The sequence below is a fragment of the Streptomyces sp. NPDC059816 genome (assembly GCF_042732055.1).
Lineage (GTDB): Bacteria > Actinomycetota > Actinomycetes > Streptomycetales > Streptomycetaceae > Streptomyces.
In genome coordinates, this window is record NZ_JBHWIQ010000001.1 from 273,089 (window position 1) to 386,161 (window position 113,073).

General features: G+C 71.0%; 101 protein-coding genes, 5 tRNA genes, 1 other RNA gene, 1 pseudogene and 1 CRISPR repeat array (2 of these 109 only partly in view). Of the genes and pseudogenes, 41 read left to right on the plus strand and 67 right to left on the minus strand.

Annotated elements, in window-relative coordinates:
* The 4 genes from ACFV88_RS01315 to ACFV88_RS01330 form a co-directional block, all read right to left on the minus strand.
* A protein-coding gene (locus tag ACFV88_RS01315; protein WP_385484678.1) for an aspartate kinase crosses the window boundary here: on the minus strand, positions 1–15 show its start. Its footprint begins 1,269 nt before the window's first position; only the first 15 of its 1,284 coding nucleotides appear in the window; the start codon lies at positions 13–15; its stop codon lies off the left edge, out of view.
* A gap of 262 nt (positions 16–277) precedes the next feature.
* Positions 278–937 carry a DUF5063 domain-containing protein gene (locus tag ACFV88_RS01320; RefSeq protein ID WP_385484680.1) on the minus strand — a complete coding sequence of 220 codons (660 nt, stop codon included), beginning with the start codon at positions 935–937 and terminating at the stop codon, positions 278–280.
* Positions 930–1,529, minus strand: a complete 600-nt coding sequence (recR, locus tag ACFV88_RS01325; protein ID WP_385485175.1) for a recombination mediator RecR — start codon at positions 1,527–1,529, stop codon at positions 930–932. The genes ACFV88_RS01320 and recR overlap by 8 nt, the downstream gene beginning before the upstream one ends.
* A gap of 141 nt (positions 1,530–1,670) precedes the next feature.
* Complete coding sequence (locus tag ACFV88_RS01330; protein ID WP_385484683.1) at positions 1,671–2,012, minus strand: YbaB/EbfC family nucleoid-associated protein; 342 nt, start codon at positions 2,010–2,012, stop codon at positions 1,671–1,673.
* A gap of 425 nt (positions 2,013–2,437) precedes the next feature.
* Between ACFV88_RS01330 and ACFV88_RS01335 the strand changes: the two genes are divergently transcribed.
* A complete protein-coding gene (locus ACFV88_RS01335; protein ID WP_385484686.1) occupies positions 2,438–3,196 on the plus strand; it encodes an SLATT domain-containing protein in 759 nt (252 codons plus the stop codon).
* Between the two features lie 348 nt (positions 3,197–3,544).
* Here the strand turns inward: ACFV88_RS01335 and ACFV88_RS01340 are convergent, their stop codons facing one another.
* Positions 3,545–4,360 (minus strand): NAD(P)H-binding protein, encoded by an 816-nt coding sequence (locus tag ACFV88_RS01340; protein WP_385484688.1) that lies wholly within the window; start codon positions 4,358–4,360, stop codon positions 3,545–3,547.
* An 86-nt stretch (positions 4,361–4,446) separates the two neighbouring features.
* Here ACFV88_RS01340 and ACFV88_RS01345 point away from each other — a divergent pair, with 86 nt between their 5' ends.
* Entirely contained in the window at positions 4,447–4,863 is a 417-nt protein-coding gene (locus ACFV88_RS01345; protein WP_385484691.1) for a winged helix-turn-helix transcriptional regulator, read from the plus strand.
* On the opposite strand, the gene ACFV88_RS01350 is transcribed toward ACFV88_RS01345, so the two are convergent.
* The 4 genes from ACFV88_RS01350 to ACFV88_RS01365 all read right to left on the minus strand — a co-directional run bounded on the left by ACFV88_RS01350 (position 4,860) and on the right by ACFV88_RS01365 (position 8,778).
* Positions 4,860–5,510 (minus strand): hypothetical protein, encoded by a 651-nt coding sequence (locus tag ACFV88_RS01350; RefSeq protein WP_385484694.1) that lies wholly within the window; start codon positions 5,508–5,510, stop codon positions 4,860–4,862. The genes ACFV88_RS01345 and ACFV88_RS01350 overlap by 4 nt on opposite strands.
* 127 nt (positions 5,511–5,637) lie before the next feature.
* Entirely contained in the window at positions 5,638–6,375 is a 738-nt protein-coding gene (locus ACFV88_RS01355; RefSeq protein ID WP_385484697.1) for a GntR family transcriptional regulator, read from the minus strand.
* A 225-nt stretch (positions 6,376–6,600) separates the two neighbouring features.
* A complete protein-coding gene (locus ACFV88_RS01360; RefSeq protein ID WP_385484700.1) occupies positions 6,601–7,203 on the minus strand; it encodes a hypothetical protein in 603 nt (200 codons plus the stop codon).
* Positions 7,204–7,377: 174 nt separating this feature from the next.
* Complete coding sequence (locus ACFV88_RS01365) at positions 7,378–8,778, minus strand: aspartate aminotransferase family protein (protein ID WP_385484702.1); 1,401 nt, start codon at positions 8,776–8,778, stop codon at positions 7,378–7,380.
* 262 nt (positions 8,779–9,040) lie between these two features.
* On the opposite strand from ACFV88_RS01365, the gene ACFV88_RS01370 reads away from it, so the two are divergent.
* Positions 9,041–9,667: a type 1 glutamine amidotransferase family protein gene (locus ACFV88_RS01370; protein WP_385484705.1), complete on the plus strand. Its 627-nt coding sequence runs from the start codon at positions 9,041–9,043 to the stop codon at positions 9,665–9,667.
* On the plus strand, positions 9,660–10,202 hold the full coding sequence (locus ACFV88_RS01375; protein WP_385484708.1) for a MarR family winged helix-turn-helix transcriptional regulator: 543 nt from the start codon (positions 9,660–9,662) through the stop codon (positions 10,200–10,202). The genes ACFV88_RS01370 and ACFV88_RS01375 overlap by 8 nt, the downstream gene beginning before the upstream one ends.
* Positions 10,203–10,244: 42 nt before the next feature.
* On the opposite strand, the gene ACFV88_RS01380 is transcribed toward ACFV88_RS01375, so the two are convergent.
* Both ACFV88_RS01380 and ACFV88_RS01385 read right to left on the minus strand, forming a co-directional pair.
* The gene (locus ACFV88_RS01380; RefSeq protein WP_385484711.1) at positions 10,245–10,535 is read right to left on the minus strand and encodes a hypothetical protein; all 291 of its coding nucleotides are present in this window, start codon (positions 10,533–10,535) and stop codon (positions 10,245–10,247) included.
* Between the two features lie 164 nt (positions 10,536–10,699).
* Entirely contained in the window at positions 10,700–11,983 is a 1,284-nt protein-coding gene (locus ACFV88_RS01385) for an adenylosuccinate synthase (RefSeq protein WP_385484714.1), read from the minus strand.
* 184 nt (positions 11,984–12,167) lie between these two features.
* Here ACFV88_RS01385 and ACFV88_RS01390 point away from each other — a divergent pair, with 184 nt between their 5' ends.
* Positions 12,168–13,019 (plus strand): diacylglycerol kinase, encoded by an 852-nt coding sequence (locus ACFV88_RS01390; RefSeq protein WP_385484716.1) that lies wholly within the window; start codon positions 12,168–12,170, stop codon positions 13,017–13,019.
* A 153-nt stretch (positions 13,020–13,172) separates the two neighbouring features.
* Positions 13,173–13,750: direct repeats of the CRISPR family, unit length 28 nt; unit sequence GGTCCATCCCCGCGTGCGCGGGGAGCAG.
* 171 nt (positions 13,751–13,921) lie between these two features.
* Here the strand turns inward: ACFV88_RS01390 and ACFV88_RS01395 are convergent.
* The gene (locus ACFV88_RS01395; RefSeq protein WP_385484719.1) at positions 13,922–14,245 is read right to left on the minus strand and encodes a hypothetical protein; all 324 of its coding nucleotides are present in this window, start codon (positions 14,243–14,245) and stop codon (positions 13,922–13,924) included.
* 448 nt (positions 14,246–14,693) lie between these two features.
* Positions 14,694–15,101 carry a hypothetical protein gene (locus tag ACFV88_RS01400; RefSeq protein WP_385484722.1) on the minus strand — a complete coding sequence of 136 codons (408 nt, stop codon included), beginning with the start codon at positions 15,099–15,101 and terminating at the stop codon, positions 14,694–14,696.
* A gap of 97 nt (positions 15,102–15,198) precedes the next feature.
* Between ACFV88_RS01400 and ACFV88_RS01405 the strand changes: the two genes are divergently transcribed.
* The 3 genes from ACFV88_RS01405 to ACFV88_RS01415 are packed head-to-tail and all read left to right on the plus strand — an operon-like array spanning position 15,199 to position 17,170.
* Positions 15,199–16,431, plus strand: coding sequence for a helix-turn-helix domain-containing protein (locus ACFV88_RS01405; protein ID WP_385484725.1), 1,233 nt, complete (start codon positions 15,199–15,201; stop codon positions 16,429–16,431).
* Complete coding sequence (locus tag ACFV88_RS01410; RefSeq protein ID WP_385484728.1) at positions 16,428–16,958, plus strand: flavoprotein; 531 nt, start codon at positions 16,428–16,430, stop codon at positions 16,956–16,958. The genes ACFV88_RS01405 and ACFV88_RS01410 overlap by 4 nt, the downstream gene beginning before the upstream one ends.
* Before the next feature lie 5 nt (positions 16,959–16,963).
* Positions 16,964–17,170, plus strand: coding sequence for a hypothetical protein (locus ACFV88_RS01415; RefSeq protein ID WP_385485199.1), 207 nt, complete (start codon positions 16,964–16,966; stop codon positions 17,168–17,170).
* 209 nt (positions 17,171–17,379) lie between these two features.
* On the opposite strand, the gene ACFV88_RS01420 is transcribed toward ACFV88_RS01415, so the two are convergent.
* Positions 17,380–17,874 (minus strand): GbsR/MarR family transcriptional regulator, encoded by a 495-nt coding sequence (locus tag ACFV88_RS01420; RefSeq protein ID WP_385484731.1) that lies wholly within the window; start codon positions 17,872–17,874, stop codon positions 17,380–17,382.
* A 95-nt stretch (positions 17,875–17,969) separates the two neighbouring features.
* On the opposite strand from ACFV88_RS01420, the gene ACFV88_RS01425 reads away from it, so the two are divergent.
* From ACFV88_RS01425 to ACFV88_RS01435, 3 genes are all read left to right on the plus strand, one after another.
* Complete coding sequence (locus ACFV88_RS01425) at positions 17,970–18,881, plus strand: ATP-binding cassette domain-containing protein (RefSeq protein WP_385484734.1); 912 nt, start codon at positions 17,970–17,972, stop codon at positions 18,879–18,881.
* Positions 18,878–20,500 (plus strand): ABC transporter permease, encoded by a 1,623-nt coding sequence (locus ACFV88_RS01430; protein WP_385484737.1) that lies wholly within the window; start codon positions 18,878–18,880, stop codon positions 20,498–20,500. The genes ACFV88_RS01425 and ACFV88_RS01430 overlap by 4 nt, the downstream gene beginning before the upstream one ends.
* A gap of 75 nt (positions 20,501–20,575) precedes the next feature.
* Positions 20,576–21,460: a phosphotransferase family protein gene (locus ACFV88_RS01435; RefSeq protein WP_385484740.1), complete on the plus strand. Its 885-nt coding sequence runs from the start codon at positions 20,576–20,578 to the stop codon at positions 21,458–21,460.
* Between the two features lie 41 nt (positions 21,461–21,501).
* On the opposite strand, the gene ACFV88_RS01440 is transcribed toward ACFV88_RS01435, so the two are convergent.
* From ACFV88_RS01440 to ACFV88_RS01450, 3 genes are all read right to left on the minus strand, one after another.
* Positions 21,502–22,167: a response regulator gene (locus tag ACFV88_RS01440; protein WP_385484743.1), complete on the minus strand. Its 666-nt coding sequence runs from the start codon at positions 22,165–22,167 to the stop codon at positions 21,502–21,504.
* Complete coding sequence (locus tag ACFV88_RS01445) at positions 22,164–23,483, minus strand: sensor histidine kinase (RefSeq protein ID WP_385484746.1); 1,320 nt, start codon at positions 23,481–23,483, stop codon at positions 22,164–22,166. The genes ACFV88_RS01440 and ACFV88_RS01445 overlap by 4 nt, the downstream gene beginning before the upstream one ends.
* A 133-nt stretch (positions 23,484–23,616) precedes the next feature.
* Positions 23,617–24,537, minus strand: a complete 921-nt coding sequence (locus ACFV88_RS01450) for an alpha/beta hydrolase family protein (protein WP_385484749.1) — start codon at positions 24,535–24,537, stop codon at positions 23,617–23,619.
* Between the two features lie 377 nt (positions 24,538–24,914).
* On the opposite strand from ACFV88_RS01450, the gene ACFV88_RS01455 reads away from it, so the two are divergent.
* Positions 24,915–25,355, plus strand: a complete 441-nt coding sequence (locus ACFV88_RS01455; RefSeq protein WP_385484752.1) for an NUDIX hydrolase — start codon at positions 24,915–24,917, stop codon at positions 25,353–25,355.
* 88 nt (positions 25,356–25,443) lie between these two features.
* On the opposite strand, the gene ACFV88_RS01460 is transcribed toward ACFV88_RS01455, so the two are convergent.
* From ACFV88_RS01460 to ACFV88_RS01485, 6 genes are all read right to left on the minus strand, one after another.
* The gene (locus tag ACFV88_RS01460; protein ID WP_385484755.1) at positions 25,444–26,010 is read right to left on the minus strand and encodes a GNAT family N-acetyltransferase; all 567 of its coding nucleotides are present in this window, start codon (positions 26,008–26,010) and stop codon (positions 25,444–25,446) included.
* Complete coding sequence (locus ACFV88_RS01465) at positions 26,007–26,630, minus strand: lasso peptide biosynthesis B2 protein (RefSeq protein ID WP_385484758.1); 624 nt, start codon at positions 26,628–26,630, stop codon at positions 26,007–26,009. The genes ACFV88_RS01460 and ACFV88_RS01465 overlap by 4 nt, the downstream gene beginning before the upstream one ends.
* Entirely contained in the window at positions 26,627–28,330 is a 1,704-nt protein-coding gene (locus tag ACFV88_RS01470; RefSeq protein ID WP_385484760.1) for an albusnodin/ikarugamycin family macrolactam cyclase, read from the minus strand. The genes ACFV88_RS01465 and ACFV88_RS01470 overlap by 4 nt, the downstream gene beginning before the upstream one ends.
* Before the next feature lie 79 nt (positions 28,331–28,409).
* Positions 28,410–28,544 (minus strand): albusnodin family lasso peptide, encoded by a 135-nt coding sequence (locus ACFV88_RS01475; protein WP_385484762.1) that lies wholly within the window; start codon positions 28,542–28,544, stop codon positions 28,410–28,412.
* Positions 28,545–28,885: 341 nt separating this feature from the next.
* Positions 28,886–29,083 carry a hypothetical protein gene (locus ACFV88_RS01480; protein WP_385484764.1) on the minus strand — a complete coding sequence of 66 codons (198 nt, stop codon included), beginning with the start codon at positions 29,081–29,083 and terminating at the stop codon, positions 28,886–28,888.
* Positions 29,080–29,250: a hypothetical protein gene (locus ACFV88_RS01485; RefSeq protein ID WP_385484766.1), complete on the minus strand. Its 171-nt coding sequence runs from the start codon at positions 29,248–29,250 to the stop codon at positions 29,080–29,082. The genes ACFV88_RS01480 and ACFV88_RS01485 overlap by 4 nt, the downstream gene beginning before the upstream one ends.
* A 684-nt stretch (positions 29,251–29,934) precedes the next feature.
* On the opposite strand from ACFV88_RS01485, the gene ACFV88_RS01490 reads away from it, so the two are divergent.
* Both ACFV88_RS01490 and ACFV88_RS01495 read left to right on the plus strand, forming a co-directional pair.
* Positions 29,935–30,777 (plus strand): Scr1 family TA system antitoxin-like transcriptional regulator, encoded by an 843-nt coding sequence (locus tag ACFV88_RS01490; protein WP_385485177.1) that lies wholly within the window; start codon positions 29,935–29,937, stop codon positions 30,775–30,777.
* Complete coding sequence (locus ACFV88_RS01495) at positions 30,774–30,983, plus strand: DUF397 domain-containing protein (protein ID WP_385484768.1); 210 nt, start codon at positions 30,774–30,776, stop codon at positions 30,981–30,983. Before ACFV88_RS01490 ends, ACFV88_RS01495 begins: the two co-directional genes overlap by 4 nt.
* A 148-nt stretch (positions 30,984–31,131) precedes the next feature.
* Here ACFV88_RS01495 and ACFV88_RS01500 read toward each other — a convergent pair whose 3' ends face one another.
* The 9 genes from ACFV88_RS01500 to ACFV88_RS01540 form a co-directional block, all read right to left on the minus strand.
* The gene (locus ACFV88_RS01500) at positions 31,132–32,340 is read right to left on the minus strand and encodes a kynureninase (RefSeq protein ID WP_385484770.1); all 1,209 of its coding nucleotides are present in this window, start codon (positions 32,338–32,340) and stop codon (positions 31,132–31,134) included.
* Positions 32,337–33,269, minus strand: coding sequence for a tryptophan 2,3-dioxygenase family protein (locus tag ACFV88_RS01505; RefSeq protein ID WP_385484772.1), 933 nt, complete (start codon positions 33,267–33,269; stop codon positions 32,337–32,339). The genes ACFV88_RS01500 and ACFV88_RS01505 overlap by 4 nt, the downstream gene beginning before the upstream one ends.
* Positions 33,270–33,452: 183 nt before the next feature.
* Positions 33,453–33,866, minus strand: a complete 414-nt coding sequence (locus tag ACFV88_RS01510; protein ID WP_385484774.1) for a DUF3151 domain-containing protein — start codon at positions 33,864–33,866, stop codon at positions 33,453–33,455.
* Between the two features lie 253 nt (positions 33,867–34,119).
* Positions 34,120–35,142, minus strand: a complete 1,023-nt coding sequence (gene fbaA / locus ACFV88_RS01515) for a class II fructose-bisphosphate aldolase (protein WP_385484776.1) — start codon at positions 35,140–35,142, stop codon at positions 34,120–34,122.
* 216 nt (positions 35,143–35,358) lie between these two features.
* Positions 35,359–35,907 carry an orotate phosphoribosyltransferase gene (gene pyrE / locus ACFV88_RS01520; protein WP_385484778.1) on the minus strand — a complete coding sequence of 183 codons (549 nt, stop codon included), beginning with the start codon at positions 35,905–35,907 and terminating at the stop codon, positions 35,359–35,361.
* Positions 35,908–35,966: 59 nt separating this feature from the next.
* Positions 35,967–36,767 carry an aldose 1-epimerase gene (locus ACFV88_RS01525; RefSeq protein WP_385484780.1) on the minus strand — a complete coding sequence of 267 codons (801 nt, stop codon included), beginning with the start codon at positions 36,765–36,767 and terminating at the stop codon, positions 35,967–35,969.
* 22 nt (positions 36,768–36,789) lie between these two features.
* Positions 36,790–37,872 (minus strand): carbon monoxide dehydrogenase, encoded by a 1,083-nt coding sequence (locus ACFV88_RS01530; protein ID WP_385484782.1) that lies wholly within the window; start codon positions 37,870–37,872, stop codon positions 36,790–36,792.
* A 123-nt stretch (positions 37,873–37,995) separates the two neighbouring features.
* Entirely contained in the window at positions 37,996–39,708 is a 1,713-nt protein-coding gene (locus tag ACFV88_RS01535; RefSeq protein ID WP_385484784.1) for a polyamine aminopropyltransferase, read from the minus strand.
* A gap of 92 nt (positions 39,709–39,800) precedes the next feature.
* A complete protein-coding gene (locus tag ACFV88_RS01540) occupies positions 39,801–40,319 on the minus strand; it encodes a DUF2617 family protein (RefSeq protein ID WP_385484786.1) in 519 nt (172 codons plus the stop codon).
* 577 nt (positions 40,320–40,896) lie between these two features.
* Between ACFV88_RS01540 and ACFV88_RS01545 the strand changes: the two genes are divergently transcribed.
* Entirely contained in the window at positions 40,897–41,043 is a 147-nt protein-coding gene (locus tag ACFV88_RS01545) for a hypothetical protein (protein WP_385484788.1), read from the plus strand.
* Positions 41,044–41,243: 200 nt separating this feature from the next.
* Entirely contained in the window at positions 41,244–42,491 is a 1,248-nt protein-coding gene (locus ACFV88_RS01550) for a pyridoxal phosphate-dependent aminotransferase (RefSeq protein ID WP_385484790.1), read from the plus strand.
* A gap of 359 nt (positions 42,492–42,850) precedes the next feature.
* On the opposite strand, the gene ACFV88_RS01555 is transcribed toward ACFV88_RS01550, so the two are convergent.
* Complete coding sequence (locus ACFV88_RS01555) at positions 42,851–43,312, minus strand: prevent-host-death family protein (protein ID WP_385484792.1); 462 nt, start codon at positions 43,310–43,312, stop codon at positions 42,851–42,853.
* Between the two features lie 545 nt (positions 43,313–43,857).
* Here ACFV88_RS01555 and ACFV88_RS01560 point away from each other — a divergent pair.
* Positions 43,858–45,177 (plus strand): hypothetical protein, encoded by a 1,320-nt coding sequence (locus tag ACFV88_RS01560; protein ID WP_385484794.1) that lies wholly within the window; start codon positions 43,858–43,860, stop codon positions 45,175–45,177.
* 34 nt (positions 45,178–45,211) lie between these two features.
* Here ACFV88_RS01560 and ACFV88_RS01565 read toward each other — a convergent pair whose 3' ends face one another.
* The 4 genes and pseudogenes from ACFV88_RS01565 to ACFV88_RS01580 form a co-directional block, all read right to left on the minus strand.
* Positions 45,212–45,757, minus strand: a complete 546-nt coding sequence (locus tag ACFV88_RS01565) for a YbjN domain-containing protein (protein ID WP_385484796.1) — start codon at positions 45,755–45,757, stop codon at positions 45,212–45,214.
* Positions 45,758–45,987: 230 nt separating this feature from the next.
* Positions 45,988–48,582: pseudogene (gene clpB, locus ACFV88_RS01570) on the minus strand (ATP-dependent chaperone ClpB); the annotation flags it as partial.
* Between the two features lie 232 nt (positions 48,583–48,814).
* Positions 48,815–49,162: a hypothetical protein gene (locus tag ACFV88_RS01575; protein WP_385484798.1), complete on the minus strand. Its 348-nt coding sequence runs from the start codon at positions 49,160–49,162 to the stop codon at positions 48,815–48,817.
* A complete protein-coding gene (locus ACFV88_RS01580; protein WP_385484800.1) occupies positions 49,159–49,404 on the minus strand; it encodes a hypothetical protein in 246 nt (81 codons plus the stop codon). The genes ACFV88_RS01575 and ACFV88_RS01580 overlap by 4 nt, the downstream gene beginning before the upstream one ends.
* A gap of 181 nt (positions 49,405–49,585) precedes the next feature.
* Here ACFV88_RS01580 and ACFV88_RS01585 point away from each other — a divergent pair, with 181 nt between their 5' ends.
* Positions 49,586–50,542: a helix-turn-helix transcriptional regulator gene (locus ACFV88_RS01585; protein WP_385484802.1), complete on the plus strand. Its 957-nt coding sequence runs from the start codon at positions 49,586–49,588 to the stop codon at positions 50,540–50,542.
* Positions 50,543–50,605: 63 nt separating this feature from the next.
* Here ACFV88_RS01585 and ACFV88_RS01590 read toward each other — a convergent pair whose 3' ends face one another.
* The 5 genes from ACFV88_RS01590 to dnaK all read right to left on the minus strand — a co-directional run bounded on the left by ACFV88_RS01590 (position 50,606) and on the right by dnaK (position 56,379).
* Positions 50,606–51,583, minus strand: coding sequence for a LuxR C-terminal-related transcriptional regulator (locus ACFV88_RS01590; protein WP_385484804.1), 978 nt, complete (start codon positions 51,581–51,583; stop codon positions 50,606–50,608).
* A gap of 520 nt (positions 51,584–52,103) precedes the next feature.
* Positions 52,104–52,553, minus strand: a complete 450-nt coding sequence (locus tag ACFV88_RS01595) for a heat shock protein transcriptional repressor HspR (protein ID WP_385485179.1) — start codon at positions 52,551–52,553, stop codon at positions 52,104–52,106.
* Positions 52,554–52,567: 14 nt separating this feature from the next.
* Positions 52,568–53,761: a molecular chaperone DnaJ gene (dnaJ, locus tag ACFV88_RS01600; protein WP_385484806.1), complete on the minus strand. Its 1,194-nt coding sequence runs from the start codon at positions 53,759–53,761 to the stop codon at positions 52,568–52,570.
* 33 nt (positions 53,762–53,794) lie between these two features.
* Complete coding sequence (gene grpE / locus ACFV88_RS01605) at positions 53,795–54,532, minus strand: nucleotide exchange factor GrpE (RefSeq protein ID WP_385484808.1); 738 nt, start codon at positions 54,530–54,532, stop codon at positions 53,795–53,797.
* The gene (gene dnaK / locus ACFV88_RS01610) at positions 54,529–56,379 is read right to left on the minus strand and encodes a molecular chaperone DnaK (RefSeq protein WP_385484810.1); all 1,851 of its coding nucleotides are present in this window, start codon (positions 56,377–56,379) and stop codon (positions 54,529–54,531) included. The genes grpE and dnaK overlap by 4 nt, the downstream gene beginning before the upstream one ends.
* A 340-nt stretch (positions 56,380–56,719) precedes the next feature.
* Between dnaK and hrpA the strand changes: the two genes are divergently transcribed.
* From hrpA to ACFV88_RS01625, 3 genes are all read left to right on the plus strand, one after another.
* Positions 56,720–60,727: an ATP-dependent RNA helicase HrpA gene (gene hrpA, locus ACFV88_RS01615; RefSeq protein ID WP_385484812.1), complete on the plus strand. Its 4,008-nt coding sequence runs from the start codon at positions 56,720–56,722 to the stop codon at positions 60,725–60,727.
* Between the two features lie 170 nt (positions 60,728–60,897).
* Positions 60,898–60,972, plus strand: a tRNA-Asp gene (locus tag ACFV88_RS01620).
* A 208-nt stretch (positions 60,973–61,180) separates the two neighbouring features.
* Positions 61,181–61,345, plus strand: a complete 165-nt coding sequence (locus tag ACFV88_RS01625) for a DUF6274 family protein (protein ID WP_385485181.1) — start codon at positions 61,181–61,183, stop codon at positions 61,343–61,345.
* Between the two features lie 844 nt (positions 61,346–62,189).
* On the opposite strand, the gene bldC is transcribed toward ACFV88_RS01625, so the two are convergent.
* Together bldC and ACFV88_RS01635 are read right to left on the minus strand one after the other, a co-directional pair.
* Positions 62,190–62,396: a developmental transcriptional regulator BldC gene (bldC, locus tag ACFV88_RS01630; RefSeq protein WP_003949541.1), complete on the minus strand. Its 207-nt coding sequence runs from the start codon at positions 62,394–62,396 to the stop codon at positions 62,190–62,192.
* A gap of 828 nt (positions 62,397–63,224) precedes the next feature.
* On the minus strand, positions 63,225–64,130 hold the full coding sequence (locus ACFV88_RS01635; protein ID WP_385484814.1) for a hypothetical protein: 906 nt from the start codon (positions 64,128–64,130) through the stop codon (positions 63,225–63,227).
* Positions 64,131–64,274: 144 nt separating this feature from the next.
* On the opposite strand from ACFV88_RS01635, the gene ACFV88_RS01640 reads away from it, so the two are divergent.
* Entirely contained in the window at positions 64,275–65,363 is a 1,089-nt protein-coding gene (locus tag ACFV88_RS01640; protein WP_385484816.1) for a Leu/Phe/Val dehydrogenase, read from the plus strand.
* A 378-nt stretch (positions 65,364–65,741) separates the two neighbouring features.
* Positions 65,742–66,002, plus strand: a complete 261-nt coding sequence (locus ACFV88_RS01645; RefSeq protein WP_385484818.1) for a DUF3073 domain-containing protein — start codon at positions 65,742–65,744, stop codon at positions 66,000–66,002.
* Between the two features lie 351 nt (positions 66,003–66,353).
* Here the strand turns inward: ACFV88_RS01645 and purM are convergent, their stop codons facing one another.
* From purM to purS, 10 genes are all read right to left on the minus strand, one after another.
* The gene (gene purM, locus ACFV88_RS01650) at positions 66,354–67,430 is read right to left on the minus strand and encodes a phosphoribosylformylglycinamidine cyclo-ligase (RefSeq protein WP_385484820.1); all 1,077 of its coding nucleotides are present in this window, start codon (positions 67,428–67,430) and stop codon (positions 66,354–66,356) included.
* Between the two features lie 52 nt (positions 67,431–67,482).
* Positions 67,483–69,009, minus strand: coding sequence for an amidophosphoribosyltransferase (purF, locus tag ACFV88_RS01655; protein ID WP_385484822.1), 1,527 nt, complete (start codon positions 69,007–69,009; stop codon positions 67,483–67,485).
* Positions 69,010–69,075: 66 nt separating this feature from the next.
* On the minus strand, positions 69,076–70,011 hold the full coding sequence (locus ACFV88_RS01660) for an META domain-containing protein (protein ID WP_385484824.1): 936 nt from the start codon (positions 70,009–70,011) through the stop codon (positions 69,076–69,078).
* Between the two features lie 74 nt (positions 70,012–70,085).
* Positions 70,086–70,646 (minus strand): DUF3515 family protein, encoded by a 561-nt coding sequence (locus tag ACFV88_RS01665; protein WP_385484826.1) that lies wholly within the window; start codon positions 70,644–70,646, stop codon positions 70,086–70,088.
* A gap of 133 nt (positions 70,647–70,779) precedes the next feature.
* Positions 70,780–71,571, minus strand: a complete 792-nt coding sequence (locus ACFV88_RS01670; protein WP_385484828.1) for a sterol carrier family protein — start codon at positions 71,569–71,571, stop codon at positions 70,780–70,782.
* A gap of 165 nt (positions 71,572–71,736) precedes the next feature.
* Entirely contained in the window at positions 71,737–72,681 is a 945-nt protein-coding gene (locus ACFV88_RS01675; protein ID WP_385485183.1) for a M23 family metallopeptidase, read from the minus strand.
* Between the two features lie 32 nt (positions 72,682–72,713).
* The gene (locus ACFV88_RS01680; protein WP_385484830.1) at positions 72,714–73,328 is read right to left on the minus strand and encodes an ArsR/SmtB family transcription factor; all 615 of its coding nucleotides are present in this window, start codon (positions 73,326–73,328) and stop codon (positions 72,714–72,716) included.
* A gap of 190 nt (positions 73,329–73,518) precedes the next feature.
* A complete protein-coding gene (purL, locus tag ACFV88_RS01685) occupies positions 73,519–75,774 on the minus strand; it encodes a phosphoribosylformylglycinamidine synthase subunit PurL (protein ID WP_385484832.1) in 2,256 nt (751 codons plus the stop codon).
* Entirely contained in the window at positions 75,771–76,463 is a 693-nt protein-coding gene (gene purQ, locus ACFV88_RS01690; protein WP_385484834.1) for a phosphoribosylformylglycinamidine synthase subunit PurQ, read from the minus strand. Before purQ ends, purL begins: the two co-directional genes overlap by 4 nt.
* Positions 76,460–76,762 (minus strand): phosphoribosylformylglycinamidine synthase subunit PurS, encoded by a 303-nt coding sequence (gene purS, locus ACFV88_RS01695; RefSeq protein ID WP_385484836.1) that lies wholly within the window; start codon positions 76,760–76,762, stop codon positions 76,460–76,462. The genes purQ and purS overlap by 4 nt, the downstream gene beginning before the upstream one ends.
* A gap of 325 nt (positions 76,763–77,087) precedes the next feature.
* Here purS and ACFV88_RS01700 point away from each other — a divergent pair, with 325 nt between their 5' ends.
* From ACFV88_RS01700 to ACFV88_RS01735, 8 genes are all read left to right on the plus strand, one after another.
* A complete protein-coding gene (locus tag ACFV88_RS01700) occupies positions 77,088–77,417 on the plus strand; it encodes an Lsr2 family protein (RefSeq protein WP_385484838.1) in 330 nt (109 codons plus the stop codon).
* A 441-nt stretch (positions 77,418–77,858) separates the two neighbouring features.
* Positions 77,859–77,930 (plus strand) — tRNA-Gly (locus tag ACFV88_RS01705).
* 79 nt (positions 77,931–78,009) lie between these two features.
* Positions 78,010–78,082, plus strand: a tRNA-Gly gene (locus tag ACFV88_RS01710).
* Positions 78,083–78,301: 219 nt separating this feature from the next.
* Positions 78,302–79,387, plus strand: coding sequence for an ABC transporter ATP-binding protein (locus ACFV88_RS01715; protein WP_385484839.1), 1,086 nt, complete (start codon positions 78,302–78,304; stop codon positions 79,385–79,387).
* A gap of 86 nt (positions 79,388–79,473) precedes the next feature.
* Positions 79,474–80,217 carry an ABC transporter permease gene (locus tag ACFV88_RS01720; RefSeq protein WP_385485185.1) on the plus strand — a complete coding sequence of 248 codons (744 nt, stop codon included), beginning with the start codon at positions 79,474–79,476 and terminating at the stop codon, positions 80,215–80,217.
* A gap of 97 nt (positions 80,218–80,314) precedes the next feature.
* The gene (locus ACFV88_RS01725) at positions 80,315–81,799 is read left to right on the plus strand and encodes a sensor histidine kinase (RefSeq protein ID WP_385484841.1); all 1,485 of its coding nucleotides are present in this window, start codon (positions 80,315–80,317) and stop codon (positions 81,797–81,799) included.
* Positions 81,796–82,425: a response regulator gene (locus tag ACFV88_RS01730; RefSeq protein WP_385484843.1), complete on the plus strand. Its 630-nt coding sequence runs from the start codon at positions 81,796–81,798 to the stop codon at positions 82,423–82,425. The genes ACFV88_RS01725 and ACFV88_RS01730 overlap by 4 nt, the downstream gene beginning before the upstream one ends.
* Before the next feature lie 22 nt (positions 82,426–82,447).
* Positions 82,448–82,520: transfer RNA gene (locus ACFV88_RS01735), tRNA-Gly, on the plus strand.
* Positions 82,521–82,609: 89 nt separating this feature from the next.
* Here the strand turns inward: ACFV88_RS01735 and ACFV88_RS01740 are convergent.
* From ACFV88_RS01740 to ffs, 6 genes are all read right to left on the minus strand, one after another.
* Positions 82,610–83,509, minus strand: a complete 900-nt coding sequence (locus ACFV88_RS01740; RefSeq protein WP_385484845.1) for a phosphoribosylaminoimidazolesuccinocarboxamide synthase — start codon at positions 83,507–83,509, stop codon at positions 82,610–82,612.
* 109 nt (positions 83,510–83,618) lie between these two features.
* On the minus strand, positions 83,619–85,187 hold the full coding sequence (locus ACFV88_RS01745; RefSeq protein WP_385484847.1) for a N,N-dimethylformamidase beta subunit family domain-containing protein: 1,569 nt from the start codon (positions 85,185–85,187) through the stop codon (positions 83,619–83,621).
* A 250-nt stretch (positions 85,188–85,437) separates the two neighbouring features.
* On the minus strand, positions 85,438–87,414 hold the full coding sequence (locus tag ACFV88_RS01750; RefSeq protein ID WP_385484849.1) for a hypothetical protein: 1,977 nt from the start codon (positions 87,412–87,414) through the stop codon (positions 85,438–85,440).
* A 392-nt stretch (positions 87,415–87,806) separates the two neighbouring features.
* Complete coding sequence (gene purD, locus ACFV88_RS01755) at positions 87,807–89,060, minus strand: phosphoribosylamine--glycine ligase (RefSeq protein WP_385484851.1); 1,254 nt, start codon at positions 89,058–89,060, stop codon at positions 87,807–87,809.
* A gap of 199 nt (positions 89,061–89,259) precedes the next feature.
* Positions 89,260–91,509 (minus strand): DNA polymerase III subunit gamma and tau, encoded by a 2,250-nt coding sequence (locus ACFV88_RS01760; RefSeq protein WP_385484853.1) that lies wholly within the window; start codon positions 91,507–91,509, stop codon positions 89,260–89,262.
* A 61-nt stretch (positions 91,510–91,570) separates the two neighbouring features.
* An RNA gene (gene ffs, locus ACFV88_RS01765) (signal recognition particle sRNA small type) lies at positions 91,571–91,667 on the minus strand.
* 72 nt (positions 91,668–91,739) lie between these two features.
* Here ffs and ACFV88_RS01770 point away from each other — a divergent pair.
* The 4 genes from ACFV88_RS01770 (at position 91,740) to ACFV88_RS01785 (ending at position 98,139) form a co-directional block, all read left to right on the plus strand.
* Positions 91,740–91,827: transfer RNA gene (locus tag ACFV88_RS01770), tRNA-Ser, on the plus strand.
* A 368-nt stretch (positions 91,828–92,195) separates the two neighbouring features.
* Complete coding sequence (locus ACFV88_RS01775; protein ID WP_385484855.1) at positions 92,196–93,755, plus strand: N-6 DNA methylase; 1,560 nt, start codon at positions 92,196–92,198, stop codon at positions 93,753–93,755.
* Positions 93,748–95,058 carry a restriction endonuclease subunit S gene (locus ACFV88_RS01780; RefSeq protein ID WP_385484857.1) on the plus strand — a complete coding sequence of 437 codons (1,311 nt, stop codon included), beginning with the start codon at positions 93,748–93,750 and terminating at the stop codon, positions 95,056–95,058. Before ACFV88_RS01775 ends, ACFV88_RS01780 begins: the two co-directional genes overlap by 8 nt.
* Positions 95,059–95,061: 3 nt before the next feature.
* A complete protein-coding gene (locus ACFV88_RS01785; RefSeq protein WP_385484859.1) occupies positions 95,062–98,139 on the plus strand; it encodes a type I restriction endonuclease subunit R in 3,078 nt (1,025 codons plus the stop codon).
* A 121-nt stretch (positions 98,140–98,260) separates the two neighbouring features.
* On the opposite strand, the gene ACFV88_RS01790 is transcribed toward ACFV88_RS01785, so the two are convergent.
* The 3 genes from ACFV88_RS01790 to ACFV88_RS01800 all read right to left on the minus strand — a co-directional run bounded on the left by ACFV88_RS01790 (position 98,261) and on the right by ACFV88_RS01800 (position 101,047).
* On the minus strand, positions 98,261–100,030 hold the full coding sequence (locus tag ACFV88_RS01790) for a tyrosine-type recombinase/integrase (RefSeq protein WP_385484861.1): 1,770 nt from the start codon (positions 100,028–100,030) through the stop codon (positions 98,261–98,263).
* An 11-nt stretch (positions 100,031–100,041) separates the two neighbouring features.
* Entirely contained in the window at positions 100,042–100,344 is a 303-nt protein-coding gene (locus ACFV88_RS01795) for a helix-turn-helix domain-containing protein (protein ID WP_385484863.1), read from the minus strand.
* Between the two features lie 139 nt (positions 100,345–100,483).
* Positions 100,484–101,047, minus strand: a complete 564-nt coding sequence (locus ACFV88_RS01800) for a helix-turn-helix transcriptional regulator (RefSeq protein WP_385484864.1) — start codon at positions 101,045–101,047, stop codon at positions 100,484–100,486.
* A 233-nt stretch (positions 101,048–101,280) separates the two neighbouring features.
* On the opposite strand from ACFV88_RS01800, the gene ACFV88_RS01805 reads away from it, so the two are divergent.
* The 5 genes from ACFV88_RS01805 (at position 101,281) to ACFV88_RS01825 (ending at position 107,574) form a co-directional block, all read left to right on the plus strand.
* A complete protein-coding gene (locus ACFV88_RS01805; RefSeq protein ID WP_385484866.1) occupies positions 101,281–102,840 on the plus strand; it encodes a DnaB-like helicase N-terminal domain-containing protein in 1,560 nt (519 codons plus the stop codon).
* 306 nt (positions 102,841–103,146) lie between these two features.
* A complete protein-coding gene (locus tag ACFV88_RS01810) occupies positions 103,147–103,827 on the plus strand; it encodes a DUF2637 domain-containing protein (protein WP_385484868.1) in 681 nt (226 codons plus the stop codon).
* A 344-nt stretch (positions 103,828–104,171) separates the two neighbouring features.
* Positions 104,172–104,729 carry a MobC family plasmid mobilization relaxosome protein gene (locus ACFV88_RS01815; protein WP_385484870.1) on the plus strand — a complete coding sequence of 186 codons (558 nt, stop codon included), beginning with the start codon at positions 104,172–104,174 and terminating at the stop codon, positions 104,727–104,729.
* Positions 104,726–106,441, plus strand: coding sequence for a relaxase/mobilization nuclease domain-containing protein (locus ACFV88_RS01820; RefSeq protein ID WP_385484871.1), 1,716 nt, complete (start codon positions 104,726–104,728; stop codon positions 106,439–106,441). Before ACFV88_RS01815 ends, ACFV88_RS01820 begins: the two co-directional genes overlap by 4 nt.
* 752 nt (positions 106,442–107,193) lie before the next feature.
* Complete coding sequence (locus ACFV88_RS01825) at positions 107,194–107,574, plus strand: hypothetical protein (RefSeq protein WP_385484873.1); 381 nt, start codon at positions 107,194–107,196, stop codon at positions 107,572–107,574.
* A 184-nt stretch (positions 107,575–107,758) separates the two neighbouring features.
* Here ACFV88_RS01825 and ACFV88_RS01830 read toward each other — a convergent pair whose 3' ends face one another.
* Together ACFV88_RS01830 and ACFV88_RS01835 are read right to left on the minus strand one after the other, a co-directional pair.
* Positions 107,759–109,375, minus strand: a complete 1,617-nt coding sequence (locus tag ACFV88_RS01830; RefSeq protein WP_385484875.1) for an amino acid permease — start codon at positions 109,373–109,375, stop codon at positions 107,759–107,761.
* The gene (locus tag ACFV88_RS01835) at positions 109,314–110,243 is read right to left on the minus strand and encodes a hypothetical protein (RefSeq protein ID WP_385484877.1); all 930 of its coding nucleotides are present in this window, start codon (positions 110,241–110,243) and stop codon (positions 109,314–109,316) included. The genes ACFV88_RS01830 and ACFV88_RS01835 overlap by 62 nt, the downstream gene beginning before the upstream one ends.
* Positions 110,244–110,665: 422 nt before the next feature.
* On the opposite strand from ACFV88_RS01835, the gene aspS reads away from it, so the two are divergent.
* Positions 110,666–111,976 (plus strand): aspartate--tRNA(Asn) ligase, encoded by a 1,311-nt coding sequence (aspS, locus tag ACFV88_RS01840; RefSeq protein ID WP_385484879.1) that lies wholly within the window; start codon positions 110,666–110,668, stop codon positions 111,974–111,976.
* Positions 111,977–112,034: 58 nt separating this feature from the next.
* Here the strand turns inward: aspS and ACFV88_RS01845 are convergent, their stop codons facing one another.
* On the minus strand, positions 112,035–112,805 hold the full coding sequence (locus ACFV88_RS01845; RefSeq protein ID WP_385484881.1) for a hypothetical protein: 771 nt from the start codon (positions 112,803–112,805) through the stop codon (positions 112,035–112,037).
* A gap of 37 nt (positions 112,806–112,842) precedes the next feature.
* Positions 112,843–113,073, minus strand: partial view of a radical SAM protein gene (locus tag ACFV88_RS01850; protein ID WP_385484883.1) — the end only. Its footprint extends 672 nt past the window's final position; the window shows 231 of its 903 coding nt (coding positions 673–903); the start codon falls outside the window, past its right edge — the gene reads right to left on this strand; the stop codon is at positions 112,843–112,845.

The window sequence follows — 113,073 nt, forward strand, 5'->3', positions numbered from 1 at the left end:
CACGACAAGGCCCACTTGCGTACGCTCCTCGCTCGGTCCGGTGGGTCCGCCTGGTGGCGACCGGATCGGTCAGTTGGGGGGTGCAGGACAGTTTAACTAGCGGGGGTGAATCACCCGAGTCGGATCGCATCCTGAGACGCGGAGACCACAGGGTGATCAGCACGTCACCTGCCCAGCCGGCTCCCCCTGCACGCGCAAAGTGGGGCGCCTCACACCCCGCACCGACCCGTCCGCACCGCCGGTCACCCGCAGCGCACCGCCCGTCACCCGCAGCGGCTCAGCTGGGGCTGCGCAGCCCCAGCGGGTGCGCGATCTCCTCCGTCATGACGCGCCCCGCCTCCTCGGCGAGCACCTCGTCACCGAGGTCCTGGTCCGTGTCGAGCCCGTCCAACTCCTGGAGCGGCTGTCCCAGCCGCACATGGGCCACCAACGACTGGAGCGCCCGCAGCGCACCGGACGCGGTCGATCCCCAGTTGGAGAAGTACGAGAACTGCCACCACCACAGCGCCTCGGTGGTGCGCCCCGCCCGGTAGTGGGCCATGCCGTGCCGCAGGTCCGCCATGACGTCCGCGAGGTCGTCGGAGATCCGGCACGGCACCGGCGCCTTGCGCGGCTCGTACGGGTCGAAGACCTCCGAGTAGACGTCGATCGGCTCAAGCAGCACCGCGAGCCGCTGCCGCAGCTCGTCCACGTCCGGCTCCGGGCCGAGGTCCGGCTCGTACCGCTCGTCGGGGACGATGTCCTCGTGCGCCCCGAGCCGTCCCCCGGCCAGGAGCAGCTGGGAGACCTCCAGGAGCAGGAACGGCACCGCCGAGTCCGGCTCGTCACCCTTCGCGACCTCGGTGACCGCGACCAGGAAGCTCGCGATCTGGTCGGAGATCTGGACCGCGAAGTCATCCGGGTCCTGGGTCGTCGAGTGCAACGTCACATCAGACATCTAGGAGTCGTCTCCCCTCAAAGGCGCGGCCCAGAGTCACCTCGTCCGCATATTCCAGGTCTCCGCCCACGGGAAGGCCACTCGCCAGCCGGGTGACCCGTAGCCCCATGGGTTTGATCATGCGCGCGAGGTACGTGGCCGTGGCCTCGCCCTCCAGGTTGGGATCGGTCGCCAGGATCAACTCGGTGACCGAACCGTCCGCGAGGCGGGCCAGCAGCTCCCGGATGCGCAGGTCGTCGGGGCCGACGCCCTCGATCGGGCTGATCGCGCCGCCCAGGACGTGGTAGCGGCCCCGGAACTCCCGGGTCCGCTCGATCGCCACGACGTCCTTGGGTTCCTCGACCACGCAGATCACGGACAGGTCCCGGCGGGGATCACGGCAGATGCCGCACTGCTCCTCCTGCGCCACATTGCCGCAGACGGAGCAGAAACGAACCTTCGCCTTCACTTCCATCAGTGCCTGCGCCAGCCGACGGACGTCCGTCGGCTCCGCCTGGAGGATGTGGAAGGCGATCCGCTGCGCGCTCTTGGGACCGACGCCGGGCAGCCTGCCCAACTCGTCGATGAGGTCCTGGACCACGCCTTCGTACAACGGATCAGCCTTTCCCACGTGCCGGTCCCGTCCGGGGCCGTGCGGTCGGTGGTGAACGCGAGCCGGGCGCGGCCCGCGTTCCTTCGGTCATCACCGTAGTTGTCCGCGGGCCGCCGCAGAAGCTCCGGGCCTCCTCGCGTCCTAGAAGGGCAGGCCGGGGATGCCCCCGCCGCCGAGGCCCTGGGCCAACGGGCCGAGCTTCTCCTGCTGGAGCCGCTGGGCGTTCTCGCCCGCGGCCTGGACCGCCGCGACCACCAGGTCGGCGAGGGTCTCCGTGTCGTCCGGGTCGACGGCCTTGGGGTCGATGACGAGGCCGCGCAACTCCCCGGAACCGTTCACCGTGGCCCGGACGAGGCCGCCGCCCGCCTGCCCCTCGACCTCGGTCCGCCCCAGTTCCTCCTGGGCCCGGGCGAGGTCCTGCTGCATCTTCTGGGCCTGCTGGAGCAGCTGCTGCATGTTGGGCTGGCCACCACCGGGAATCACGATCAGCTCCTGTTGCCGACACCTGGTGCGTCGGCGGACGACGGTACGACGATCGGGCGGTTTCGCCCGCCTGGCACGAGCCTACGTGCTCCGGGGGCCACTCGCCCCAGCACTCTTTCGGGTGACACGGCCGCCCCGCCCATATCCGACCGGGCGGCTCGCCGAAGCGCGTATCCCGTGAACAGGTGCCCGTAAACCACCCTTGGGGCGGTAGGCAGGGGGCCGACCGGGTGCGCGGGGCACCCCACCCGCGTCACGTACGGTCACCTCGCGCACACGTGACGTCCGAGGGTGGCCGGGCACCGCCGACGGCCGGTACGAACACGCGGGCGACCCGCGGACACCCGAGCACGGGACGCGTGGGCCCGGGAACGCGCGCACACGGGCAGGAACCGCGACGGACGAGGGAACAAGGGGAGTGCCGGGTGAGCCAGCCGGAGATGCAGCCCGAGGGGACGTCCGAGGGGAACACCCCGGACGACCGCGGCGGGGGCAGGGGCCTGCGGCCGGGCGATCTGGTGGGACGGCGGCTTCCGCACGGGGACTGGGGCGACCCCGCGGACCGGCTCGACGAGCTGTACCAGTGGGTGGAGCGCGGGGCCCTCGACATGGCCGAGTGGTACCTCGCGGACCGGGTGTGGAAACGGCGCTGTGCGCGGGCGCTGCGGGGCGGGGCGGCTGCGCTGGCGCTGATCGGCGTGGTGCTGCCGTTGGCCGACCCCGCGGGGACGGGGGGCCCGGTCGCCCGGTGGGGGTACCTGGCGCTGCTGCTCTCCGTCGCGTGCGTCGGGTGCGACCGGTTCTTCGGGCTGACCTCCGGGTGGATGCGGGACGTGGCCACCGCGCAGGCGGTGCAGCGCAGGCTCCAGGTGCTCCAGTTCGACTGGGCGTCCGAGTGCGTGCGGGAGGTGCTCGGGCCGGCGGAGGGGACCGCCTCGGAGGCGGTCGAGCGGTGCCTGGGGGTGTTGCGGCGCTTCTCCGACGACGTGTTGGAGCTGGTGCGGGTCGAGACCGCGGACTGGATGGTGGAGTTTCGTGGGGGGCCTGCGCCGTTGGGGCTCCAGGTGGGTTCCGCGGGTGGGGGCGTCCGGGGGGACGCCCCCGTGCAGAGGGTTGCTCTCGCGCATCCGTCTGCTGGGGCGCGGCCCAACATGCCTCGGCAGCGGCCGCCGGAGCCCCGCTGAGGCTTGGTCCCGCGCGGTTCCCCGCGACCCCTTCCGGTGCGGCCCGCTCGGGGTGCGCTGCTCGGTGCGGGTGCGCTGTGGTTTTGCGCAGTTCCCCGCGCCCCTGATCCGGTGCGACCCGCTCGGCGTGCGCTGTCCCGTGCCGTGCGACTCCGGTTCGCGCAGTTCCCCGCGCCCCTGTCGGGGCGCCCTGTGGATCGAATCGGTCGAAGCCCCCGTCAGGGGCGCGGGGAACTGCGCAATCCCGCAGCGGACCCGGGCGGGACAGCGCACCCCGAGCGGAACGGGCCCCTTTAGGGGCGCGGGGAACTGCGCGACGCCGCAGCGCACCCCGGGCGGGGCGTACCTTCAGCGCGGCGCAGCCGGAAGGGGGACCGCTGCGACCACCGCGGGGAGGGGGTTGTGGGGGGCGCGGGCGAGGAGGGACGCGAGGTCCGGCGCCGTATCCGCGAGGAACCCATGCCGGATGGCCGTCGCCAAAGACACCAGCATCGGCGGCTGGAACGCCAACAGCCCCTCCGCGGAGAGGAGCCCACCCCGGTACGCCGCCAGGTCGACGTCCCGGAGGGGCACCCGAAGCCGCGCAGCAACCTCCGCAGCGGTAACGGGCGCCCCGACGAGCTCGTAGGTGCGCCCCACGTGCGACCCGGGCGCCGCCGCAACGACCGCCGCCGCCTCTGCAAGGTCCCCGCGGACGACCGCGGCCAACGCCCCGTCTCCGAAGGGCGAGTTCAGCGCCCCGTCCGCGGACCACGTCAGCAACGCACCGAACAGCTCGGCGTACAGCCCGTTGCGCAGCACGGTCCACGACAAACCGCTGGCCCGCAGCAGGCGCTCGGTCACCCGGTGGGCCAACGCGAAGCCGAGGTGATCGCCCGCACCGGTCAGGCTCGTGTAGACGACGTGCCGCACCCCGTCGCGCACCGCGGCGTCCAGGACGGCCCGGTGCCTCCGTACGACCCGGTCGTCCTCCGCGTACCCGGCGGAGACCAGGACCAGCGTGTCCACCCCGACGAGGTCGAGACCGGCGGGGTCGTCGAAGTCGAGGCGCCGCATCCCCGCCCCCGGGGTGCGACTGCCCCCCGCGGCGGTCGCACCGCGCTGCTCCAGCGAGGCCAGTACCGCCGAGCCCAGGTTCCCGTTCGCCCCGGTCACCAGAATCATGTGCGCGCAGCCCTCCGTCGTGGTTCTCTTCGGTAACTGCGGTCGATCCTGCTGCGCCCGTCCACCGCCCACAAGGAGGCAGTTCGATGTCACCCACGCACACCGGAGTAACCACCGCGCCCCTGGAACCCTGCGGACGCGAGGAACACCAGGACTGCGGCATCCGCGACGTACTGGACCGCGTCGGCGACAAGTGGTCGGTCCTGGTGGTCGTCGAACTCGCCCAGGGCGTACGCCGGTTCAGGGAGCTCCAGCGGGCGATCGACGGCATCTCCCAGCGGATGCTCACCCTGACGGTGCGGCGGCTGGAGCGGGACGGGCTGGTCGTCCGCACCGTGCACGCGACCGTCCCGGCGCAGGTCGACTACCGACTGACGGATACCGGGGCGAGCCTGACCCACCTGGTCAAGGCGCTCGCCGACTGGTCGCTCACCCATCGCGGGGTCATTGCCGAGGCCCGGGGCCGGTACGACCGGGAACACCCGGACCACGACATCCGCTAGCTGAAGATGATCATCGAGCCCTGCGCGAGGCTACGGGTGGCCGCGGCGTGCAGGCCGAGCCACACGTGGCGTTCCCGGGCGAAGGGGTTGTCGTCGAGGGGCGCCGGGGCGGCGGGCTCCTCCAGCGCGGTGGGGCCGGCCGGGGGCAGCGGGGCCAGGGGCGGGTTGCGCGGGTCGATGCCGATGGCCGGGGCCACGTACTCCAGGTCCCGCAACAGTCCCTGGGCGGAGCCCAACGGTCCGCCGCCGGCCAGGAGTTCGTCGTTGGACAGCGGCTGCGGGAAGTCCAGCGGGACGTAGGCGCCGGCGTGGTCGTAGTGCCAGACGAGGTGCGACTGCTGGGCGGTCGCCTCGAACATCTCCAGGAGTTGTTCGTAGTCGCCCCCCAGCGCGTCCACGGGGGTCACCGCCAGCCCGCACAGTTGGAGCAGGTAGGCCCGGCGCAGGAAGTGCAGGGCGTCGTAGTCGAACCCGGCGACGGGGGCGACGTCCCCGGACAACCCCGGCATGTACGCGTACACCGGTACCGGGGGGAGCCCCGCCTCGGCCAGTGTCCGGTCGTAGAGCGCGAGTTCCTCGGCGAAGGGGTTGTCGGGACTGTGGCAGAGCACGTCGACGAGCGGGACCAGCCAGAGGTCACAGGCCAAGGGTGGGCTCTCCTTGCATTATCCGGCGGACAGGGCGGCTCGGGACGCACCGTGCGGTGCGCACCCTGGTCATCGGAAGGGTAGTGCGCACGGGCCGTTCCGGCTCCCGGTCGGTAGGGGCCGGTGCTCAGGAGGACGGCGGCGGCCCGGCGGCCAGCGACTCGATCAGCTCCAGCGCATGGGCGTTGTACGCGGCGAAGAGCGCACGGGAGGCCGCCTGGTCCCGGCCGGCCAGCGCGTCCACCAGGTCGGTGTGCGCGGCCCACAGCTTGCCCGCCAACTCCCCCTCGCGGCGCAGCAGCGGCACGGCACAACTCCAGGACTGCACGCGCAGCCGGTGCAGGAAGTCGGTGAGGTAGGGGTTGCCGAAGATGGCGCCGAGTTCGCGCCAGAACCTCAGGTCGTAGCCGATGAGGACGTTGAGGTCGCCGGCGAGCGCGGCCCGCCCGGCCTCCTCGCCGCGGCGGCGCACCCCGCACAGCGCTTCCTCGACCTCCGCGCTCCAGGCGGCGCCGGTCAGCCCGCGGAAGAGGGCGTCGGTGACGAGGGCACGGGCCTCGACCATGCCGCGGAAGTCCGCGAACGAGTACTCGTGGACCTGGAAGCCGCGGTGCTGCACGGCGTCGAGGAGCCCTTGCGCGGACAGGTCGACGAGTGCTTCGCGCACCGGGGTCGCGGACACCCCGTACTGCTCGGCGATCTCCTTGACGGTGAACTCCTGCCCCGGTTGGAGGCGGCCCGCGAGGACCTCGTCCCTCAGGGCGTCAGCGATCTGTTGGCGCAGCGTGCTCCTGGTCACGGCGGCGTTCGTCCCGGTGCCGTGACCTCTCGTACCGTCGCTGCTACCGGTTCCCGTGCCGGACATGTGCGCGTCCCTCCCCCGCGTGACGGGTGCGAAATCGCTCTGACGAGCGGAGGTAACCCTACGCGGTCACCGGACAGAGGGTTCCCCGGGCTCCCGGGGAACCCTCTGTCCGGTGACCGGGAACCCGGATCGACCGTCATCGACGGTGGCCCCGGGGAGACGTCGTACCCGAAACGGTGCGCGGCAGGGCGGTGAGACGGCCCGTACGAGGCGTCTCGGGGCGACCTACGCCCCTATGAGGCCCAGCAGTCCTCGAACCCACATGAGCAGCACGAGCACGTTGAGCACCATCGCGACGACGAGTGACGTGCTGCGCGCCCGGCGCAGGAGGCGGTACACGAGCCGGACTCCGTACGCGGTCAGTCCGGTGGAGGCGACGACGATGACGATTTGCAGTGCGGGCGACCAGAACAGTCGCGAAGTGACGGAGAGGACGACGTAGGCCAGGAGGAACTGCGGGACCCCCAAGAGCCATGCCTTCCACACCTCGACCGGCTCGGGAGCGGCCGGAGGTACGGATGCGGTCGGCCGGGGTGGGAGGACCGGAGGCGGCGGAGCTGTGGGGATGCTCTGGGAGGCTTCGTGCGCCGGGGAGTTGGAGAGCGGCTCCAGGGCGTTGCGCAGCCGTTCGGCGAACCGCGGATCAGCCCGCAATTCATCGGTGAGCACGGAGCCGACGATGCTCGCTGACCCCTCGCCGGGCTGCTCGTGGAGGCGGGCCAGTGCCGAGGCCCCCAGAGCGCTCCTCCCGAGTTGACCCCAGACCAGTTCGCGCACCGCCCCGGTCAGCTCCGGCGAGGCCGACACCCCTCCGGTCAGTACGTGCATTGCCCGACCGGATAACTCCGCAGCCTGCATCGCGCCCCTTCCTGAGCGTCGGCAGGCCCCGATCGTAGGGACATCGGCCGCGCCGGGGAACAGTTTGGCCCTTCTGCTTCCACGTCAACGGCGATCGGCCGAAGTTCGCTGTCGTGGCACACCCGCCGGGTGCTCAGCCGGGCGTCACGTCGTGTGCTCGTCGGCCACCGTCAGCGCGGCGTCCAGCGCGGCGAGCCCCTCGGCGGCCTCCTCGTCGGTGAGGTTGCAGGGCGGGACGACATGGGTGCGGTTCATGTTGATGAACGGCCACAGTCCGTGGCGTTTGGCGGCGGCGCCGAACGCGGCCATGGGGGCGTTCGCCTCGCCCGTCGCGTTGTACGGGACGAGCGGTTCGCGGGTGGCGCGGTCCCGGACCAGTTCGAGGGCCCAGAAGGCGCCGGTGCCGCGCACTTCGCCGACGCAGGGGTGGCGGGCGGCGAGGTCGGCGAGTCCGGGGCCGAGCAACTCGCGGCCGAGTCGGGCGGCGCTGCCGACGACGTCCTCGTCCTCCATGACCTCGATGGTGGCGACGGCCGCCGCGCAGGCCAGCGGGTGGCCGGAGTAGGTGAGGCCGCCGGGGTAGGGGCGGCGGGCGAAGGTGTCGGCGATCTCGGGCGAGATGGCGACGCCGCCGAGGGGGACGTAACCGGAGTTGACGCCCTTGGCGAAGGTCAGCAGGTCGGGCACGACGTCGAAGTGTTCGGCGGCGAACCACTTCCCGGTGCGGCCGAAGCCGGCCATGACCTCGTCGAGGACGAGCACGATCCCGTACTCGTCGCACAGGGCGCGCACGCCGGCGAGGTAGCCGGGCGGCGGGGTCATGATGCCGGCGGTGCCGGGGATCGTCTCCAGGACGATCGCGGCGATGGTGCCCGGGCCCTCGAAGGCGAGGGTGTCGGCGAGGTGCGCGAGGGCGCGGTCGCGCTCCTGCTCCTCGGTCTCGGAGTGGAACGGGGAGCGGTAGAGGAAGGGCGCCCAGAAGCGGACGACACCGGCGGAACCGTTGTCGGAGGGCCAACGGCGCGGGTCGCCGGTGAGGTTGATCGCCGCGGCGGTGGCCCCGTGGTAGGAGCGGTACGCGGAGAGCACCTTGGGGCGCCCGGTGTGCAGCCGGGCCATCCGGACGGCGTTCTCGACGGCTTCGGCGCCGCCGTTGGTGAAGAAGATCCGGTCCAGGTCGCCGGGGGTGCGCTCGGCGATGAGGCGGGCCGCCTCGGAGCGGGCCTCGACGGCGAAGGCGGGGGCGAAGGTGGTGAGCCGGGCGGCCTGCTCCTGGATCGCGGCGACCACCCGGGGGTGCTGGTAGCCGATGTTGGTGAAGACGAGTCCGCTGGTGAAGTCGAGGTAGCGGTTGCCCTCGTAGTCCCAGAAGTGCGCACCCCGGGCGCCCGCGACGGCGAGCGGGTCGATGAGTTCCTGCGCCGACCAGGAGTGGAACACGTGCGCGCGGTCGGCGGCCTTCACGGCGGCGCCCTTCGCGGGGTCGGGCTGCGGGGCCCCGGGGGTGCCGGGTGTCTGAGACGTCTGAGGGGTCTGAGGGGTCATGGCCGGAGCGTAGGCGGCGGGGCGCGGGGGACGGTATCGGCGCCTTGTACAGGTCTCGGGGCGTCGGACGGACAGTTCGTCCAGTGGTCGCGCGGTCGGGGGCGAGCGGGCGCGTGATCGGGGGCGAGCGGGCGTGTCTTCGCGGGCGGGTGGGCACGTGATCGTGGGTGGGTGGCGGCTGGAGCTTAATTGACAGCATGCTGTCGCAATGACAGCATGCTCACATGCAGCGCATCGTGCGCGGTCCGAACTGGAGGTCGTCATGACCGGTCCGCAGACCACCCCCCGCCAGCCCGTGCACCTCGCCGTCTACGACACGTTCGCCGACTGGGAGACCGGGCACGCCACCGCGTTCCTCGCCCGCGGCGGCTACGAGGTCCGTACCGTCGGCGCCACCCGCTCCGCGGTCACCAGCATCGGCGGCCTCCGCGTGCAGCCCGATCTCGTGCTCGACGAACTGGACCCCGCGGACGCCGCGCTGCTGATCCTCCCGGGCGCCGACCTTTGGGACACCGGCGACGAACTCGCCCCCTTCGCCGGGGCGGCCCGCGCCTTCCTCGACGCCGGGGTGCCGGTCGCCGCGATCTGCGGCGCCACCGCCGGGCTCGCCCGCGCGGGCCTCCTCGACGACCGCGAACACACCAGCGCCGCGGCGCCCTACCTGGCGGCCACCGGTTACGGGGGCGCCGCCCGGTACGTGGAGCGGGACGCCGTCACCGACCGCGGACTGATCACCGCCGGGCCCACCGAGCCGGTCGCCTTCGCCCGTGAGGTGCTGGGCCTGCTGGGCGTCTTCGAGGGCGAGCTGTTGGACGCCTGGTACCGGCTGTTCCACCACTCGGACCCGGCCGCGTACGCGCAGCTCAACGCGGCTGACGGCGATGAGTGAGCGCGAGGGCGGGGCGGCCCGGGCCACCGGGGAGGATGGCCTGACCACTCGGGAGCGGCGGAACCTGCTCAGCGCCACCGCACTCGGCGTCTTCCGGCTGAACGGCCAGTTCCTCGCCGTCTCCGACGAGCTGGCCGCCCCGGCCGGGCTGTCGGCGGCCCGCTGGCAGGTGCTGGGCGCGGTGCTGCACGAACCGTTGCCGGTCGCAGGCATCGCCCGGGCCATGGGCATCACCCGGCAGAGCGTGCAGCGGGTCGCCGACGTGCTCGCCGGTCAGGGGCTCGCCGAGTACGTGCCCAACCCGGCCCACCGGCGCGCCAAGCTGCTGCGGCCCACCGCGGCGGGACGTGCGGCGGTCGCCCTCATCGGCCCCGGGCACGCGCGGCTCGCGCAGCGGCTGGCCGCCGAGCTCGGGGACGAGGAGTTCGCCGCGACCGTCCGGGCCGTGGAGCGGCTGTCCGCGGCACTGGACCGGATCGCCCGGGACGCGCCCGCGGACGGTGCCTCCCGGGACGCGCCTGCGGACGGCGACTGACACGCGGACGGATGCGGTGGGGTGAGGCGGGGCGGAGCGGGGTCAGTGGAGCTTGCCCAGGCCGCGCTGGAGGTCCTCGGCGTTCATGATCGGCAGGACCTCCACCTCCGCGCCCAGGTCCGTCAGGAACGGCTCCCCCAACGGCACCAGGTCGGAGCTGTCCGCCATGTCCAGGACCATCAGACAGGTCCGCCGGCCGCCCATCGGCAGGAAGTACGCCGCCTCGGGCTTCAGCTCGTCCATCGTCTGCTGGATCATCTCGGACAGCTTCCCGTTGCGCCGGAGCTCGTTGGTCTTCTCGGTGTCCAAAGTGGCCCGGAGCATCACACGCATCGCTCTCACCTCGGCAAACGGCCGTAGAACCGTTGGAACGCTGCCCCCCTTGCACGGTCCAGCCTATTCCGGAAAACGCAACACGCCCCATGATCGATCAGTGACCGATCACGGGGCGCGTCAGCTACACGGCCGCTCGGCCGTGCTCAGCTACTCGGCCGTGCTCAGAGGAACGAGTTGACCTCGATCGTCTGGGTCCGGCCCGGGCCGACGCCGATCGCGGAGATCGGAGCGCCCGACATCTCCTCCAGCGCCTTGACGTACGCCTGCGCGTTCTTCGGCAGGTCCGCGAACGTCTTGGCCTCGGTGATGTCCTCGGTCCAACCGGGCAGGTTCTCGTAGATCGGCTTCGCGTGGTGGAAGTCCGTCTGCGAGTACGGCAGCTCCTCGACGCGCTTGCCGTCGATCTCGTACGCGACGCAGACCGGGATCTGCTCCCAGCCGGTGAGCACGTCCAGCTTGGTGAGGAAGAAGTCCGTCAGACCGTTGACCCGGGTCGCGTAACGCGCGATCGGCGCGTCGAACCAGCCGCAGCGACGGTCCCGGCCGGTGGTCACGCCGCGCTCGCCGCCGATGCGCCGCAGCGCCTCGCCGTCCGCGTCGAACAGCTCGGTCGGGAACGGGCCGGCGCCGACCCGGGTGGTGTACGCCTTCAGGATGCCGATCACCCGGCTGATCCGGGTCGGACCCACACCGGAACCCGTGCAGGCGCCGCCCGCGGTCGGGTTGGACGAGGTCACGAAGGGGTACGTGCCGTGGTCGATGTCCAGGAGGGTGCCCTGGCCGCCCTCGAACAGGACGACCTTGTCCTCGTCCAGCGCCTGGTTCAGGATCAGCGTGGTGTCGGCGACGTAGCCCTTGATCTGCTCCGCGTAGCCGAGCAGCTCCTCCACGACCTGACTGACGGCGATCGCGCGGCGGTTGTACAGCTTCGCGAGCACCTGGTTCTTGAAGTCGAGCGACGCCTCCACCTTCTGGGTGAGGATCGACTCGTCGTACAGGTCCTGGACCCGGATGCCCACGCGGTTGATCTTGTCCGCGTACGTCGGGCCGATACCGCGTCCGGTCGTGCCGATCTTGCGCTTGCCGAGGAAACGTTCCGTGACCTTGTCGACGGTGACGCTGTACGGCGTGATGATGTGTGCGTTTCCGCTGAGCAGCAGCTTGGACGTGTCGACACCGCGGTCGTTCAGGCCGCTCAGCTCGGAGAGCAGGACCGACGGGTCCACGACGACACCGTTGCCGATGACGGGAACACAGTCCGGTGAGAGGATTCCGGAGGGGAGCAGGTGGAGCGCATACTTCTGGTCGCCGACGACGACCGTGTGGCCGGCGTTGTTGCCGCCCTGGTAGCGCACCACGTAGTCCACCGAGCCACCGAGCAGGTCGGTGGCCTTCCCCTTGCCCTCATCACCCCACTGAGCACCGAGCAGCACAAGTGCGGGCACAGGCGTACACCCCTTCCGGGCGGGGCATGTCCAGGGTCAGGGGCGTACGTGTCGCACACCCCGGCGACCCTCGTCGGCCGCACACCCGTCGGACCGGTGCCCCGGAATAGACGAAGCCCCTGGCGCAATAGCGCAAGGGGCTCTTGCACAAAGATGCTACCCGAGGAAGCGAGGCAGGACCGAGGTGTCGGTTTCCGACCAGCTGCTGGTCCTCGTCGATCCGGTCGCCCGGCACCACGACGGGGAGTCGGTCCGGATCGCGAAAGACGTGCTCAGCGCGGGTGCGGGCCTGAAAGTGTGCCTGCCGAACAACCCCGAAGAATTCGCCCGATCCCTGGCCAGACGCGGCAATCGCCGTCCCGTCGTGATCGGCGACGACCACGCTCTGCTACGGACCGTGACCCTGCTGCACCGGGAACGGGTGCTGGCCACGACCGTGCTGTCCCTCGTCCCCATCGGGCACGAGGTCTCGCTCGCCAAGTCGCTGGGCGTGCCCACCGAGGCGGTCGGCGCGGCGCGCACGGTGCTGGAGGGGGCCGGGCGCCGGCTCGACCTGCTGGTGGACGACAGCGACGGCGTGGTGCTCGGCGGGCTCCGCATTCCGTGCGGCGACGGGACGCCCGCGGTTGCGGCTGGCGGCGGACCGCTGCGGGCCCTCCTGGCACGGGTGCGGGGCGGCGGCGCCGGCGCGTGGGGTACGGGGGCCGCGGGGGCGCGGGCCCGCGGTCGGGGTCAGGACCGAGGTCGGGTTCAGGGGCGGGTGCGGGTCGAGGTGGACGGGCGGACCGTGGTGGACCTCGGGGAGGTCGTCGAGTCGGTCGGGGTGACGCCGGGTGAGGGCGGGCTGTGCGAGGTGGAGGTGCGGTGGGCCGATGCGGGGGTGGGGGCGCGGGTGCGGAGGGCTCGGGGGCGGGTGGTGAGTGTGTCCGGGGCGGACTTCCGGTACTACGTCGACGCGGTGGCCTCCGGCCCGGTTCGGCGGCGGACCTGGAGCTGTCGGCCGGGTGGGTGGAGTCTGACGTTGCCTGGGGGGTGAGGGGGGCTTGGGGGGTGAGGGGTCGGCGGGGCGCGTGGGGGTCCGTGGGGCTCGGGGGTGCCTGCGGTTCGGGGTGCCTGGGGCTCGGGGGTGCCTGGGGCTCGGGTTCCGGGTTGCTCTTTCGGTGGGCCGTCGCGGTGCGGCGACTTGGCGGATGGGATCCCCGCGGGTGCGGGGAGCAGCCCAGCCTGCCCAGGGCGATGTTGAAGGCGATGGGTCCATCCCCGCGTGCGCGGGGAGCAGTCGACGTGTTCGGCGAGGGCCCGGCACTCGGCGGGTCCATCCCCGCGGGCGCGGGGAGCAGGCCAGCACCGACACCCCGGGCAACAGCACCCGGGGTCCATCCCCGCGTGCGCGGGGAGCAGTTCTCCTCCCGGTCGCGCCCGGGGTCATGCATGGGTCCATCCCCGCGTGCGCGGGGAGCAGGTGTTGAGCGCGGGTGGCTGCTGTGCGACCGGGGGTCCATCCCCGCGTGCGCGGGGAGCAGACGCTCTCGCCGTCGTCGGTCTGCGTCGTGACGGGTCCATCCCCGCGTGCGCGGGGAGCAGTTGTTGCCGCCGTCGGACGCGGTGCTGTTCGGGGGTCCATCCCCGCGTGCGCGGGGAGCAGCGGAGGCAGCCGACCGAGAGCACGTGGCGGCGAGGTCCATCCCCGCGTGCGCGGGGAGCAGGAGTCGTCTTCGTCGTCGTCGTTGCCGCTGTTGGGTCCATCCCCGCGTGCGCGGGGAGCAGAGGAGCTGACCTGCGACGTTAGCCGGCCGAAGGGCCGTTTTCATTAACAAGTCCAGAATCCGACCAATCACCCAAAGCGACTGAAAAGGTGAGCACGGGTTTCGCCTGCTGCACTTGTGAATCCTCCCCCTGTCGAGACGCTTCTGCACAGGGTCAAAGTATGGCGTCTGCCTAGCGGTTGGTGCCCCGTCGGGCATGGTTCTGGGTGCGGCAGGGGCACGGGCAAAGTTGGGGCCGGTCGTGCAGGCGGAGTCGTAGCCGGCCTTGGTGGATCTCGGGGCTGGTGGGGGTCCAGAGGTGGCAGGTGTGTTCGGGCAGGCCGAAGATGCGGGCCTTCAGGCAGGGGGCACAGGGTGTGGTGGCCGGGATGCAGTGCTGGTGGAAGTGGAGGGTGGTGCCGGGCCCGGAGTCGGAGTAGCTGAGTAGGTGGGTACGGCGCTGCCAGGGGCGGATGGGTTGTTGACAGCGGGCGCAGTGGAGGCGGGTGCGGCGCATGGGTGTCCCTTGGGTGACGGGCAGGGTTGACGAAGGTGACCCGGCGAGGGGTGGTTCAGGGGTGGGTGGTGATGCCGTACGCGAGGACGCCGAGCAACGCGGCGAGCGTCAGGACGTACAGCACCTGTTCGGTACGCGGGCTCACGGCGCGGCTACCGAGCCTCGGCGTCAGGTCCGGGTCCGGCCGTGGCCTTCCACGCCGCACGCAACTCCCGACCGTCCGAGCAGCCAAGGTGACCGGAAGTGCAGTCGGCGCAGGTCGTGACGTGGTCCAAGTACCGGCGCGTGACCGCGACCCGCTCCACCGACACAACGACCCGAGCAGGCCCAGGGGCAGGGCACTCCACGTGGGCGTAGGCCCGGTACAGGGTGCCGACCGGGGACTGACGCACCTGCGCGTCATACTGCTGACCCTCACGAATCGGCAGCAGACACCGCACGCAGAACATCACCACGCCCGCGTACCCACCGCAATCGTGTCCACCCCGGCCAACGCCGCCAACGCACGCAACACGATCGCAAGCCGCCGCTCACCCAAGTTCTCCACCTGCCAGAGCGGCACGAGTCGCGGAAACCCCACCGCCACCACCAAGTCCAAGAACGCCCGCTCGCTGGTGTCGAGGACGAGGGCCGTACGATACTGACCCTCGAACCGCGGCCAGTCCAACGACGCCACCCTCCCCGAATCCACCACGAGCAGGTCACGGACGTCCCCGCGGGCCAGCACGTCACCCTCCTGGATCAGCGCAGCGACCGCCGCCCGCTCACCCACATCACGGGACCGCGCCCACTCGGTGAGGCGGTCGGTCAACAAGGGAGTCGGCGGGTCGGTGGTAGGCGCGACGATCCTGTCCATGGCGTACCCCATCTGGTAATCGGCAGTGCACGCACCGTAAGACCCGGTAGAACGGAGGCATGCACGCAAAGTGCGTGCCTTGCTCTGGGAGCACGCCGTGGACGCAGAAGGCATCAGCCGCCGAATCGCATACTGGCGCGATCGCCGCGGCTTCACCCAAGCCGACTTCGGGCACCTGATGGGGCAGACGAGACGCTGGGTACAGGACCTGGAAGGCGGACAACGCCAGCAGGACCCTCGTCTGTCGGTGCTGATCCGCGCAGCCGAAGTACTGCGGGTGCCCCTGGAGTGCCTGTTGAACGATCAGCGGGCAGAGTGCGACATCGTCGCGGTGCCCGTTGAGGCGGTCCCCGTGCTGGACGTACTGGACCGACACGACGTGCTGGCCCGGGCTGGCGACTGCGAAGGAGCCTGCCTGCCGACTGCCGCACTACGACGGCAGCTCGCCTACTGCTGCGAGGCGTTCCAGGCGTGCCACTACGCGTCGCTCGGCAAGCACCTACCAGCTCTCATCGTGTCGGCACACCGCTTGGTTGCAGCAGCTCCATCCGGCAACTGCGAGGCACAAGGGCTTCTCTCACGCGTGTACCAACTAACCGCATCCTTCCTCCACAAGTACGGAGAGAGCACGAAGGTCCAAGCAGCCATTGCCGCTGATCGAGCCCTCATCGCTGCTGAGCAGTCTGCTGATCCGGTCGCGATCGGCGCAGCGTCCCGGCGTGTGGCGAAGAGCATGGTGAGTCAGGGACGCGGAACCGCCGCCGCTGCCTTCGCCACCGCATCCGCCACCCGACTGGCGAGTGACCTCAGAGGCCGCGGCCCAGTGGGTCTGTCGACGTTGGGAATGCTCTACCTGAATGCCGCCCTCGCCGCATCAGGGGAAAAAGAGAAGTCCAGTCGCGCGATCCGGTCCGCGACCGACCTCGTCGAAGCCGCTGCCGACGTGGCCCAGCAGCAAGGGTCCGACCTCAACGCCGACTGGACCGCGTTCGGACCCACCAACGTGGGACTTCACCGGATCGACGTGCTGGTGCGGTTCGAGGACGGATGGTCAGCGCTTGAGGCGGCGAGCGGACTGGACGACACGTTCATCGCCAACCTCGCCAAGGAGCGGCGTGCGCAACACCGCCTCTCGATGGCACGCGCTCAACTCCTGACACGGCGCAAGGACGCAGCGGTGCAATCGCTTCTCGAAGCTGATGCGTTGGCCCCCGAAGAGGTGCGCAGGCGCCCGTCGACCGTACACCTGGTCAAGACCCTCATCAGCGTGCATCCGCAGCCGGGTGAGGCATTGCAGCAGCTCTCGAAAGCGTGTGGACTGCGCGGATGACCAGTCAGCGGGTTCTGTATCTGATCGCGTGCGCTGCCGGGCCGACCCAGTACGTGGACGAGGGGGTGCGGATCGCGCAAGGCGCGGGCTGGGACGTCTGTCTGGTGCTGACGCCGTCCGCGGCAGGCTGGTGGGCTCCCCGGATGAGCGAATTGGAGGAACTGACCGGGCATCCGGTGCGGTCGCAGTACAAGCTGCCGTGGCAGACGGACGCACTACCGAGGGCCGCGGCGATGCTGGTCGCCCCGATGTCGTGCACGACGCTGAACAAGTGGGGCGCCGGGATCTCGGACACGCTGGCGATCGGCCTGCCCGCGGAGGGCGTGCACTTGGGCGTGCCCGTCGTGGCGATGCCGTACTTCAACCAGGCGCAGGGAGCGCAGCCCGCGGTGACCGCCTCGGTGGAGCGGCTACGCGCGCAAGGCGTACGGGTCCTCGTCGGACCGGACGGGTACACCCCCCACCCACCGAAACAGGGCGACGCGAAGTCGTTCCCCTGGTCCCGCGCGGTCGACGCCCTACCGTAGTCCGCGTGGCCATCAGCGGACCTATCACTGACAGCCCCGACTCCGTGCGCGTGGTCGGCGACGCACCCGCCGCCGCCAACTCCGAACTGCTCCAACGTGCAGACCGGTTGGCGGCCGTGTGGGACGGCGAGCCGCCGTCGGGCAAGGGCGGCGGAACCGCGGCCCCCGTGCTCGAAGCACAAGCCGCAGGCATCCCCGTCGACCGCATCTGACCAACGGGCACAGCTCGCCTCAGGTGAACCCCCAAGAGGGTGCGCCCCGCCTCCCATAGGCGCGCCCCCGAAGGTGCGCGGGGAACGGCGCGAGCAACCACGACGCACCCGCACCGGACAACGCGCCGCACCCCCACGGAACAGCCCACCGCAGGTGAACGCCCCAACCGCAAGGCGCGCCGACCCGCAGGGCGCCCCGACCCGCAGGGTCAGAGTTCCAGTGAGCGCCGGTGGGCCTCCCACCGGGTCATGAGCTCGGCCAACTCCGACTCCAGGAACTCGAAGAACAGCAAGGTCTCGGTCAGTCGACGCCCGGCCGGCGACCCCGCCCCCAAGCTGGCGACCCCTTCGCGCATCGCCTCGGCCCACCGCTTCAGCACCGCGTCCCGGTTGGTGAGCGCCTGGAACCACTGGGTGCCGTGCACCACGTACCGTTCGCGCCGCGAGCCGGGTTCCCGTTCGCGGGACACCATGTGCTGCTGCGACAGGTACCGCACCGCGCCCGACACCGCGGCGGGGCTGACCCGTAGCTGCTCCCCCAGTTCCGCAGAGGTCATGTACCCCCGGTCGGAGGAGAGGATCGCCGCGAACACCCGGGCCGGCATGGACGGCATGCCCGCGCTGACGAGTTGCGCCGCGAAGTGCTCGACGAAGCGGTTGACCTTGGCCTCGTCGCGTTCGGCCCCCCGGTCGTTCTCCGCCATGCCCCGATCATCTCCCCGTGTCGCGCAGCACCCGTAAGGAGGTTATACGGTTTCCTATCTTCACAAACTTCTGAAAGAAGCGTACGTTCCGAAGCATGACGAAGGCAATCAGCGTGGCCGGGCTGCACAAGTCCTTCGGCCGCACCAGGGCGCTGGACGGACTCGACCTCACCGTGGAGACGGGCGAGGTGCACGGCTTCCTCGGACCCAACGGCGCCGGGAAGTCCACCACCATCCGGGTCCTGCTCGGACTCCTGCGGGCCGACGGCGGCAGCACCCGGGTGCTCGGCGGCGACCCGTGGCGCGACGCCGTCGACCTGCACCGCAAGCTCGCCTACGTGCCCGGGGACGTGACCCTGTGGCGCAACCTCAGCGGGGGCGAGGTCATCGACCTGTTCGGGCGACTGCGCGGCGGACTCGACCGGAACCGACGCGACCGGCTCGTCGAACGCTTCGAGCTCGACCCGACGAAGAAGGGTCGCACCTACTCCAAGGGCAACCGGCAGAAGGTCGCCCTCGTCGCCGCCCTCGCCTCCGACGTGGAACTGCTGGTCCTGGACGAGCCGACCTCGGGCCTCGACCCCTTGATGGAGGAGGTGTTCCAGGACTGCGTCGGCGAGGAACGCGACCGCGGCCGTACCGTGCTGCTCTCCTCCCACCTGCTCAGCGAGGTGGAGACGCTGTGCGACCGGGTGAGCATCATCCGGCAGGGCCGCACCGTCGAATCGGGTTCGCTGGCCGAACTGCGGCATCTGACCCGTACCAGCGTCAGCGCCGAACTGGCCGCTCTGCCCGGCCCGTTGGAGCAACTGCCCGGGGTGCACGACGTGGAGGTGCAGGGCCACCGGGTCCGCCTCCAGGTCGACACCGACCAGCTCGACGGCGTCCTGCGCGCCCTCACCGGGTCCGGGGTCCGCTCGCTGACCTCGACGCCACCCACCCTGGAGGAACTCTTCCTGCGCCACTACCAGGACGGCGAGTCCACGGCCGGGGCGGTGGCCCGATGAGTGCCGTCGCCCCGGCCGCCGGGACCCGTACGCGGACGGTCCGCGGGTCCGGACCGTTCACCGGCACGGGCACCCTGCTGCGGCTCGCCCTGCGCCGCGACCGGGTGACGCTGCCGGTGTGGGTGCTCGTCATCGCCGCGATGGTCGTCAGCATCCCCGGCACCCTCGCCGACCTGTACGACACCTCCGCCGAACGCGCCGAGTTCGCCCGGTCGATCGCCGCGAACAGTTCCCTGCGGGCGATGTACGGGCCCTCCTTCGGCGACTCGATCGGCGCGCTCACCGCCATGCGCATCGGTGTCTTCGCCGCCCTGTTCGCCGGGATCATGAGCCTGCTGCTGGTGGTCCGGCACACCCGCGACGAGGAGGAGAGCGGACGCCAGGAACTCGTGTCCTCGACGGTCGTCGGACGCCGCGCCCCGCTCACCGCGGCCCTGCTGGCCGCCGCCGTCGCCAATGCGGCACTCGCCCTGCTGATCACCGCCGGGCTCCGGGGCGAGGGCGGGGCGGGCGCGCTCGCGCTGGGGCTGGGCGTCGGCGGCACCGGACTGGTCTTCGCCGCCACCGCCGCGATCGCCGCCCAGCTCACCGAGAACGGGCGGCTCGCCAAGGGCCTGACGGCGGGGGTGCTCGGCGCCGCGTTCGTGCTGCGCGCGGCCGGGGACTCCGGCACCGCCGACGGCTCGTCCCCGCTGACCTGGCTCTCGCCCCTCGGCTGGACGGAGAACCTGCGCGCCTTCGCCGGCGAACGCTGGTGGGTGCTCGCGCTGCTGGGCGCGGCCGTCCTCGTCCAGGGCGCGGTGGCGTACCGGCTCGCCGACCGGCGTGACCTCGGCATGAGCTTCCTGCCCAGCCGCCCCGGACCCGCCCGGGGCGAACTGCGCACCGCCGGGGCACTGGCCTGGCGACTCCAGCGCGGCAGCCTCTTCGGCTGGGGCGCGGGCTTCCTGGTCAGCGGGGTCGCCTTCGGCGGCATCACGGCCGGCGCCGGGGACCTCGTCGGGAACAACGAACGGACCCGGGAGATCATCCAGCGGATGGGCGGCGCCTCCGCGATCACCGAGGCGTTCCTCGGCACGATGGCCGGGATCTTCGGGCTGGTCGCCGGGCTGTACGTCGTCTCCTCGGTGCTGCGGCTGCACGGCGAGGAGACCTCGGGGCGCGCCGAACCGCTGCTGGCGGCGCCCGTGAGCCGCACCAGCTGGGCGGCCGGCCATCTGCTGGTGGCCTTCGGCGGGTCCGCGCTGCTCCTGCTGCTGAGCGGGGCGGGACTCGCCCTCGGCTACGGGAAGGACCCGGGGCAGGCGCTGGCCGCATCCCTGGTGCAGCTGCCGGCGGTGTGGGCGGTCGGCGGGCTCGCCGTGCTGCTGACCGGGGCGTCACCGCGGTGGGCGGCCGGGTCCTGGGCCGTTGCGGGCGCGGTGCTGCTGCTCGGCTGGCTCGGTCCCGCACTGGAACTCCCCTCCTGGGTACTGGAGTCGTCACCGTTCGGGCATCTGCCCAAGCTGCCCGGGGAGGAGCTGCGGTGGGCGCCGGTCCTGGTGCTGACGGCGCTCGCGGCGGGGCTGGTGGCGGCGGGGCTCGCGGCACTGCGGCGCCGGGACCTCACCTCGTCCTGACCTGTGCCACCGGGACCCCCGAGGTGGCGGACGGCGTTCTGTCGCCCGCGCCGCACCGCCGCTACCGTGCCGACCATGACGCCGCCCGCCGCGCCCGAGGGTTCCGTGTCCGTCCTGGAAGTCGCCTGCCGTGCGGCCGGGTTCGCCGCCCGGGGTGCCGAGCCGGTCCGGCTCGCCGAGAACGAGATCTGGCGCCTGCCCGGCCGGGTGATCGTACGGATCGTCCGCCCCGGTCAGGGCGCCGCCGCCGCACGGGAGGTGCGGGTGGCCCGGTGGCTCGCCGAGCAGGGGGTGCCCGCGGTGCGCCCGCTGCCGGTGGCGCAACCGGTGGAGGCGCTGGGGCATCCGGTGACCTTCTGGGAGGAGCTGCCGCCGCACCGGCGCGGCACCACCGCGGACGTGGTCGACCTGCTGAAACGGCTGCACGCCCTGCCGCTGCCGGACTGGGAACTCGGCCGGCTCGACCCCTTCGTCCGGGTCCCCGAGCGGATCGCCGCCGCCACCACGACCCCCGCCGACGACCGGGCCTGGCTGCACCGCCGGTACGAGGAACTGCGCGCCCGGTGGGCCACCCTGCCCGCGGGGCTGCCGCACTGCGTGGTGCACGGGGACGCCTGGCTCGGGAACGTCGTCCTGACCCCGGACCCGGTGCTGATCGACTTCGAGCGGGCCTGTGTCGGACCGCCCGAGTGGGACCTCGTCGCGACCGCCGCGAAGATCGGCACGGTCGGTACGGTGACCTCCGCCGAGTACGCCGACTTCTGCACGTCCTACGGGACCGACGTGACCGCCTGGGCGGGTTACGAACTGATGGCCGCGGTACGGGAGTTACGCATGGTGTCGTACGCCGTCCGGTACGCGGTGGGCCGGCCCGACTGGCACGCCGACGCCCAACAGCGGGTCGACTCCCTCCGGGGACGCCGCGGCCCGCGCCCCTGGAACTGGCGCACCATCCTCTGACCGCCCACCGGGACCCGTCCGCACCACGGGCCCACGGGACCTCAGCCCGGGGTGACCAACCGGGCCTCGTACGCGAACACCGCCGCCTGCGTGCGGTCCCGCAGCCCCAACTTGACCAGGATGCGGCTCACATGGGTCTTCACCGTCGATTCGGCGACCACCAGCCGCGAGGCGATCTCCTGGTTGGACAGGCCCTGGGCGATCAGCACCAGGACCTCCGTCTCCCGTTCGGTCAGCTCCCCGTACGCGCTCTGCGTCGTGACCAGGGACCGCGGCTCGCCCGACAGCTTGGAGAACTCGGTGATCAACCGCCGGGTGACGCTCGGCGCGAGCAGCGCCTCACCGGCGGCCACCACCCGCACGCCGTCCGCGAGTTGCCGGGCCGAAGCGTCCTTCAGCAGGAAGCCCGAAGCGCCCGCGCGCAGCGCCTGGTACACGTACTCGTCGAGGTCGAACGTGGTCAGGACGAGGACCTTCGTCCCGCCGCCCGCCGCGACGATCTCCCGGGTGGCGTCCAGCCCGTTCAGCTCCGGCATCCGGATGTCCATCAGGACGACGTCCGGCGCCAGCTCCCGCACCCGTTCCACCGCCTCGCGGCCGTTGACCGCCTCCCCGACGACCTCGATGTCGGGCATCGCGTTGAGCAGCACCGAGAAGCCCTCGCGCACCATCATCTGGTCGTCGACGACCAGCACCCGGATCGTCATGCCTGCTCCTCCACGGCCCGGACGGGAAGGAACACCGCGACCTCGTAGCCGCCGTCCTCCTGGTCGTCCGCCGTCATCTCGCCGCCCAGCATCGCCACCCGCTCCCGCATCCCGGTGATCCCGTGGCCGGCGCCCGGGGACGGCTTCACCAGACCCCGCGCGGGCCCGTTCACCACCCGCAGTCCGAGGCCGCCGAGCACATAGCCGACCTCCACCCGGGCCGCCGCGCCCGGCGCGTGCCGCAGGCTGTTGCTCAGCGCCTCCTGCACGATCCGGTACGCCGACAGTTCGACGCCCGGCGGCAGCTCCCGCACCGCGCCCGTCACCGTCTTGGTGACGTCGAGACCCGTGTCACGGACGTTGGCGAGCAGGGCGTCCAGGTCGGCGAGGGTCGGCTGCGGGGCGTCCGGCGCCTCGTAGTCCTCGGCGCGGACCACCCCGAGCACGCGGCGCAGCTCGGTGAGGGCCGCCACCGCGTTCTCCCGGATGGTGACGAACGCCTGCTCCAGCTCCGGCGGCGGGTTCTCCACCCGGTACGGGGCCGCCTCCGCCTGGATCGCGACGACGGACATGTGGTGGGCGACCACGTCGTGCAGCTCGCGGGCGATCGTGGTGCGCTCCTCCAGCAGGGTGCGCCGGTCCCGCTCCACGGCGGTCACCGTGCGCTCCGCGGCCACCACCTGGCTGGCCTCCCGCCGCACGTGCCACAGGGTGACCAGCAGCACCAGCACCCCCGACAGGATCACCATCGCCCAGGAGTCCGAGTTGTAACCGCGGTCCACGGAGGCGACGCCCGTCGCGAACAGCGAGGTCAGCACCCACATCCACAGGCCCGTACGGGTCCGGGTCCGGATCGTCACCACCGTCACGATCACCAGGTGCGCGAAGAACCCGGCCCCGGTCCACGGCCAGGTGCCGCCGTCGAAACCGCTCAGCGCGACGATGACGGGCACCGAGGCCAACGAGGCGAAGAACGCGAGGACCGGGCGGACCATCGTCAGCACCACCGCCAGCGCGGGCAGCGCGCCCATGATCAGGGCGGCCAGCTCCGGGGCCCCGTACGCGGACACGGCCCCGGCGAAACACGTGAACGCCGCGAGGGCCGTGACCAGCACGTGCGGCGCCCACGCGCCGCGCCCGCCGAACCAGGTGGCGATGCCGCGGTCCGCGCGGAGCGGGCCGAGGGGACGGTAGGCGAAGGCGTTCCGGAACATGTCCTCGCGCAGCCCGCCGAACACGTCCCTCACGAGGTCGTACTCGGGGCTGGAGGAACCGGCGGCCGGCCTCGGACTCGGTATCTGCTGGGTCTGCGTCACCCTACGAAGGTAAGCGCCCCGCCGGACCCGGTCGTCCCCTGCGAGACGGGTTCGCCGGGGTCCCCCTCAGGTACTACACGGACTACACGACTACACGGCCTACACGGCCTACACGGCCTACGTGGACTCCGGATCACCACGCGAGCTGGGCGATCTCCTCGGCGACCACCGCGCAGGCGTCCGCCGCCGGGTCGATCAGCGGGAAGTGCCCGACGTCCGGCAGCACGGTGAGCCCCACCTCCTCGCCGGCCCGCGCGGCGGCGTCCGCATAGGCGTCGGCGACCGCGCGGGGCACGTCCCGGTCGGTGGCGCCCTGCACCAGGACCGTCGCGATCCCGGTGGGCAGCAGGGCCGCCGGATCGGCGTACGGCAACCGCGCTTCGAAGGTGCTCGGGCCGCCCAGGAACTGCCGGGCCGCGTCGGAGCAGACGCCGAGCGCGGTGGCGGTGCGCAGGTCCGCGATCGGGGCGAGCGCGACGACCCCGCGCAGGGCGGGCGGCCGTTCCAGGAACCAGGGGGCGTCGGGCGGCAGCGCGTGCCGGGACGCGGCCCACAGCGCGAGGTGGCCGCCGGCGCTGTGGCCGGTCAGGACGGTGCGGCGGACGTCCGCGACGGGCAGCAGCCGCGCGACGAGCCCGGGCAGAGCGTCCAGGGCCGCGGCGACGTCGTCCAGGGTGTCGGGCCAGCGGCCGGCCACGGGTCCGTCGGGGGTGCGGGTCTCCGTCCGCTGCGCGGGCAGCGGCGCCGGGCCCCTGCGGTACTCGACGGAGGCGACGGCGAGACCGGTCCGCGCCAGGTGCGCGGCGAACGGGCTGAGGTGCGCACGGTCGTACGGGGCCCGCCAGGCGCCGCCGTGCAACGCGACGACCAGGGGGGCGGACGCGGGGCCGTTGGGGTCCCCCTGCGCGGTGGGCGCGTAGAAGTCGATCACCTGGTCGGGGTGGGGGCCGTACGCGGCGGTGGCGTCCGGGGGGACGGTCGGGTGCGAGAACGCGGACGCTTCCTCCGCGGTGGCTGCGGCTGCGGCTTCTGGGTCGTCGTCTTCGTCCGGCATGCTCGGCCCTTCGTTTCGCGCGGAACTGATCGGCGGGACCGTACCAGGGGCTCCCCTCGCCCCTTCGAGACGTTCCCCTGCGGGTGCGTGGTGGTTGCTCGCGCAGTTCCCCGCGCCCCTTTCGGGGCGGTCACCTGCGGTGCGTTGTGCTGTGCGGGTGCGTGGGGGTTGCTCGCGCCGTTCCTCGCGCCCCTATCGGGGCGTCTGCCTGCGAGGACGGCGCGCCTTACGCCCACCCACTACCCCGTTGTACGAGTGCGGTGACCGTCACCGCGTCGAGCACGGTGTGCGGTGCGCCCCGCACACCCGACCGGTGGGGGCCGGCGCCGGCCGTCCAGTGCGGGTCGGCTGGGCGGGGGCCGCTACTCTCGCGTCGCATGAGCCGCGACAGCACCAGCGCTCCTGCCCGTGACGCATCCGTGGTCGTAGCCGTGGACGGGGAGGGACAGGTGGCGATCCTGTCCGCTCACTTCCCCACCCACGGCGGCGAGTACCTGTTCCTGCCGGGCGGGCGCAGGGAGGACGGCGAGACCCCCGAGCAGTGCGCCCGGCGAGAGCTCGCCGAGGAGGCGGGGATCACCGCCGAAGCATGGAGTCCACTCGGCTCCTATGCCATCACCCTGGCTTCGCCCGCCCGTGTCCACCTCTTCGAGGCACGCCGGCTCTCCCTGGGGCCACAGCAGTTGACCCCCAGCGAACTGGATTTCAAGCTGACGTGGTGGCCCTTGGACGAAGCCGTACGAGCCGCCGCCGAGGGCCGCTTCCTCCTCCCCGCCGGGCCTCTCGCACTCATGCTGGCCGCTCGGGCGGGTGCGTGACGCCGCGGCCCTAACCCTCCGCGTCGTGGTTCGCGGTGCACGTTCCCGGGGTGTTCACATGGCGGGAGCAGACCCGGACGAGGGTGGGTCAAGTACCGAGGGCGGTGGCCACTGCGGACGTTCCGGGGAAGTCCTCGGGTACGGCGTCCATGAGCAGCTCGTCCACGGGTTTGCCGAGCCAGTACCCGGACCGCCGGAGCCGGCCGCCGGGACGGAACCCCGCCTTCTCGTACGCGCTGACTCCGGCCGCGTTGGGCTCCAGCACCTTGAGCCACACCATGCGTAGGTGGGCGAGGTGGAACGCCCAGTCCAGCGTCAGGCGAGCCGCCTCCGCGGCGTAACCCTTCCCGCGTTCCTCCGGAGCGAGGACCATCACGAACTCGGCCGTGCGCACATAGGTGTTGACTTCCAGGATCGTCATTCCCACGGGCGTACCGTCGTCCAGCCGGACCACCTCGAACTGCTGGAAGCGCTCGTTGCCGCGCTGACGCTCGTATCCGGCGGCACGAACCTCCCAGGACTGCGCCCACTGGTTGCCGTAGCCGCTGATCGTCCCGGGGTCGTTCTCCCACGCGTGGTACTTCGGCAGCATGTCCTGGCGCGGCATAGCGAGGGCGAGCGCTTCGCCGCTCAACAGGATGTGCGGATCACTCATGGTCGTACTCCTCTGCGAGCCCGTGCCGACCCGGGCCCGTCTGATGTGTAGGTGGTGGTGTACAGCGCGGTATCCGTCGGTTCTTCTACCGGAGACCCGTCCGCGTCGGCTATCCAGGCGTGTAGCCGCACGGGATCGAGCGCTACACCGTGTCGCCACTCGGCGCGGCGTCGAACGACCGTCAGCAAGAGCGCGGCAGCCGTCGAGTCCTCCAGACAAGCCCAACGCATCGGCAAGGATTGTGCGGCCCAGCGAACCGCGCGCACAGCGTAGCGAGCCTGGGAGGCTGTGGCCGGGGGCAAATCGCGCCCCGAGCACGCGAGCCGGACCAGCCGGGAGAACCGTGCCCGGCGACGACCCACGCTCCACACGGCAGCGGTGACGAGCACGACGGGCACGGCAGCGACCCGCCACCGCAACGGGATGGGTGTCGGCTCGGGAAGAGCTGCCGACTGTTCGACGGTCCCCCACGTCAGAACCGTGTCCGGAAGGTCAATGACTGTCGCACCCATGGCCGTTGCTTCATCGGAAGTCGGGTGCAGCTCGGTTGACCCCGTGTCGTAGTCGATCACGACACACGCGTGGGCGGCACGGGCGACCACGGTACTGGTTCGGCTCATTGCGCGTCCGCCGTGGCCGATGTGGTCCGCGTCCAATGGGTGCCGGGCGCGCGTTCGACCGCCTCTAGCCACACCTCGGCGGCGAGGACGGACAGCAGCGGGGGCCAAATCGCCTCCGCACCGAGGGCTGCCGCGTGGATCGTCGCGCGCAACGGCCCGGGGTCGACGAGCCCGAGGGCAGCCAGGCGCCCGTCCGCGAGGCCGAGCACCCGTCGTCGGTTGACACGAAGCCCAAGGTGGAAGTCGCCGACCATCAAGCCCTTGGCGGCCCGCCTGCGGTGCGCGTCGGGCAACAGATCAGCGAACGTGTCGGCGAGCATCGGCTTGTACCGACGTACCGAGTACCGCTGTTCGACGGGGGCCGATACCACCGCGTCAAGGACGGCCCCGTCGAAGTAGGGATTGTGCAGTGCCACGCCGAGCGAGTCCGCGAGCTGGATCTCCGCATTCGCAGACCGGGCCACCGTCCGCAGCTCGGCCGCCAACGCCGCGCCCGCTTCGGGACCCCTGGAGGCGCTCGCCCTCGGCCCAGGTGCCACGAGCCACCCGGGACACCCGAAATCCGACCGGCCGATGCGGGCAGCGTCACCCCGCAGAGCGGTAGCGATCAACGGGCGCGGGCTCTGGCGGCGCAAACGTGCCCAGTCTCGGGCGTCCCTGAGCATCCGAATCCAGTGCCCGCTACGTGCAAGACCCGCAAGGTGAGCGGGGGCGGACAAGAACAGATTGTCTCCGCCGTCGCCGGTCAGGTGGCAGGCGAAACCCGCAGCGGCCGTCGTGCCGAGTTGGTCCGAGAACATCGACCACGCGGCCGTTGACGGTGCCGGCTCGTCCGTGGCGGGCAACGGTACGTCGGTCGCCGTGAACGGCAGATGCCGAATGCCGAGTGGGAAGGGCGCACGGGTGAGACCGGGAACATCCAGCGCCCGCGCGTACTGCATGTCACCGCCGTCGGTGATACCAGCCGGGTGCACGGTCACGCCCGTGACGGGCCCGTACTGCGCGGCGAGCAATGCGACCGTGGTCGAGTCCATGCCCGCTAGGTCCGTCGTCGCGGATACCCCCTCGACCCGCACGCGGACCCCCTTGCCGAGCGCGCGCCGAAGTGCTGCCGATGCCTCGCGAGGGGTTCGTCTCGTCGGCCTCCACCACGCAGTGAGCGACGCTCTCCCCCCGGCGTCGAGCGTCAGCACATGACCAGCGGGGACCGGTGTCACGTCCGCCCACGCGCTACGACCCGGAGCGGGCGCGTGCTTGTCCCGCAGGTACGCGGCGAGCCATCCGGTATCGACGCGGTGGCCGACGAGGGAGGACAGCGCGAACGCGCTGGACCCCCACACCGTCCCGCCCGGGATGCTGACCCTGTAGAGGGGCGACGCCGCGCCTGTGTCAGCTAGGACTTCCACACGGCCCCGCTCGGTCAGCCGAACAACCGTGTGCGACCCGGCCCACGTCCCCGCGACCGTCGCCAAATCGGGGGCCGACAGGGCACGGGCCAGGTCGTGTTCCGTGGCCGAGCACGGGCCGAGCACTGCGATACGCGCGCCACCGAGTTCCAGACTCCGGATGTGCTCGGGCCGCCAGTCACCAGAGGCCCACAGCGCGGGGTCGCTCCAGAGCAGACGTGCGCCTGTCGGTACTACGGCAGGCCGGTCGCCCGGTGAGCCTCCGCCGTACCACCGCGGTTTGCGTTCTTCCAACTCATCACCTCATCCGCCGTTACACATCGGGGCGGCCCCCGAGGGGATTGCTTCCGCGGGGGCCGCTTGGGGCGCTGATCTAGCTGTACGGAGTCTGCTTCGACTCCACCGACGACGACGTGCTACCCCGCGTCAGTGCGGCAGCGTCGCCCAGTTCGACGACGGTCGGAACGTCCGTCTCCACGGTCGTGTCCTTCGTGTGCTCCTGGTCCATGTGTCTTCCTCCTCTCTCATCCGGCGGAACAGGTCCCCCCTGCTGAGCGGGACGCCCACTCTTGCGGGCAGGGGAAGTCAGGTCAGGGCCTCATGCCCTAGTGAGCGGGGTACTTCGGAGACTCGATCGACAGCCACGACGGTCCGGTCCCCGTGGGGAATCTCCCAGGTGCCGAGCTGGTCCGCGAGCCGCTTTTCCCCCACGTTCCCGATGGAACGAGACATGGACATACCGGACTCCCCTCTCTGGCATCACTCGGTCACTTCAACACCGGAGGCAAGAGGCTTCCTCCACACAGCCCGCCCTCCTTCTGCGACTCGCGCGGCCCGCGTGAGGCTCCGCTAACCCTCCGCGTCGTGGTTCGCGGTGCACGTTCCCGGGGTGTTCACGTGGCGGGGGCAGACCCGGTGCGTGACGAAGTTCGCGCCGCTCTGGCTGCCGTACCCGATCACCACGGGAGCCGTGGTCCAGCAACCGCAGAGGCAGCAGTGCGCACCGGACTCGGCGGGCGGCCCGCCGAGCAGCGCGTCACGTGTCACCGCAACGCCTGCACGCGGAGCCCCCGCAACACCCGCCCCGGGTACGGGCTCACGAACGACCCCAGCACCGTCCGCCCGCGTCGCGGGGTGCCGACGGCCCGCCCCTGCGCGAACACCAGGGTCCGGTACGCGCACTGGTCGACGACCCCGGCCACGTACAAGGGCACCGGGTCGTCCAGCACTGCCGGCCCACGGCGCCCCCTCCGCGGACGGTGACCGATCACGTCGTCACCCCCGGCAGCGTCCGCGGGTCGACGTCATCCGGCGGGTCCCACTGCACCGTCTCGAACAGCGCCCGGTCGAACCGACGATGACCCGTCTCCCGGAAGTGCCGCTCGGCCCACCGCAACGAACCCTCGTCCGACCGACTCTCCGGCCCCGGCGGCGGCACCGCACCACACGACGGCGCCCCCGACACGCACTGCACATACGCACGCGCCCCCCAGAAGTCCAACCGCCGCAACGTCCACTCGATGTGACGAAACCTCCGACTCACCGCACACCACCACCCCGACTGCTGCGTACGTTCGACTCCACCAGCGCGGGCCGGAGCCGGTCCACGACCGTCGCCGCACGCACGTCCTCACGACGCACGTGCCACTCGACCCCACCCCCCGGCGGACGGAGGTACACCGGACCCCACGTCACATCCATCACCACCCCCACGACACCCCGCACCGTGTCGAACGCGAGGTCACCCACTGCGAGTTCGCCTGACTGTCCTTGCGGCACTACGGTCTCGCCGCACACGACCGCTCCTCTCCGTAGCGACTCTGCTACCAAGCGCTTCGAGAGTGGCCCAGGGCCGGGTTGCCTTCAACTTGGCCCAACCGAAGGAAGGGTTGGAACGGATCTTGAACCGAAAGTCGCTGAACCCGGACGATGGCCCAGTAGCGGCGTACGGCGCACGTCTACGCAGTGCACGCGAGGCACGGAGCTGGACCCAGGAGCAGCTAGCCGAGGAGATGGAATGCTCAAGTCAGCACATCTCGGCCTTGGAAACTGCTCGGAAACCTCCAACCCTTCATAGCGCGAGGAAAGCTGACGAGGCATTCGGCCTGCTGGGAACCGCCCCCGAGTCGTTCGAGCGCGCCTACCGGGACATGAAGAACGGGAGCCTTCTTGAGGGCTTCCCCCAGTACGTGAGGCATGAGGCGCGGGCCGAAGAAATCCGCCTCTTCGAAGTAGGGCTCATCCCCGGACCGCTCCAGACCCGCGAGTACGCAGCGGCCGTGGAAGCTGGATATGTGAGGCGGGGCGCCATCTCGACTGAGCAAGCTGACCAACGAGTTGGGGTGCTGGTAGAGCGCCAGGCAGCCCTCACGCGGGACAACCCGCCGATGCTCATCGCGGTCTTGGACGAGAGCTGCATCCGCTGCCAGGTTGGCGGGCCTCAGATCATGGCCAAGCAGTTGATGCACCTGGTGGAGTTCGCCAGTCTGCCGAACACGGCCCTACAGATCGCGCCATACACCATGGGCGAACTGCGGCCCTTCAATCGACTGGTCAATCTGCTGACACTGACCGATCGGTCCGTGATCGCGTACGTAGAGTCCCAGACCCAGGGATACCTGGACCGAGAAAGCACTTCAGTGATGCCACTGGTGAGGACCTACCATCAACTACAGACCGAAGCGCTGTCACAGGCCGAGTCTGTGGCCTTGATCGAGCAGGTACGGAAGGGCATCTCGTGACGATAGAACCCCGCAACTGGCGCAAGTCTTCATACAGCGGTGGCGGTGGCTCGTGCGTCGAGTGGGCGCCCGCACACGCCACCGCAACCGGCACGGTCCCCGTCCGCGACTCCAAGAACCCCAGCGGACCCATACTGAACCTCCCCGCCGACGCCTTCACATCCTTCGTCACGGAGGTCAAGGCCGGCGGGTTCAGCACGTTCTGATCCGCGGGAGCCCCACCAGCGCCGGTGGGGCTCCCGTGCACCGCACCGAACAGCGCACCGCAGGTGGGCGTCCCGATAGGGGCGCGGGGAACGGCGCGAGCAACCACCACGCACCCGCACGGGACAGCGCACCGCAGAACCGCGGGACCTACGCCAACGCCCCCGCGAGGACCCGCGCCGCCCGCTCCGTCTCCGCGAAGCTGACGTACAACGGGGCGAAGCCGAAGCGGAGGACGTCCGGGGGCCGATGGTCCCCGATCACCCCCCGCTCACCGAGCACCCCCATCACAGCGGCAGCGCCCTCGCAGCGCAACGCGACCTGACTGCCCCGCTCCCCGTGCGGCAAGGGCGTGGCCACCTCGACCCGGCCGGGCGGGACGTACGCCGTCACGCACTCCAGGAAGAAGTCCGTCAGGGCGAGCGACTTCGCGCGGACGGCCTCGACGGTGACGCCGTCCCAGACGGTCAGCGCCTCCTCCAGCGCCAGCAGGGAGAGCACGTCCGGCGTGCCGACCCGACCGCGTCCCGCGCCGGGCGCCGGCTCGTACGCGGGGCGCATGCCGAACGGTTCGCGGTGGCCCGTCCAGCCGGGCAGCGGGGAGTCGAACCGCGGTTGGAGGTCGCGGCGCACGTAGAGGAACGCGGGCGCACCCGGGCCCCCGTTCAGGTACTTGTACGTGCAGCCGACCGCGAGGTCCACCCCGTGCAGGTCCAGGTCGACCGGCAACGCCCCCGCACTGTGGCACAGGTCCCAGATCGCGTACGCGCCCGCCGCGTGCACCGCCCGGGTGAGGCCCGGCAGGTCGTGGAGGCGGCCCGTGCGGTAGTCGACGTGGTTGAGGAGCACCGCGGCGGTGCGCGGGCCGAGTACCGCGGGCACCTCCCCAGGCTCCACCGGGCGCAGCGCACAGCCGGTCATCCGGGCGGCGGACTCCGCGATGTAGCCGTCGGTGGGGAACGTGGTGGAGTCGACGACGAGTTCGTCCCGGACCGCGCCGCCGGGGTCCGCGCCGCGCGCCATGCGGACCGCAGCGACGACCGCCTTGAAGACGTTCACGCTGGTGGAGTCCGCGACGACGACCTGTCCCGGGGCGGCGCCCACGAGGGGGGCGATCCGTTCGCCGATGCGCTCGGGGGCGTCCCACCAGCCGCTTCGGTCCCAGGAGCGGATCAGCAGCTCGCCCCACTCCCGGCGGATCACCTCGTCGATGCGGGCGGGCACCGAACGGGTCAGTGCGCCCAGGGAGTTGCCGTCGAGGTAGGTGGTGTCCTCGTCGCGGAGGAAGCGTGCGCGTACGGCGGCCAACGGGTCGGCGGCGTCCAGGGCGGCGGCCTTCCCCTCCAGCGCGGGCCTCACACCCGGCTCCGGGCGGTCCACAGCTCAGGGAAGACGTTCTTCGCGGCCCGCTTCTCCAGCCAAGCCACGCCCGCCGAACCGCCGGTGCCCTGCTTGGCGCCCATGGCCCGGCGGGTGGCGGAGAGGTGGTCGTTGCGCCAGCGCCAGACGAGTTCCGCCACGTCGGTCAGTGCCTCGCCGAGCCGCAGCAGCTCCGGGTCGGGCGGCGGGCCGTCGCCGGCAGCGGACTCCGAACCACCGGTGGACTCCGGACTGCCGGCGGGCTCCGGGCTGCCGGCGGGCTGCTCGGCCGCGTACAGGGCCGTCCACACGTCCTCGACCTGCGGCGACGGCTCGTAGCGGGTGGCGGGGTCACGGTCCAGGACGGCCGCGGGGACGGGGTGGCCGCGGCGGGCGAGCAGCCGCAGCACCTCGTCGTAGAGGCTCGGTGCGTGCAGCGCCTCGTCGAGTTCGGCGTGCGCGCGGGGTGCGCCGCGGTGGGGGACGAGCATCGACGCGGACTTCTCGCCGAGCAGGAACTCCATCCGCCGGTACATCGCGGACTGGAAGCCGGAGCCGTCGCCGAGGGCGTCCCGGTAGGAGTTGAACTGGGCGGGGGTGAGTCCGCTGAGCGGGCGCCAGGACGCGTTGAGGGCGTCGAGCTCCCGGACGGACCGCTTCAGCGCGGCGGTCGCCGCGGGCACGTCGTCGGCGCGCAGGGCCGCGGAGGCGGTCTCCCACTCGTGGACGATCACGGTGAACCACAGCTCCATGACTTGGGTCGTCACCAGGAAGACCATTTCCCCCGGATCGTCGGACAGGGGTTGCTGGAGATGGGTGAGCACGTCCGCGTGGACGTAGTCCTCGTACGGCGTCGTGCCGTGGAAGTCGAGGTGCGGTGCTTCGGGCGCCCCCGGGGCGGCGCCGCCCTGCTGTGCCTGGTGGGACATCGCTGTCTCCGTGCGTGTTCCGGGTGGCGGTCCGCCCCTGCCGCTTCGGCAGGGCGCCCCGGTCCCCACCCGCATCCTCCGCGATCACCCGGAACACGGCAAGGCCCGCCCGGGCCGGGAACGGCGGGCGGGCCGTGCGGGCCGCCACCACCTCGGCGGGGGCGGGCCCGGTACCGCGGCGGGTCAGCCCAGGGTGTGGGCGGCCGTCGGGGAGGAGTCCTTCAGGAACTGCGCGCAGCGCGCGTGCTCCTCCTGCTCGCCGATCGACTGCGCGGCGCGCGCGAGGGCGTGCAGGGCGCGCAGGAAGCCGCGGTTCGGCTCGTGCTCCCACGGCACCGGGCCGTGGCCCTTCCAGCCGCTGCGGCGCAGCGCGTCGAGGCCCCGGTGGTAGCCGGTGCGGGCGTACGCGTACGACTCCACGACGCTGCCCCGCTGGAACGCCTCGTCGGCGAGCTGCGCCCAGGCGAGGGAGGAGGTGGGGTACTGGGCGGCGACATCGGCGGACGCGGTGCCCTGGGCGAGCAGTTCGCGGGGGCCGGGGTCGTCGGGCAGATGGGTCGGGGGCGGTCCCCCGAGCAGGTTCTCGTGAATGGCCATGGGTTCCAGTCTCCCAGGTGCCCCGGGGTGGTGCGGGGGGTGTGGCGGGATGTGGGTGCCCTCACCCAGCGTGTGCGCGGGGGCGCGCACCGCGCGCGGGGGAAGCGCCTCCGTTTCCCGCACTACGGCGTCCCCCCAGGGTGACCGGACACGACCGAGGTCCGGCCCCCCTGGGTGGGGGGCCGGACCTCGGTCGTACGCGGGTGCGGTGCGCGGCCCGTCCGCCGGTACGGGGCGGGCCGGGGTCGCGGGACTACTTGATGCGGGTGCCCGTGGAGCGCAGGTTGGCGCACGCCTCGGTGATCCGCGCGGCCATGCCGGCCTCGGCGAGCTTGCCCCAGGTGCGCGGGTCGTACTGCTTCTTCGCGCCGACCTCGCCGTCGACCTTGAGGACGCCGTCGTAGTTCTGGAACATGTGGGCCACGACGGGACGCGTGAACGCGTACTGGGTGTCGGTGTCGATGTTCATCTTGACGACGCCGTTCTCCAGCGCGGTCGCGATCTCCTCGACGGTGGAGCCCGAGCCGCCGTGGAACACGAAGTCGAACGGGTCCTGCTGGCCGAACTTGGCGGCGACGCCCTCCTGGAGGTCCTTCAGGAGCTCCGGACGGAGGACGACGTTGCCCGGCTTGTACACGCCGTGCACGTTGCCGAAGGACGCGGCGAGCAGGTAGCGGCCCTTCTCGCCCAGGCCCAGGGCCTCGGCGGTGCGGATCGCGTCGTCGACGGTGGTGTACAGCTCGTCGTTGATCTCGTGGGTGACGCCGTCCTCCTCGCCGCCGGTCGGGGTGATCTCGACCTCAAGGATGATCTTGGCGGCGGCGGCCTTGGCCAGCAGCTCCTGGCCGATGGCGAGGTTGTCCGCGAGGGTCTCCGCGGAACCGTCCCACATGTGGGACTGGAACAGCGGGTTCACGCCGCGCGAGACCCGCTCGGCGGAGATGTCGATGAGCGGCCGGACGTAGGTGTCCAGCTTGTCCTTCGGGCAGTGGTCGGTGTGCAGCGCGACCGTGATGTCGTACTTGGCGGCGACGATGTGCGCGAACTCGGCGAGCGCGACCGCGCCGGTCACCATGTCCTTGCTGTACTGCCCGCCCGCGAACTCCGCGCCACCGGTGGAGATCTGGATGATGCCGTCGCTCTCGGCCTCCGCGAAACCACGGAGGGCGGCGTGCAGGGTCTGCGACGAGGTCACGTTGATGGCCGGGTAGGCGAACTTGCCTGCCTTCGCCCGGTCGAGCATCTCGTTGTAGACCTCGGGGGTTGCGATGGGCATCTGTCCGCTCCTCGATGCTGTGCGGGATGTGGTTCTGACCGACCCCGACCTAGGTATTCCGGACCCGGACACCGCCGCGTCGTCAGGCGGTGCTCCGGGGTGGCGACGTCATCGTCGTACCCATCCTTCCAGATGCGGAAGGCCGCCCCAGTCCGGGGTGTCCCGGCGAAACCGGGTCACACCGGACACAGCAGTCACTCGGACGGTGCGACGGGGTCAGTCGAGACCCAGCTCGTCCTTGCCGAAGGCGTGCAGGTACGGCACCGAGGCCCCTGCGGTGATCTTCTCGGCGGCGCCCGTCGCCCGGTCCACGATGGTGGCGACGGCGACCACCTCGGCGCCCGCCGCGCGCACCGCCTCGACGGCGGTGAGCGGGGAACCGCCGGTGGTCGAGGTGTCCTCCACCACCAGGACGCGACGCCCCTTGATGTCCGGGCCCTCCACCTGGCGCTGCATGCCGTGCGCCTTGGCGGCCTTGCGGACGACGAACGCGTCGAGCCGCTGTCCGCGGGCCGCCGCGGCGTGCAGCATCGAGGCGGCGACCGGGTCGGCGCCCATGGTGAGGCCGCCGACCGCGTCGAAGTCCAGGTCGGCCGTGAGGTCGAGCATCACCTGACCGACGAGGGGCGCGGCCTCGCCGTCCAGGGTGACCCTGCGCAGGTCGATGTAGTAGTCGGCCTCGATACCCGAGGAGAGGGTCACCTTGCCGTGGACCACGGCCTTGTCCTTGATCTGCTTCAGCAGGGCGTTTCGTGCGTCGCTCATGCCGCCAGCTTAGGCCGGGCCCCGGGGTGCGCCGCGCGCTCCGGGGCCCGGCCGCCGGCTCAGGGGCGGCGCCAGGTCCAGGTGGTGGTGGCCTCCAGCGGCTGCACCGGGGTGACGAGCCGGGGGGCGGTGTTCAGGCCGTTCGGGGGGCCGGTCTGCGGCTCCACGCACACGGCGGCCTCCTGCTCGTCGTACACCACGACCCACTGTTCGCGGGAGGTGACGGTGAGGGCGAGGCGACCCGGCCAGTTCAGGGTGACGTCCACCCCGTCGGGCATGCCGAAGCAGTCGTCCCACGGGCCGGGCAGCGGGTCGATGCGGCGTCCGGTCGGCAGGTGGTCGGCGCCCCGCTCCTCCTGCCAGGCGGCGTCGAACGCGAGCTGAACGGGGGCGCCGTCCGGTTCGAGCTGCCGGTTGAACCAGGGGTGCCAACCGACCTGCGCGGGGAAGGACGAGTCGTACGTCTCCACGGCGAGGCCCAGCGTCAGCGAGTCGGGGGTCAGTTCGACCGTCTGCGTGACGAGCCCGGAGTACGGCCACGGTTCGGCCAGTTGGTGGGTGATGACGGCGCGGTCGGCGGTGAGGCTGTTGCGGGCGGTGCGCCAGGCGCCGTCCCGGGCGGTGCCGTGGATGGCGTGCGGGGCGGCGTTCAACGGCATCTGGTGGACCTCGGCGCCGTCCCGGAACCGTCCGTCGCGGATGCGTCCGCACCAGGGCACCATCGGGAACGACCCGTAGCGCTCGCCCTGGCGCAGCAGCTCCGTCCCGTCGATCCGCAGACTCCCGATCCGGCCGCCGTCGCCCGGCAGCACGGTCACCTCCGCGTCGCCCGCGGTCAGCGTGATCTTGTCGTTGCTCACGGTCCGACCCTACGGTCAGCGGTCACCGCCGCCGGCGCAGGGCCCGTCCCACGACGATCGCGGTGGCCACGGCCAGGGCGGCGGCGGGCGCGGCCCAGCGCAGGGTGGCGCCCTGAGCGGTGGCCTCCGGCGCGGGCACGGGGGCGTACCGTCCGCGCGGGGGCGCGTGGTCCACTTCCTCGGCGCTGCGGCCGATCATCGTGCGGCGGGCGTGGGCGGCCTCCACGGGCGGGACGTCGGCGTGCGCGACGTCCAACCCTTCAGCGCTTCCGACGCTCTCGCCGCTTCCAACGCCCTCGCCGCTTGCGCCGCCGTCGATGCCGTCGCCCCCCTCGGGACCTTCGACGCCTGCGGCCGCTTGGATGCCTTCGATGGCTTCGACGGCTTCGACGGCTTCGATGCCCTGGTCCTCGGGAACCTCGTCGACGCCGTCGGTGTCTTCCGCGGTTCCGGCGTCGGGCTCGTCCTCGGCGTCGGGCTCGGTGTCCGCGAACGCGTCGGTGCCGTCGGGGCCGTCGGTGCCGTCGGGCCCGTCGGGGCCGTCCCCGTCGGCCCAGGTGCTCGGTTCGACGTCGACGAACTCCGGGTCGGGGGCCGCGGGCGGCGCGTCCGTCTCGGCGTCGGCGCTCAGGTCGTCACCGTCGTACGCCCCGGCTCCGGTGTCGGGCCCGGCCGCCGCGGTCAGCGCCTCGGCGAACCGGTTCAGCAGCCGTACGCCCGCGGACTCCAGCGCCTGCGCGTCGAGCTCCGCGGCCCGGCCGTCCCCGCTGCCGGTGACGGTGAAGGCCGCGGTGGTCCCCTCCCCGGTGGGCGTCAGGGTCACCGTGACCGTGACGTCAGCGGTGCCCGTGCCGCGCACCTCCGTGCCCTCGGCCCGGAAGGTGACGCCCTCGGGGTCGCCCGGGTCCTCGGGGGGATCGCCGATCCGGAAGGCACCCCGGTACGTGATGGTGGTCCCGCCGGCGCGGAACTTGAGTCGGCCCGTGCCGGGTGCGTCCCCGGCGTCCTGTTGGAAGCCCGGGACTGAACGGGTCACCGTCGTCGGATCGGCGAGCGCCGCGCGCAGAGGTTCTACCCCGAGCGGAAGGAACACCTCGTGCTTCATGGCACCCGAGCGTACCGACGTCCTCCGCCCCGGGCCGCCGGACCGCCGGATCGGTTCCCCCGGATCGGGTCGCGTACCCGGTGACGAATCGGGCCGCACACCGTGCCGGGCGCGTCCGGGGCCTCAGGCGTACCGCGGGTGGACCAGGGTGGAGACGGGCGCCCCGGACGGCCGCTCGCGTTCCGCGCGCCGCACCGCGTCCGCGAGCGCCCGGGCGGTGAGCGCGGTGGGCGCGGTGGGCGGCAGTTCGGGGGCCCTCGGACTCACCGCGGCGGGCAGCGCTGCGGAGGGCGGAGCTCCGGGGGTCGGGGCTCCGGGGGTCGGGGCCCGGCGCCCGGCCAGGACGACCGCCCAGCCGCGCACCCCCGCGGCGGGCGAGGCGTACGGGACGGTCCGCAGTCCGGCGGCCCGTACGGTCGCCTCGACGGTCCAGAACGTGCGCGGGCCCTGGTCGCCGTCCTCCGGCCCGCCCGCCCGGACGGCCAGCCGTCCGGTTTCCGTGAGCATCCGGCGGGCCAGTTCGTAGAACTCCCGGGAGTACAGCTTGGCGCTCTCGACCCGGCCGGGCCCGGGCAGATCGCAGATCACCACGTCGTACCGGCCCCGCCCGGCCGGCCCCGCCCGGCCCGCGCGCAGCCAGTCGAAGACGTCCGCCGTGGTGGTCCGGACCCGCGGATCGCGCAGGGCGCCGCCGTTGAGGGCGGTGAGCGCCGGATCGGTACGGGCCAACCGGACGAGTCCGGCGTCGGGTTCCACCAGGTCGAGCCGGCGGACCCCGGGGTGCGCGAGGACCTGGCGGGCCGCCAGCCCGTCGCCGCCGCCCAGGACCAGTACCCGGGCCCGCGGCCCGACCAACGCGGGCCGCACCAGGGCCTCGTACGGCTGGTGGGAGCGGGGGGCGTCCCCCGCGGCGAACCGGTGCCGGCCGTCGACGTAGAGGTGGACGGGACGGTCGCCGCCGCCGGTGAGGACCACCTCCTGCTGTCCGGTCCAGGCGGTGGAGCGCACGTCGTCCCCGTACATCGTGCGCCGCGCGGTCCGTTCGAAGTCGTCGACGAGGAGGGCCGCGGCGGCGAGCAGGGCCAGGGCGATGACGTTGGCGGCGAGCACCAGGCGGCGGGCCCGTCGGGTCAGGTCCCGGTGGAACAGCCCGAGGACCAGCAGCCCGCCCGCGACGGCGTTCACCACGCCGGTCAGCAGCGTGCCGGTGAGCTGGCCGAACACGGGCAGCAGCAGGAACGGGAAGGCCAGCCCGCCGACCAGGGCGCCCACGTAGTCGGCGGCGAACAGGTCGGCGACGGCGCCGCTGGCGTCCTGGCGCCGGATGCGTTGGATGAGGACCATCAACAGGGGCACCTCGGCGCCGATGAGCACCCCCATCGCGAGGGAGAACCCGACGAGCAGCACCCGGTGGTCCTGCGCCCAGGCCGCGGGCCCGCCGCCCGCTCCGGCACCGGGACCGCCCGTCCAGGCGAAGGCCGCGTAGAGGGCCATGCCGCTGCACCCGCCGATCAGGGCGAGGACGGCCTCGATGAGCCCGAAGCCGACCGCGGCGCGGCTGCGCAACCGTTTCGCGGCGAGCGAGCCGAGGCCCATCGCGAAGACCATCACGGAGAGCACCAGGGACGCCTGGGTGACCGAATCGCCCCACAAGGAGGAGGCCACGGCCAGCAGTTCGAGTTCGTAGGCGAGCCCGCAGGCCGCGCAGACGAACACGCCCACCAGGACGAGGAACCGGGCCGCGCCCGCAGGAACGGGCAGCGGTGTCCGGCCTTCCGCGCGGGGGGACGCACCGGGCGGAACGGCGACCGGGACCGGCGGGGGCGATTCGATCACGTTGCGACGGTACGTCACCGTTTCACCGGGGCTGGTCACCCACACGTGTGGACCTGCCGGCGGGGCAAGGCGCCGTCCCGGACGACGCGCGCCTAGAGCGTGGCGGCGACCCGTAAGCCCACCCGGGTACGGGTCGCGACGAGTTGGCCGTCCTGCGGGTACGCGTGCCAAGTCCGCCAGTGCACATGGCCGTTGTGGAGCTGGGCGAGCATCGCCGTGAAGGCGTGCGGATCGCCGGGGAAGACTCCCGCGAGACCGTTGGGGTGGTCCGAGACCAGCGCGATGAGTTCCTGCGCCCGACCGGCGAACTGCCCGCCGGACAGGGTCTCGACGCGGGCCGCGAACTCGTACTCCCAGTCGCCGACCCGCTCCGCCACGCCGAGCGGGAGGGGGGTGCTGCTGCCGGGGATGCAGGCGACGGTCTCCGAACAGGTGCCGCGCTCCTCCTCCAGCAGGACCTGGTGGGACGCGCCGAGCAGGCGCAACTGGAGCTTGGCGTCGGACAGTTCTAGATCGAGGGTGGCCAGGGCGGGCAGCGGCTCCCGGCCCAGCGCCCAGGCGAGGTCGGTGGCACTGGTATCGGTGTAGGAGGTTTTCAGGGTCGTGAGCATGGGTCGGCTCCGCTAGCACACAAAGGGAGAGGGAGCCGGCGGGGCGCCCGCGGTGGACGCGGGGGATACGGTCCGGAGCGGTTCCGGGCGATCTGCATGCCGGCTCGTGCCCACGAGGTGTCCGAGGGCTGCGTTGACGTTAAGAGGGAATCATGAACTTCAGCGCCACCACAGCGTTTTTACCCAAGTTCATGCGCATTCCATCCCCCAGAGGGCTGCCCTGCTCACGTGTTCAACCTCCGTTGCGGGAACCGGTGATGACGGAACGGCACTCATGGGACGGACGGTGCGCGACGGACTCCCGGACCGGGGAGTGCACCGAGTTCGCACGCCCCCCTCACGCATCGGGCGCCTCCTGCCGGGCCGGGCACGGCGCAGCGCCCGCCGGCCGGAGCCGACGGGCGCTGCACGGTGTGCGCGGGCGGACGGACCAGCTGCCCCGTGTCAGCTGCCTCCGCCGCACCCACCCCCGCCCCCACCGCAGGATGAGGAACTCCCACCGCAGGAGGAAGAACTCCCACCACAGGAAGACCCGCCGCTGGAGCAGGAGTGCCCGCCCCCGCTCCCGCCTCCGTGGTTGGTGCTGCTGCTGCCCGTGTACCAGCTGCGGCTGTTGCGCCTCGCCGGACGCTGGGTCCTGCTGGCGGTGATCACCGCGATGGCCACGATCACCACGACTCCCGTGATGACCAGGATGCCCACGACCATGACTCCCCCTCCCTGACCCCGCGCGCGGGGCCCTGCCGGAGTGGTCCGCCGCCGACCGGCGACGACCACTCCGGGCGCGTTGTACGTTTCGCGCCGATTCTGACTCTTCCCCCGTGAGCGGCCCCGGGGAGGGGCCTGCTCGCCGTGTGCAACGGAGATGCCCCCGCCTGCGACGGGCCAAAGCGGAGTTGAGGAAGTCCAGAGGTTCGGCGCAGGATGGCGCCCATGACCTCGTCCCCCGGCCCCGCCGCCCGCCCGCTGCTCAACCGCCGCCTCGCCGAGTTCGGCACGACGATCTTCGCCGAGATGTCCGCGCTGGCCGCCCGGACCGGCGCGATCAACCTCGGTCAGGGCTTCCCTGACACGGACGGGCCCGAGTCGGTGCGCGAGGCGGCGGTCCGGGCGCTGCGCGACGGTCGGGGCAACCAGTACCCGCCGGGCCCCGGCGTGCCGGAGCTGCGCACCGCGATCGCCGCGCACCAGGCCGACCGCTACGGGCTGACGTACGACCCCGACACCGAGGTGCTGGTCACGACCGGCGCCACGGAGGCCATCGCGGCGGCCCTGCTGGCCCTGGTGGAGCCCGGGGACGAGGTGGTGGCCCTGGAGCCGTACTACGACTCGTACGCCGCGAGCATCGCCCTGGCGGGCGGCACCCGGGTCCCGGTCACCCTGCGGCCCCGGGGCGGCCGGTTCCGGCTGGACCTGGACGAGCTGCGGGCCGCCGTCACCCCGCGCACCCGGCTGCTGCTGATCAACACCCCGCACAACCCGACGGGCACGGTGCTGACCCGGGCCGAGCTGACCGAGATCGCCCGCCTCGCCGTGGAACGGGACCTCCTCGTCCTCACGGACGAGGTGTACGAACACCTGGTCTTCGCCGAGCCGACCGGCCCGGCGGACGGGGCCGATGCCGGGGCCGGTGTCGGGGCGGGGCACGTTCCGCTGGCCACGCTGCCGGGGATGCGCGAGCGCACGCTGACGATCTCCTCGGCGGGCAAGACCTTCTCCTTCACCGGCTGGAAGGTCGGCTGGGTCACCGGCCCGCCCCCGCTGGTCTCGGCCGTCCGCTCGGCGAAGCAGTTCCTCACCTACGTGTCGGGGGGCCCGTTCCAGTACGCGGTCGCCGAGGCGCTGTCGCTGCCGCGCGCGTACTTCGACGGGCTGCGCACCGAGCTGCGGGCCAAGCGGGACCTGCTCGCCGGGGGGCTGACCGAGGCGGGCTTCGAGGTGTACCTCCCCGCCGGCACGTACTTCATCACCACCGACGTCCGCCCCCTCGGCGAGCGGGACGGCTTCGCGTTCTGCCGCGCCCTGCCCGAGCGCGCGGGCGTCGTCGCCATCCCGAACGCCGTCTTCTACGACGACCGGGAGGCGGGCGCGCCCTTCGTGCGGTTCGCGTTCTGCAAGCGCGAGGAGGTCCTGCGCGAGGCCGTCGACCGCCTCAAGCGCCTCACCGCCTGAGCCCGTGCGGGTGCGTCGTGGTCGCCCGCGCAGTTCCTCGCGCCCCTAACGGGGCGCCCCGGTGGACGGATCCCGGCGGGCGGGCGGATCCGCGACGGCGAGACGTACCCCGTCAGGGGCGCGGGGAACTGCGCAAAACACCAGCGCACCCGCACCCACGAACGCAGACCCACCAGGACGCACCCGCAGGGGGGCGCGGGCCCGCGCCCCCCTGCGCCGGATCGGGTGGGCCTGGACGGGCCCCGCCGCGCCTCGGCCACCGGACGGCGCGGGCCGGCGCTCGTGCGTGCGGGTGCGTCGTGGTCGCCCGCGCAGTTCCCCGCGCCCCTAACGGGGCGCCCCGGCGGGCGGGTCCCGACCTAGCCGAGGTCGTCGCCGTCGAGCGGGCGCAGCGACTGCCCGAGCTGCTCGGGGTCAGCGTTGATGCGGGCGGTGGCGCGCCAGGAGACGATCGCACGGTGCACGGCCTCGCCCGCGCCCAGCTCCGCCGCGTCGGACAGCGCGTCGAGGAGTTCGACGGTGAAGGCGCGGACCTCCTCCGCGTCCAGGTGCCGCACCCAGGGGAACACCTCGGGCAGCGCGAGTAGTAGGGACTTGGCCCCGTCGTCCTGCTTCATCAGCGCGAGGAAGAGCCGGGACGCGGTGGTCAGATTCTCCTCGGCGTGTTCGGCCCGCACGGCGGTCGTCAGCACCATGTCCGGCGCGTCCCGGTGCGTGACGCGGAGCTGCCCCAAGGCCGCCGCCCTGGCCGCGACGCCCTTCGGGTTACGGGAGAGGTCGGTGAAGGAGACGGATTCCGCTCCGAGGTGTATGACGCTCATACTCAGACTGTACTCAGATTGTGGTCTGATTTCTAGGAGCCCCTCTCGCGGCGGCTCGAACCCCGGTGGGACGCGGGCCTGAGCCCGTGCGGGTGCGTCGTGGTTGCCCGCGCAGTTCCCCGCGCCCCCGGCGGGCGGAACCGCGACGACGAGGCGTGCCCCGTCAGGGGCGCGGGGAACTGCGCAAAACACCAGCGCACCCGCACCTGCAAGCACACGCCCACCAGGACGCACCCGAAGGGAACGCGGGCCGACGCCACCCGTGCACCGGATCGGGTGGGCCTGAGCGGGACCCCGCCGCGCCTCAGCCACCGGACGGGGCGCCCCGGCGGGCGGGCGGATCCGCAACGGCGAGGCGTGCCCCGTCAGGGGCGCGGGGAACTGCGCAAAACACCAGCGCACCCGCACGCACGAACACAGGCCCACCAGGACGCACCCGAAGGGAACGCGGACCGACGCCACCCGTGCACCGGATCGGGTGGGCCTGAACGGGACCCCGCCGCGCCTCAGCCACCGGACGGGGCGCGGGACGCCAAGGTTCCCGTGTGAGCCACCCCAGCACCCTCGCGCCCCCGGCCCCCCGGCCCCCCGCCGCCGGGCCGGACCTCCCCCGCCCCCTGCGCCCCCTGCGGCGCCTGTGGCGGTCGCGGCGGCTACCACCGGTCGTCTCCGCGCTCGGACTGTTCGCCGCGGTCCGGCTCGCCGGCGTGCTCGCGGTCGCCGTCGCCGCCTTCGCGACGGACCGGCCGGTGCTCCGGATGCTCGGCCGGTCCTGGGACTCCGCCTGGTACCTGGGGATCGCGGTGTACGGCTACGGGCACCGGACCACCCACTACCGGCCCGGGGTCGTCTTCAGCGACCTGGCGTTCTTCCCGCTGTACCCGGGGCTGGTGCGCGGGGTGGAGACCGTGCTGCCGGTGTCCTGGGGCGCGGCGGGACTCCTGGTGGCGTGGACCGCCGCGGCAGCCGCGGCCTGCGGCATCTTCACCCTCGGCAGCCATCTGTACGGCCGGCCCACCGGGGTGGTCCTGGTGCTGCTGTGGGGGGTGCTCCCGCATTCGGTGGTGCTGTCGATGGCTTACACCGAGCCCCTGCTGACCGCGTTCGCCGCCTGGGCGCTGTACGCGGCGCTCACCGGGCGCTGGGTGTGGGCGGGCACCCTGGCCGCGCTCGCCGGGCTGTCCCGGCCCAACGGGTTCGCGGTGGCGGCGGCGGTGCTGGCCGCGGCGGCCCACGAGCTGTGGCGCCGCCACCGGGAGGTCCACCCGCGCACGGCCGGACCGCGCGGGCCGCAGCCGGGGGAGTCGGGCGTACGGGGGGCGGGCGCGCGGGCGTACGGGGCGCAGGGGCGCAGCTCCGTCCACAGGCTGTGGACGGGGGCGCTGCTCGCGCCCGCCGGCTGGTGCGGGTACGTCCTGTGGGTGGGTCAGCGCCGGGGCGACCCGCTCGGCGGCTACTTCGACGTGCAACGGGACTGGGGTTCCCGCTTCGACTTCGGACAGGGCGCCTTCGCCTTCGTCGGCGTGGTGCTGGCCCGGACCAGCAAGTTCGTGTACCCGATGGCGCTGCTGATCGTGCTGCTGGCGGTGCTGCTCTTCGTGCTGCTGCTGGTCGAACGGACGCCGTTGCCGCTGGTCGTCTACTCCGGGGTGCTGCTGGCGGTGGCCCTCGGCGGCGCCGGGTTCTTCGAGTCCAAGCCGAGGTTCCTGCTGCCCGCGTTCCCGCTGCTGATCCCGTTGGCGCGGGCGCTGGCCCGCACGGCGAGAGCCCGGCCGGGACCCGCGATCGTGGTGATCGCGTTCCTGACCGGGCTCTCCCTGTCCTACGGGGCGTTCTTGATCGCCTTCGGCCGCGCTCCCTTGTGACGGGCGGGGCGGACGAGACGGGCGGGGCGACCGACTACTTGTCGTCGCCGCCGTCGGCGTCGTCGCCGGAACCCTCGGCGGAGTCGACGTCCTTCTCCAGGCCCAGGTGCTCGACCAGCCAGCGGTCGAACTCGATCGCGGCGCGCACCCAGCTCACCGTGGAGGAGACGAAGTGCTCCAGGCTCACCCCGGTGCCGATGAGCATCTGCGCCTCACCGATCAGCCGGACGGTGCCGTCGTCGTGCGTGTGGCTGTAGACCTTGGGCCACAGCGTGCGCCGGTTCCAGTCGTCGATGGACTCCAGCAGCGCCGGCTTGTCCTCGATGGCGTGCGCCCGGTCGTAGAACGTCCGCACGGAGAAGACCTGCTGCTCGTCCTCGCCGCGGAACATGAAGTAAGTGCGGAACTCCTCCCACGGCGCCGCGAGGTCACCCTCGTCGTCGACGACGTACTTCAGCTCCATCTGCTCCAGGAGCTGCTTCACGAGGTCCTGATCCGGAACGACGGGGCCGGCCGGCCCGCCGGGCTGCGGCTCGGGCTGGCCCCCGAAGTTCGGAATCGAGGACGGGTCGATGCTCACCGTGTATTTCCCTTCGAACGGATTGAGTCATCCTCCCTCATGCCGGGCGGGTACTGGCAACCCCCGCCCGGCTGGCTTTGCGCGTCCGTGGCCGAATTCGGCCACCAGGCCCCCTCGGGGTTCGCTCAGAGCGTCTTTCCGCCCGTCGCGGACCCCTCCCGCGGAGCCTCGGAATCCGCCGCTCCGCCCGAATCCGTCGTTCCGTCCGGATCAGCCGTTCCGTCCGGGGGCCCGCCGGCGCGGCCCACGAGCAGGCCGTCCCCGAAGGCGTCGACCCGGACGGTGTCGCCGTCGCGCACCTCGCCCGCGAGGATCTCCCGGGCGAGCCGGTCCCCGATCGCGGTCTGCACCAGCCGGCGCAGCGGCCGGGCACCGTACGCGGGGTCGTTGCCCTCCTCGGCGAGCCAGGCGAGCGCCTCCTCGCTCACCTCCAGTGTGAGCCGTCGCTCGGCCAGCCGCCCGGCGAGCCGACCGACCTGGAGGCGGGCGATCCGGGTCAGCTCCTCCCGGCCCAGCGCCGTGAACACCACCAGGTCGTCCAGACGGTTCAGGAACTCCGGTTTGAAGGAGGCCCGGACCACGTCGAGGACCTGGCGCCGCTTCTCGTCCTCGCCGGTCAGCGGGTCCACCAGGTACTGGCTGCCGAGGTTGGAGGTGAGGATGAGGATGGTGTTGCGGAAGTCGACCGTGCGGCCCTGGCCGTCGGTGAGCCGCCCGTCGTCGAGGACCTGGAGCAGCACGTCGAAGACCTCGGGGTGAGCCTTCTCCACCTCGTCCAGCAGGACGACGCTGTACGGGCGCCGGCGCACCGCCTCGGTGAGCTGGCCGCCCTCCTCGTAGCCCACGTAGCCGGGGGGCGCGCCGACGAGCCGGGCCACGCTGTGCTTCTCGCCGTACTCGGACATGTCGATGCGGACCATGGCCCGCTCGTCGTCGAAGAGGAAGTCCGCCAGCGCCTTCGCCAGCTCCGTCTTGCCGACCCCGGTCGGGCCGAGGAACAGGAACGAGCCGGTGGGCCGGTCGGGGTCGGCGATGCCGGCCCGGGTGCGGCGCACCGCGTCGGCCACCGCGCGCACGGCCTCGGCCTGTCCGATCAGGCGCCGGCCGAGCTCCTCCTCCATCCTCAGCAGCTTCTGCGTCTCGCCTTCGAGCAACCGTCCGGCCGGAATTCCCGTCCACGCACCCACGACGTCGGCGATGTCGTCGGGGCCGACCTCGTCCTTGACCATGGTGTCCCGGGCCGCCTGCTGCTCGGCCGCCGACGCCTCCGCCAGGTCCCGCTCCAGGTCGGGGATCTCCCCGTAGAGCAGCTTGGAGGCGGTGTCGAAGTCGCCGTCGCGCTGGGCCCGTTCGGCCTGTCCGCGCAGGTCGTCGAGGCGTTCCTTCAGCGCGCCGACCCGGTTGAGGGACTGCTTCTCCTTCTCCCAGCGGGCGGTGAGACCCCGCAGCTCCTCCTCCTTGTCGGCGAGGTCGCGGCGCAGCTTCTCCAGGCGCTGGCGGCTGGCGGGGTCGGTCTCCTTGGCGAGGGCCAGCTCCTCCATGCGCAGCCGGTCCACGGCCCGCTGGAGCTCGTCGATCTCGACGGGCGAGGAGTCGATCTCCATCCGCAGTCGGGACGCGGCCTCGTCCACCAGGTCGATGGCCTTGTCCGGCAGGAACCGGGAGGTGATGTACCGGTCGGAGAGGGTGGCGGCGGCGACCAGCGCACTGTCCGCGATCTGCACCTTGTGGTGGGCCTCGTAGCGGCCCTTGAGCCCGCGCAGGATGGCGACGGTGTCCTCGACGGTCGGCTCGGCGACCAGCACCTGCTGGAAGCGGCGTTCCAGCGCGGGGTCCTTCTCGATCCGCTCGCGGTACTCGTCCAGGGTGGTCGCGCCGACCATGCGCAGCTCGCCGCGGGCGAGCATCGGCTTCAGCATGTTGCCGGCGTCCATCGCGGAGTCGCCGCCGGCACCCGCGCCGACGACGGTGTGCAGCTCGTCGATGAAGGTGACGATCTGGCCGTCGCTGTCCTTGATCTCGGCGAGGACGGTCTTCAGGCGCTCCTCGAACTCGCCCCGGTACTTCGCCCCGGCGACCATCGCCCCGAGGTCCAGCGACACCAGCCGCTTGTTCTTCAGCGACTCCGGTACGTCGCCCTTGACGATGCGCTGGGCCAGCCCCTCCACCACGGCGGTCTTGCCGACGCCCGGTTCACCGATCAGCACGGGGTTGTTCTTGGTGCGGCGGGACAACACCTGAACGACCCGGCGGATCTCCTGGTCCCGGCCGATGACCGGGTCGAGCTTGCCGTCCCGGGCGGCGGCCGTGAAGTCGGTGCCGAACTTCTCCAGGGCCTTGTACGAGCCCTCCGGGTCCGGTGTGGTCACGCGGCGCCCTCCCCTGTTCTCCTCGAAGGCGGCCAGCAGCTTCTTCGCCGTCGCGCCCTGCTCGCCCAGGATCTCACCGGCCCGGCCGCCCTTCGCGGCGAGGCCGATCAGCAGGTGCTCGGTGGAGAGGTACTCGTCGCCCAGGTCCTTCGCGCGCTGCGCGGCGTCGGCGATGACGGCCAGCGTCTCGCGGCTGGGCTGCGGGGGCGCGACGGTGGACCCGGTCACGCTGGGCAGCTCCGCGAGCAGCCGTTCGGCGCCGGCGCGCACCGCGGCCTGGTCGGCTTCCACCGCGGCCAGCAGGTCGATGATGTTCTCGGCGGGCCGGTCGCCCTCCCCGTCGAGCAGGGCGAGCAGTAGGTGTGCGGGGGTGAGGTCCGGGTGCCCCCCGGCGACGGCGCGGCTGCTCGCCGCGTTGAGGGCGTCCCTGCTCCGGTTCGTCAGCTCGGCGTCCACGTGCGCTGTCTCCTCCTGTCGCTCGTACCTGACCTAACCAACTTACACAAAGTTGAGCCTATTCCACTCACCCCGGAGGACGACGAACGCCCCGGCCCGGTGAAGGGGCGCGGGGCGCAGCGTGACGGGTGGGGGGGGGACGACGACAGCGGCGCCACCGTGTTTCAGGTCCACGGTGGCGCCGCTGCGGGGGGAAGTACCCGAGGCGATCTATAACGACGGGGGAATCGCCTCAGGCACTGCGGGGGGTGGCGGAGATGGTCGTCGGGGTGTCGTGCAACGGAGTGTCGCGGTCCACCAGTTGCTCATGGTCGCGCTGGTCGAGATTGACGAAGATCATCCCGTATCGGATGGCGCACCGAACGGGTCGTGGCGCGCCCCGCGGCCTGCGCAGACAGCGGTACGCACGAACGTCCTCGTCCTCGTCCCGCACGACGACGACCGGCTCCCCGAACAGGGTCACCATGAGTGAGTCACCCTGGTGGGGAATGGCCGTGACCAGGTCGATGAAGTGCCATCCGGAGCGGTAGGCGGTGGCCATCTCGCGCCGGAAGGAACGATCGTCGGGCGGCGTGCTCATGATCCCCAGCCGGTGTCGGCGGGCTTGCTGATGACGGGGCCGCCCTTGGTCGGGACGAACGTGCCCCAACCGGTGTCGGCCGGGGCGAAGGTGCCCCAGCCGGTGTCGGCGGGCTTGCTGATGACGGGGCCGCCCTTGGCCGGGGCGACCGGGCCCCAACCGGTGTCGGCGTGAGCGGTCGTGGCACCGAGTGCGCCCGCGGCCACCACCACGGAGAAAGTCGCCAGCACTGAGCGAAGCATTCTCTTGAACATAGTCGGCTTCGTCCTCACCTGATGAGTCCTCTCCCCCGGTGCAACAAGACGATGGCTCATTCAGGCACGTCAACACCACTGAAGCGATGCATCATGTTCCTGCACGTTCAAGACCCTGGGGGGTGGAGATTTGCCCATAACCAACACACATCCGACACATCACCACTCCATGGCCGAGCTGTGCGCCGAGGGCGGGCAGCTCTACGCCAGCGCACTGAGTGCCGGAAGAATCGCCCGGGCGGAGGTTACGGCCGCCCCGTGCCTCCTGGAATTCGCGCTACTCCACCCGGATCCGGACGATGCGAACTGGCTGCGGCCCGTCCCCCCGTCGGTGGCGCTGGCCCAACGGCTGCATCCCATAGAAAGGGAGATCCTGGACAGGCGGCGGCTGTCCATCGAACTGACCGAATCATTTGAGCCGTTCATGGCCATCAGTGCGCAGAGCCCCGCGCCCACCCACGCGATCACCGTGCTCGAAGGCATCGACCGGATCAACGCGGCGCTGAACGTCGCCACCGCCGAGGTCCGCTCGGAGGTGCTCACCATCCAGCCGGGCGGGCGCCGCAGCGAGCACATCCTCAGCCAGGCCCTCGAACGCGATCGCCCGCTGACCGACCGGGGCATCCGGATCAGGACCCTCTACCAACACACCGTCCGACACAGCCAGGGCACCATGGCGTACGTGGACCGGATGGCCGACGGGCTGATCGAGATCCGCACCCTGGAGGAGCTGATCGAGCGGCTCATCGTCTGCGACGACACCGTGGCCTTCATCCCCGCCGGGACCGACGGCAGCGGCAAGGACGACGTGGCGCTCGAACTGCGCCACCCCGGACTGGTCCGCTATCTGGTCCGGGTCTTCGAACAACTGTGGCGGCGCGCGACCCCGCTGCTCGACGAGGTGCCCTACCGGTCCACGCCCGAGGGCATCACCGGCGTCCAGCAGTCCATCGCCAAACTCCTGGTCGAGGGGTACGTGGACGAGGCCATCGCACGGCGCCTCGGCATGAACGTCCGCACCTGTCGCGCCCACATCGCCAGGCTCGCCTCCGCGCTCGGCAGCGGCAGCCGGGCCCAGCTCGGCTACCTGATCTCCCGGTCGGGCATGCTGGAGCACGACCAGTGACGGACCGGCCGACCGGTCACCCCCGCGCCAGGACCCGCGCCAGGACCCGCACCCGACCGTCCGTCAGGGCGTGGGCGGACGCGGCGGGGTGTCCAGGCCGGCCTGCGCGATCCGCACCCCGAGCTGGGCCCGACTGGCGGCGCCCAACTCCTCGGCCAGCTTGCGGATGTGATGGCGGGCCGTCCGCACGTTGATGCCGAGGCGCTGCGCTATCTCCGCGTCGGTGTGCCCCTCGGCGAGCAGCGCCGCGATGGCCCATTCCCGACGGGTGATGCCGGTGACCCCGGAGCCGGAGGGCAGCGGCTCCACCAGCGGGTGCCCCAACCGCCAGAACCGCTCGAAGACGATCGCGAGGAACCCCACCAGACCGGGGTGCCGCAACTCCAGGGCGACCGTCCGGTCCTCGGTCGCCGGCACGAACGCGACCTTCCGGTCGAAGATCAGCAGCCGTTCGAAGACCTCGTCCAGGGTGCGCACCTCGGCGGCGCCGCCGACCCGCTCCACGTACTCGAAGAGGCCCTGCCCGTGCCGCGCGGCATGGGTGTACAGGGTCCGCATGCGCACCCCGCGCTGCGCCATGTCCAGCGCCAACGGCAGGGCGTCGTTCAACACGTTCTCGCGGCGCACCCCGCCCGGCTGGACGGCCAGGTGCTCGACGACGCAACCGTCGGACGCCTCGGCGATGGCGTCCCGGATGCGGGGCTTGCTCTCCAGCACCCGGATGCCGTGCCCCGCCGAGGGCAGGTCGGGACCGGCCCCCGTGTACCGCTCGGCGAGCAGGGTCACCGCGGTCGCCCGCGCATGGCTCTGCGCCAACTCGTCCCGTAGGCCGCGGGTCAGCCGGGCGATCACCTCGCCCGGAGACTCGGGCACCAGCCACGCCGCGTCGTCGGGGTCCGAGTACAGCAGGCCCAGCGTGACCAGGCAGGGCGCCCCGGCCGCCGCGGCTCGCTCGATGCGTCCGCCCTTGAGGGCCGCCCCGTACACGCGCTCACCCTCCTCACAGAGCTGATCCACTCCGTGCGTGTGCGCCTCAGCCATGTCCCCGCCCCCACCTAAGGAGTAGCTTTCCTGCCGATTCATCCGCTTCTTCCCCCTTGCGTCCCCCCTCCTCTTGGCGCAGTGCAACAAGATGACGGTGGTGTCACCGCCCCGTGACCGGCAAAGTGGGTGCACGGGGCGAGGGGAGGGGAATTCTTAGTCGCCCCCGGGTTGTCCCCGAGTCGGCCAATCCCCCTGGCCGACCCGGGGCGCCCACACCCGGGCGCCTGCGCCCGATGCTCCGACCGACGGCAGTCGGCCTGAGCGACTCCGTGGACCACACCGGGAGCCGTTGGTCCGGCAGACCCGCCGCCCATCGGCCGTAGCCCCGACTTTCCCATGGATCACCTGAGTCCGAGCGAGTACGTCAAGACTCGCACACCTCACTGACAGTCACACCCGGGTTATCCACAGGGGGGTTCACCGGGGTGTGCCCGTCCGGCTCGTCCGGACACGGCCGAGGGGCCGGAAGGTTCGCCTTCCGGCCCCTCGGCCGCGCGCGTGCACGAAAGCCGGACGCTCAGTCCTGCCGCTTGGGACGCCACACGACCAGCGCACTGGTCTGCTGGACCTCCTGGTAGGGCACGAGGTCCCGCCGGTACGAGGCGTGGACGGCCGCCTCCCGCTGCTGGATGGCCACCGCAGCGCCCTCCACCGCGTCCTGGAGTTCCGCGACCCGCGCCGTGAGCGCGGCCACCTGGCCCTCCAGTTCGATGATCCGCTTGATCCCGGCGAGGTTGATGCCCTCGGTCTGCGACAACTGCTGCACCTGACGGAGCAGTTCGATGTCCCTGGCCGAATAACGACGGCCCCGGCCGGCGGTCCGGTCCGGAGAGACCAGGCCGAGCCGGTCGTACTGCCGCAGGGTCTGCGGGTGCAGCCCGCTCAGCTGGGCCGCCACCGAGATCACGTACACCGGCGTCTCGTCGGTCAGCTGGTAGGGGTTGCGGCGCCGACCGCCCGTGCCCATCCCGTCCATGGCGTTCATGCTCCCTTCGCGGCCTCGAACAGCTCCGCCCGCGGATCGACGTCCGCAGTAGCCTCCCGGTACGCCTCCAGGGCGTCCCGGGCCTTGCCGGTCACGTCCTTGGGCACCGCGACCTCCACCGTCACCAGCAGATCGCCGCGGGTGCCGTCCTTGCGGACCGCGCCCTTGCCCCGGGCCCGCATCGTACGGCCGTGGGGAACGCCCGGCGGCAACTTCAGCGTCACCGCGGGACCGCCCAGCGTCGGCACCTTCACCTCGCCGCCGAGGGCCGCCTCCGCGAAGCTGACGGGCACCGTGACGGTGAGGTTGTCGCCCTTGCGGCCGAACACGGGGTGCGTGCCGACGTGCACGACGACGTACAGGTCACCGGCCGGGCCGCCGCGTTCGCCCGGGGCGCCCTTGCCGCGCAGCCGGATGCGCTGCCCGTCCGAGACGCCCGCGGGGATGCGGACCTGCATGGTCCGCGAGGACTTGGCCCGCCCGGACCCCTTGCAGACCTCGCAGGGGGTCTCCGCGATCAGTCCGCGGCCCTTGCAGTCCACGCACGGATCGGTGAGCGAGAAGCCGCCCCCGCCGCCCCGGGACACCTGCCCGGTGCCGACGCAGGTCGGGCACACCCGCGGGGTGCCGTTCTTGTCGCCGGTGCCCGAACACGCCTTGCAGGGCGCCTGCGAGGACATCCGCAGCGGAACCGTCGCACCGTCCACCGCCTCGGTGAAGCTCAGCGTGACCTCGGACTCGATGTCCTGGCCGCGCCGCGGCTGCACCCGGTTCCCGGTGGCGGTGCCGCCCCGGTTGAACAACCCGCCGAAGACGTCACCGATGCCGCCGCCGAAACCACCGGCCGCCGTACCGCCGCCGGGGCCGCCACCGCCGCCGCCGAAGAGGTCACCCAGGTCGAAGTTGAACGAGCCGCCGCCGCCCGCCCCGGGTCCGGGGCGGAAGCCGCCGTTCCCGAAGAGGGCGCGGGCCTCGTCGTACTCCTTGCGCTTCTTCGGGTCACCGAGGACGTCGTTCGCCTCGGAGATCTCCTTGAAGCGCTCCTCCGCCTTGGCGTTGCCCTTGTTGGCGTCCGGGTGGAACTCGCGGGCGAGCTTCCGGTACGCCTTCTTGATCTCGGCCTCGGTGGCGTCCTTCGGGACGCCGAGGACCTTGTAGTAGTCCTTCTCGATGAAGTCCTTGGTACTCATCCTCGACGTCCCTCCTCTCCGTGCGTGACGCGGTCAGCCCTCGTCCGGGGCACCGCTGTCCTTGCCCTCGGCGCCCGGGGAACCCTCGGCTCCCTTGCCGCCTTCGGCGCCCTTGCCGGCCGCGGACGGGTCCGACTCGGACTCGCCGTCCGCCTTCGCGGGCTGCGCCCCCGGCTGCGGCTCGGCCACCGCCACCCGCGCGGGGCGGATGGTGCGCTCGCCGATCCGATACCCCGGCTGGAGGATCGCCACGCAGGTCGTCTCCGTGACGTCCGGCGCGTAGCTGTGCATCAGGGCCTCGTGGATCGTCGGGTCGAAGGGCTCGCCCTCCTTGCCGAACTGCTGGAGGCCCATCTTCGCGGCCACCGTCTCCAACGATTCGGCCACCGACTTGAATCCGCCGACGAGCTCGCCGTGGTCACGGGCCCGGCCGATGTCGTCGAGGACGGGCAGGAGCTCGGCCAGCAGGTTCGCCACGGCGACCTCCTTGACCGCGATCCGGTCGCGCTCGACCCGACGACGGTAGTTCTGGTACTCGGCCTGAAGTCGCTGGAGGTCCGCGGTGCGCTCGCCGAGCGCGGTGCGCACCTGGTCCAGTTCGGCGGTCAGACCGACGTTCTGTGCGTCTGCGTCCCCGGCCCGGCCCGCCGGGCCCTCCTTCGCGGAGGGCTCGGCGGGGGCGGCGGCGTCGGCCGCGCTCTCGGAGGCGGCGCCGTCGGAGACGTCAGCGGGCTCGTCGTTCTCGTCGAAGCCCGGGGTCTCCTCGGTCACGCCGCACCGTCCTTGCGGTCCTCGTCGACGATCTCGGCGTCGACGACGTCGTCGTCGGCCTTCGCACCGGCACCGGCGGCGCCTTCGGCACCCTCGGCACCGCCCGCGGCGCCCTGGGCGTCCGCGTAGAGGGCCTGGCCCAGCTTCTGGGAGACGGCAGCGACCTTCTCCGTGGAGGTGCGGATCGCAGCCGCGTCCTCGCCCTTGAGGGCCACCTTGAGCTCGACGACGGCTTCCTCGACCTCGGTCTTCACGTCAACGGGGACCTTGTCCTCGTTGTCCTTGAGGAACTTCTCCGTCTGGTAGACGAGCTGCTCGCCCTGGTTGCGGCTCTCGGCGGCCTCGCGGCGGGCGTGGTCCTCGTCCGCGTACTTCTCGGCCTCTTCGCGCATCCGGTTGACCTCGTCCTTCGGCAGCGAGGAGCCACCGGTGACGGTCATCTTCTGCTCCTTGCCCGTGCCCAGGTCCTTCGCGGTCACGTGCATGATGCCGTTGGCGTCGATGTCGAAGGAGACCTCGATCTGCGGGACGCCGCGCGGGGCGGGCGGCAGACCGGTCAGCTCGAACATCCCGAGCTTCTTGTTGTACGCCGCGATCTCGCGCTCGCCCTGGTAGACCTGGATCTGCACGGACGGCTGGTTGTCCTCGGCCGTCGTGAAGATCTCCGACCGCTTGGTCGGGATCGTGGTGTTGCGGTCGATCAGCTTGGTCATGATGCCGCCCTTGGTCTCGATGCCGAGGGACAGCGGGGTGACGTCGAGGAGCAGGACGTCCTTGACCTCGCCCTTGAGGACACCGGCCTGGAGCGAGGCTCCGATGGCGACGACCTCGTCCGGGTTGACGCCCTTGTTGGCGTCCTTGCCGCCGGTCAGCTCGCGCACCAGCTCCGCGACGGCGGGCATCCGGGTGGAACCGCCGACCAGGACCACGTGGTCGATCTCGGACAGGGCGATGCCCGCGTCCTTGATGACGTTGTGGAACGGGGTCTTGCAGCGCTCCAGCAGGTCCGCAGTCAGCTGCTGGAACTGGGCGCGGGTGAGCTTCTCGTCCAGGTGCAGCGGGCCCTCGGCGGACGCCGTGATGTAGGGCAGGTTGATCGAGGTCTCGGTGGACGAGGACAGCTCGATCTTGGCCTTCTCGGCGGCCTCGCGCAGGCGCTGGACGGCCATCTTGTCCTTGCCGAGGTCCACGCCGTGACCGTTGTTGAACTGCTTGACCAGGTAGTCCACGACCCGCTGGTCCCAGTCGTCACCACCGAGGTGGTTGTCACCGTTGGTGGCCTTCACCTCGACCACGCCGTCGCCGATGTCCAGCAGCGAGACGTCGAAGGTGCCGCCGCCGAGGTCGAAGACGAGGATCGTCTGGTCGTCCTTGTCGAGGCCGTACGCGAGGGCGGCGGCCGTCGGCTCGTTGACGATGCGCAGGACGTTGAGGCCCGCGATCTCACCGGCCTCCTTGGTGGCCTGGCGCTCCGAGTCGTTGAAGTACGCGGGGACGGTGATGACCGCGTCGGTGACCTTCTCGCCGAGGTAGGACTCCGCGTCGCGCTTCAGCTTCTGCAGGATGAACGCGGAGATCTGCTGCGGGTTGAACGCCTTCTCGTCGATGTCGACGCGCCAGTCGGTGCCCATGTGGCGCTTCACGGACCGGATGGTCCGGTCGACGTTGGTGACGGCCTGGCGCTTGGCCACCTCGCCGACGAGCACCTCGCCGTTCTTGGCGAAGGCGACGACGGACGGCGTGGTCCTGGCGCCCTCTGCGTTGGTGATGACGGTGGGCTCGCCGCCCTCCAGAACGCTGACGACGGAGTTAGTCGTGCCCAGGTCGATGCCGACCGCACGTGCCATTTCGGTTCCTCCAGAGAACTTGCATCGGACTGACTGCGCTCCGCCCGGGTTCGACGAAGAGCGAACCTGAGCGGGACAGGCTCAAGGATGCACGAAGCCCTCGGCTCGGTCAACAGACCTGAGCGGAGACCGCTCAACTTTTATCTTCCGCTTACTTCAACCAACCCTCTGACCTGCACCTCCTTCAAGGTCGCGGACACGGCAATCACGCGCGGGAAGCCTTCACGACGCCTTGGAGACGCCTTCGAGAAGCCTTCGAGAAGCACGGAGGGAGCCTCCGGGAACCTCCGGAGAAAAGGGTTCGTCGGTGTTGCGGGCGAGGTGAGATCCTGGGGGGCGTATGTCTACGCAGCCCGCTCCCGCCCACGGCGCCCGAGACGACCTCGGCCGACGTCTCGCCGAGCTCCCCCTGAAGGACGCCCACCGCCTGGGCCGCCGACTCGACGGCGCCCGACGCATCCGCGCGCCCGAAGCCCGCCGGACGGTCCTCGCCGAGATCACCACGGAGGTCGAACGGGCCGAGTCGCGCATCGCGGCCCGCGCCGCCCGCGTCCCCGCGGTCACCTACCCGCCGGAACTGCCGGTCAGCCAGAAGAAGGACGAGATCCTCGCGGCGGTCCGCGACCACCAGGTGGTGATCGTCGCGGGCGAGACGGGCTCCGGCAAGACCACCCAGATCCCCAAGATCTGTCTGGAACTGGGCCGCGGCGTCAGGGGCATGATCGGCCACACCCAGCCCCGCCGCATCGCGGCCCGCACCGTCGCCGAACGCGTCGCGGAGGAACTGCGCACCCCGCTGGGCGAGGCCGTCGGCTGGAAGGTCCGCTTCACCGACCAGGTCGGCCAGGACACCTTCGTCAAGCTGATGACGGACGGCATCCTGCTCGCGGAGGTCCAGACCGACCGCGACCTGCGCGCCTACGACACGATCATCATCGACGAGGCCCACGAGCGGTCCCTCAACATCGACTTCCTGCTCGGCTACCTGGCCCAGCTGCTGCCCCGCCGCCCCGACCTCAAGGTGATCATCACCTCGGCCACCATCGACCCGCAACGCTTCTCCCGCCACTTCGGCGACGCCCCGATCGTGGAGGTCAGCGGCCGTACGTACCCCGTGGAGGTGCGCTACCGGCCGCTGTTGGAGGACGACGCCGAAGAAGCGGACGGGGGCGACCGCGACCAGATCACCGCCATCTGCGACGCCGTCACCGAACTCCAGGGCGAGGGCCCCGGCGACGTCCTGGTGTTCCTCTCCGGCGAACGGGAGATCCGGGACACCGCCGACGCCCTGAACAAGATGTTCGTCCGCTCCCCGGCCGTGCTCCGGCAGAACACCGAGGTGCTGCCGCTGTACGCCCGGCTGTCGCACGCCGAACAGCACCGGGTGTTCCAACCCCACGCCGGCCGCCGGGTCGTCCTCGCCACCAACGTCGCCGAGACCTCGCTGACCGTCCCCGGCATCAAGTACGTCATCGACCCGGGCACCGCGCGCATCTCCCGCTACAGCCACCGCACCAAGGTCCAGCGCCTGCCGATCGAGCCCGTCAGCCAGGCCAGCGCCAACCAGCGCAAGGGCCGCTGCGGACGCACCTCGGACGGCATCTGCATCCGGCTGTACTCGGAGGACGACTTCGAGTCCCGGCCCGAGTTCACCGACGCCGAGATCCTGCGCACCAACCTCGCCTCCGTCATCCTCCAGATGACCTCGGCCGGGCTGGGCGAGATCGAGAAGTTCCCGTTCATCGACCCGCCGGACCACCGCAACATCCGCGACGGCGTCCAACTCCTGACGGAACTCGGCGCCCTCGACCCCGCGGAGAAGGACCAGCGCAAACGCCTCACCCCGCTCGGCCGGAAACTGGCGCAGCTCCCCGTCGACCCGCGCCTGGCCCGCATGGTCATCGAGGCCGACCGCAACGGCTGCGTCCGCGAGGTCATGGTCATCGCCGCCGCCCTGTCCATCCAGGACCCCCGCGAACGCCCCGTCGACAAGCAGACCCAGGCCGACCAGCAGCACGCCCGGTTCAAGGACGAGACCAGCGACTTCCTCGCCCTGCTCAACCTGTGGCGGTACGTCCGCGAGCAGCAGAAGGAACGCGGCTCGTCCTCGTTCCGCCGCATGTGCAAGCAGGAGTACCTGAACTTCCTGCGCATCCGCGAGTGGCAGGACATCTACGCGCAACTGCGCTCGGTCACCAAGACCATGGGCGTCGTCGTCAACGACACCGACGCCTCCGAGCAGGCCGTCCACACCTCCCTGCTCGCCGGACTGCTCTCGCACATCGGGCTCAAGGACACCGAGAAGAACGAGTACCTGGGCGCCCGCGGCGCCAAGTTCGCGATCTTCCCCGGCTCCGCGCTGTTCAAGAAGCAGCCCAAGGTCGTCATGTCGGCCGAACTGGTGGAGACCTCCCGACTGTGGGCCCGGGTCAACGCCAAGATCGAACCCGACTGGATCGAACCCCTCGCCGAACACCTGCTCAAGCGCACCTACAGCGAACCGCACTGGGAGAAGGACCAGGCCGCGGTGATGGCGTACGAGCGGGTCACCCTCTACGGGGTGCCGGTCGTCGCCCACCGCAAGGTCAACTACGGCCGGATCGACCCGGAGACCTCCCGCGACCTGTTCATCCGCAACGCCCTGGTCGAGGGCGACTGGCGCACGCACCACAAGTTCTTCGCGGACAACCGCCGACTGCTCACCGAGGTCGAGGAGCTGGAGCACCGGGCCCGCCGCCGCGACATCCTCGTGGACGACGAGACGCTGTTCGACTTCTACGACCAGCGGGTGCCCCCGCACGTGGTGTCCGGGGCGCACTTCGACTCCTGGTGGAAGCGCAAGCGCCAGGAGGAGCCGGACCTGCTCGACTTCGAGCGGGAGATGCTGATCCGGGAGTCCGCCCAGGCCGTCACCAAGGCCGACTACCCGGACTCCTGGACCCAGGGGCGGCTGAAGTTCCGGGTGACGTACCAGTTCGAACCGGGCGCGGACGCCGACGGCGTCACCGTCCACATCCCGGTGCAGGTGCTCAACCAGGTCACCGACGAGGGCTTCGACTGGCAGATCCCCGGGCTGCGCGAGCAGGTCGTGACGGAGCTGATCCGCTCCCTGCCCAAGCCGGTGCGCCGGCACTACGTGCCCGCACCGGACTTCGCCGGACGGTTCCTGGCCCGGGCGACCCCGCTCCAGGAGCCCCTGGAGGTGACGCTCGCCCGGGAGCTGCACGCCCTGGTACGGGTGCCCGTCTCGCCGGACGACTTCGACTGGTCGAAGGTCCCCGACCACCTGCGCATCACGTTCCGGATCGTCGACGAGCGCCGCCGCAAGGTCGCCCCGGACGCCGAGGACAAGGACCTGGAGGCGCTGCGGCAGCGGCTGCGACCCAAGGCCCGCCAAGCACTGTCCAAGGCCGCCGCAGCCAGCGCCGAGCGCTCCGGCCAGGGCGCCGTCGAACGCTCCGGGCTCACCGACTGGACGATCGGCTCGCTGTCGCGGGTCTTCGAGGCCAAACGCGCCGGCCAGCCCGTCAAGGCGTACCCGGCCCTCGTCGATGACGCCGTCGACGCCGCTGCCGGGAGCGGCGTCGACACGGTGTCCGTTCGGCTCTTCGACTCCGAGGCGGAACAGACCGAGGCGATGCGGCGGGGCATCCGGCGGCTCATCGTGCGGAACATCCCGGTGAACCCGGCCAAGTTCGCCCTCGACAAGCTCGGCAACGCCCAGAAGCTCGCGCTGTCCGCCAATCCGCACGGTTCGGTGCAGGCCCTCTTCGAGGACTGCGCCACGGCCGCCGCGGACCGGCTGATCGCCGACTTCGGCGGGCCCGCCTGGGACGAGGAGTCGTACCGGAAGCTGTACGAACGGGTGCGGGCCGACATCGTCGACCTGACGGTGCGCACGGTGGACCAGGTGCGCCAGGTCCTCGCCGCCTGGCAGGCCGCCGAGCGACGGCTGCGGGCCACCACCAGCCCCGCGCTGCTCGCCAACACCACGGACGTGCGGGAGCAGCTGGCCGCGCTGGTGAAGCCCGGCTTCGTCACCGAGACGGGGATCGGCCGGCTGCCGGACCTGATGCGCTACCTGGTGGCCGTCGACCGGCGGCTCCAGCAGATGCCGGCAGGCGTCCAGCGGGACACCACCCGCATGGAGAAGGTGCACGACATGCGCGACGAGTACGCGTGGCTGCTGGAGCAGTTGCCCCGGGGACGTCCGGTGCCGCAGCCGGTGCGGGACATCCGGTGGATGATCGAGGAGCTGCGGGTCAGCTACTTCGCGCACTCGCTGGGGACCGCCCACCCGGTTTCGGACAAACGGATCGTGAAGGCGATCGACGCGGCGGTGCCCTGAGCGGATGCGGAGGCCGGTGCGGGGGGTGCGACGGATGCGGGACGAGTGCGGTGACGCACGCCGAACGGCCGGTAACGACCCCCGCACCCTGAGTGAGTTCGACCGCACGGCCGGCCCTGCTGTACAGTCCTGTTTCGCAGCGCAACGCAGTACGGAGCGCCGCGAAACCTGGTCCTGTGGAGCAGCTTGGAGTGCTCGCCACCCTGTCAAGGTGGAGGCCGCGGGTTCAAATCCCGTCAGGACCGCGCAACGGCCCACATCCCCTGCGGATGTGGGCCATTCTGCTGTTCTGCCCGCCCCGTCCGTCCCGCACGGCCGCGCCCGGAGCACGGCTGGGCCGCGCCGGGTTGACGACGGGCTCCCGGATGGGTACCTCCTCATCGCAGGACTCCCCGGTGGAGCACTGGAGGTGGGCGCACGGCACCTGTTGCTCGACACGAAACGCGGGCGCTGCTGCGCCCCCATCCGTCGGCGGCCTCCCGCCACCGCCACCGGGTCCGCCACCGGGTCCGACACTGTCCGGTGTGCGCCGCGCTCCAGAAGCTGGCCATGGAGCCCCCTACACACCTCACGGAGTCGAGGGAAGACCCCGAGCGGGAGATTCCCCCGAACGAATGACGCGTACGAGATCAACGGCCGCCACGGGGGCACCAGGCAGAAGCATGGACGGGGACGGCGGGCGGAGCGACCTCACGGGGCCGGTGCACTACCGCAGTTGCCCGTCGGGCAACAACCGACCGCGCATGTGACGGGTGTCACCGTAAGAGTTTCGGGAACCCCTGGGCTTACCCCTGTCCTACAAACGGTCAATTTAATATGTGCAATTGCACCGGCATCCGGGACAGTTCACGGAACATCCGGCACCACCCACGCAAGCCCCGCAGAGTCCGACAAGCGGACCGCCGCACCGGGCCCGCACCCTCCGTTCGAGGACCGCTCGAGAACCGCTCGAAAACTGTTCCAGGGCCTCTCGAAGGCCGTTCGAACCCCCCGCGGCCGGCAGGGCGGCGCGACAGGGCCCTGAGGGCCCGTCAGGGACCGTTACGGAGCGCGTGAGTCGGGAAGAGGCCCCGACCCTCCCCCCAGCCCCCACGGGGGCCGTGAGGGCGCCTGGGCGGCTCCGGAACGTCGACCGGCGCCACCCGAGGCGGTCGGGGGCGCCACCAGGGCGCCCACCAGGGGGTGTTGGGGGCCGGGGAAGAGCAGCCGAGCGGGCCGGCGGGCGCGGGGCGTTCCGCGGCACCACGGAATCCGCACAACGGGAGTCGCGGAATCCGCACAAAGAAAAATCGCGCTGGACCCGGCGGAGTCCAGCGCGATCGACGTCACGGCCTCGACGTACTGCTCACTCGTCCCGGCACGGTCCTGTTGGGGCAGGACCGACGTCATGTGTGGCTGTGCTGTGCTGCGGGCGTGCGCACCGAGTGGGGGACCCGGTGAACCTGCCCGGTCGTGCGGTTGTTCAGGCTTCGCTGCGCTGCTGGGGAATGCCCGCCAGTAGCGCGCGTACCTCGGCTTCGCGGTAGCGGCGGTGTCCGCCGAGCGTGCGGATCGACGTGAGCTTGCCAGCCTTGGCCCAGCGCGTGACCGTCTTCGGGTCGACGCGGAACATCGTGGCGACCTCAGCCGGGGTCAGCAGCGGCTCGGCATCAGGGGTGCGAGCTGTCATGAGCGGCCTCCTCGGGAGAACCGAACCTTCTCGGTTCTTTCCTCTAAATTCTGCACCTTGACACGCGTTGCCCGAAATGGCGGACGCGGGTCGAGTCGGTTATAGGACGAACGGCTTGTCCTCGGCACTACAACTACACCATCTGTCCAGCCGCGTCGGCCAAACCGATGGAATTGCCCTCCCAGGTGTTCATCACCGACGGATGCCGATGGACCGCCCCATAGCGGACAGTCACACCCCCGTGACAATCTGTCACAGAGTGAGCAGAGGTCAACAGACCCCCCATAGCGTGCAATGCGGAGCATTCTGCCCAGACTCGGATGGATGGAGCCCTCCCCGGACTCCTTGTCCTATTTTGGCACGAGGACGGGTGATGGGCGCAAGGCCCGGGATAGTGCGGTCCGTCACGCTTGACGCAAAAGACCGGATCAGGACCTACGTCCCGACCCGTCTTTACCTCCGGCCCCGCGCGCTCCCCCGACCGCCGGACCCCGACCACCGCGAGCGACCGCCGACCGCCGCGAACGACCAGCGTCCCGAGCGACCCGCACCGCCGGCCCGCACCGCCGACGACGCACACAGCCGACCCACGCGCCGAGCGCCGGGCCCCACGCGCACCGGAACCCACACGTCCCGGCAACGGAATCCGCAGCTCCGCACCCCGCGCCAACCCGCGCACCGGGCCGGCGCCGCCCCCACCATGCCAGGAAACAGCTTGTCAGGACACCGCGGCCGGTTCCCGCACCCCCCGCGCGAACACGACCGAATCAGTGGCCTCGGCACGGACCGACCGACCCGTACGGATTCCCCCGAGCAACGCCGCCCCGCTCAACTCGCCGACTGCCGGTCCCGCACCACCCGCCACCGCGCGGCCAGCCGCCCGTACGCCTCCCCGGCCGCGTCCCCGTCCCCCCGGCGCAGCGCCTCGATGCCCTCCGCCACGTCCGCCGCCGAACGATCGGCCGCCAGGTGCGCGGCCGGCAGCGCGTGCACCAGCCCCCCGTAGTCCAGTTCGACCAACGACCGCGGATGGAACTCCTCCAGCCACGACCCCACGTCCACCAGCGCATCGATCTGCGGCCCCTCGCCCAACGCAGCCCGCAACGCCTTCAAGCCACGCGCCACCCGCCGCCGCGCCTGGACCATCTGCGTCCGGTACCGCAACACCGGCACATCCCCCGCCGGCTCCGCCGACTCCGACAGCTCTGCCAGCTCCGGGGAATCCGGGGAGTCCGCCGGCTCCGCCCCCTGGTGCTCCCGCTCCTCGTCGGCCACCAGCACGAACCAGGCCAACGGCACCTGCCAGGTCGCGGTACGGATCCACGGACGGGCGTCGGGATTGCGGGCCCGCCACCGCTCGTAGTCGTCGGCGCTCTCCTTGCGGACGACGGGCGGCAGCACCGCGTCGAGCACCGCCGGCGGCAACCGCCCACCGGACGCCAACGCGTCGAGCGCCTGCCAGCCCCGCAACCGGGTCCGCCACGGACACACGCACAGCACCCCGTCGACCTCGGCCACGAACGCGTCGTCACTCTCGTGGACCGGCACCGCGACCGGTGGGGTGGGCAACAGGTCCGCCAGGGAACGCCGAAGTTCGTCCTGGCAGGACGGCCGGTCGACCCGCCGGGCATAGCGCGCCCAATGGCTGCGCTCCGGTTCCGGGAAGGCCGCGAGCGGTTCGTACACCCGCAGATAGGACGCGTACGGCACGATCACCGAGGACACCTTGGGCACCCCTGCTCCCTCCCCCGCGGGCCGACGCGGAAACCTACCGCGAACCGGCCACCGTGACACCGAGGCCCTACGCTCGTCCCACCCGGCCCACCACCCGAACGGGTCCGGGCCACCACCGCCGCTACGCACCCGGGAGTCACCACCGTGACCGAAGTATCCGACGGCGTCCTGCGCACCCTGTTCCACTCGGACCAGGGGGGCCACGAACAAGTAGTGCTCTGCCAGGACCGGGCCAGCGGCCTCAAGGCCGTGATCGCCCTCCACTCCACCGCCCTGGGCCCCGCCCTCGGCGGCACCCGCTTCTACCCGTACGCCGACGAGGCCGAGGCCGTCACCGACGCGCTCAACCTCGCCCGCGGAATGTCGTACAAGAACGCCATGGCCGGACTCGACCACGGCGGCGGCAAGGCCGTCATCATCGGCGACCCCGAGCAGATCAAGACCGAGGCGCTGCTGCTCGCGTACGGCCGGTTCGTCGCCTCCCTCGGCGGCCGCTACGTGACCGCCTGCGACGTCGGCACCTACGTCGCCGACATGGACGTGGTGGCCCGCGCCTGCCGCTGGACCACCGGCCGCTCCCCCGAGAACGGCGGCGCGGGCGACTCCTCGGTGCTCACCGCGTACGGCGTCTTCCAGGGGATGCGGGCCAGCGCCCAACACCGCTGGGGCGCCCCCTCGCTGCGCGGCCGGACGGTCGGCGTCGCCGGAGTGGGCAAGGTCGGCCACCACCTGGTCCAGCACCTGCTCGACGACGGTGCCGAGGTCGTGGTCACCGACGTCCGCGAGGAGTCCGTGCGCCGGATCACCCGGCTGCACCCCGGGGTCCGGGTCGTCGCCGACACCGACGCCCTGATCCGGGTCGACGGACTCGACGTGTACGCGCCCTGCGCACTCGGCGGAGCACTGGACGACGACACCGTGCCCGTCCTCACCGCCGGCGTAGTGTGCGGCGCCGCCAACAACCAGCTCGCCCACCCCGGCGTCGAGAAGGACCTCGCGGACCGCGGCGTCCTCTACGCCCCCGACTACGTGGTCAACGCGGGCGGCGTGATCCAGGTCGCCGACGAACTCCACGGATTCGACTTCGAGCGGGCCCGGGCCAAGGCGTCGAAGATCTTCGACACCACGCTCGACATATTCGCACGTGCGAACAGCGACGGCATCCCGCCGGCCGCCGCGGCCGACCGGATCGCCGAACAGAGAATGGCCGAAGCGCGCTGCACGGACGGCTGATCCGCCCCACCCGCGACGGAGCGCGCCCGACGCTCCCGGGCCCCGGCACCACCCGGCCGGAACCCGGGCGTGTCGGGGCCCGGCACGGCTCCGGAGCACGGCGTGGGAGGGGCCGCGCGGCGGCTGAGACATGAGACTCACAGCCCGTCGGCGGGTCGCCTGCCAAGAAGAGGTTAAAATCGCGGTTGACCAGCGAGGACGGGGCGCCTCGCGGGTCCAGCGCACACGCGCGTCCTGCGGGCGACGTACCGGATGGCCGCAGGAGCAGGTACCGTGGAAGCCCTACGGACCGGTCTCTCCACGGAGAGTCCGTTCCAGATCATGAACGCGTGTCAAGACTCTGGGGCCGTCGAGCCCCGTCACCGAGGGGGTCGAGCCATGGGGCGCGGCCGGGCCAAGGCCAAGCAGACAAAGGTCGCCCGCCAGCTGAAGTACAACAGCGGCGGAACGGACCTGTCACGTCTGGCCAACGAGCTGGGCGCATCGACTTCGAGCCAGCCGCCGAACGGCGAGCCGATCGAGGACGACGAGGACAACGACCCGTACGCACGGTACGCGGATCTCTACAACGTCGATGACGACGAGGACGAGGGCGACGAGCCCGGTTCCCCGTCGCAGTCGCACCGTCGCGGCGCTTGACGCCACGGCCGCGCACGTTCTCCTCAGCAGCCTGTAGTCCACAGCAGTCGGCACCGCCGTCGACCGGCACGCCCGCGCGAGCGGTCACTCCGGTCGGGGCACCGCCGACCCGTCGCACCAACCCCGGTCCGGGCCAGCAACACCGGACCGGGTTTCGTGCTGCTCCCGCACACTGAGCCGCACCCGGGCTGACACTGCCGGTGCTGCCGATACTGCCGATACTTCTGGTGCTTCCGGTGTTGCCGATGCTTCCGGTGTTGCCCGTGCTTCCGGTGACCGCTGCGGAAGCCGCCGCGGTCACCGTCGCCAAGAAGATCATCGGATCGTGAGGGTCCGTGGGTCCGGGAGGACCTACTTCGCGTAGTCCCCGACCAGCGCCGCGCCCGTGGAGTGCGCACCGCGCTCGGTGATCTCGCCGGCCTCCCAGGCGTCCACGCCCCGGTCCGCCAGCAGCGTCAGCGCGACCTCCACCGACTCGGCGGGCACCACCGCCATCATGCCGACCCCCATGTTCAGGGTCTTCTCCAGCTCCAGACGCTCCACCTGCCCGGCGGAACCCACCAGGTCGAACACCGCGCCCGGCGCCCAGGTGGAACGGTCCACGACGGCGTGCAGCCCGTCCGGGACGACCCGCGCCAGGTTCGCCGCGAGCCCGCCCCCGGTGATGTGGCTGAAGGCGTGCACCTCCGCGGTGCGGGCCAGCGCCAGACAGTCCAGCGAGTAGATCCGGGTCGGCACCAGCAGCTCCTCGCCGACGGTCCGCCCCAGCTCCTCCACGTGGCTCTCCAACGCGAACCCGGCCCGGTCGAACAGGACGTGCCGGACCAGCGAGTACCCGTTGGAGTGAAGGCCCGAGGAGGCCATCGCGATCACCGCGTCACCCGTGCGAATGCGATCGGGACCGAGCAGCTGATCGGCCTCCACCACGCCCGTACCGGCACCGGCCACGTCGAAGTCGTCCGGGCCGAGGAGCCCGGGGTGCTCGGCCGTCTCGCCGCCGATCAGGGCGCACCCCGCGAGGACACAGCCCTCGGCGATGCCCTTCACGATCGCGGCGACCCGGTCCGGGTGGACCTTGCCGACACAGATGTAGTCGGTCATGAACAGCGGCTCCGCGCCGCACACCGCGATGTCGTCCATGACCATCGCGACCAGGTCGTGGCCGATCGTGTCGTAGACGCCCAACCGACGGGCGATGTCGACCTTGGTGCCGACGCCGTCGGTCGCCGACGCCAGCAGGGGACGCTCGTAGCGCTTGAGGGCGGAGGCGTCGAAGAGCCCGGCGAAGCCGCCGAGACCGCCGACGACCTCGGGGCGCTTCGTCTTGCGCACCCACTCCTTCATCAGCTCCACCGCGCGGTCGCCCGCCTCGATGTCGACACCCGCGCTCGCGTAACTCGCGCCGGAACCGGAAACGGGGGTGCTCACAGGGGATTCACCAGACATGCGTGCGGAACCTTCGTGTGGGTTCTTCGGGGGATCACGGGCGACGGAGCGCGTCGACCGCGGCGGTGGCCGCGGGACCCGCCGCCAGCTCGGTCTCCAGCAGCTGCTTGCCGAGCAGCTCGGGGTCGGGCAGCTCCATCGGGTACTCACCGTCGAAGCAGGCCCGGCACAGATTGGGCTTGTCGATGGTGGTGGCCTCGATCATGCCTTCGAGGGAGATGTACGACAGGGAGTCGGCGCTCAACGACTTGCCGATCTCCTCGACGGTCATGCCGTTGGCGATGAGTTCGGCACGGGTCGCGAAGTCGATGCCGAAGAAGCAGGGCCACTTCACGGGCGGCGAGGAGATCCTGATGTGCACCTCGGCGGCGCCCGCCTCGCGCAACATCTTGACCAGGGCGCGCTGGGTGTTGCCCCGCACGATCGAGTCGTCCACGACGACCAGCCGCTTGCCCCTGATGACTTCCTTCAACGGGTTCAGCTTCAGCCGGATGCCCAGCTGGCGGATGGTCTGCGAGGGCTGGATGAAGGTCCGGCCCACGTACGCGTTCTTCACCAGACCGGCGCCGAACGGGATGCCGGACTCCTCCGCGTACCCGATCGCAGCCGGGGTCCCGGACTCCGGAGTCGCTATCACCAGGTCCGCTTCGGCGGGCGCTTCCCGCGCGAGGCGACGGCCCATCTCCACCCGGGAGAGGTAGACGTTGCGCCCGGCGATGTCCGTGTCAGGACGGGCCAGGTACACGTACTCGAAGACGCACCCCTTGGGCTTCGCTTTCGCGAATCGCGAGGTGCGGAGGCCGTTCTCGTCGATGGCGACGAACTCACCGGGCTCTATCTCCCGGACGTACGTCGCACCGCAGATGTCGAGCGCGGCGGACTCGGAGGCGACGACCCAGCCGCGCTCCAGCCGACCCAGCACCAGGGGCCGGATGCCCTGCGGATCACGCGCGGCGTACAGGGTGTTCTCGTCCATGAAGACGAGCGAGAAGGCGCCCTTCACCTCGGGCAGCACCTTCGCGGCGGAACCCTCGATCGTCAGCGGCTTCCCGTCGTCGTCGGTCTGCCCCGCGAGCAGGGCCGTGACGAGGTCGGTGTCGTTGGTGGCGGCGACCTGAGTGGCGCGGCCCTCCCGCTTGGGCATCTCGGCGACCATCTCGGCGAGCTGGGCGGTGTTCACCAGATTGCCGTTGTGGGCGAGTGCCAGGGAGCCGTGCGGGGTGGCGCGGAAAGTCGGCTGGGCGTTCTCCCAGACCGATGCGCCGGTGGTCGAGTAGCGTGCGTGTCCCACAGCGATGTGGCCCTGGAGGGCGCTGAGGGAGGTCTCGTCGAAGACCTGGGAGACCAAGCCCATGTCCTTGAAGACGAGGATCTGGGAGCCGTTACTGACCGCGATTCCTGCGGATTCCTGGCCCCGATGCTGGAGGGCGTAGAGCCCGAAGTACGTGAGCTTTGCGACCTCTTCGCCCGGAGCCCAGACACCGAAGACGCCACAAGCGTCCTGGGGGCCTTTCTCACCGGGGAGCAGATCGTGATTGAGTCGACCGTCACCACGTGGCACGGCACCGAGTGTAGGCGAGATCGACCACTGGTCCGAATTGGGGACGCCATCCGTAAGACGAATCACTTACCGGCCGGTTCGGCCGGTAGCCCCGTCCGTGGGCGGGACGGCGGGTGCCGCAGTGGCCACTGCACCCCTCCCATCAGGGGCGATGAGCCTGAGGGAGTTCCCGTTCACCTCGTAATCGACCTTCGCACCGCCGAACAGCCGGGAGAGCGCGCGCTCCGTCCGCATCGCCCGGTCGTCGCACACCATGCGGGTCATCGCCGGATCGGAGAGGGTGAGCGTCCCGTCGTCCCCGATCTTCGCCTCGGCCGAGAAGCGGTTGCACCCGAGGGTGCCGCTGACCTCGCCGCCCTTCCCGAACGTCAGATGCGCCGCGGACGCCGCGCCCCCGGGGACCGAGATGCTGCTCCCGCCCTCGACCAGCGTGTTCACCACCCACTTCGTCCCGGTCAGCGGAACGTCCCGCGGGGTCTTCCCCGCAGCCAGGTCCACGTGGTCGCCCTTCGCGGTCGTCAGGGTGAGCGCATCGCCCTTGCGCGCGAACTCCAGCGCACCGGCGCGGAGCGTGGCGGCGAGACGGTCCTCAAAGTCGGACACCGCCGGGTCGCACCCCCTGGTGGTGGACTCCTGCTCACGGAAGGTGACGTTCCGCCCGGTGACGGTGACGTCGGCGTCGAAGGTGTTGCAGCCGTAGCTGCCGCTGGCGCGGGACTTCCCCTCGAACGCCAGGTGCGCGCCGGTCGGCGGCCGGTACTCACGGCCGCCTGCGGTCAGGCTCCTGACGGTCCAGCGGGTGCCGGAGAGCGGGCCCGTCCCGTGGGTGGCGTCCGCGCGGTCGGCGCCCTTCGCACGGCCCGCGCTCCCGGCACCGCCGTCACCGTCACCGCCGCGGTCGCCGTCGCCGTCGCCGGAGTTCACCTGGTTGCCGCAGGCCGTGCCGGCGACCGCCAGGAGACAAGCCAGTGCGGTCGCGGTCAGGGGGGTGCGCCGTCGCATGTCCATGCCGATGTGACGGGACGGGCCCCGTCGTGGTTCCCGTCACGGTTCCCAAAACGCCCGACGGGGTCGGGTCAGACGTCGTCCAACCCGATACACCTGCGTTCGCGGGGCAAGTCCCGCACCGCGTCGGCCAGATCGGTCAGGGCCGCGCCGGCTTCCTCCTTCGCCCCCTCGTGAACGAACTCCACCGCGGGGGAACGCCCGTAGGTGGTCAACACGCTGACCCCGTCCCGCTCCAGCCGCTGCTCGTCCAGGACCCAGTCGACGCCGTTGACCGATACGCACAGGTCCGGGGTCGGCGGCAGTTCGTCCACCCCGCAGCGCAGGACGGAACCGCCCCGGCCCCATGCGACGGTGCCCTCGTTGAACGTCCACTTCCGGGGTTGCCCCGCGAGGGAGTCGGGGGCCCGGTCGACGACCCCGCCGCACCGTTCGTCCGAGGCGTGCGGTGCCGAGGACACCCAACGGATTTGGTACGCGCCGAATCCGGCGATCAGGACGACCACGGAGGCGCAGATTCCCCAGACCCTGCGGCGCGAAGCCCTGCGGTCGATCGGCTTGTTCGGCTCGTCCTGCTCATCCGGCTTGTCCGCCTCATCCGCCTTGTTCGGCTCGTCCGGCTTGTCCTGCATGGGTCGCCCTCCTGGCGTCCAGGTGCGGGGTCCCGGCCCGGGGTGCGGTTCCGGGGTCCGGGTGCGGGATGCGGGTCCGGGGTGCGCGGATGCGGGCGCGGGTGCGGGTGCGGTGGGGCGCGCCCTCAACGCCTCAGCCCAGCAGGGGCAGCAACTCCGTGAGGTCCGCCCGCTCCCCGCTGGCGGAAACCGTGGCCGCACCGAGTTCCGCCGCCCAGTCGGTGCGTCCCGTGGCCAACCGGATCCAGGTCAGCGGATCGGTCTCCACGACGTTCGGTGGGGTGCCCCGGGTGTGCCGCGGCCCCTCGACGCACTGGACCACCGCGTACGGCGGGACGCGTACCTCCACCGCCCCGCCCGGTGCCTTCAGCGCGAGCACGTCGGCGAGGAAACGGGTGGTGATCGCGAGGGCCTTGCCGTCGATCGGAACGGCCGGCCCGATCGCGTCGTTGAGGTCGTCGGTGTGGACGACCAGCTCGACCACCCGGGTCACCAGGAAGTCGGACAGCCGCATCGCACCGAACCGCGTCGGGACGATCCGCTCGTCGGGAACCCCGGCCAACGCCTCCTCGACCCGGTCGGCCGCGCGGGCGAACAGTTCCTCGGCATCCGCTTCGGCAGCGGTGCTGCGGGCCAAGGTGTCAACGGCTCCGGCCACCGTGGACGTGGCCGCGGGGTACGCGTCGAGCGTGAGTTCCTGCCGCGCGGGCTCGGGCAGCTCCAGGTTCCGTGCGACGGACCCCAGGACGAGCGAGAGGTGCGCTGCGAGGTCCCGTACCGTCCAGTCCCCGAGCCGGGTCGGTTCGGCGAACTGCTCCGGGGTGAGCTCCGCGACCGCCGCACGGACGTGACGGTACTGCGTGAGCACGGCGACGCGAGTCCGGGCCGGGTCGAAGGAACGAACGCGTTTGCTGGCTGGCGGCATGCAGCGAGCCTATCCACCGGGGCTGTTGCGCTGAATGGGGGACCGGGGGGCCAGGTGGGGGGCAGGCGAGGCTTGGGGGCCCTCCCCCTCCCCCTCCCCCACCCCCACCCCTCCCTCGTTCCCCCAACCCCGCCCCGCCCCGCCCCGCTGCGCGCCGGCTCACTCCTACCCTGCCGCGGCCTTCGTCTCCACAGCGGTCTCCGCCTCTGCCGCAGCGTCCACCGTGAACGTCTCGCCGTTCGCCGGGAGCCCCACGCCCCGCCAGCGGAACGGCACGCCCCTGGCCGCGTCCAGCTCGGGCGAGTCCATCAGCTGGAAGTGGACGTGCGGTTCCGTCGAGTTGCCGGAGTTGCCGCAGGTGGCGAGGACCTGGCCCACCCGGACGCGATCGCCCGGACGCACCTTCAGCGAACCTCGGCGCAGATGGCAGTACATCGCGTAGGTGTCGTCGCCGAGATCGAGGATGACGTAATTGCCGGTGACCCGGGTGGGGCCCGCCATGGCGCGGGCCATGCCCTCGACCAGCATCAGGTACGCCAGCATCGGGAGCGAGGTACGACTCAGGTGGTCCCGTTGGGTGTCGGATGCGCGGACCACCGTGCCGTCGGCCACCGCCAGGAGCGGGGCGCCGAAGGCCGGGAAGGCATCCGGGCGACGGGTCAGCGGCCAGAGCCAGTTGAAGGCGGGGCGCAGCCCCTCGGTGGGGTCTCCGGTCGGGTCGCCAGTGCGGTCGCCGGGTATGCGGTCCGGCTCCGGCTCGGCGACCACGTCTATGGCGTACGTCTGCCCGTAGCCATGGGTGCCGTGGCTGGGGACCTTGTCCGCAGGGCTGTTCAATGCGGTCCAGCGGCCGGTGACCGGTGGCGCCACCTCGACCGGCTCCCTGGCCGGTTGTCCGTTCCTCGCGGGGCGGACCAGCCGGGTGACCAGGAGCAGGACCAGCATGGTCACGCCCAGCAGTGGCCAGAGCAGCGGGAACGGGGGCCGGTCCAGCGGGTCGAAGACGAAGCTCCCGATGATCAGGGCGCCCAGGGTCAGCCCTGTCAGGCGGTAGCTGATGGACAGGTAGGTGACGGCCCTACGGCGGGTCGGGTGGGGTCGGTTCGGCATCTTCTTTTCCCGGGAGGTGGGCTGTCGGGTGGTCATGGGGACTTCGCCAGGCTCAGGGCGACCAGCAGGGGGACCACGCGGGTGGACGGCACCTCGTACCGCCCGCGTCCCTGGCTGTGGAGCCAGCCGGCCGCGGTGAGTTGGCGCAGGTGGTGATAGGTCTGGCCGGTGGTGCCGAGGCCGTCCAGGCTCGTCAGCTCGGCGGCGGTGCGGCTTCCGGTCAGGACCTCCCGCAGCAGCCTCAGCCGCACCGGGTGGCCGAGGGCGGCGAACGCTTCGGCCCGCTCCGACCAGTCGGCTTCGATGAGCCGGCCGGTGAGCTCGCCGTACTGCCACTCGTACCGCTCGCCGCCGGGGAGGGCGACCGCGCCGGTGAACAGGACGCCGCCGTCCTCCGCGATCGGGCCGGCCTCGGCGAGTTGCTCCTTGAAGCCCTCCAGTGCCCAGAAGTCAGCGCGGGGGGTGCCTTCGCTCGTGGGCTGCTCCCGGGACGACCCCAACTGCACTGGCGGCACCGACTGCACCGACTCCTCGGGCGCCCCCGGCTCGTCGGGGGCGCGGAAGGCGCTCGGCTCGCCGGGTTCGTCCGCGTGCTCCAGGGCGGCCAGTCGGCGTTCCAGGGCGGTGACCCGCTGCTCCAGTTCCATGGGTCTATATTACGTAGTTACGTAATGGCGAACAATGCTTCGTACGGGTGGCTTGGGAGGTGGTGTGCCGGGGCATGACTGAGCCCTCCGAGCCGGCGGCTGCCGGCTCGGAGGGCTCAGTGGATGCAGTGGATGCAGTGGATGCAGAGGGAGTCAGCCGGACCGGTGGGGTCCGGCTGACCGTTGGTCGTCAGGCCAGCAGCGCCGGGATCGTCTCCTCGTGGGCCGCCTTCAGCTTCGCCAGGGACAGCGTGAACTCGCCCTGCACCTCGACCGCGTCGCCGTCGACGACACCGATCCGGGTGGCGGGCAGGCCCCGCGCCCCGCACATGTCGGTGAAGCGCAGCTCCTCCGACCGCGGAACGGCGACGACCGCGCGCCCCGTCGACTCGGAGAACAGGAAGGTGAACGCGTCGAGACCGTCGGGGACGACCAGTCGGGCGCCGTTCCCGCCGCGCAGGCAGGACTCGGTGACCGCCTGGACGAGCCCGCCGTCCGAGAGGTCGTGCGCGGCGTCGACCATGCCGTCGCGGGAGGCCGAGATCAGGATGTCGGCGAGCAGCCGCTCCCGCTCCAGGTCGACCACCGGCGGCAGTCCGCCCAGGTGCTCGTGGACGACCTCGGACCACGCCGATCCGCCGAACTCCTCGCGGGTGTCGCCGAGGAGGTACAGCAGCTGGCCCTCCTCCGCGAACCCGACCGGCGTGCGGCGCGTGACGTCGTCGATGACGCCGAGGACCGCGACGACCGGCGTCGGGTGGATCGCGGTGTCACCGGTCTGGTTGTAGAGGGAGACGTTGCCGCCGGTGACCGGGGTGCCGAGCACCTGGCAGGCGTCGGCGAGACCACGGGTGGCCTCCGCGAACTGCCACATCACCGCGGGGTCCTCGGGCGAACCGAAGTTCAGACAGTTGGAGACGGCCAGCGGCTTCGCACCGGTCGTGGCGACGTTGCGGTACGCCTCCGCCAGCGCGAGCTGCGCACCCGCGTAGGGGTCGAGCTTGGCGTACCGGCCGTTGCCGTCCGTGGCGACCGCGACACCGAGGTTGGTGTCCGCGTCGATGCGGATCATGCCCGAGTCCTCGGGCTGGGCCAGGACCGTGTTGCCCTGCACGAACCGGTCGTACTGGTCGGTGATCCACGCCTTGGACGCCTGGTTGGGCGAGGCGACGAGCTTGAGGACCTGGTCCTTGAGCTGCGCGGCGTCGGCCGGGCGGGGCAGCTTGTTCGCGTCGTCCGCCTGGAGGGTGTCCTGCCAGTCGGGGCGCGCGTACGGGCGCTGGTAGACGGGGCCCTCGTGGGCGACCGTGCGCGGCGGCACGTCGACGATCTGCTCGCCGTGCCAGAAGATCTCCAGCCGCTCGCCTTCCGTCACCTCACCGATGACGGTGGCGATGACGTCCCACTTCTCGCAGATCTCCAGGAAGCGTTCGACCTTGCCGGGCTCCACGATCGCGCACATGCGCTCCTGCGACTCGCTCATGAGGATCTCCTCGGGCGAGAGGGTCGCGTCGCGCAGCGGCACGGTGTCCAGGTCGACGCGCATGCCGCCGGAACCGGCGCTGGCCAGCTCGCTGGTGGCGCAGGACAGGCCCGCGCCCCCGAGGTCCTGGATGCCGTGGACCAGCTTCTCGGCGAAGATCTCCAGGGTGCACTCGATGAGCAGCTTCTCCTGGAAGGGGTCGCCGACCTGGACCGCGGGGCGGTTGGCCGGGACGCCGCTGCCGGCCTCGAAGGTCTCCGAGGCGAGCACCGAGACGCCGCCGATGCCGTCGCCACCGGTGCGGGCCCCGTAGAGGATGACCTTGTTGCCGGCGCCGGACGCCTTCGCGAGGTGGATGTCCTCGTGCTTCATGACACCCACGCACAGGGCGTTGACCAGCGGGTTGCCCTGGTAACAGGCGTCGAAGACGACCTCGCCGCCGATGTTCGGCAGGCCCAGGCAGTTGCCGTAGCCGCCGACGCCCGCGACGACGCCCGGCAGGACGCGCTTGGTGTCGGGGTGCTCCGCGGCGCCGAAGCGCAGCGGGTCCATGACGGCGACCGGGCGGGCGCCCATCGCGAGGATGTCGCGGACGATGCCGCCGATGCCGGTGGCCGCGCCCTGGTAGGGCTCGATGTACGAGGGGTGGTTGTGCGACTCGACCTTGAAGGTGACCGCGTACCCCTGGCCGACGTCCACGACGCCCGCGTTCTCGCCGATGCCGACGAGGAGGGCGTCCGTCTGCGGGGCCTTGTCGCTGAACTGGCGCAGGTGGACCTTGCTGCTCTTGTACGAACAGTGCTCGGACCACATGACCGAGTACATGGCGAGTTCGGCGCCGGTCGGGCGGCGACCGAGGATCTCGCGGATGCGGTCGTACTCGTCCCGCTTCAGGCCGAGCTGCTGCCAGGGCTGCTCGGCTTCGGGGGTGCCGGTCGCGTGCTTGACCGTGTCCAGCGTCATGCCACGGCTCCCTTCCGCACCAGGTTGTTCAGGATCGAGGTGAAGAACCCGAGGCCGTCGGTGCGGCCGGTGCCGATCAGTCCTTCGACGGCGTGCTCGGGGTGCGGCATCAGGCCGACGACGTTGCCCGCGGCGTTGGTGACGCCCGCGATGTCGCGCAGCGATCCGTTCGGATTGACGTCCAGGTAGCGGAAGGCGACCCGGCCCTCGGCCTCCAGCTCGTCGAGGGTGCGCTCGTCGGCGACGTAGCGGCCGTCGATGTTCTTGAGCGGGACGGAGATCTCCTGGCCGGCGGTGTAGTCGGCGGTCCAGGCGGTGGCGGTGGTCTCGACGCGGAGCTTCTGGTCGCGGCAGATGAAGTGGAGGTGATTGTTCCGCAACATCGCGCCGGGCAGCAGATGCGTCTCGGTCAGCACCTGGAATCCGTTGCAGATTCCCAGGACCGGCATTCCCGCCTTTGCCTCCGCGATGATCGTCTCCATCACGGGCGAGAACCGGGAGATCGCTCCCGCGCGCAGATAGTCGCCGTACGAGAATCCACCCGGGAGGACGACGGCGTCGACCTGCTTCAGATCCTTGTCGCGGTGCCACAGCGGAACGGCCTCGGCTCCGGCGACCCGGACGGCCCGCTGGGTGTCGTGATCGTCCAGGGTGCCCGGAAAGGTGACGACACCGATACGGGCGGTCACTTCGTTCCGGCCTTTCCGGCAGCGGCACCCGCAGAAGACTCAGCGGGCCCGGCGGCCCCGTCAACCCTGACGACGAAGTCCTCGATCACGGTGTTGGCCAGGAACGTCTCGGCCATCTCGTGAATGCGTGCGAGGGCGGCTTCGTCCACCGGCCCTTCGACCTCGAGTTCGAAACGCTTTCCCTGACGTACGTCGGCGATGCCGTCGAAGCCCAGGCGGGGCAGCGCGCGCTGCACGGCCTGCCCCTGGGGGTCGAGGATCTCCGGCTTGAGCATGACGTCGACTACGACGCGTGCCACTGGCACTCCCGGTGTGTGGTGCTGAGCAGGTCGCTTCAGACTACCCGTACGAAATTTCTACCCGCGTAGATTCGTAGGTACCTACGTGACGGCCCTCACCCCGTCCAGGCAGCGTAGTCAACCTTCACCGAAAATCCCGGAAAAGACCGTCCCCGCAATAGACACGACACGTACCGGACACGCTGAACGCAATAAAAGGTCTTCCCCGTTCAATGCCCTGCCCTGTACAAAGGAAAAGGCAATACCGATACTTTGCCTCAAGCAGCCGGACAGTCGGCATCACCGCACCTCAATGCGGCGAGGTCGCACGAAGGGACCGATATTCGTGGCGCAGCGTGTCGTAGTCACTCTCCACGACGACATCGACGGCGGAGAAGCGGCGGAAACGATCGCCTTCGGGCTGGACGGGCAGTCGTACGAGATCGATCTCAATCAGGCCAATGCGAGGAAACTGCGTAAGGCCCTGGCCCCGTATGTGCACGCAGGTCGCAAGGCCCGGGCGGGGGCCCATCCGACCCCCCAGGTGTACCGGCACACCGCGTTGACGCCCGCGCCTTCGGCGGTCCGGGCCTGGGCCCGGTCGCACCAGATGAACGTGCCGCCGCGGGGACGCATCCCCAAGCGGGTGTACGAGGCGTTCGAAGCGGCCAACTGACCGGCCGGGCAGCCAACCGGCTGGCCCGGCCCGGGACTTGCCCGCCCGGGACGGGGCAGCTCAGCGCCTGAGGACCCCCGGCCCCTGGCACTCACCGGCGTCCCCGGCACCCCCGGACAGTCGACTTCCGGTGGTCGGTGTCGCGGCCCTTCGGTCGGGCGGCCCGCGACCCGTCCGGGTGGTGGTTCGCCGTCGGGCGGGGCGCGGAACACCTTCGGGTGTAGCGGGCGGCGGGGTTCCCACCCGGGAAACGGGTGGGAACCGGGAGCCCGTCGACGTCCCGGCGACGCCCCGTCCGCGTCCCGACACTGCCCCGTCTGCGTCCCGGCGCCGTCCCGTCAACGTCCGCGCGGGGCACCGACTTGCGCAGCACCCCCCGTGATCCGTTAGAGTTTGGGCACGCCAACGGGGCGGGGCAGAAAAGCCCAGCTCAGAGGTCGTGCGGGTGTAGTTCAGTAGTAGAACATCCCCCTTCCAGGGGGAAGGCGCAGTGTGCAATTCCTGTCACCCGCTCTGCATCGCTTACCGACCACGCAAGTGGATCAGGTAGGGTGGTGCTCGCGCCGCTCGGTGGAAGCCGGTCGGATGCCATGCGGACGTAGCTCAGTTGGTAGAGCGCAACCTTGCCAAGGTTGAGGTCGCGAGTTCGAGCCTCGTCGTCCGCTCAGGTCGTACTTCGTACGGATTCATCAAGGAAACCCCGGTCACTGGTAGTTGACTGGGGTTTCTTGCATGGGCGGCACCGTCCCGCATCGCTTGCCGCTTCCCTGTCGCCGCTCGCCTCTCGCCGTTCCCTCCCGGCTCCGCGACGTCTGACATTTGTCATGCCCAGTGATGACACCCCACATCGGTTTCCGGACCCGCTCCGGGCGAAAATCGATGACATGACTACCGAAGCGACCGAAGAGCGCGTGATCGACGTCACCGATCTGCGTCGCGTCTACGGGGGCGGTCCCTCCGGGCGCGGTAAGACCGGCAAGAACAACGGCCCCGGCACCGCCGCCGAGGGCGACCGGAACGGGGGCGGCCCGCAGGACAAGACCTTCGAAGCCGTCCGGGGCGTCACCTTCTCCGTGCGGCGCGGCGAACTCTTCGCCCTGCTCGGCACGAACGGCGCGGGGAAGACCTCGACGCTCGAAGTGCTGGAGGGCCTCGCCACCCCGGCCTCCGGGCAGGTCCGCGTCCTCGGCCACGACCCGTACACGGAACGCGCCGTCATCCGCCCGCGGATCGGGGTGATGCTCCAGGAGGGCGGCTTCCCGTCCGAGCTGACGGTCAACGAGACGGTGCGCATGTGGGCGGGGTGCACCAGCGGCGCCCGCCCCGCGCACGAGGCCCTCGACATCGTCGGCCTGCTCAAGCGCGGCCCCGTCCGGGTCAAGCAGCTCTCCGGCGGCGAACGTCGCCGGCTGGACCTGGCGCTCGCCCTGCTGGGCCGGCCCGAGGTGCTGTTCCTCGACGAGCCGACCACCGGGCTCGACGCCGAAGGCCGCCGGGACACCTGGGAGTTGGTGCGCGAACTGCGCGACCGCGGCACCACCGTGCTGCTCACCACCCACTACCTCGAAGAGGCCGAGGACCTGGCGGACCGGCTGGCGATCCTCCACGAGGGGCGCATCGCCGCCGAGGGTCGCGTCGCGGACGTCGTCGCCTCGCAGCCCTCGATCATCGCCTTCCAACTCCCCGACGGCTACCACGTGGGGGACCTGCCGCCCCTGGGTCAGCTCGGGGTCGCCGACCACGACGTCAACGGGCGGACCGTGCGACTGCGCACCCATGAACTCCAGCGGGCCGCCACCGGTCTGCTCGTGTGGGCCGAGCAGCAGTCGCTGGAACTCCGCGGGCTGGACGTCCGCTCCGCCTCGCTGGAGGAAGCGTTCCTGCGGATCGCGCGGGAAGCCGAGGGGCTCAGCAGCTCCACCACCGCCCCGACCAGCCAGAACCCCCACCCGAAGGAGCCGGCGCTGTGAGCACCGCCCCGCCCCGGTCCGCCGATCCGACGGACCGCGTCACGCCCCGCAACGACGCCCGGGCCACCACCACCGCCACCGGGCGCATGACCGCACTCGCCCGGGCCGAGCTGACCCTGTTGGTGCGCAGCAAGGGCACCCTGTTCGCGGCGGCCTTCGTCCCGCTCATCCTGCCGTTCAGCATGCGCGGCGCCACCGAGCAGATGGACCTCGAAGACACCGGGCTGTCCATCGGGACGATCCTGCTGCCCGCGGCCATCGGCTTCTCGCTGCTGTTCGCCGTCTACATGGCGCTCACCGCGATCTTCGTCACCCGCCGCGAGGAACTGGTCCTCAAGCGGCTGCGCGTCGGTGAGCTGCGGGACGTGGAGATACTCGGCGGCGCGGCCCTGCCCTCGGTGTGCATCGCCCTCGTCCAGACCCTGGTGCTCGTCATCGGCTGCATGGTGCTGCTGGACGTGGGGGCCCCGCAGGCCCCGCACCTGGCCGTCCTCGGACTGCTGCTCGGGATCGTGCTGTGCGCGGCGCTCGGCGCCGTGACCGCGGCGTTCAGCCGCAGCTCGGAGAGCGCACAGGTCACGGTCATGCCGCTGGTGCTGGTCTCGATGATCGGTTCCGGGATCACCGTGCCGCTGGAGATCTTCCCCGACGGGCTCGCCAGGGTCGGTGAACTGCTGCCGCTGACCGGCGCGATCACCCTGGTCCGCGGCGGCTGGACCGGGGCACTGTCCGGCGGCGAGACCCTGACCGCCCTGGCCACGGCGGTGGCCTGGACCGCGCTCGCGGTGTTTGCTGTACGCCGGTGGTTCCGTTGGGAACCACGGCACTGACCGTGGGGGCGCGTCCGCCGGGCCCGTCCGCCGCCGGGGGCGCCCGGCGGCGTACCGGACGGGTGAGAAGGGGCGGTGTGAGGGGGTGAGCGGGGTGATGCGCCGACCGGACGCCTGGTGGCGTGACAAGAGCACGACGGCGAAGGTCGAGTCGTACACCCGCGGGTCCTTCCACCTGTTCGCACTGATCGAGATCGCCGTCGCCGGGTTCGTGCCCCTGACCAGCATGCCGCGGACCGCGGGAGTCGTGGTGCTGGTGCTGGTGCTGGTGCACGCGGGGCTGATCTCGCTCGCGGTGTCCCGGTCCCTGGACTGGGTCTGCGGGACCCGGGGCAAGCCCGGCGGCGCCCTGCTGCTGCTCGCCGCGGGCACCGCCGTGATCGCCGTGACCGCACTGCTGCTCGCGGTCTGGGGCATCGACCCGGACAGCCAGGCCCGTGCCGAACAGGACCGACTGTCCGCGGGCGGTGCCTACTACCTCACGATCGTCTCCTTCGGTGCGGGCACCCTCGCGCTCGGCATGCGCGGGACCCGGCAGGTCCTCACGATGGTCTGCACGGCGGGCGCCCTCGCGGCGGGTGGTGGGCTCGCGGTGGGGTTCGGGCCGCTGCCGTCGCTGCTGATGGGCGTGATGATCACGATCTTCAGCGGGTTCGTCGCCCTGACCTCCTCGTTCTCCATCTGGTTGCTGACCGTCGTCATCGAGCTGGACGAGGCCCGCGAGACCCGGACCCGGCTGGCCGTCGCCGAGGAACGGTTGCGCTTCGGGCGGGACCTGCACGACGTGCTGGGCCGCAACCTGGCCGTCATCGCGTTGAAGAGCGAACTGGCCGTGCAGTTGGTCCGTCGGGAGCGGCCCGAGTCGGTGGAGCAGATGGTGGAGGTGCAGCGGATCGCACAGGAGTCCCAGCGGGAGGTGCGGGAGGTCGTCCGGGGCTACCGGGAGGCCGATCTGTCCGCCGAACTCGCCGGGGCGCAGGGCGTCCTCACCGCCGCCGGGATCACCTGCCGGGTGACCGGTTCGGCGGCCGGGCTGCCCCCGCAGGTGCAGTCGGTGCTCGGCTGGGTGGTGCGGGAGGCCACCACGAACGTCCTGCGGCACGGTGACGCCGAACGGTGCGCGATCGCCCTCGTACGGGAGGACGCAACGGTGACCCTGACCGTGGAGAGCGACGGGGTGGCCCCGACCGCCGGGGCCACCGGGGCAGGTGGGACCACCAGGGCGGGCGGGACCGGGCTCGCCGGGCTGCGGGAGCGGTTGGCCCGGGTCGGCGGCACCCTGGAGGCCGGGGCCACTGGGGCCGCCGGAGCCACTGGGGTCGCCGGGGCTGCCGGGGCGACTGGGAATGCCGGGGCCGTCGAGCGGGCCGGGGGGCGGGTGTTCCGGGTCGCGGCCCGCGTACCCCTGACCCCGGACGAAGCGGGTGGGTCCGGTGAGGCCGCTGCGTCCCGTGAGCGGAGCGCGGCCGGTGCGGACGGTGCACGAGGTGCGGACGGTGCACGGGGTGCGGACCTGGCGTCGGGCGACGCCCATGGACGGCGGGGTGGCGACACGTCGACCCCTCAGGAGGCAACGGAATGAGCACGGCAGACGGGAGCCCCGGCGTACGGGTGCTGCTCGCCGACGACGAACACCTGATCAGGGGCGCACTCGCGGCCCTCCTCGCCCTGGAGGACGACCTCCGGGTGATCGCCCAGGCGGCGTCCGGCCCCGAAGCGCTCGCGATGGCCCGTGCCCACCGCCCCGACGTCGCCGTCCTGGACCTCCAGATGCCCGGCGCGGACGGTGTGAGCGTGGCCACATCCCTGCGGGCGGAACTCCCCGACTGCCGAGTGCTCATCGTCACCAGCCACGGCCGCCCCGGTCATCTGAAACGGGCCCTCGCGGCGGGCGTGCGGGGCTTCGTCCCGAAGACCGTGAGCGCCCAACGGCTCGCCGAGATCATCCGCACCGTCCATGGGGGAAACCGCTACGTCGACCCCGAGTTGGCGGCCGACGCGATCTCCGCCGGGGACTCCCCGCTGACCGCCCGGGAGGCCGAGGTGCTGGAGCTCGCCGCTGACGGGGCGCCCGTCGCGGAGATCGCGGAGCGGGCCGCGCTGTCCCCGGGAACGGTCCGCAACTACCTGTCGTCGGCCGCGACGAAGCTCGGCGCGGAGAACCGGCACACCGCGGTGCGGCTCGCGCGCGAACGCGGTTGGGTATAGTGGGCTCCGCCCTCGGGCACCGGCGGACGTAGCTCAGTTGGTAGAGCGCAACCTTGCCAAGGTTGAGGTCGCGAGTTCGAACCTCGTCGTCCGCTCAGGATCGTACGCAGTACGCGGGTGAAGCCCCGGCCGACCACATCGGCCGGGGCTTCACCCGTTCCCGGGCCCCGCAGGACCGCGCCGGTCACTGCCAGGACGTACCCGTCAGACGTTCGTACGCCTCCAGGTACTTCGCCCGGGTCGCCGCCACGACCGCCTCGGGCAACACCGGCGGCGGCACCTCGGCGGCCCGCTCCCAACCGGACGCGGAGGACGTCAGCCAGTCCCGTACGTACTGCTTGTCGTAGGAGGGCTGGGCGTGGCCCGGCTCCCAGGTCTCGGCCGGCCAGAAACGGGACGAGTCCGGGGTCAACACCTCGTCCGCGAGGGTCAGCACCTCCCCGTCGAACCCGAACTCGAACTTGGTGTCCGCGAGGACGATGCCGCGCGAGCGGGCGACGTCGCGGGCGCGCGCGTAGACGGCGAGGGTGGTGTCCCGCAGCGCCTCGGCGGTGTCCGCGCCGACCTGGCGGACCACCTCGTCGAAGCTGACGTTCTCGTCGTGCTCGCCGACCGCCGCCTTGGTCGCCGGGGTGAAGATCGGCTCGGGCAGCTCGGAGCCGTCCGTGAGCCCCTCGGGCAGCGGGATGCCGCAGACCGTGCGGGACTGCTGGTACTCGACGAGCCCGGAGCCGGTGAGGTAACCGCGGGCCACGCACTCCACCGGGACCATCCGCAGCGACTTGCACACCAGGGTGCGGCCCGCCCAGTCGGCCGGCGCACCCGCGGGCAGCTCGGTGCTCAGGACGTGGTTCGGGGCGAGGTCGGCGAGCTGGTCGAACCACCACAGGGACAGCCGGGTCAGCACGCGCCCCTTGTCGGGGATCTCCGTCGGCAACACCCAGTCGTAGGCGGAGATCCGGTCACTGGCGACCATCACCAGGTCCCCCGCGTCATTGCGGTACAGGTCCCGCACCTTGCCGGTGTGCAGATGCACCAGCCCCGGAACCTGAAGCGGTTCGGGCTTTTCGACGAATCCGGACACGAGGCCTCCCCGTGGTTCTGTACGAGTGCTGCCGTGATTGTCCCGTACCGGTGCGGTGGACCTCGGGGCGGGGCGCGCGGGGGGCGTGACAGCGGTGGCGTGCGCCGGCTCAGTCGCGCTTGCAGATGCGGTCGAGGAGGTTCGCGGTGGCCCGCTGGACCCGCGGGTCGACGTGCCCGGGCCGGTCCAACGCGGGTGACCAGGCGAAGGTGCCCGAGGCGAAGACCAGCGCCCCGGACGGTGCGCGGTACAGGGACGTCTCCTGGTGGCGTCGGCCGCCCTCGGTGTCCCGGTACGGGGAGTGCGCGAGGAGGACGCGCTCCTGGTGCCCGGGGAGCGGGGCCCGCGGGAAGTAGCGGTCGGCCTCCCCGGCGACCAGGCCCGGCAGTTCGTCGCCCTCGTGCGCGCCGGTCGCCTCCCACAGCCAGTGGCCGGCATTGCGGACGATCAACGGTTGGGGTTCGGGGACCCGGCCCGCGTACTGGATGCCGATGAGCTGCTGCTCGGGCCGGTCGGCCTCCCGCCACAGCGCGGACTTGCCGGGACCCCGGCGCTTGCGGCAGACCAACAGCCGGTCCGGGGTGCCGGACGCGGACGGGCTCAGCTCGACCTGCCAGTACATGGTGTTGGCGGACAGGAACACCAGCGAGGTGCCCTGCTCCCGGGCCAGTTCGGCGGTACGGCGCATGTTCGCCGACCAGTACTCGTCGTGCCCCGGGAACACCAGCCCCCGGTACCGACTGGGGTCCACCCGGCCCGCGTGCAGATCGGTGGCGTCCGCGTACGCCAGGTCGTAGCCGTACCGCTCGGCCCAGCGGATGAAGTCGTAGGCGTGCCCCACGTGCAGGGGCAGCCCCGCACCGGCGTACGGGCGGTCGAAGGAGACGGTCGTCGCGGCCTCCGACTCGCCGAGCAGCCGGCCGTCCCCGTCCCACGCGTGGTAGAGGCTCGCGCCCGTCCGACCGTTCTCCGGGTACAGGTTGTACGCCTGCCAGGTGATGTCCGGCAGCAGCAGGAGCAGGTCCGCGGGACGGTCGTCGCGCACCGTGAAGGGGATGTGCGAGCGGTACCCGTCGACGGTGGTCAACACCGCGACGTACGCGCCCGGATTCCAGTACGAGGGCACCTGGAGCCGCCAGGACAACCACCAGTGGTGACAGGAGACCGTGCGGTCGGCGGTGAGCGGGGCGGGCTGGACGATGCCCGACAACCGGGGACTGGTGGCGATCTTCGAAGCGCCGTCACCCGCGTAGTGGCCGATGCGGTAGACGTCCACACTGAACTGCTGCGGCGGGTTGACCGTGATGTGGAAATCGATGGCCGCGCCCGGGGCGACCGCGGCGGTGGACGCGAACCCCTTGATCTGACAGCGCACGTCGTCGGCGGTGCGCAAGCCCGAGGACGAGCGGGGCGCGGGCACCCGGGCACCCGGCCGGGCGGTACGGGCCGGGGCGGGAACGGCGGGGCGGTCACGGGGACGGGCCGTGTCCGGCGGGGTGTCGACGTACCAGGGGACGACCTGTCCCGTGTCGTCGAAGAAGTGCTCACGGCCCCGCAACCAGGGGAGCGGACCCAGACCGAAGGGGTCGTTCACCGCGTGGGCGAGGGCACCCGACTCCCAACGGCTGATGCGTCGCGGCTTCTCGCGCGGGGTCTGTTCCTCGTCCTTCGGCGCCATGCGGTCCCCTCCCTGAGTCCCCCGGGCCCGGTCCTCCGCCCGGGCGCTGCGCCGCGGGGCGGACCCAGCACATCACATTACGCACGCGTTCCGTCACCGTTCGTCGTTATTTGGCGGTGTTCCATGCGTCCTGAGCGGGTACACGGCACGTACGGGGGACGGCTCCGCCCTCCGCTGCGCCCCCGTGTCCGGCGTTCACGCGTTCGTCGAGCGCCATGGGCCGGTCAACCGGGGCGTGCGGAACGGGCGTTCAGACCAGGCGCAGCGGCTTGTCGGTACGGACGCACCGGTCGCTGAGCCAGCCGCGCAGGGGTGCGGGGTCGCCCCGGTCCACCAGGGTCAGGACCCGGGCCGGGAGGTCGGCCACCCGTTCCCCGGCGATGAGCAGCGAGGGGCCGTCCAGCCAGTCGAGGCCGGGGGCCGCGCCCGCGGTGTCGACGGCCGCGCAGCACACCGTCGCCAGTACGTGTTCGGCCAGCAGGTCCCGGCCGCTGCGCGGCGGCTGGAGCGGGAAGAGGGGCAGGACTCCCTCGTTCCACAGGACCTCGTCGGCGGACCGGCCGGCGGGGGCGCCGGGGCGGGGCGGGCCCTCCTCGCGGGCCAGTTGGGCGGTGAGCGCCGCGGCCAGTTCCCCGGAGCGGGGGGTGCCGGGGGCTTCTTCGTCGCCGTCCTCGCCGTACGCCGCGTGGTCGTCGTACGTTCCGACCTCGTCGTACGCCGTGTGGTCGTCGTACACCGCGTGGTCGGGGTGCGTCCCGTGGTCGGGGTCGTCGTAGGTACGGGGGTGGGTGCCGTCGTCGGGGCCGTCGTCGCCGGGACGGTCGTCGGGGCCGCTGCTGGTGGGGGTGTTGCTGGTGGGGTCCGGGGGGAGGTGCCCCGGACCGGCTATCGGTGCGGGGGCGGTGGGCTGCGCGGGGGCGGACGGCGCCGGGGCCGGCAGGGTCAGGTGGTCGAGGACCCGGGCCAGCGTCGGACCGCCGCCGCCCCGCGGCACGCCCGCCGCGTCCAGGACCCGGTGCAGTCGGGCCGCCTCGGTCCGCCAAGTGCGGTCCACGACTTCCTCGGGGTACGCCTGCCAGGCCACGGGGGCCCAGTCCCGTCCCGTCTCGGCGGGCCCGCCGTGGAACAGCCGCGCGGCGAGCAGCGAGGCGGCCTCGTCGACCGCCCCGGGTTCCTCCAACAGGTCACAGGCGGGGCGTTCGCCGAGCCGGGCCGCGAACCCTTCGGCGAGCCGGTCCCGTCGGGAGAGTTCCGTCAGCGCGGCGACGACCCCGGCGTCGAGCCGCGCGGGCCAGCGGCCGACCCGCCACGCCGGCAGCGCCACCCTGGTCAGCAGTCGGTCCCAGCCCGCGTACGCGAGCCCGACCTGTTCCTGCGCGACGATCCGCAGCCCGTAGTCGACGTCCTGCGCACGCTCGGCCGCCGCCGCGGCGACCCCGCGTTCCATCTCGGTGGCGTCCGTGCGGCAGGCCCGCAGCATCAGGCGCGCGATGCCCCCCGTCACCCCGAGCGCGAGCCGTGCGAGCGGGCCGCGGCCCGGTTCGGAGGCGACGGCGACCGCGGCGTCGAGCCCGCGGACGAAGCGCCGGGCGGCGGCGATGTCGGGGTGCGCGGAGGGGCCCGTGCCCGCGACGACGGGGGCGAGGACGGCCCGCAGTTCGGCGACCCGCATCCACCACAGGAACGGTGACCCGATGATCAGCACGGGGGCCTCCCGGCCGGACTCCCGGTCCTTCGGGGGCTTGCGGCGCCGTGCCGCCGTGTTCCCTCCGGTGGGGCCGGCGGCCGGCTCCGTGCCGGGGGAGGGCTTCTGCGACCGGTGCGTACGGTCTTCCAGCCAGCTGTCGCAGTCGGGGGTGAGGGCCACCGCCGAGGGGACGGGCACGTCGAGACGGTCCGCGAGGTCCCGGACCAGCCGGTACAGATCGGGCGCGGAACTCTCACTGATCGGCACGGTCGGACTGACCGCCGGCCGGGACCGCGTCACGACCAGCCCGATGCCCGCCGCCACGAGCAGCACCGCGACGGCCGTCCCCGTGAGCACCCAGCGGGCCACGTCCCAGCCGCCGCCCCGGGCGAAGTGCCCGCTCACCTGACCCGCGAAGAGCACGACCGCGGCGGCGGCGGGCAGCAGGGCGACGGCCGTGGCCCTGCTGCGGACCCGCAGCACGGCGAGGGCCCGGGAGCGCGCGGACAGCGCGGTCACCTCCACACCCGTGTCGGACACGACCGGACCTCACCCCCTACCGTCCGCCCGGGGCGATCCGGCGACCGGACCGCTTCGGGGCTCCCTTGGCGTTGTTCACTCCCCCACTGTGGCACCGCCCCACGACATCGCAATGCCGCTGGGCCAAGTGCCGGAACGCATGCGCCGCACCCTAGTTGGGCCCCCGGCCGTCGTCAGCCGTATAGACCATTGGTCACTCGATGGAATGGCTTTGGGTAGAGGTGGCTGGCAAATGCTGGCGGCAACACGAACACGTGCCCGAGTGCGTACGGCTCCTCTGGACGCCTCTGGACGTGCGCCTCTGGACGTGCGACGGCCCCGGTGCGGTACGGGGTGCGTACCGGGCCGGGGCCGTGCGGAGGGTCACCGGGCGTCGGGGCCGGGCGGGGCGCTCAGGCGTCGGCCGCCGCCTTCGCCGCGATGTCGGTGCGGTGCTGACCGCCGTCGAGCCCGATGCGCCCGACCGCCGTGTACACGCGCTCGCGGGCCTGCGTGAGGTCGGTGCCGGTCGCCGTCACCGACAGGACGCGTCCACCGGCGCTGAGCACCCGGTCCCCGTCCTGCGCCGTGCCGGCGTGCAGCACGTACGCGTGCGGCGCGTCCTCGGTCGCCACCGCGTCCAGCCCCTCGATGGGGTCACCGGTGCGCGGGGTCCCCGGGTAGTTGTGCGAGGCGACGACGACGGTGACCGCCGCGTCGCCGCTCCAGCGCAGCGGCTCGATGTCGGCCAGAGTGCCCCGGGCGGCGGCGCTCAGCACCCCGGCGAGCGGGGTGCGCAGCCGGGCGAGGACGACCTGCGTCTCGGGGTCGCCGAAACGGGCGTTGAACTCGATGACCCGCATCCCGCGCGAGGTGATCGCCAGCCCCGCGTACAGCAGTCCGGAGAACGGGGTGCCGCGCTTGCGCAGTTCGTCCACGGTCGGCTGGAGGACGTGCTCCAGCACCTCGGAGACCAGCTCGGGGTCGGCCCACGGCAACGGCGAGTACGCGCCCATGCCGCCGGTGTTGGGGCCTTCGTCGCCGTCCAGCGCCCGCTTGAAGTCCTGGGCGGGCTGGAGCGGGACGACCGTCGTCCCGTCGGTGATCGCGAAGAGCGAGACCTCGGGACCGTCGAGGAACTCCTCGATGACGACGCGTTCGCAGGCGGCCGCGTGCTCCCGGGCGGCCGTCAGGTCATCGGTGACGACGACGCCCTTGCCGGCGGCGAGCCCGTCGTCCTTGACCACGTACGGGGCGCCGAACGCGTCGAGCGCCTCGTCGGCCTCCTCGGGGTCGGTGCACACGTAACTCCGGGCGGTCGGCACCCCGGCGGCGGCCATGACGTCCTTGGCGAACGCCTTGGAGCCCTCCAGCGCCGCCGCCTCGCGCGAGGGGCCGAAGCAGTCGATTCCCGCGGCGCGCACGGCGTCGGCGACCCCGGCCACCAGGGGGGCCTCGGGGCCGACGACGACGAGGTCGGCTTCGAGGCGCGCGGCGAGCGCCGCCACGGCGGCCCCGTCGAGCGCGTCGACCGCGTGGAGTTCCGCCACCTCGGCGATGCCTGCGTTCCCGGGCGCGCAGTGCAGGGAGGTGACGTCGGGATCGAGGGACAGTGAGCGGCACAGGGCGTGTTCGCGGGCGCCGCCGCCGATGACGAGGACCTTCACGCCCGCCAGCCTAACCGCCGGCCCGACCCGGCTCGTGCGGGTGTCCGATGCTCGGACGCCCCCGGACTGGGAGGTTCCTACGAACCGCCGCCCCGACGGACGGCCCTTCCCCCGCGGCTCCTGGGGTACTTCGGGTACTTCGGGTCCCTTGGGGTTCTTCGGGTCCCCTGGGGTTCTTCGCCTGTGGTCGACCACCGGCTCACTCGTTGGAGAACTCCTCCAGGACGGTCGCGCCCAGTTCGCGGACGATGAGGTCGTGGCCCGAGAGGGCGGACTCGTCGAGGTCTGGGTCGTCGTCCTCGGGGACGTCGTCCTCCGGCGCCACGGAGTGCACCGGTTCCGGCGCGTGGTGGCGGGCCGGTGGCGGCGGGGCGGCGGGTGCCGGCTGACCGCCCGGGGCGCCGCCCGGGGACTGGGGGGCGGGGGGCGCGGGCTGTTGCGGGGCGGGCGGCCGGGGCGCCGCGGGGGCGGAACCGTAGGCGGGCGGCGCCCCCTGGGGAGCGGGGCGTCCGCCGAAGTTCCCCGCGGCGGGCGGCGGTGCGGAGCCTCCCGAGGGGTCGACGATCGCCTCGACCCTCCACTGGACGCCGAACTGCTCGCTGAGGGCCTGCCGCAGGACGTCCTCGCTGCCGCTGCTCGCGAAGTTGTCGCGCGCGCCGGCGTTGACGAACCCGAGTTGGATGGTGGTGCCGTCGAAGCCGGCGACCTGGGCGTTCTGGCTGAGCAGGATCCAGGTGAAGCGGCGCCGGTTCTTGACGGCTTCCAGGATGTTCGGCCAGAGGGCGCGGGGGTCGAGCCCGCCGGCGGGCGGCGCCGTGGGGGCGGGCGCGGCGGGTGCCCGGGGCGGCTGGGCCGCGGGCGCAGGAGCGGTGGGCTGGGTCGGCTGGGCGGGCGGTGCGGTGGGGCTGCCCGCAGGCGCGGGGGGGCCGCCGCCCGCGGCGGCGGGGGTGGGCCAGCCGCCCGGGCGCCGCGCGGCGGCGGCCTGCGGCGGGGCTGCGGGGGTCGCCGGGGCGACGGGTGCGGGGGCCGGCTGCGCGAAACCCTGCGGTACGGGGGCAGGCTCGGCGGAGGGCGCGGTCGGGGCGTGGGGCGCCGGGCCGGGCGGGGGCTCGGGGGCGAGGTCGGGGGCGGGCTGCGGCGGAGCGGGCTGCGGCGGGGCGTACGGGGCGGGCTGTACGGGTGGGGGCTGCACGGGCGAGGGCGCGGGTGCGGTGACCCCACCCGCCCCACCTGCCCAGCCGGCACCGCCCGTACCCACGGCACCGCCCACGGCACCGCCGAGACCTACGGCGCCGTTGCGCTCCAGCCGTTCGAGCCGGGCCATGACGGAGCGCTCGTCGTCGTAGGCGGCGGGCAGCAGCACGCGGGCGCAGATCAGTTCGAGCTGGAGCCGGGGCGAGGTGGCCCCGCGCATCTCGGTGAGCCCCTCGTAGACCAGGTCGGCGGCCCGGCTCAACTCGGCGCCGCCGAAGACTCCGGCCTGGGCGCTCATCCGCTCGATGACATCGGCGGGGGCGTCGATGAGGCCCTTCTCGCTGGCGTCGGGAACGGCGGACAGGATGACCAGGTCGCGGAGGCGTTCCAGCAGGTCGGCGACGAAGCGGCGGGGGTCGTTGCCGCCCTCGATGACCCGGTCGACGACCTCGAAGGCCGCGGCGCCGTCCCCCGCGGCGAAGGCGTCCACGACGGAGTCGAGCAGCGAACCGTCCGTGTACCCGAGGAGCGAGGTGGCCATCGCGTATGTGACGCCCTGCTCGTCGGCGCCGGCGAGCAGCTGGTCCATGACGGACATGGAGTCACGGACGGAACCCGCCCCGGAACGGACGACGAGGGGGAGCACGCCGTCGGCGACGGGGATGTTCTCCCGGCCGCACACCTCACCGAGGTAGTCCCGCAGGGTGCCGGGCGGCACCAGACGGAACGGGTAGTGGTGCGTGCGCGAGCGGATCGTGCCGATGACCTTCTCGGGCTCCGTGGTCGCGAAGATGAACTTGAGGTGCTCCGGCGGCTCCTCGACGACCTTCAACAGGGCGTTGAAGCCGGCCGTCGTGACCATGTGGGCCTCGTCGATGATGTAGATCTTGTAGCGACTGCTGGCGGGCCCGAAGAACGCCTTCTCCCGCAGGTCACGGGCGTCGTCCACACCACCGTGGGAGGCGGCGTCGATCTCGATCACGTCGATGGAGCCGGGGCCGCCGCGCGCGAGGTCGCGACAGGACTGGCACGCGCCGCAGGGGGTGGGCGTGGGGCCCTGCTCGCAGTTCAGACAGCGGGCGAGGATGCGCGCACTGGTGGTCTTGCCGCACCCGCGCGGACCGCTGAACAGGTACGCGTGGTTGACCCGGTTGTTCCGCAGGGCCTGCTGCAGGGGCGCAGTGACATGCTCCTGCCCAATGACCTCGGCGAACGACTCCGGGCGATAGCGGCGGTACAGCGCGAGAGACGACACACCTACGAGGTTATAGGCGCCCACCGACAACCCGGACCGGAAGCCCGTCGCGCCCACCCCACGCAAACGCCCCCCACGCACCCGCCAGAGCCGACCTACCCTTGCTGCCTTCCGGCCCTGGGGGAGTTCAGTCAGATAGCGCCACGTGAGGGGCTGCGCACAGAGTACCCGATCCGGGGGGCTCCGAACGAGTTCGCGAGCACGGCTCGGCGTCATGTAATGTCTCCAGCGGAGGATTCGCCTAGTGGCCTAGGGCGCACGCTTGGAAAGCGTGTTGGGGGCAACCCCTCACGAGTTCGAATCTCGTATCCTCCGCCAGTGCCTCACCGGGCACTAACGTCGAAGGCCCCCGCCGCAAGGTGGGGGCCTTCGACGTGCGTGGTCTCAGTTTTGGTCTCAGTTACGCGGAGCCGACACCCGTGGACACCCACAAGCAGGCCCTGGCTTCTCTGCCGGTGATCGGGCACCGGGGTCGTGATCGTCGGGCCGTGTCGAGACCAAGATCCCCTTGGGAGCATGAGGCTCCACGGCGACGCGCGGGCCGCACCAGCCCGGGTCAGCCACTGGAAGCGACCAGCAGAGAGGTCGGCCACAGCCTCATTGTCAGAGGGCCAAAATAGGATGCCCAGCGGAGACTGCACGGCTTCTAGCCCGCCACCCAGACACGAGCAAGGACACCCCGACTGATGGCAGTGACCCAGCAGGAGATCGAGAACCGGTTGTGGGACGCGGCCGACGAGCTGCGCGTGGCGATGCCCGAAGCGCAGTACTCCTCGGTTGTCTTCCCTCTGATGTTCTGGAAGTACCTCTCGGACACCTGGGAGCACACCCACCAGATCTTCCTTGAGGAGAACGACGACCTCTCAGCCGAGGAAGCCGACGAGGTCGAGTACAGCAACTACCAGACGTTCAAGATCCCCCTCATCTTCCCTGGCACCGTCGCCGAGACCCGCGCCTCTTGGTCATCCATCCTCGCTTCCGTCGCCCAGCACGGCCTCGGCCAGCGGGTCCGCGCTTCCCTCCAGGCCATCGAGTCGGCCAACCCTGACAAGTTCTCCCGTCTGTTCGGGTCCATGACGTGGACCTCCGAAGCAGTGCTACCAGGGGAGGTGCTGGCGTCCGTCATGCGGGCGATGAACCGCGTCCCCAAGATGCACGAGGGCAACATGTCCCACGACGTGCTCGGTGGGGCGTACGAGTACCTGCTCAAGCGCTTCTCCGACGGGTCCGGTACTCGTGCCGGCCAGTTCTTCACCCCGCGCGAGGTTGTCGAGCTGATCATCGAACTGCTGAACCCCAAGAACCACGAGTCGGTGTACGACCCGACCTGCGGTTCAGGCGGCATGCTCATTGCCTCTGCCAACCTCCTGAAGTCCCACGGCGGCCGGGGGTACACACTTAGCCTGAACGGGCAGGAGGCGGTAACGGACACCGCAGGCGTGGCCCGTATGAACCTCTTCATGCACAACCTGACCGAATTCAAGGTCGAGGTCGGCGACACCCTGAGAGACCCCCGCTTCAAGAAGCAGGATGGGTCCGTTGAGCAGTTCGATGTGATCGTCGCTAACCCGCCCTACAGCTTGAAGTGGAAGCCCTGGGCCAATGACCCCCGGGCTATCGGCGGGGTCGCGCCGCAGTCGTCGGCGGACTGGGCATTCGTCCAGCACATGATCGCCAGCATGGACCCGAAGAAGGGCCGTGCCGGCGTCGTCCTGCCTCATGGTGTCCTCTTCCGCGGGGGTCAGGAAGCAACCATCCGTCAGCGCGTCCTGGAAAAAGATCTCCTCGAAGCTGTGATTGGGCTGCCGGCCAACCTCTTCTACAACACCGGTATCCCAACCTGCATCCTGGCCTTCCGCGCTCCTGGCACCAAGGATCCCGAGAGGCAGGGAGGCGTGTTGTTCATCGATGCCTCCAATCGGTTTTCGCACGCCAAGAAGCGCAACGTGCTTGGCGAGGCTGATATCGCTGACGTGGTGTCGGCCTACCACTCGAGCTTCGAAACCGACGGCAATTCGGTCAGCCTCGGCGGCGGCCTGGTTGCGCGTTTCATCTCCACGATGGAAATCGCTGCGAACGGATATGATCTGAACATCGGCCGTTACATCAAGCGAACTGCTAGCGAAGCCGAATCCCTCGGAAGCCTCATCGACGTTTACAATGTCGCCCGCGCCGAACGACGCCGTGCGGAGAAGAACTTGGCGAGGGTGCTCGGGGCTGCCGGAATCGAGGGATTCGATGAGTAATTGGCAGCAGGTCACACTCGAACCACTTTCCTCGGTGGACGACCCCAATTTTGGGGCACACGCAGAAGAGCCAGCTGTATTGCGGACTCTGACGAGCGATTGGCAGCAGGTCACACTCGGACGGCTCTTCTCGGTAGACAACTCCAAACTCGGGGCACATACAGAAGAGCCAACCGTGATGAGCCTATCCAAATACAATGGGTTCGTCCGTGCCGACGAGTACTTCGGCAAACGGATCGCATCGGAGAAGCTCGACGGCTACAAGATCGTCGGTCCGGGAGGGTGGGCGTACTCCACCATCCACATTGACGAAGGGTCCATCGCCCGGAACAACCTGGGTGAGACCGGTGCCATCAGCCCCATGTACACCACCCTACGATGGCGGGGCGAGGGGGCTGCGCTGCCGGAGTATGCGGAATTGATGGTCCGTAGCCCTCGAATGTTGGCGGAGTACGCCAACAATGCACAGGGCAGCGTAAACCGCAGACGCAGTCTCCCCTTTAAGGCGTTCAGTGCTATCCCGATCATCCTTCCTCCACTTCCGATGCAGGAGCGGATCGTCGAGATCATCGGCGCGGTAGACAACCAACTCACAGCGCTTGACTCCGAGGCCGGCACTGCGCGGAGACTCCTTAATATGGTGCTCGCGAAGCACTTCTCGGCTGTCGAGGGTGAACCACACAGGATTATTGATCTGTGCTCTCATGTGGTCGGGGGCGTCTGGGGCAAGCCTGAAGGGGAAGGCGAGGTTGATCGGCTCGCCCTCGGGCCTCGCATCTATACGCCCGGCACCTCCGACTTCGTAACCGACGACTCACCGATCCGATCGTTCACAACGAAACAGGCTGACACCCGGACGGTGCAGGAGCAGGACATTATCCTAGAACGGTCTGGGGGTTCGCCCGAGCAACCCGTTGGCCGAGTCGCTATCGCAGGGCCCGCCCTAGCGCCGTGCGTACCCACCGACTTCCAGCGTTTGTTGCGAGTAGATGCGGATAAGGCGCTCCCCAGATACGTTTTCTGGAGACTCCGACACGACTGGGCTTCAGGGCTGACCCATAACTACTCCCGCCGCACGACCGGGATCACAAATCTGTCGGTAAAGGAGTACATCGCCCGTAAAATTGCCATGCCTTCGCTGAAAGAACAGGCGGGACTCGTCGAACGCGCTGCAGGGTTCGATGCACTTATCGTCGCGCTCCGCGCGGAGGCCGCCAGTCTCCGACAGGTGCGGGCAAGTCTGCTGTCCGGATTGCTGAATCGCTCGATCAACATCAAGTCCGCCGAGCTGTTGGAGGTTTAAGCAATGGCGAGAGGCATTCGGGAGCGCGAGTTCCAGAACCTAATGATCCAGTGGTCCCTCCCGATGGGCTGGGACTTCACAGCGGGCAGGTCGCTGCCGCGTGAGACGACACAGACGGTACTCGCTAGCCAGCTGCGGGACGCCATCATGCGGCTCAACCCAGGGGTAATCGATGGGTTCGACGTGGACGCCGTGGTCGAGGAGATCATCGCCACCGTCAATGCCGTAGACGGCGGGCTGGTGCGCGCTAACGAGCAGGTACTGGAGCTGCTGCGCGGACACAAGGAGTTCCGGGGCGCCGACGGCCTGTGGCATGCGTTGAAGGTCATCGATTTCGAGCACCCGATCACCAACACCCTTGTCGTGTCGGACGAGGTGACCATAGCCATCCCCGGGAAGGCTCCCCGCCGGTTCGATCTTGTGTACTGGGTCAATGGCCTGCCCCTCGTTGTCGTAGAGGTGAAGTCACCGACCGCTAAGGCGGGGTGGGCCGACGCCGCACGCGAGATCAACGACGTGTACGCCACTGAGTATCCGTGGTTCTTCACCCCCAATGTCTTCGCTGTCGCCTCCGACGGACTGAAGCTGCGGTTCGGTGCCGCTGGTGCGCCCCTGAACCTGTGGCAGCCGTTCCGATCCACCGCCGACGACGAGAACCTGTCCGGGCTGGCCGACGTGCAGCGCTCCGTCGAGCTGCTGCTCAACCCAGCCACGGTCCTGGACATGCTCGAGAACTTCGTCCTCTTCGACACCTCGGGAGGCGGGGCAGACAAGAAGTACCTGCCCCGTTACCCGCAGATGGAGGCCGCCCACCTGATCCACAGGCGGGTTCTGGCCGACGGCAAGAAAGGCCTGATCTGGCACCACCAAGGCAGCGGGAAGACGCTGCTGATGGTGTTCGCCGCTTCGCTCCTGCTGGCTGACACCCGCACCGAGTCGCCCACGATCATCTTGCTCTCGGACCGAACCCAGCTCGTGCGGCAGACCTCCGGGGTGTTCACCTCCGCGATGGGAGACGCCTACTTCCACCAGCCCTCCACCAGCAAGGAATTGCGTTCCCTGCTAGCTGATGATGTGCGCGGCGTCATCTCCACCACTGTCCACAAGTTCGCGGACGCTGGCAAAGACCTGTCGACCCGCCGCAACATCATCGTGTTGGTCGATGAGGCGCACCGCACGCAGTCATCCGAGGAAGAGTCCCTGGCGGGGCAGATGCGCGCAGCGTTGCCGCATGCGAAGTTTTTCGGGATGACCGGCACACCCGTCAGGAACCTCGGGACCAACACCTTCGCCCTCTTCGGTGAGGAGACCGACCCGAACCGGGTGCTGCATCGATACTCGGTGTCCCGGTCTCTGCAGGACGAGGCAACCGTTCCCGTCATGCTGGACCCGCACCCGGTCACCTTCGAGATGAACGACGGGGCGCTGCAGGCCGAGTTCAACCAGTTCGCCGACGAATTCGACCTCGACGACCCCGACCGTGAATCCTTGTCCCGCAAGTTCGGGCGCCTCACCTCGGTGTTTACCAACCCCGAACGCATCCACACGGTCTGCCAGGACATCGTGGACCACTACCTGGCTGGCACCTATCGCAACGGCCTCAAGGCGCAGGTAGTCGCCTACAACCGCGAGCTGGCCGTGGCGTACACGGACAAGATCAACGAACTGCTGGCCAGCTACGAAGCAGCGCAGGTGCTCACCGAAGTCGGCAAGCACGATCGGATCACCGCAGAGGTGAATATCCACGTCTCGGATGCCAAGACCGAGAAAGCGGCCATGCAGCCCTACCGGCTATCCGAGGTCGACGAGGAGGACCAGAAGCGGCGGTTCCTCTCCCCCGATGACCCACTGTGCTTCCTGGTCGTGACGGCCAAGCTGATGACCGGGTTCGACGCTCCTAACGAGGGCGTCCTCTACCTGGACAAGCCTATGAAGGCTCACAACCTGTTCCAGACGATCACTCGGCCGAACCGCACGTGGGTGTCCCCGGCAGGATTCGTAAAGACCACCGGCGTGGTCGTGGACTACATCAGCCTGGCCGAAGAGGTCCAGCGTGCCGTCGTCGACCCCACCTCCGAAGGGTCCGCTGGCAAGGGCGGTGGGTTCGTCACTGACTTGACCGACCTGGTCGCCGAGTTCCGGACCACCTTCGCTCGCGTCGAAGACCTTCTCGCAGACGTGGACGGCCTCGACCTCACAGCCCACGGGTACGAGTCCGTACGTGCCATCAACGGTTTCCTGGACGCCGACCCCGACGCCGCCGAGGTCTTCAGCAAGAACTACCGGCTTCTGGCCCGCCTGTACCCACTCATCAACACGGACAAGCGGGTCGCCAAGTACCAGGACGGGTTCGGGCTCTTCGGGTCTGCGTACACGACTCTGTTCAAGAAGGCTTCCGACGAGGAAAGGAAGGAGCGACTGGGCGAGCTGGGGCCGATGGTCCTGGAAATAATCAACGCCCACGTCCACTCCTTCTCGGTGGCCGCCTCTCAGGAAGAAGCTCTCGTCCTGGATGCCCAAGGCATCACGATCCTCAAGGAGCTGCTGTCCCTCGTCCGTCCCAAGCCCGACAAGGACGGCAGCGAGGACAAGAGGCCGCCGTCTGCGGCGGAGATCCTGGACCAGATCAAGGCCGCCCTTGAGAAGGGCGTCGAACCGGGGTCCGCAAGGTACACGGCCCTGGCAGAGCGAATCAGGCAACTGCGGGACCGCATCATCCAGAACGCCCAAGACGCCCTGGAGTTCCTGGCCGAAGCACTCCGGGTCGCCCGTGCCATCGTGAACGCCGAGAAGCACCCCGACGAAGCCGTCGTACTGGATGACGACCACGTGGGTGTCCTGTCTCGGATCATCCGAGAACACGCGCCGCCCGGTCTCACCGTCACGGAGCAGAACCTGGCCGAGGAGATCGACCAGGTCGTCAAGCGCACCCTCGCCCAGTCATGGGACAACGCCGAGGCCCGCAACCGTGGCGTCCGTCGTGCCACCGCCGCAGTCTTCCGCCGGTACACGTTGAAGCCGGTGGGAGAGCCTTATGGCTCCACCGTCGCCTACGTTGAGGCTCACTATCTCGTGGACTGACGTACGCGTTGAGGCCCGGCAACCTGTGGCGGTTGCCGGGCCTCGTCGCGAGTGGGCCCGATGCCCTGGCTTCACGTGGCTGACTCCACTGATTCGCCATGGTGGGTGGCATTCCGGGGCACTACCAGTCGTCGGTGTCGCCGTACTTCCCTGGATGCCGTGCACGGTCCACAGCCTGTGCACACGCCTCAGCGAAGGCCGCCGCCACGGCCGTCTTGCCCGTGCCTCGCACCTCGGCTTCGACCTCCTGGCCTGTGCCGGGGCGTCGGGCCGTACGCCAAGCTGAGGCGCGGTCGGTGTAGCGGTCGGTCTCGAACTCCCAGGCCGGCACCGACCACTGCTCCAGGACCCCGCTTGCCACGCGTTCTCCGCCAGGGAGAAACAGAGCTCGGGCGTGGAAGACCACGACCCGCTCCGGTACACGGTCGCGGATGGCGCCCGCGCCGCCGGGGCCCTGGTGTTCCCAGCTCCAGCGGTCCCATTCCTCGACCTGGGCGGTGTGGTCGGGCCAGTCCTCGCTCCAACCTGCGACGACCTCGTCGGCGTGCTCGCGATGGAGAAAGGGCACGCGCCGCTCGCCGAGGCGGGCGACGTAGACCGCCAGCTCGGCGGGGACGGGGCTCTGGCCTGCCTGCAGCGCAGCGCTCCCCTCGGCCTCGTCCGTGCCCCACAGGAGGCCACCGACCTTGGCTGCGGTGTCCTTGAGGACTCGGCTGGTCAGGTGCTGGTAGCGGCGGCGCATCCGGGCGGACTTGCCGGGCTCCCAGCCCATGATGGCGTCGACGACCGCGTCGGAGACTCCGAGGATGAGCAGGACGGTCGCCGCGGTGTGGCGGGCGTCATGCAGGCGAGCGTCGCGAACGCCTGCGGCCTTCAAGAGCTCCTTCCACTTGTGGTAGTCCGTGTTCGGGTTCAGGGGCTCACCGGTGGGCGAGGTGAAGACATACCCCTTCTCCGTCCACAGGTCACGGGCCTGTGCTCGCTCGCGGGCCTGCTCCTCGCGGTGCTGGCGGAGGAGCTGAAGCAGCTCATCAGGGGCCCCGATGGGGCGCTGGCCGGCGCGGGACTTGGCGTTCTTCGTCTCGCGGCGGGTGTTGATCTTCTGGGGGCAGAAGCCGGGCTTCCGGCCGCAGTGATCTCCGCAGCCGTGCTTGTAGCGGGGCCGCAGCCGGCCACGACGTACGCGGATGACGCCGAGTTCGAAATCGACGTCGTCCCACTGCATGCCGAGGACCTCGCCTTGGCGCAGGCCGAGGGCAAGCGCGATGACCCAGCGGGCGGTGTTGCGGTGCTTGCCCGCTTCAGCGAGGAGGCGCTGGACCTCCTCGACCGTGTACGGCTCGACCTCCTCCTCTTCGACCTTGGGGGCCTTGGCGATGGAGGCGGGATTCGAGGTGAGGTGCTTGCGGCGTACGGCCTCGTTCAGCGCCGTGCGGATCGTGCGGTGGGCCTGGTGGGCGGTGCCGGCGGCGCTGCCGGTGTCCTGCATCCTCTTGTAGAAGCGCTCCAGGTGCTCGGGGTCCAGCTTCTCCAAGCGGTGGGCGTCCAGGCCGGGGATGAGGTGGTGGTAGACGGCCACCCGGTAGCCGTCGATCGTGTTCTCCGAGACGTGCGCGGCGGCGATGTTCTCGACCCAGTGGGTGAGCCAGGTCGTCACGGTCCAGGACTGGCCAGCCTTGCGGACGGCGCCCTTGTCGCGCTGGCGCTCCAGCTCGCGGACGACCTTGGTGACCTCAGGGCGGGACTTACGGCTGATGTGCCGACGGTCCGGGGTTCCGTCGTCCTTGACCCCGACGGTGACACGGCCGTGCCAGCGGCCGTCCTTGCCGAGGTAGATGGATGAGGCACCGTTGGGCTGACGGGACTTCTGGGGTTTCGTGGTCTTTGCCATGTGCACCCTGCTCAGGCCGCAGGGCGGAAGTCCGTGGCCTGGGGACGGCGGGCTAGGAATTCACCGACCGCCTCGGCAGGTATGCGGCGCAGGCTGCCGATCTTGACGGAGCCGATTTCTCCAGACGCGACGTACTCGTACATCTTCGTGCGGCCGATACCGAGGCGGCGGGCGGCTTCGGTAACCGTGAGGCCGATGAGGGTGGTGTCCCCGCGGTCGGCGCCGCGTGCGGCTATGAGCGCGTGGAGGCAGTCCTCGGGGACGTTGAGGAGCTGGGCGATCTGGGCAAGGGGCAGGGTGGTGCTCTGAGGCAAGGGAGGCTCCTTGACCGGCGGGCGAGGGCGGCAACCCAGGCAGCGATGCCGGTCGATCGTTGGTATGGCGGTTGTGGGATTTGCGGGTGCCGTGTGGGTCGTCGGCGTTCGCAGCGCCGACTCGACCGTGGCGAGGTGGTTACTGGGCGGGAGGCTGTTCGGAGTCGGCGTTCGGCCACATCCGGTCGGGGCCGAGCCAACTTTGCAGCTTGCTGCTCGCGCCACGGTGGTGGCGGAATTCTCCGGCGGAGGCGACTTCGAGCTCGTGCATCAGCAGGACCTTGACCATGTCCACTTGGTCGGGGTGAGCCTTCGCGTAGTCGTCGAGCTCGGCCATGATGCGGTCCTGTGCCTTGCCCAGGGTGCGCCACTCCTTCCACTTCTCGACGTACTCGCCGACAAGCCGTCTAACCTGGGCGTTCATCAAGCCGCCCGGAGGGCTGGTCAGCTCGTCGAGGGGGAGGTCGAAGACTTTGGAGAAGCCGAGCGCTTCGTCGAGGTTGACCCGGCGGCGTGGTTTGCCGCTCTCGATGCGCCAGATGGCGGACTGGTTGATCGGGTGGCCGGCCTTGGTCATCTCCTCGGCGAGTTTCGCCGTGCTCCAGTCGCGGACCTCCCGTTCCATGCGGATGCGCTCGGCCACGTGGTTCTCGGGTTCCGGCCGGTCCGTCCCGGCGCGGGCGGCACCGTCTTCACTGCTCATCGGGCGCATCTCCTCTCGCTGTGGGCTCGGGCCGATGACGAATAGCTAACACCAACCCAATATGCATTGCAAGTCATTCCCATTTGAATCGTTGCTGGTAGTGTTGCGGATGCCCCTGATCGGGGGCGGACATGAAGAAGCCCCCGGCGCCTGCGAGCACCGGGGGCGAAGCAGAAACCCCACAACCGCCATACCTAACGATTCGACCGGCCCGGCCGGGGTTGCCGCCCCATATGGCCTGCCGGGTGAGGAGTCCTGTGCACGAGGGTACGTCTCCGCCTGCCCAGATACCATCCCGCTCCCAGGAGCCCCCTGCCCCGGCTTACGGAGCGCAGATGGAGCCGCCCTTCAACGTGGACGCCGAGCGCGCGGTGCTCGGTGCCTGCATGTACGACAGCGGCATCATCGACACAGTCCGGCCCGTCCTGGGCGAGGACGCCTTCTACCGACCAGCCCACGAGACCATCTGGCGCGCGCTGCTCGGCCAGCACCGCGAAGGAAAGCCGACCGATCCGATCGTCCTCACCGAGCTGCTCCAGCAGCAGGGTGACCTGCAGCGGATCGGTGGTGCCATTTACCTCCACCAGCTCGCCGACGCGCCTTACGGCACCGGCAGCGCGGATCACCACGCGGAGATCGTCCGCAAGAAGGCCGACCTCCGCCGACTGCTCACCTCGGCCGTACGCACCGTCCAGCGCGCCCAGGAGCCGGGCGCCGACCCCGAGGCGATACGCAGCGAGGTCGAGGCGGAGGTACGCGCGGAGCGCGAACGAGCACTCGCCTCGGGCCAGGGCCGCCTCTCCCGCTTCGCCGTCAACGGATGGGCCTTCGTGACGGAGAGCGGTGCGGACTCCGAGCCCTTGTGGGGCACCCGCGAGAAGACCGTCTGGGCCCCGGGCGAGAGCCTGATGATCGTCGGGCCACCAGGAGTCGGCAAGACCACCCTGGCCCACCAAGTGGTCTTCGCCCGGCTCGGCCTCCAGGAAACGGTCCTGGAGATGCCCGTCGCCCCCAGCAGGCGGGTGCTCTACCTCGCCATGGACCGCCCCCGGCAGATCGCCAAGGCCATGGCCCGGCGCACCTTCCCTTGCGACGAAACGATTCTGCGAGATCGGCTCGCCGTCTGGCAGGGCCCGCTCCCCGCCACCCTCGACAAGGAGCCGGACCTCCTCTCCGACCTCGCCGCCGCACACCAGGCCGACACCATCGTGATCGACAGCCTCAAGGACGCGGTCAGCACCATGGTCGACGACAGCCTCGCCGTCGCCTTCCACAACGCCCGTATGCGCGCACTGCGCGAAGGCGTGGAGATCATGGAACTCCACCACCAGCGCAAGGCCACCGCCGACGCACCGCGTGGCCAGCGGCCCGCCCTGGACCAGGTCTACGGCTCCACCTGGCTCACCGCCGGAGCGGGCAGCGTCCTCTTCATCACCGGACGGGCGGGAGACCCGGCGGTCACCCTGCACCACCTCAAGACCCCCACCGGCGAGATCGGCCCGCTCGACATCACCCACGACCACGTTCGCGGCACCACCACCGTCGACCCCACCCGTGACCCGGCCGTGCTGCTGCGGAACGCCCCGAACGGCCTGACCGCCCGCGACCTCGCCACCGTCCTGATCGGCGGAGGCGACCCCGAGCGGGCCGACGTGGAGAAGGCACGCCGCCACCTGGCCCGCCTCGTCGACAGCGGGCTGGCGACCAAGGCCGACGGCATCGCCGGCGGAGCCGGAGGCGGACAGCAGACCCGCTACTACCCCTCCGCCCGCCACCTCACCGCCGTCGGCTGAACCGCACCGGACCCGCCAGGCGATCACGGGCCCGTACACGCGACTCCTGCGCTCATACGCCGCCGTGAACCGCTCACAGGACACACGCACACCGCGAAACCGCAGGTAGAGCGATCACACAGACGTTCACGCCGTACACGCACCCAAGCGATCACGCGCGGGGCCCCTTTAGAAGGGGGCCCGCGTGTACGCCCCCCGCGTGAGCTCCCGTGTACGCGCCCTCTCCCCCACTCGTACTAACCAGGAGCCCTGACTTCCATGGCCTCGTCCGCCATACCGCCCGTTCACCCAGACACCCGTCACCGGATGACCGGCTGGGACCGTGCCGCGGTCCTCTCCCTCGGTGCCGCCGCCTGCGCCCTCTCGTACGACGCCCTCCAGCAGATGGCCGTCGCCATCCACGTCCGCGGACTCCTCACCTACCTATTCCCGCTCGTCATCGACGGATTCATCGCCTACGGCGTACGCGCCCTCCTCGTCCTGCGCACCGCCCCGTTCCGAGCCCGCCTCTACGTCTGGGCCCTCTTCGGCACCGCCACCTGCGCCAGCATCTGGGCCAACGCCCTCCACGCCGTACGCATCAACCAGCAGAGCCTGCCCGGCACGCTGCACCTGAGCGACCTCACCGTCGGCATTCTGTCCACCCTCGCCCCGCTCGCACTCGCCGGAGCCGTCCACCTGCACATCCTCATCACCCGCGAAACCACCACCACCGCCGAGGCTCCGCATTCGCTGCTGCACGTCCCTGCTCCGGGGCAGCTCACCAGCGAACCGGCAACGATCCGACGGGGTGGGCGGCCTGCGGACGCGACCCTCGACGAGTTGGTGGAGATCGGCCGGATCGCCGTCGCCGAGCACGGTCGTGTCTCCCGCTCCGTCGTACTGCAAGCGATCAGGGACAAGGGCCTCAAGGTCGGTGGCGAGCGGCTGACCGAGGTCATGAACACCCTGCGGGCCGAATCCGAGACCAGTCTCATCGACGGCTGACCGGCGCTCGACCGGAACAGACGGGGTGGTCGGAACCCTTCCGACCACCCCCACCCCGCAGCCCCTCGCCATCCCCACCGCCCGTCCACACCTGTGGGGCAGCACCGGACCCCGAGTTACGGGTCCCGCCCGCTTCACCCTGCCGCAGTCTCCCGCTTTGGATGTCCACCGTGAAACACGACCCGCACACCCCAACCGCCGCAGAACACGCCGTCCCGCGTCCGGTGAAGTCGCCGAAGCTGCTGGCCCGTCTTCGACGGGCATTCACCAGCGTTGCCCCGGGCGGAGCCAGTAGTACCCCGAGTCCGACTCAGGGCCGGTCTTCGGGAATCTCCGCCCCAGGGGTGGCGGAGACGGCCCTGCGCCAGGGGGCGCCGGACCAGGGGTTCGGGACCGAGGGCGGCCCCGAACCGGACACACTCCACGTCGTCCAGCAGCAGATCCTCCACCCCGCAACCATCACCGCGCCCGTGTCCGACGAGTCGACCGTGACGGCTGTCCAGCCCGCGATCCGTCGTTTCACTGGCACCAAACGCACCATCCGCGTCGGCCCACTGCGGTTCACCAACGCTGAGCGCCTGCTCCTCCAGGAGGCCGCCGCCGAGCACGGTTACAAGGGTGAGTCGGGCTTCGCCGCCGACATCGTCCTCGCCTTCGTATCCGGCCGGTTCACCGCCAACCTCCCGCTGTCCGAGGACCGCCGCCGCACCCACATGTTCCGCGCCCAGGTCCTGCGTCAGCTCAACCGCACCGGCAACAACATCAACCAGATCGCTCGCGCCCTGAACAGCGACCGGACCCCGCCCGACATCCGGCAGCGCCTCACCGAAGTCCAGGAACTGCTGGAGCTGATCGCCGAAGCCCTCCGGCCGGCCGATACCGGAACGGACCTCGCCGCGTGATCGCCGCCATCAAACCAGCCGGGTCCAACACCCGCGGACTCCTCGCCTACCTCTACAGCCTCGACACCCACGACCAGCACTTCGACCCCCACATCGTCGCCGCATTCGCCACCCTGGGCATGCCCGACCCCGGCCGCAACGAGAACGCCACCCTCACCCAGCTCGCCCGCCACCTCGACGAACCCGTCCACCTCCGCAACAGCGAGTTCGGCAAGAAGGTCACCGACCACGTCTGGCACTGCCCCGTCCGCGCCGCACCCGAGGACCGGCACCTCTCCGACGCCGAGTGGGGCGAGATCGCCCAGCGCATCGTCGAAGCCGCCGGCATCGCCCCGCCCGGGGACGACCTCGCATGCCGCTGGATCGCCGTCCGCCACGCCGACGACCACATCCACATCCTCGCCACCACCGTCCGCGAAGACGGCCGCCGGCCCAAGCTCCACGACAGCGGCATCCGCGTCGGCGACGCCTGCCGCCGGATCGAGAAGGACTACGGCCTGCGCCAGCTGGAGAAGGGCGACCGCACCGGCACACGCGCCCCCACCCAGGCCGAGATGCACAAAGCCGCCCGCCTCGGCTGGGAACAGACCAGCCGCCGCTGGCTCGAAGACCGCGTCCGCGCCGCCATCCCCCACGTCACCGACACCGAGGAACTCCTCGCCTACCTCGCCGCCGACGACATCGCCGTCAAACCCCGCCGAGGGCCCTCCGGAGACCTCCTCGGCTACGCCCTCGGCCGCCCCGGCGACCTCAACAAGGACGGCGAACAGATCTTCCACCCCGGCGGGAAACTCGCCCCCGACCTCACCCTCCCCAAACTCCGGGCCCGCCTCGAAACCACCCGCCCCGAGGAGCACCCCACCGCCCGCCGCACCCACCCCACCACCGCCTGGCACCAAGCCGTCGACACCCTCGACGACCTCCCGCACGGCCTCGCGGACGACGCCCACGCCCAGGCCCACATCACCGCACTCGGCGAACTCATCGAAGCCACCGCCCAGAAAGCCCCCACCCACCTCCAAGCCGAACTCCGAGCCGCATCCAGGGCGTTCGCCCGTGCCCAGCGGTCACAGATCCGGGCCGAACACCACGCCGCCCACACCCTGCGCACTGCCGCCCGGGATATCGCCCACGCCGCCACCGGCCCCGACGGCAGCGCCCTCGCCGCCCTGGTCGCCGCACTCGTCTGGGCCGCGATCATCGCCGGACGCTGGCACGAAGCGAAGGGCCACGCCCACCAGGCCGACGCCGCCCACCAAGCCGTCCAGCACCTCCAGGCAGCGGCCGATCAGGCCCTCGAACCCCAGCTCGCCGCCCTCGAACACCGCCGGCCCAGGGAACCCGCCCGCCGCGTCCTGGCCCGCGACATCCACGCCGCCGTCCCCGACCACGCCGACCGCATCCTCACCGACCCCTCCTGGCCCGCCCTCGCCACCGTCCTCACCGACGCCGAAGCCCGAGGCCACCACCCACAGCAACTCCTGCGGGAAGCCGCCGCCCAGCGCGAACTCACCACTGCACGCCAACCCGCCCGGGTCCTCATCACCCGCATCCAGCACACCGCACGCAACCCAGTAGCCAACCGTCGCGCCGAAGCAGCCCGCAGCCGTACAACCCAAACCCTGTTCCCACCACGCACCCCCCTCGCCAACGGCCCGCTGCTCACCAAGGCACCGACGACACCAACCGGGCCACGCCCCCGACGACGCTGACACCCAGGGGCAGGTGGCCCCACCAACCCTGACCAGCGCTACACCAGCAGAGTGACGCCCCTACTGCCCACAAGTCGACAAGCGAGGAACCCACCTTGGCGAGCCTCGACCCAATCGGGTGACTCGGCTGTGCCGACTACGGCTTGGCGGTAGAATCCCTCATATTGGGCGGCAGCCCAATGGCAGTAGGTGCCCCGAAAGGGCACCAGAGGTAGGGCCCACAATGGGGCCCCATCCTGGAGTTTCCGGTACGCCCCAGGCTTTTGTCGCGCCTCTCATGCGGAGAGCAACCGCGTGCCTGTCAGACTCGAAATCCCGAGAAGATCGCCCGGTCTGCACCGGGAGTACCACCTGAGTCGCTGCACCGGCGCGATCTCAGTTCGTCACCTACTGGTGGCTGGACTGAGCGCGCGCGTGTTCCGTCCAGCCTCGCAAGAAAGGCTGGGCCTTGGACAAGGTCACCCTCGGGACATTTGCAGTATTCGGACTGCTCAGCTTGACCCTCGTTCTTGGCGCAAGGCTCGGTCGCGACGTGGACGAGTTCATCGATGCGTGGCGTGGGCCAAGCACCCGTCTCCGTCGCTGGTGGAGCGGCCGACGGAATCGGCCCTGATTCGTATGGAAACTGCCCATACCTGCGGCAACACTGAGCCCAACAACCGGCGGCAAGGTAGTCGACAATCCCCGATTCGCCTAACCGGGCTTCCCCCGGACCCTTGGTCTTCCAGCCCGAATACCGGAAGGAAGCCCGCGTGGCCCAGACCGAAGCCCGTCCCAAGATCGTTGCCCTGCTCTGCGACACCAACTTCACATACCGCCGCGACACCAGCACCTGGTCCCATCGCGACGGCCGCCCCTTCACCGCAGAGGAACAGACCCTCGCCTCCCTGGCCACCCGCGCCGACCTTGAAGAGGTCAAGACACAGCACACGCGCTACATGGAGTACGTCCGGACGAAAGAGGAAGCCCCCGACGCTCTGCAGCAGTTCCTCGCCCCGTTTATGGAACGACTCGACAAGCGGAACCTCGGTAACGCCCGTGAACTCATGACCGAGGACGAGCGAGCCAGCCTCGACCATCTGCTCAGGCTCGCGATCGAGCCTGTGCGCCCCTTCACCCCGTACACCTTCTGACAAGCAGCAATACGACCAGCAGCTAAGAAGAGCAGCCGGTGGGGGGAGGTTCTCTCCTTCCACCGGCCGCGTCTGTCATACGGCTAGCCAGATCTGGTCTGGGGAGACGCCAAGATTGTCCGCACCAAGCCCCCGCCAAATCGTGCTCGGCACGTCCGGCGGGCGGAGCTCCGGGGCATTCGGTCTATGAGCGCGTGTGTTCTTCTTCACGGCTACGACCCGCATTGCGAACATGGGCCGGGTTGAGGAACCACTTGCGAGCGGATACGACCCACCAGGTACCGCAGAAGGCCAGGACGACGCCGACCGCGATCGGAGCGTAGTTGAAGGTCTTCGCGGTGATCGGCAAACTCTGCGGCAGCATGAACAGCACCGTGATCACCAGCACCCAGACGATGGCGACCGTGCCGACGATGGTGGACCAGGAACCGAGGTGCCAGGGGCCGCGTTCGAATCGGCTACCCATCCGCAGCCGGAGGAAGGTGGGGATCACGTAGGCGATATACAGGCCGATGGTCGCGATGGAGGTCACGGCCGCGTACGCGGTGCTGTTCCACAGGTAGGGCAGACCGAGGACGAAGGCCCCGCCGGTGGCGAGCCAGACGGCGTTGGTGGGGGTACGGGTGGCGGGGCTGAGCTTGTGCCACGTCCTGGAGAAGGGCAGAGCGCCGTCCCGGGAGAAGGCGTAGATCATGCGCGAGTTGGCAGTCACAGACGCCATGCCGCAGAAGAGCTGCGCCACGATGATCACGAGGAGCAGCCACTTGCCGGCCGCCGCGCCCAGGGCGTCCATGAGGATCTGGGCCGGGGGCACGCCCGTGGCCGAGTCGAGGGCCCCTGCGTAGGACTGGATGGCGTAGGTGAAGCCGAAGAGGAGAACGAACCCGGCGGCGAGGGAGACGAGGATCGAGCGGACGATCCCCTTGGGCCCTGCGGTGGACGCGTCGATGGTCTCCTCGGTCATATGGGCGGAGGCGTCGTAGCCGGTGAAGGTGTACTGCGCCATCAGCAGCCCGATCAGCACCACGTAGACGCTGGAGGTGAAGCCGGTGTTGTTGACGAACTCGCCGAATACGAAGCCAGCCGACTGATGCCGATTGGGGATGAGCACCAGGGCGCCGCAGATGACGAGAACCCCGAGAATGTGCCACCAGATGGACACCTCGTTGAGGAAGGCGACGACCCGCACGCCGAAGGTGTTCAGGACGCCGTGCAGGGCGAGGATGATCCCGAACAGCGTGATGGTGTGAGCGGGCGTGGCGGCGTAGCCGAACTGGAGATCCAGCAGGGCGTTGAGGAAGGTGGCCGCTCCGAAGTCGATGCCCGCGGTCACGGCTATCTGGCCGAGGGTGTTGAACCAGCCGGTGAACCACGCCCACGCCGCAGCTGAGCGCTTCGGGGCCATCCGGTGCGCCCAGAAGTACAGGCCGGCGCTGGTGGGGTAGGAGGAGCAGACCTCCGCCATGGAGAGCCCGACGAAGAGCGTCATGAGGCCGACGAACAGCCAGCCCCACATGATCACCGCCGGACCGCCGGTGTCCATGCCGTAGCCGTAGAGGGTCATGCAGCCGGACAGGATGGAGATAATCGTGAAGCTGACGCCGAAGTTGGCGCGGCCGGACATGGAGCGGGAGAGCGTCTGCTGATAGCCGAGCTGCTTGAGGCGTTCCTCGTCGGAGACGCGGGAGACATCGAGGGGCACGGGTTTTCTGTCCTTCGTGCGGAGGGGAAGGCTGGATTCAGTGGCGCCGGCGCCGCGGTGGGCTGTAGGCCCAGGCGCGGTGCCGAAGGAACAGGTCATGGGCCCGGCCGCAGTACGACCAGGGGACATGCGTGGCAAAGGGGCCGATCGCGTCGAAGACCTCCAGGGCCTCCGCGTGCCGGTTCGCGTACGACAGGGCATGGGCGAGGTAGTTCGCGTCGTCGGCGAAGCACGCGTGCGGGTGCGGTGCCTGGTAGCGCCACCACCGCTCCAGTACGTGATCGATCTGCGGGCACTCGACCCAGGGGTGAATGGCCAGTCCGTACGCTCCTCGGTCCCGCTCCTGGCGGGACCGGTGTGCTTCCGCCAGGACGGTGAGGGGCAGGACCGCGATGGGTAGGCCCTGGGGAGCGATGGACGCCTGTTCCTCGGCCCACCAGGCCGCCTCACCCTGCGCCCCGTGGTGCCGGGGGAGCAGATAGGTGAGCACCTCGTGGTGGGCCTCACGGTTCCAGGGGTCGCGCTGCTTGATCTCTTCCCAGACGCTGCCGAGCGCGTTCCGGTCGGGAGCGTGGGTACGCAGCAGCGCGAGCAGGACCACAAGCGGGGCCACATCCTGCGGCCACGCGTTCAGCGCGTTGCGGCAGGTGGCCCATGCCTCCTTCATCAGGGCCCACCCGGCGTCCCGGCCAGCAATCATCGCGCGCAGGGCCTGTACGTTCCCAAGGAGCGCCAAGGCGTGGGGTGAGCGGGGCTCGGCTCTCGCCCAGGTGTCGGCAAATCTGAGCCGCGCCCCGGCTTCCGCGAGGACCTGGAGGCGGAAGATCCGCCGGTCCCAGTCAGGACCGGTGGAGATCAGTAGGTCGCGCGGGCCTTCCCAGCGGCCCATGGAGGCGTCTTCGAGTGCGCGCCGCAGTGCCTCGTCGCCCCGGGCCGGATGTGTGACAAGGGATCGGCCAGGCGTCATGCCCTCTCACCTCCGCCCGCGCTGTCGCGTTGTGACGGCGAAGGCCCGTCGCCCTGCCCAAGATCACGATCAGGCCGTTCCCCGGGCCTCTGAGCCAGTCGGAGCCGTATGTGATTGCGGGCATGGCCGCGAGGTCCGTATCCTGCTGGGCAACGCGTTGACGGAGACGAGTAGCCAGGGTTCACGCGAGCAGAGAGAGCCGCCGGTAGCTGGGAAGGCGGTCTCGCGCCCCAGGGTGAAGACCCTCCTGAGCGCGGGGAGGAACGGCCACGTCCGGTGGCCCCATGCCCCGCCGGCCGACCCCCGTGACCGGGTCCGAACGAGGCCGCCACCTGGTGGTGGCGAAAGTGCGGTGGTACCGCGAGTTGCCCTTCTCGCCCGCACTCCCAAGGGATCATGACGAAGTCCTTCGGAGGACCGAAATGATCCACAGCCGCGTACACGTCTCCGACCTGCGAGAACACGTTGGCCGTACCGTCTCCGTCTGCGGGTGGGTGAACACCCTTCGCCTGCAGAGCAAGATGCAATTCGTCGTCGTACGGGACGGCACCGGCATGGTGCAGGTAACCCACCGGCGCGACGACGGACCGCTGGAAGCCCAGCTCGAATCCCTCACCCCCGAGTCCGCCGTCCGCGTCACCGGCCGCGTCGTCGATGCCGCACAGGTGAAACTGGGCGGCCTGGAGATCGTCCCCAAGACGGTCGAGGTCCTGAACCTGGCCGCCACCCCGCTGCCGATCGACGAGCACACCGGTCTGGAGCAGCGGCTGGACTGGCGCTTCCTGGACGTACGCCGCCGTCCCGCCACCCAGCTGATGTTCGCCGTGCAGACCACCCTGGAGCAGGGCATGCGCGAGTACGCCTACGCGCAGGGCGCCACGGAGATGCACACCCCCAAGCTCATGGGAACGGCCTCGGAGTCCGGTGCGGAGGTCTTCAAGCTCGGCTACTTCGACCGCAGCGCCTATCTGGCGCAGTCGCCTCAGTTCTACAAGCAGATGGCGATCTCCGCCGGGATCGACAAGGTCTTCGAGATCGGGCCAGTCTTCCGCGCCGAACCGTCGTTCACCTCCCGGCACGCGACCGAGTTCACCGGCGTCGACGTCGAGCTGGCGTGGATCGACGGCGTCGAGGATGTGATGGCATTCGAGGAGCGGATGCTCGCCCACGCCATCGCCAAGGTAGCCGACGCGCACGGTGAAGCGATCACCGAGCACTTCGGCATCGAGGTGACCGTCCCCACGACGCCCTTCCCCCGCATCACCATGGCCGAGGCGCACAAGATTCTGCGCGAGGGCGGCTGGGACCCGGAGGGGATCAAGGAGGACCTGGACCCGGAGGGCGAGCGGAGCATCTCGGCCCATATCAAGGAGGCCACCGGGCACGAGTTCGTCTTCATCACCCACTATCCGGTGGGCATCCGGCCCTTCTACCACATGCGGCCGTCCGACGACCCGAGCGTGACGCTCAGCTTCGACCTGCTGTGGAAGGGCCTGGAGGTCACCACCGGTGCCCAGCGTGAGCACCGGTACGACGTCCTGCTGAAGCAGGCCGCCGAGAAGGGCATGAGCACCGAGCCGCTGCGGGACTACCTCAACGCGTTCCGGTACGGGTGCCCGCCGCACGGCGGTCTCGGCATGGGGCTCGGGCGGGTGCTGATGGTCATGCTCGGCTTGGACTCCATCCGTGAGGCCAGCTTCCTCTTCCGGGGGCCGAACCGGCTCACCCCGTAATCGGGCGGGAGCCGGGCCCCACGACACGGAGCGCTCGCCCGTGCCGTGGGGCCCGGCCTCAGTAGCGGACATGGCGCAGATCATGCGTCCACGCCTCGCCGGGGTTCTTGTCCCAGTAGGACCGCAGCGCCAGCTCCCGCTCGGAGAAGTGGCCCCGGTGGCACAGCCCGCCGTGGGAGAGGGTGACGCTCATGGCGAGCGCCGACTCGGTGGTGACCCAGTGCGGAGTCAGGGCGTGACTCCATAGCTGGTCACCGGGCCGCATCGTGATGGACTGGCGGTCCGCCCGATCATGCTCGGGCGGGTCCTCGGCGGTGGTCTCCCCGATGACGGCCGCCTCGGCCGGCAGATGTTTGTCGGGGTCGAGGTAGCTGTGGAAGGTCTTGGTGCCCTGGACCTGCCAGACCAGGCCGTGTGAGTTGTCGTTGTGGTAGGTCGAGGACGCGCCTTCGGTGGAGAGGAACAGGATCGGCGCCAGGCGCTGCCAGGTGAAGCCCCGGGCGGACAGGTGGGTGCGCCAGGGGATCATGACGTCTTCCTGGAAGCCGCCCAGGAGGTCGCCGTAGAAGCGGCTGAGGTTGAAGTGCACCAGCCGGAACGGCCAGGTGACGATCTCCTCGATCGGCGCGGTCCGAAAGGCGGCGGTGCGGTCCATCCGTACCTGCCAGTCTTCGTCCCCGAGGATCGTGAACCGGACCTCCTCGTCTCGCCGGAGATGGTCGAGGAAGTCGACAGCGGGCAGAAACAGGTAGTCGAAGCGGAGGTCGAGGGGGAAGTTCGGCGGCTGTCGCCACCGCTGGGTGAAGTCATCGGGTGTCGTGATCGTCATCGGTCGGTCCAGGGAGTCGTGGTAGTCGGTCCCGTGCTCACGCGGGCACGCTGCACGGCGCGTCGCGGTCGTCGGGCGTGGCGGAGGGGCGGCAGATGGCGGCGCAGTCCGGGGTCACCCGGTCCTGCGCCGGATCGGTCAGAAACTGTCCGATCGCGGCACGGGGTGCGAGGACACTGACCGACGCCTGACCGTAGGGACAGCGCCGTATGAGGCCGTCGGCGGACACATACGCGGTCGCCGAGCGGCACCGCCGCCGCCCACCCTC

Excerpts from the sequence above, each read along its gene's own strand:
- ACFV88_RS01455 (WP_385484752.1), top strand. The coding sequence starts at position 24,915 with ATGAGCCGCGACAGCACCAGCGCTCCTGCCCGTGACGCATCCGTGGTC.
- ACFV88_RS01370 (WP_385484705.1), top strand. The coding sequence starts at position 9,041 with ATGACCGGTCCGCAGACCACCCCCCGCCAGCCCGTGCACCTCGCCGTC.
- ACFV88_RS01660 (WP_385484824.1), bottom strand. The coding sequence starts at position 70,011 with ATGCGACGGCGCACCCCCCTGACCGCGACCGCACTGGCTTGTCTCCTG.
- ACFV88_RS01595 (WP_385485179.1), bottom strand. The coding sequence starts at position 52,553 with ATGGGCACGGGCGGTCGGCGCCGCAACCCCTACCAGCTGACCGACGAG.
- ACFV88_RS01590 (WP_385484804.1), bottom strand. The coding sequence starts at position 51,583 with ATGGCTGAGGCGCACACGCACGGAGTGGATCAGCTCTGTGAGGAGGGT.
- ACFV88_RS01845 (WP_385484881.1), bottom strand. The coding sequence starts at position 112,805 with ATGACGATCACGACACCCGATGACTTCACCCAGCGGTGGCGACAGCCG.
- ACFV88_RS01575 (WP_385484798.1), bottom strand. The coding sequence starts at position 49,162 with ATGAGCACGCCGCCCGACGATCGTTCCTTCCGGCGCGAGATGGCCACC.
- ACFV88_RS01675 (WP_385485183.1), bottom strand. The coding sequence starts at position 72,681 with ATGCCGAACCGACCCCACCCGACCCGCCGTAGGGCCGTCACCTACCTG.
- aspS (WP_385484879.1), top strand. The coding sequence starts at position 110,666 with ATGATCCACAGCCGCGTACACGTCTCCGACCTGCGAGAACACGTTGGC.
- ACFV88_RS01320 (WP_385484680.1), bottom strand. The coding sequence starts at position 937 with ATGTCTGATGTGACGTTGCACTCGACGACCCAGGACCCGGATGACTTC.
- pyrE (WP_385484778.1), bottom strand. The coding sequence starts at position 35,907 with ATGAGCGACGCACGAAACGCCCTGCTGAAGCAGATCAAGGACAAGGCC.
- ACFV88_RS01505 (WP_385484772.1), bottom strand. The coding sequence starts at position 33,269 with ATGTCCCACCAGGCACAGCAGGGCGGCGCCGCCCCGGGGGCGCCCGAA.
- ACFV88_RS01375 (WP_385484708.1), top strand. The coding sequence starts at position 9,660 with ATGAGTGAGCGCGAGGGCGGGGCGGCCCGGGCCACCGGGGAGGATGGC.
- ACFV88_RS01410 (WP_385484728.1), top strand. The coding sequence starts at position 16,428 with ATGACCAGTCAGCGGGTTCTGTATCTGATCGCGTGCGCTGCCGGGCCG.
- ACFV88_RS01345 (WP_385484691.1), top strand. The coding sequence starts at position 4,447 with ATGTCACCCACGCACACCGGAGTAACCACCGCGCCCCTGGAACCCTGC.
- ACFV88_RS01355 (WP_385484697.1), bottom strand. The coding sequence starts at position 6,375 with ATGTCCGGCACGGGAACCGGTAGCAGCGACGGTACGAGAGGTCACGGC.
- ACFV88_RS01775 (WP_385484855.1), top strand. The coding sequence starts at position 92,196 with ATGGCAGTGACCCAGCAGGAGATCGAGAACCGGTTGTGGGACGCGGCC.
- ACFV88_RS01450 (WP_385484749.1), bottom strand. The coding sequence starts at position 24,537 with ATGCCGGACGAAGACGACGACCCAGAAGCCGCAGCCGCAGCCACCGCG.
- bldC (WP_003949541.1), bottom strand. The coding sequence starts at position 62,396 with ATGACAGCTCGCACCCCTGATGCCGAGCCGCTGCTGACCCCGGCTGAG.
- ACFV88_RS01435 (WP_385484740.1), top strand. The coding sequence starts at position 20,576 with ATGACGCCGCCCGCCGCGCCCGAGGGTTCCGTGTCCGTCCTGGAAGTC.
- ACFV88_RS01430 (WP_385484737.1), top strand. The coding sequence starts at position 18,878 with ATGAGTGCCGTCGCCCCGGCCGCCGGGACCCGTACGCGGACGGTCCGC.
- ACFV88_RS01585 (WP_385484802.1), top strand. The coding sequence starts at position 49,586 with ATGGCCGAGCTGTGCGCCGAGGGCGGGCAGCTCTACGCCAGCGCACTG.
- ACFV88_RS01555 (WP_385484792.1), bottom strand. The coding sequence starts at position 43,312 with ATGAGCGTCATACACCTCGGAGCGGAATCCGTCTCCTTCACCGACCTC.
- ACFV88_RS01530 (WP_385484782.1), bottom strand. The coding sequence starts at position 37,872 with ATGAAGCACGAGGTGTTCCTTCCGCTCGGGGTAGAACCTCTGCGCGCG.
- ACFV88_RS01420 (WP_385484731.1), bottom strand. The coding sequence starts at position 17,874 with ATGGCGGAGAACGACCGGGGGGCCGAACGCGACGAGGCCAAGGTCAAC.
- hrpA (WP_385484812.1), top strand. The coding sequence starts at position 56,720 with ATGTCTACGCAGCCCGCTCCCGCCCACGGCGCCCGAGACGACCTCGGC.
- ACFV88_RS01665 (WP_385484826.1), bottom strand. The coding sequence starts at position 70,646 with ATGCAGGACAAGCCGGACGAGCCGAACAAGGCGGATGAGGCGGACAAG.
- ACFV88_RS01400 (WP_385484722.1), bottom strand. The coding sequence starts at position 15,101 with ATGGACAGGATCGTCGCGCCTACCACCGACCCGCCGACTCCCTTGTTG.
- dnaK (WP_385484810.1), bottom strand. The coding sequence starts at position 56,379 with ATGGCACGTGCGGTCGGCATCGACCTGGGCACGACTAACTCCGTCGTC.
- ACFV88_RS01835 (WP_385484877.1), bottom strand. The coding sequence starts at position 110,243 with ATGACGCCTGGCCGATCCCTTGTCACACATCCGGCCCGGGGCGACGAG.
- ACFV88_RS01465 (WP_385484758.1), bottom strand. The coding sequence starts at position 26,630 with ATGAGCCGAACCAGTACCGTGGTCGCCCGTGCCGCCCACGCGTGTGTC.
- ACFV88_RS01800 (WP_385484864.1), bottom strand. The coding sequence starts at position 101,047 with ATGAGCAGTGAAGACGGTGCCGCCCGCGCCGGGACGGACCGGCCGGAA.
- ACFV88_RS01680 (WP_385484830.1), bottom strand. The coding sequence starts at position 73,328 with ATGGAACTGGAGCAGCGGGTCACCGCCCTGGAACGCCGACTGGCCGCC.
- ACFV88_RS01785 (WP_385484859.1), top strand. The coding sequence starts at position 95,062 with ATGGCGAGAGGCATTCGGGAGCGCGAGTTCCAGAACCTAATGATCCAG.
- purL (WP_385484832.1), bottom strand. The coding sequence starts at position 75,774 with ATGACGCTGGACACGGTCAAGCACGCGACCGGCACCCCCGAAGCCGAG.
- fbaA (WP_385484776.1), bottom strand. The coding sequence starts at position 35,142 with ATGCCCATCGCAACCCCCGAGGTCTACAACGAGATGCTCGACCGGGCG.
- ACFV88_RS01725 (WP_385484841.1), top strand. The coding sequence starts at position 80,315 with ATGCGCCGACCGGACGCCTGGTGGCGTGACAAGAGCACGACGGCGAAG.
- ACFV88_RS01360 (WP_385484700.1), bottom strand. The coding sequence starts at position 7,203 with ATGCACGTACTGACCGGAGGGGTGTCGGCCTCGCCGGAGCTGACCGGG.
- ACFV88_RS01340 (WP_385484688.1), bottom strand. The coding sequence starts at position 4,360 with ATGATTCTGGTGACCGGGGCGAACGGGAACCTGGGCTCGGCGGTACTG.
- ACFV88_RS01510 (WP_385484774.1), bottom strand. The coding sequence starts at position 33,866 with ATGGCCATTCACGAGAACCTGCTCGGGGGACCGCCCCCGACCCATCTG.
- ACFV88_RS01720 (WP_385485185.1), top strand. The coding sequence starts at position 79,474 with ATGACCGCACTCGCCCGGGCCGAGCTGACCCTGTTGGTGCGCAGCAAG.
- ACFV88_RS01550 (WP_385484790.1), top strand. The coding sequence starts at position 41,244 with ATGGCGCCCATGACCTCGTCCCCCGGCCCCGCCGCCCGCCCGCTGCTC.
- ACFV88_RS01830 (WP_385484875.1), bottom strand. The coding sequence starts at position 109,375 with ATGACCTGTTCCTTCGGCACCGCGCCTGGGCCTACAGCCCACCGCGGC.
- ACFV88_RS01730 (WP_385484843.1), top strand. The coding sequence starts at position 81,796 with ATGAGCACGGCAGACGGGAGCCCCGGCGTACGGGTGCTGCTCGCCGAC.
- ACFV88_RS01580 (WP_385484800.1), bottom strand. The coding sequence starts at position 49,404 with ATGCTTCGCTCAGTGCTGGCGACTTTCTCCGTGGTGGTGGCCGCGGGC.
- ACFV88_RS01670 (WP_385484828.1), bottom strand. The coding sequence starts at position 71,571 with ATGCCGCCAGCCAGCAAACGCGTTCGTTCCTTCGACCCGGCCCGGACT.
- ACFV88_RS01395 (WP_385484719.1), bottom strand. The coding sequence starts at position 14,245 with ATGCGCCGCACCCGCCTCCACTGCGCCCGCTGTCAACAACCCATCCGC.
- ACFV88_RS01460 (WP_385484755.1), bottom strand. The coding sequence starts at position 26,010 with ATGAGTGATCCGCACATCCTGTTGAGCGGCGAAGCGCTCGCCCTCGCT.
- ACFV88_RS01425 (WP_385484734.1), top strand. The coding sequence starts at position 17,970 with ATGACGAAGGCAATCAGCGTGGCCGGGCTGCACAAGTCCTTCGGCCGC.
- ACFV88_RS01790 (WP_385484861.1), bottom strand. The coding sequence starts at position 100,030 with ATGGCAAAGACCACGAAACCCCAGAAGTCCCGTCAGCCCAACGGTGCC.
- ACFV88_RS01805 (WP_385484866.1), top strand. The coding sequence starts at position 101,281 with ATGGCCTGCCGGGTGAGGAGTCCTGTGCACGAGGGTACGTCTCCGCCT.
- ACFV88_RS01365 (WP_385484702.1), bottom strand. The coding sequence starts at position 8,778 with ATGACCCCTCAGACCCCTCAGACGTCTCAGACACCCGGCACCCCCGGG.
- ACFV88_RS01380 (WP_385484711.1), bottom strand. The coding sequence starts at position 10,535 with ATGCGTGTGATGCTCCGGGCCACTTTGGACACCGAGAAGACCAACGAG.
- ACFV88_RS01475 (WP_385484762.1), bottom strand. The coding sequence starts at position 28,544 with ATGGACCAGGAGCACACGAAGGACACGACCGTGGAGACGGACGTTCCG.
- ACFV88_RS01645 (WP_385484818.1), top strand. The coding sequence starts at position 65,742 with ATGGGGCGCGGCCGGGCCAAGGCCAAGCAGACAAAGGTCGCCCGCCAG.
- dnaJ (WP_385484806.1), bottom strand. The coding sequence starts at position 53,761 with ATGAGTACCAAGGACTTCATCGAGAAGGACTACTACAAGGTCCTCGGC.
- ACFV88_RS01540 (WP_385484786.1), bottom strand. The coding sequence starts at position 40,319 with ATGCTCACGACCCTGAAAACCTCCTACACCGATACCAGTGCCACCGAC.
- ACFV88_RS01780 (WP_385484857.1), top strand. The coding sequence starts at position 93,748 with ATGAGTAATTGGCAGCAGGTCACACTCGAACCACTTTCCTCGGTGGAC.
- ACFV88_RS01715 (WP_385484839.1), top strand. The coding sequence starts at position 78,302 with ATGACTACCGAAGCGACCGAAGAGCGCGTGATCGACGTCACCGATCTG.
- ACFV88_RS01440 (WP_385484743.1), bottom strand. The coding sequence starts at position 22,167 with ATGACGATCCGGGTGCTGGTCGTCGACGACCAGATGATGGTGCGCGAG.
- ACFV88_RS01810 (WP_385484868.1), top strand. The coding sequence starts at position 103,147 with ATGACCGGCTGGGACCGTGCCGCGGTCCTCTCCCTCGGTGCCGCCGCC.
- ACFV88_RS01745 (WP_385484847.1), bottom strand. The coding sequence starts at position 85,187 with ATGGCGCCGAAGGACGAGGAACAGACCCCGCGCGAGAAGCCGCGACGC.